Source organism: Pseudomonas sp. GM25 (assembly GCF_000282255.1).
GTDB classification, from domain to species: Bacteria; Pseudomonadota; Gammaproteobacteria; order Pseudomonadales; family Pseudomonadaceae; genus Aquipseudomonas; species Aquipseudomonas aphyarum.
This window is the reverse complement of the sequence record NZ_AKJQ01000034.1, coordinates 1-114,751: the sequence shown is the minus strand read 5'-3', so window position 1 is coordinate 114,751 and position 114,751 is coordinate 1. Positions and strand designations below refer to the sequence as shown.

Annotated in this window: 101 protein-coding genes and 1 tRNA gene; 57 read left to right on the top strand and 45 right to left on the bottom strand. The window is 60.6% G+C overall.

From position 1 onward, the window contains the following. Window positions 1-103: 103 nt before the first annotated feature. The 3 genes from rpsO (at window position 104) to PMI24_RS10810 (ending at window position 2,878) form a co-directional block, all read left to right on the top strand. Complete coding sequence (rpsO, locus tag PMI24_RS10820) at window positions 104-373, top strand: 30S ribosomal protein S15 (protein ID WP_011332409.1); 270 nt, start codon at window positions 104-106, stop codon at window positions 371-373. 194 nt (window positions 374-567) lie between these two features. After that, complete coding sequence (gene pnp, locus PMI24_RS10815; RefSeq protein WP_007953735.1) at window positions 568-2,673, top strand: polyribonucleotide nucleotidyltransferase; 2,106 nt, start codon at window positions 568-570, stop codon at window positions 2,671-2,673. Between the two features lie 129 nt (window positions 2,674-2,802). After that, window positions 2,803-2,878 (top strand) — tRNA-Thr (locus PMI24_RS10810). Between the two features lie 7 nt (window positions 2,879-2,885). Here the strand turns inward: PMI24_RS10810 and PMI24_RS10805 are convergent. After that, window positions 2,886-3,389, bottom strand: a complete 504-nt coding sequence (locus tag PMI24_RS10805) for a hypothetical protein (RefSeq protein WP_007953733.1) — start codon at window positions 3,387-3,389, stop codon at window positions 2,886-2,888. Window positions 3,390-3,665: 276 nt separating this feature from the next. Here PMI24_RS10805 and PMI24_RS10800 point away from each other — a divergent pair, with 276 nt between their 5' ends. Next, window positions 3,666-3,965, top strand: coding sequence for a DUF6388 family protein (locus PMI24_RS10800; protein WP_007953731.1), 300 nt, complete (start codon window positions 3,666-3,668; stop codon window positions 3,963-3,965). Between the two features lie 51 nt (window positions 3,966-4,016). Here the strand turns inward: PMI24_RS10800 and nadC are convergent, their stop codons facing one another. After that, window positions 4,017-4,865, bottom strand: a complete 849-nt coding sequence (gene nadC, locus PMI24_RS10795) for a carboxylating nicotinate-nucleotide diphosphorylase (protein ID WP_007953729.1) — start codon at window positions 4,863-4,865, stop codon at window positions 4,017-4,019. Between the two features lie 255 nt (window positions 4,866-5,120). On the opposite strand from nadC, the gene PMI24_RS10790 reads away from it, so the two are divergent. The 5 genes from PMI24_RS10790 to PMI24_RS10770 all read left to right on the top strand — a co-directional run bounded on the left by PMI24_RS10790 (window position 5,121) and on the right by PMI24_RS10770 (window position 11,497). Then, window positions 5,121-7,310, top strand: coding sequence for a DUF1631 domain-containing protein (locus PMI24_RS10790; RefSeq protein WP_007953726.1), 2,190 nt, complete (start codon window positions 5,121-5,123; stop codon window positions 7,308-7,310). Between the two features lie 64 nt (window positions 7,311-7,374). Further along, window positions 7,375-7,935 (top strand): 1,6-anhydro-N-acetylmuramyl-L-alanine amidase AmpD, encoded by a 561-nt coding sequence (gene ampD / locus PMI24_RS10785; RefSeq protein WP_007953724.1) that lies wholly within the window; start codon window positions 7,375-7,377, stop codon window positions 7,933-7,935. Then, window positions 7,932-8,765, top strand: a complete 834-nt coding sequence (gene ampE / locus PMI24_RS10780) for a regulatory signaling modulator protein AmpE (protein ID WP_007953723.1) — start codon at window positions 7,932-7,934, stop codon at window positions 8,763-8,765. The genes ampD and ampE overlap by 4 nt, the downstream gene beginning before the upstream one ends. Before the next feature lie 157 nt (window positions 8,766-8,922). Continuing rightward, entirely contained in the window at window positions 8,923-10,953 is a 2,031-nt protein-coding gene (locus tag PMI24_RS10775; RefSeq protein ID WP_007953721.1) for a methyl-accepting chemotaxis protein, read from the top strand. Window positions 10,954-11,107: 154 nt separating this feature from the next. Further along, on the top strand, window positions 11,108-11,497 hold the full coding sequence (locus PMI24_RS10770; RefSeq protein ID WP_007953715.1) for a hypothetical protein: 390 nt from the start codon (window positions 11,108-11,110) through the stop codon (window positions 11,495-11,497). Here PMI24_RS10770 and PMI24_RS10765 read toward each other — a convergent pair whose 3' ends face one another. Both PMI24_RS10765 and cra read right to left on the bottom strand, forming a co-directional pair. Then, complete coding sequence (locus tag PMI24_RS10765; RefSeq protein ID WP_007953712.1) at window positions 11,498-12,274, bottom strand: TatD family hydrolase; 777 nt, start codon at window positions 12,272-12,274, stop codon at window positions 11,498-11,500. Window positions 12,275-12,277: 3 nt separating this feature from the next. Further along, the gene (gene cra, locus PMI24_RS10760; RefSeq protein WP_007953710.1) at window positions 12,278-13,273 is read right to left on the bottom strand and encodes a catabolite repressor/activator; all 996 of its coding nucleotides are present in this window, start codon (window positions 13,271-13,273) and stop codon (window positions 12,278-12,280) included. A gap of 306 nt (window positions 13,274-13,579) precedes the next feature. Here cra and ptsP point away from each other — a divergent pair, with 306 nt between their 5' ends. From ptsP to PMI24_RS10740, 4 genes are read left to right on the top strand one after another with little or no spacing between them, the layout of a single operon-like run. Beyond that, entirely contained in the window at window positions 13,580-16,441 is a 2,862-nt protein-coding gene (gene ptsP / locus PMI24_RS10755; RefSeq protein WP_007953708.1) for a phosphoenolpyruvate--protein phosphotransferase, read from the top strand. Then, a complete protein-coding gene (pfkB, locus tag PMI24_RS10750) occupies window positions 16,441-17,382 on the top strand; it encodes a 1-phosphofructokinase (RefSeq protein ID WP_007953706.1) in 942 nt (313 codons plus the stop codon). Before ptsP ends, pfkB begins: the two co-directional genes overlap by 1 nt. An 11-nt stretch (window positions 17,383-17,393) precedes the next feature. Continuing rightward, window positions 17,394-19,127 carry a PTS fructose-like transporter subunit IIB gene (locus PMI24_RS10745; RefSeq protein WP_007953705.1) on the top strand — a complete coding sequence of 578 codons (1,734 nt, stop codon included), beginning with the start codon at window positions 17,394-17,396 and terminating at the stop codon, window positions 19,125-19,127. Between the two features lie 59 nt (window positions 19,128-19,186). Beyond that, window positions 19,187-20,728, top strand: a complete 1,542-nt coding sequence (locus PMI24_RS10740; RefSeq protein WP_007953702.1) for an alkaline phosphatase D family protein — start codon at window positions 19,187-19,189, stop codon at window positions 20,726-20,728. Window positions 20,729-20,782: 54 nt separating this feature from the next. Here the strand turns inward: PMI24_RS10740 and PMI24_RS10735 are convergent, their stop codons facing one another. Both PMI24_RS10735 and PMI24_RS10730 read right to left on the bottom strand, forming a co-directional pair. Then, complete coding sequence (locus PMI24_RS10735) at window positions 20,783-23,311, bottom strand: PepSY domain-containing protein (protein ID WP_007953700.1); 2,529 nt, start codon at window positions 23,309-23,311, stop codon at window positions 20,783-20,785. Between the two features lie 132 nt (window positions 23,312-23,443). After that, complete coding sequence (locus PMI24_RS10730; RefSeq protein WP_007953698.1) at window positions 23,444-25,765, bottom strand: TonB-dependent receptor; 2,322 nt, start codon at window positions 25,763-25,765, stop codon at window positions 23,444-23,446. A 207-nt stretch (window positions 25,766-25,972) separates the two neighbouring features. Between PMI24_RS10730 and PMI24_RS10725 the strand changes: the two genes are divergently transcribed. The 4 genes from PMI24_RS10725 to PMI24_RS10710 all read left to right on the top strand — a co-directional run bounded on the left by PMI24_RS10725 (window position 25,973) and on the right by PMI24_RS10710 (window position 30,789). Then, a complete protein-coding gene (locus tag PMI24_RS10725; RefSeq protein WP_007953697.1) occupies window positions 25,973-26,653 on the top strand; it encodes a Fe2+-dependent dioxygenase in 681 nt (226 codons plus the stop codon). Then, the gene (locus PMI24_RS10720) at window positions 26,654-27,412 is read left to right on the top strand and encodes a tetratricopeptide repeat protein (RefSeq protein ID WP_007953696.1); all 759 of its coding nucleotides are present in this window, start codon (window positions 26,654-26,656) and stop codon (window positions 27,410-27,412) included. Window positions 27,413-27,645: 233 nt separating this feature from the next. Further along, a complete protein-coding gene (locus PMI24_RS10715; protein WP_007953695.1) occupies window positions 27,646-29,865 on the top strand; it encodes an alpha-xenorhabdolysin family binary toxin subunit A in 2,220 nt (739 codons plus the stop codon). 21 nt (window positions 29,866-29,886) lie between these two features. Continuing rightward, window positions 29,887-30,789, top strand: a complete 903-nt coding sequence (locus PMI24_RS10710) for a hypothetical protein (RefSeq protein WP_238553818.1) — start codon at window positions 29,887-29,889, stop codon at window positions 30,787-30,789. A 43-nt stretch (window positions 30,790-30,832) separates the two neighbouring features. Here the strand turns inward: PMI24_RS10710 and PMI24_RS10705 are convergent, their stop codons facing one another. The 5 genes from PMI24_RS10705 to PMI24_RS10685 all read right to left on the bottom strand — a co-directional run bounded on the left by PMI24_RS10705 (window position 30,833) and on the right by PMI24_RS10685 (window position 36,010). Continuing rightward, entirely contained in the window at window positions 30,833-31,996 is a 1,164-nt protein-coding gene (locus PMI24_RS10705) for a type III PLP-dependent enzyme (protein ID WP_007953693.1), read from the bottom strand. Between the two features lie 591 nt (window positions 31,997-32,587). After that, the gene (locus PMI24_RS10700) at window positions 32,588-33,742 is read right to left on the bottom strand and encodes an osmoprotectant ABC transporter ATP-binding protein OsmV (protein ID WP_007953692.1); all 1,155 of its coding nucleotides are present in this window, start codon (window positions 33,740-33,742) and stop codon (window positions 32,588-32,590) included. Further along, entirely contained in the window at window positions 33,739-34,392 is a 654-nt protein-coding gene (locus PMI24_RS10695) for an ABC transporter permease (RefSeq protein ID WP_007953690.1), read from the bottom strand. Before PMI24_RS10695 ends, PMI24_RS10700 begins: the two co-directional genes overlap by 4 nt. 13 nt (window positions 34,393-34,405) lie before the next feature. Then, the gene (locus tag PMI24_RS10690; protein WP_007953689.1) at window positions 34,406-35,299 is read right to left on the bottom strand and encodes a glycine betaine ABC transporter substrate-binding protein; all 894 of its coding nucleotides are present in this window, start codon (window positions 35,297-35,299) and stop codon (window positions 34,406-34,408) included. Between the two features lie 21 nt (window positions 35,300-35,320). Then, the gene (locus PMI24_RS10685) at window positions 35,321-36,010 is read right to left on the bottom strand and encodes an ABC transporter permease (RefSeq protein WP_172667905.1); all 690 of its coding nucleotides are present in this window, start codon (window positions 36,008-36,010) and stop codon (window positions 35,321-35,323) included. Between the two features lie 356 nt (window positions 36,011-36,366). Between PMI24_RS10685 and PMI24_RS10680 the strand changes: the two genes are divergently transcribed. The 3 genes from PMI24_RS10680 to PMI24_RS10670 all read left to right on the top strand — a co-directional run bounded on the left by PMI24_RS10680 (window position 36,367) and on the right by PMI24_RS10670 (window position 39,708). Beyond that, window positions 36,367-37,950 carry a peptide chain release factor 3 gene (locus PMI24_RS10680; RefSeq protein WP_007953687.1) on the top strand — a complete coding sequence of 528 codons (1,584 nt, stop codon included), beginning with the start codon at window positions 36,367-36,369 and terminating at the stop codon, window positions 37,948-37,950. Window positions 37,951-38,078: 128 nt separating this feature from the next. Next, window positions 38,079-39,287, top strand: a complete 1,209-nt coding sequence (locus tag PMI24_RS10675; RefSeq protein ID WP_007953686.1) for an MFS transporter — start codon at window positions 38,079-38,081, stop codon at window positions 39,285-39,287. A gap of 160 nt (window positions 39,288-39,447) precedes the next feature. Further along, window positions 39,448-39,708, top strand: coding sequence for a hypothetical protein (locus PMI24_RS10670; RefSeq protein WP_007953684.1), 261 nt, complete (start codon window positions 39,448-39,450; stop codon window positions 39,706-39,708). A gap of 107 nt (window positions 39,709-39,815) precedes the next feature. Here the strand turns inward: PMI24_RS10670 and PMI24_RS10665 are convergent, their stop codons facing one another. The 9 genes from PMI24_RS10665 to PMI24_RS10625 form a co-directional block, all read right to left on the bottom strand. Continuing rightward, complete coding sequence (locus tag PMI24_RS10665; RefSeq protein WP_007953682.1) at window positions 39,816-40,796, bottom strand: peptide ABC transporter ATP-binding protein; 981 nt, start codon at window positions 40,794-40,796, stop codon at window positions 39,816-39,818. After that, window positions 40,796-41,764 (bottom strand): ABC transporter ATP-binding protein, encoded by a 969-nt coding sequence (locus tag PMI24_RS10660; RefSeq protein ID WP_007953667.1) that lies wholly within the window; start codon window positions 41,762-41,764, stop codon window positions 40,796-40,798. The genes PMI24_RS10665 and PMI24_RS10660 overlap by 1 nt, the downstream gene beginning before the upstream one ends. Window positions 41,765-41,774: 10 nt before the next feature. Next, window positions 41,775-42,701 (bottom strand): ABC transporter permease subunit, encoded by a 927-nt coding sequence (locus tag PMI24_RS10655; RefSeq protein WP_007953666.1) that lies wholly within the window; start codon window positions 42,699-42,701, stop codon window positions 41,775-41,777. An 11-nt stretch (window positions 42,702-42,712) separates the two neighbouring features. Beyond that, a complete protein-coding gene (locus PMI24_RS10650) occupies window positions 42,713-43,723 on the bottom strand; it encodes an ABC transporter permease subunit (protein ID WP_007953665.1) in 1,011 nt (336 codons plus the stop codon). Window positions 43,724-43,796: 73 nt separating this feature from the next. Beyond that, window positions 43,797-45,392, bottom strand: coding sequence for an ABC transporter substrate-binding protein (locus PMI24_RS10645; protein ID WP_007953664.1), 1,596 nt, complete (start codon window positions 45,390-45,392; stop codon window positions 43,797-43,799). A gap of 78 nt (window positions 45,393-45,470) precedes the next feature. After that, window positions 45,471-46,886: an OprD family porin gene (locus PMI24_RS10640; RefSeq protein WP_007953663.1), complete on the bottom strand. Its 1,416-nt coding sequence runs from the start codon at window positions 46,884-46,886 to the stop codon at window positions 45,471-45,473. Between the two features lie 177 nt (window positions 46,887-47,063). Next, the gene (locus tag PMI24_RS10635) at window positions 47,064-48,662 is read right to left on the bottom strand and encodes an ABC transporter substrate-binding protein (RefSeq protein WP_007953662.1); all 1,599 of its coding nucleotides are present in this window, start codon (window positions 48,660-48,662) and stop codon (window positions 47,064-47,066) included. A gap of 300 nt (window positions 48,663-48,962) precedes the next feature. Further along, window positions 48,963-50,588 (bottom strand): ABC transporter substrate-binding protein, encoded by a 1,626-nt coding sequence (locus tag PMI24_RS10630; protein ID WP_007953661.1) that lies wholly within the window; start codon window positions 50,586-50,588, stop codon window positions 48,963-48,965. Between the two features lie 260 nt (window positions 50,589-50,848). Continuing rightward, window positions 50,849-52,450, bottom strand: coding sequence for an ABC transporter substrate-binding protein (locus PMI24_RS10625; protein ID WP_007953657.1), 1,602 nt, complete (start codon window positions 52,448-52,450; stop codon window positions 50,849-50,851). 962 nt (window positions 52,451-53,412) lie between these two features. On the opposite strand from PMI24_RS10625, the gene PMI24_RS10620 reads away from it, so the two are divergent. Beyond that, window positions 53,413-53,772: a DUF6124 family protein gene (locus PMI24_RS10620; protein ID WP_007953655.1), complete on the top strand. Its 360-nt coding sequence runs from the start codon at window positions 53,413-53,415 to the stop codon at window positions 53,770-53,772. 168 nt (window positions 53,773-53,940) lie between these two features. On the opposite strand, the gene PMI24_RS10615 is transcribed toward PMI24_RS10620, so the two are convergent. Further along, window positions 53,941-54,657 carry an SIMPL domain-containing protein gene (locus PMI24_RS10615; RefSeq protein ID WP_007953653.1) on the bottom strand — a complete coding sequence of 239 codons (717 nt, stop codon included), beginning with the start codon at window positions 54,655-54,657 and terminating at the stop codon, window positions 53,941-53,943. Window positions 54,658-54,883: 226 nt separating this feature from the next. On the opposite strand from PMI24_RS10615, the gene PMI24_RS10610 reads away from it, so the two are divergent. From PMI24_RS10610 to PMI24_RS10595, 4 genes are all read left to right on the top strand, one after another. Further along, window positions 54,884-56,146: an ATP-binding protein gene (locus PMI24_RS10610; RefSeq protein WP_007953651.1), complete on the top strand. Its 1,263-nt coding sequence runs from the start codon at window positions 54,884-54,886 to the stop codon at window positions 56,144-56,146. Next, window positions 56,139-56,699, top strand: coding sequence for a response regulator transcription factor (locus PMI24_RS10605; protein WP_003221630.1), 561 nt, complete (start codon window positions 56,139-56,141; stop codon window positions 56,697-56,699). The genes PMI24_RS10610 and PMI24_RS10605 overlap by 8 nt, the downstream gene beginning before the upstream one ends. Before the next feature lie 96 nt (window positions 56,700-56,795). Continuing rightward, complete coding sequence (locus PMI24_RS10600; protein ID WP_007953641.1) at window positions 56,796-58,523, top strand: ABC transporter ATP-binding protein/permease; 1,728 nt, start codon at window positions 56,796-56,798, stop codon at window positions 58,521-58,523. Between the two features lie 181 nt (window positions 58,524-58,704). Further along, window positions 58,705-59,451, top strand: a complete 747-nt coding sequence (locus PMI24_RS10595) for a FadR/GntR family transcriptional regulator (protein ID WP_007953639.1) — start codon at window positions 58,705-58,707, stop codon at window positions 59,449-59,451. A 54-nt stretch (window positions 59,452-59,505) separates the two neighbouring features. Here PMI24_RS10595 and PMI24_RS10590 read toward each other — a convergent pair whose 3' ends face one another. From PMI24_RS10590 to PMI24_RS10575, 4 genes are all read right to left on the bottom strand, one after another. Continuing rightward, complete coding sequence (locus tag PMI24_RS10590; RefSeq protein ID WP_007953637.1) at window positions 59,506-59,844, bottom strand: hypothetical protein; 339 nt, start codon at window positions 59,842-59,844, stop codon at window positions 59,506-59,508. Between the two features lie 199 nt (window positions 59,845-60,043). Next, window positions 60,044-60,418: a hypothetical protein gene (locus PMI24_RS10585; protein WP_007953630.1), complete on the bottom strand. Its 375-nt coding sequence runs from the start codon at window positions 60,416-60,418 to the stop codon at window positions 60,044-60,046. A 102-nt stretch (window positions 60,419-60,520) separates the two neighbouring features. Further along, entirely contained in the window at window positions 60,521-60,712 is a 192-nt protein-coding gene (locus PMI24_RS10580) for a hypothetical protein (protein ID WP_007953628.1), read from the bottom strand. An 11-nt stretch (window positions 60,713-60,723) separates the two neighbouring features. Continuing rightward, on the bottom strand, window positions 60,724-62,022 hold the full coding sequence (locus PMI24_RS10575; RefSeq protein ID WP_007953626.1) for a hypothetical protein: 1,299 nt from the start codon (window positions 62,020-62,022) through the stop codon (window positions 60,724-60,726). 236 nt (window positions 62,023-62,258) lie between these two features. Between PMI24_RS10575 and kdgD the strand changes: the two genes are divergently transcribed. From kdgD to PMI24_RS10550, 5 genes are all read left to right on the top strand, one after another. Continuing rightward, window positions 62,259-63,170, top strand: a complete 912-nt coding sequence (gene kdgD / locus PMI24_RS10570; RefSeq protein ID WP_007953624.1) for a 5-dehydro-4-deoxyglucarate dehydratase — start codon at window positions 62,259-62,261, stop codon at window positions 63,168-63,170. Between the two features lie 61 nt (window positions 63,171-63,231). Then, on the top strand, window positions 63,232-64,671 hold the full coding sequence (locus PMI24_RS10565; protein ID WP_007953623.1) for an aldehyde dehydrogenase family protein: 1,440 nt from the start codon (window positions 63,232-63,234) through the stop codon (window positions 64,669-64,671). A 99-nt stretch (window positions 64,672-64,770) separates the two neighbouring features. Continuing rightward, window positions 64,771-66,135 (top strand): MFS transporter, encoded by a 1,365-nt coding sequence (locus PMI24_RS10560; protein ID WP_007953622.1) that lies wholly within the window; start codon window positions 64,771-64,773, stop codon window positions 66,133-66,135. Between the two features lie 11 nt (window positions 66,136-66,146). Further along, window positions 66,147-67,700 carry a galactarate dehydratase gene (gene garD, locus PMI24_RS10555; protein ID WP_007953621.1) on the top strand — a complete coding sequence of 518 codons (1,554 nt, stop codon included), beginning with the start codon at window positions 66,147-66,149 and terminating at the stop codon, window positions 67,698-67,700. A 97-nt stretch (window positions 67,701-67,797) separates the two neighbouring features. Beyond that, the gene (locus tag PMI24_RS10550) at window positions 67,798-68,739 is read left to right on the top strand and encodes an AEC family transporter (RefSeq protein WP_007953620.1); all 942 of its coding nucleotides are present in this window, start codon (window positions 67,798-67,800) and stop codon (window positions 68,737-68,739) included. Between the two features lie 9 nt (window positions 68,740-68,748). Here the strand turns inward: PMI24_RS10550 and PMI24_RS10545 are convergent, their stop codons facing one another. The 6 genes from PMI24_RS10545 to gatC form a co-directional block, all read right to left on the bottom strand. Next, window positions 68,749-69,129: a carboxymuconolactone decarboxylase family protein gene (locus tag PMI24_RS10545; protein WP_007953619.1), complete on the bottom strand. Its 381-nt coding sequence runs from the start codon at window positions 69,127-69,129 to the stop codon at window positions 68,749-68,751. After that, on the bottom strand, window positions 69,126-70,187 hold the full coding sequence (locus tag PMI24_RS10540; RefSeq protein WP_007953618.1) for a calcium/sodium antiporter: 1,062 nt from the start codon (window positions 70,185-70,187) through the stop codon (window positions 69,126-69,128). The genes PMI24_RS10545 and PMI24_RS10540 overlap by 4 nt, the downstream gene beginning before the upstream one ends. Window positions 70,188-70,233: 46 nt before the next feature. Next, the gene (locus PMI24_RS10535) at window positions 70,234-70,608 is read right to left on the bottom strand and encodes a septal ring lytic transglycosylase RlpA family protein (RefSeq protein ID WP_007953617.1); all 375 of its coding nucleotides are present in this window, start codon (window positions 70,606-70,608) and stop codon (window positions 70,234-70,236) included. 148 nt (window positions 70,609-70,756) lie between these two features. After that, window positions 70,757-72,202: an Asp-tRNA(Asn)/Glu-tRNA(Gln) amidotransferase subunit GatB gene (gene gatB, locus PMI24_RS10530; RefSeq protein ID WP_007953616.1), complete on the bottom strand. Its 1,446-nt coding sequence runs from the start codon at window positions 72,200-72,202 to the stop codon at window positions 70,757-70,759. Window positions 72,203-72,212: 10 nt separating this feature from the next. Further along, window positions 72,213-73,664 (bottom strand): Asp-tRNA(Asn)/Glu-tRNA(Gln) amidotransferase subunit GatA, encoded by a 1,452-nt coding sequence (gatA, locus tag PMI24_RS10525; RefSeq protein ID WP_007953614.1) that lies wholly within the window; start codon window positions 73,662-73,664, stop codon window positions 72,213-72,215. Window positions 73,665-73,680: 16 nt separating this feature from the next. Next, on the bottom strand, window positions 73,681-73,968 hold the full coding sequence (gene gatC / locus PMI24_RS10520) for an Asp-tRNA(Asn)/Glu-tRNA(Gln) amidotransferase subunit GatC (RefSeq protein ID WP_007953612.1): 288 nt from the start codon (window positions 73,966-73,968) through the stop codon (window positions 73,681-73,683). 211 nt (window positions 73,969-74,179) lie between these two features. Between gatC and mreB the strand changes: the two genes are divergently transcribed. The 8 genes from mreB to tldD all read left to right on the top strand — a co-directional run bounded on the left by mreB (window position 74,180) and on the right by tldD (window position 85,371). Beyond that, window positions 74,180-75,217 carry a rod shape-determining protein MreB gene (gene mreB, locus PMI24_RS10515; protein WP_002555108.1) on the top strand — a complete coding sequence of 346 codons (1,038 nt, stop codon included), beginning with the start codon at window positions 74,180-74,182 and terminating at the stop codon, window positions 75,215-75,217. Between the two features lie 140 nt (window positions 75,218-75,357). After that, the gene (gene mreC, locus PMI24_RS10510) at window positions 75,358-76,479 is read left to right on the top strand and encodes a rod shape-determining protein MreC (RefSeq protein ID WP_081493563.1); all 1,122 of its coding nucleotides are present in this window, start codon (window positions 75,358-75,360) and stop codon (window positions 76,477-76,479) included. After that, window positions 76,479-76,970 carry a rod shape-determining protein MreD gene (gene mreD / locus PMI24_RS10505; protein WP_007953608.1) on the top strand — a complete coding sequence of 164 codons (492 nt, stop codon included), beginning with the start codon at window positions 76,479-76,481 and terminating at the stop codon, window positions 76,968-76,970. The genes mreC and mreD overlap by 1 nt, the downstream gene beginning before the upstream one ends. Window positions 76,971-77,013: 43 nt before the next feature. After that, the gene (locus tag PMI24_RS10500; protein ID WP_007953606.1) at window positions 77,014-77,610 is read left to right on the top strand and encodes a Maf family protein; all 597 of its coding nucleotides are present in this window, start codon (window positions 77,014-77,016) and stop codon (window positions 77,608-77,610) included. A gap of 57 nt (window positions 77,611-77,667) precedes the next feature. Continuing rightward, the gene (gene rng / locus PMI24_RS10495) at window positions 77,668-79,125 is read left to right on the top strand and encodes a ribonuclease G (protein WP_007953605.1); all 1,458 of its coding nucleotides are present in this window, start codon (window positions 77,668-77,670) and stop codon (window positions 79,123-79,125) included. Between the two features lie 75 nt (window positions 79,126-79,200). Continuing rightward, complete coding sequence (locus PMI24_RS10490) at window positions 79,201-83,004, top strand: YhdP family protein (RefSeq protein ID WP_007953604.1); 3,804 nt, start codon at window positions 79,201-79,203, stop codon at window positions 83,002-83,004. Window positions 83,005-83,062: 58 nt separating this feature from the next. Continuing rightward, a complete protein-coding gene (locus tag PMI24_RS10485) occupies window positions 83,063-83,923 on the top strand; it encodes a carbon-nitrogen hydrolase family protein (RefSeq protein ID WP_007953603.1) in 861 nt (286 codons plus the stop codon). A gap of 5 nt (window positions 83,924-83,928) precedes the next feature. Further along, window positions 83,929-85,371, top strand: a complete 1,443-nt coding sequence (gene tldD, locus PMI24_RS10480) for a metalloprotease TldD (protein WP_007953601.1) — start codon at window positions 83,929-83,931, stop codon at window positions 85,369-85,371. A 51-nt stretch (window positions 85,372-85,422) separates the two neighbouring features. On the opposite strand, the gene yjgA is transcribed toward tldD, so the two are convergent. Beyond that, complete coding sequence (gene yjgA / locus PMI24_RS10475; protein ID WP_007953598.1) at window positions 85,423-85,947, bottom strand: ribosome biogenesis factor YjgA; 525 nt, start codon at window positions 85,945-85,947, stop codon at window positions 85,423-85,425. Window positions 85,948-86,055: 108 nt separating this feature from the next. Between yjgA and pmbA the strand changes: the two genes are divergently transcribed. From pmbA to PMI24_RS10445, 6 genes are all read left to right on the top strand, one after another. Further along, window positions 86,056-87,402, top strand: coding sequence for a metalloprotease PmbA (pmbA, locus tag PMI24_RS10470; protein ID WP_007953596.1), 1,347 nt, complete (start codon window positions 86,056-86,058; stop codon window positions 87,400-87,402). 162 nt (window positions 87,403-87,564) lie between these two features. Further along, on the top strand, window positions 87,565-87,972 hold the full coding sequence (locus tag PMI24_RS10465; protein ID WP_007953594.1) for a hypothetical protein: 408 nt from the start codon (window positions 87,565-87,567) through the stop codon (window positions 87,970-87,972). Further along, on the top strand, window positions 87,953-89,329 hold the full coding sequence (locus tag PMI24_RS10460) for a class II fumarate hydratase (protein ID WP_007953592.1): 1,377 nt from the start codon (window positions 87,953-87,955) through the stop codon (window positions 89,327-89,329). Before PMI24_RS10465 ends, PMI24_RS10460 begins: the two co-directional genes overlap by 20 nt. Before the next feature lie 27 nt (window positions 89,330-89,356). After that, complete coding sequence (locus PMI24_RS10455; RefSeq protein ID WP_007953590.1) at window positions 89,357-89,797, top strand: hypothetical protein; 441 nt, start codon at window positions 89,357-89,359, stop codon at window positions 89,795-89,797. Window position 89,798: 1 nt separating this feature from the next. Then, window positions 89,799-90,410, top strand: coding sequence for a superoxide dismutase (locus PMI24_RS10450; protein ID WP_045121714.1), 612 nt, complete (start codon window positions 89,799-89,801; stop codon window positions 90,408-90,410). 30 nt (window positions 90,411-90,440) lie between these two features. Continuing rightward, complete coding sequence (locus PMI24_RS10445; RefSeq protein ID WP_007953586.1) at window positions 90,441-91,334, top strand: ZIP family metal transporter; 894 nt, start codon at window positions 90,441-90,443, stop codon at window positions 91,332-91,334. Window positions 91,335-91,372: 38 nt separating this feature from the next. Here the strand turns inward: PMI24_RS10445 and PMI24_RS10440 are convergent, their stop codons facing one another. The 10 genes from PMI24_RS10440 to PMI24_RS10395 all read right to left on the bottom strand — a co-directional run bounded on the left by PMI24_RS10440 (window position 91,373) and on the right by PMI24_RS10395 (window position 98,399). Next, on the bottom strand, window positions 91,373-91,648 hold the full coding sequence (locus tag PMI24_RS10440; protein ID WP_007953585.1) for an HPr family phosphocarrier protein: 276 nt from the start codon (window positions 91,646-91,648) through the stop codon (window positions 91,373-91,375). Between the two features lie 15 nt (window positions 91,649-91,663). After that, entirely contained in the window at window positions 91,664-92,521 is an 858-nt protein-coding gene (gene rapZ / locus PMI24_RS10435; RefSeq protein ID WP_007953582.1) for an RNase adapter RapZ, read from the bottom strand. Between the two features lie 2 nt (window positions 92,522-92,523). After that, the gene (ptsN, locus tag PMI24_RS10430; RefSeq protein ID WP_007953580.1) at window positions 92,524-92,988 is read right to left on the bottom strand and encodes a PTS IIA-like nitrogen regulatory protein PtsN; all 465 of its coding nucleotides are present in this window, start codon (window positions 92,986-92,988) and stop codon (window positions 92,524-92,526) included. Window positions 92,989-92,999: 11 nt separating this feature from the next. Then, on the bottom strand, window positions 93,000-93,308 hold the full coding sequence (gene hpf / locus PMI24_RS10425; RefSeq protein WP_007953578.1) for a ribosome hibernation-promoting factor, HPF/YfiA family: 309 nt from the start codon (window positions 93,306-93,308) through the stop codon (window positions 93,000-93,002). 73 nt (window positions 93,309-93,381) lie between these two features. Continuing rightward, the gene (locus PMI24_RS10420; protein ID WP_011332472.1) at window positions 93,382-94,875 is read right to left on the bottom strand and encodes an RNA polymerase factor sigma-54; all 1,494 of its coding nucleotides are present in this window, start codon (window positions 94,873-94,875) and stop codon (window positions 93,382-93,384) included. A 186-nt stretch (window positions 94,876-95,061) separates the two neighbouring features. Further along, a complete protein-coding gene (lptB, locus tag PMI24_RS10415) occupies window positions 95,062-95,787 on the bottom strand; it encodes an LPS export ABC transporter ATP-binding protein (RefSeq protein WP_007953572.1) in 726 nt (241 codons plus the stop codon). Continuing rightward, window positions 95,787-96,332 carry a lipopolysaccharide transport periplasmic protein LptA gene (gene lptA / locus PMI24_RS10410; protein WP_007953570.1) on the bottom strand — a complete coding sequence of 182 codons (546 nt, stop codon included), beginning with the start codon at window positions 96,330-96,332 and terminating at the stop codon, window positions 95,787-95,789. The genes lptB and lptA overlap by 1 nt, the downstream gene beginning before the upstream one ends. After that, the gene (lptC, locus tag PMI24_RS10405; RefSeq protein ID WP_007953568.1) at window positions 96,319-96,891 is read right to left on the bottom strand and encodes an LPS export ABC transporter periplasmic protein LptC; all 573 of its coding nucleotides are present in this window, start codon (window positions 96,889-96,891) and stop codon (window positions 96,319-96,321) included. The genes lptA and lptC overlap by 14 nt, the downstream gene beginning before the upstream one ends. An 8-nt stretch (window positions 96,892-96,899) precedes the next feature. Further along, window positions 96,900-97,424: a KdsC family phosphatase gene (locus tag PMI24_RS10400; RefSeq protein WP_007953567.1), complete on the bottom strand. Its 525-nt coding sequence runs from the start codon at window positions 97,422-97,424 to the stop codon at window positions 96,900-96,902. After that, window positions 97,425-98,399, bottom strand: a complete 975-nt coding sequence (locus tag PMI24_RS10395; protein WP_007953565.1) for a KpsF/GutQ family sugar-phosphate isomerase — start codon at window positions 98,397-98,399, stop codon at window positions 97,425-97,427. It abuts the gene before it with no gap. Window positions 98,400-98,675: 276 nt separating this feature from the next. On the opposite strand from PMI24_RS10395, the gene PMI24_RS10390 reads away from it, so the two are divergent. From PMI24_RS10390 to hisC, 10 genes are all read left to right on the top strand, one after another. After that, entirely contained in the window at window positions 98,676-99,488 is an 813-nt protein-coding gene (locus PMI24_RS10390; RefSeq protein ID WP_007953564.1) for an ATP-binding cassette domain-containing protein, read from the top strand. Continuing rightward, window positions 99,488-100,285, top strand: coding sequence for a lipid asymmetry maintenance ABC transporter permease subunit MlaE (mlaE, locus tag PMI24_RS10385; protein ID WP_007953561.1), 798 nt, complete (start codon window positions 99,488-99,490; stop codon window positions 100,283-100,285). Before PMI24_RS10390 ends, mlaE begins: the two co-directional genes overlap by 1 nt. Then, the gene (gene mlaD, locus PMI24_RS10380; protein ID WP_007953559.1) at window positions 100,285-100,752 is read left to right on the top strand and encodes an outer membrane lipid asymmetry maintenance protein MlaD; all 468 of its coding nucleotides are present in this window, start codon (window positions 100,285-100,287) and stop codon (window positions 100,750-100,752) included. Before mlaE ends, mlaD begins: the two co-directional genes overlap by 1 nt. 11 nt (window positions 100,753-100,763) lie before the next feature. After that, on the top strand, window positions 100,764-101,414 hold the full coding sequence (locus PMI24_RS10375) for an MlaC/ttg2D family ABC transporter substrate-binding protein (protein ID WP_007953558.1): 651 nt from the start codon (window positions 100,764-100,766) through the stop codon (window positions 101,412-101,414). Then, window positions 101,411-101,716, top strand: a complete 306-nt coding sequence (locus PMI24_RS10370; protein ID WP_007953557.1) for an STAS domain-containing protein — start codon at window positions 101,411-101,413, stop codon at window positions 101,714-101,716. The genes PMI24_RS10375 and PMI24_RS10370 overlap by 4 nt, the downstream gene beginning before the upstream one ends. Before the next feature lie 115 nt (window positions 101,717-101,831). Further along, entirely contained in the window at window positions 101,832-102,071 is a 240-nt protein-coding gene (locus PMI24_RS10365; RefSeq protein ID WP_007953556.1) for a BolA family protein, read from the top strand. A 22-nt stretch (window positions 102,072-102,093) separates the two neighbouring features. Beyond that, window positions 102,094-103,359 carry a UDP-N-acetylglucosamine 1-carboxyvinyltransferase gene (gene murA / locus PMI24_RS10360; protein WP_007953555.1) on the top strand — a complete coding sequence of 422 codons (1,266 nt, stop codon included), beginning with the start codon at window positions 102,094-102,096 and terminating at the stop codon, window positions 103,357-103,359. 127 nt (window positions 103,360-103,486) lie between these two features. Continuing rightward, on the top strand, window positions 103,487-104,122 hold the full coding sequence (gene hisG / locus PMI24_RS10355) for an ATP phosphoribosyltransferase (protein ID WP_007953554.1): 636 nt from the start codon (window positions 103,487-103,489) through the stop codon (window positions 104,120-104,122). A gap of 125 nt (window positions 104,123-104,247) precedes the next feature. After that, on the top strand, window positions 104,248-105,573 hold the full coding sequence (gene hisD, locus PMI24_RS10350; RefSeq protein ID WP_007953552.1) for a histidinol dehydrogenase: 1,326 nt from the start codon (window positions 104,248-104,250) through the stop codon (window positions 105,571-105,573). Between the two features lie 2 nt (window positions 105,574-105,575). Next, the gene (hisC, locus tag PMI24_RS10345; RefSeq protein ID WP_007953551.1) at window positions 105,576-106,628 is read left to right on the top strand and encodes a histidinol-phosphate transaminase; all 1,053 of its coding nucleotides are present in this window, start codon (window positions 105,576-105,578) and stop codon (window positions 106,626-106,628) included. Between the two features lie 48 nt (window positions 106,629-106,676). On the opposite strand, the gene PMI24_RS10340 is transcribed toward hisC, so the two are convergent. The 3 genes from PMI24_RS10340 to algW all read right to left on the bottom strand — a co-directional run bounded on the left by PMI24_RS10340 (window position 106,677) and on the right by algW (window position 110,759). Continuing rightward, window positions 106,677-107,396, bottom strand: coding sequence for a DUF4198 domain-containing protein (locus tag PMI24_RS10340; RefSeq protein WP_007953550.1), 720 nt, complete (start codon window positions 107,394-107,396; stop codon window positions 106,677-106,679). 12 nt (window positions 107,397-107,408) lie between these two features. Further along, entirely contained in the window at window positions 107,409-109,514 is a 2,106-nt protein-coding gene (locus PMI24_RS10335) for a TonB-dependent siderophore receptor (RefSeq protein WP_007953549.1), read from the bottom strand. A gap of 87 nt (window positions 109,515-109,601) precedes the next feature. Further along, window positions 109,602-110,759 (bottom strand): Do family serine endopeptidase AlgW, encoded by a 1,158-nt coding sequence (gene algW, locus PMI24_RS10330; protein WP_007953548.1) that lies wholly within the window; start codon window positions 110,757-110,759, stop codon window positions 109,602-109,604. A gap of 103 nt (window positions 110,760-110,862) precedes the next feature. On the opposite strand from algW, the gene PMI24_RS10325 reads away from it, so the two are divergent. The 3 genes from PMI24_RS10325 to cysN all read left to right on the top strand — a co-directional run bounded on the left by PMI24_RS10325 (window position 110,863) and on the right by cysN (window position 114,595). Continuing rightward, on the top strand, window positions 110,863-111,621 hold the full coding sequence (locus tag PMI24_RS10325; protein ID WP_007953547.1) for a Nif3-like dinuclear metal center hexameric protein: 759 nt from the start codon (window positions 110,863-110,865) through the stop codon (window positions 111,619-111,621). 148 nt (window positions 111,622-111,769) lie between these two features. After that, complete coding sequence (cysD, locus tag PMI24_RS10320; protein ID WP_007953546.1) at window positions 111,770-112,687, top strand: sulfate adenylyltransferase subunit CysD; 918 nt, start codon at window positions 111,770-111,772, stop codon at window positions 112,685-112,687. 9 nt (window positions 112,688-112,696) lie between these two features. Next, window positions 112,697-114,595 (top strand): sulfate adenylyltransferase subunit CysN, encoded by a 1,899-nt coding sequence (cysN, locus tag PMI24_RS10315; protein WP_007953545.1) that lies wholly within the window; start codon window positions 112,697-112,699, stop codon window positions 114,593-114,595. The last annotated feature ends 156 nt before the right edge of the window (window positions 114,596-114,751 follow it).

The window sequence follows — 114,751 nt, the reverse complement described above, 5'->3', positions numbered from 1 at the left end:
GGCTGTCAACAGGCACGGTCACTACTCATTTATAGATACAGGGATTTGTCCCTGGCCTGTTGAAACTGTTTTTGAAACAGTTTCCTGATAAAAGGATTGCCTCATGGCTCTCGACGTTCAAGAAAAAGCTCAAATCGTTGCCGACTACCAGCAAGCTGTTGGTGACACTGGTTCGCCAGAAGTGCAAGTTGCACTGCTGACCGCCAACATCAACAAACTGCAAGGTCACTTCAAGGCCAACGGTAAAGACCACCACTCCCGTCGTGGTCTGATCCGCATGGTTAACCAGCGTCGCAAGCTGCTGGACTACCTGAAAGGCAAGGACGTGAGCCGTTACAGCGCTCTGATCGCTCGCCTGGGTCTGCGTCGCTAATCAGCGATTGCGCTATGAGGTTGGTTGTCTGTCAGACGTCAGCGGGTTTCCGCCGGCGTCCGGCAGGCTCCCAGCCTCAAGTTTTATCTGGATACACGTTTTACCCTGGACAGGCGTTGGGCCGATTCCCGACATTGCCCAAGAATTTCGCAAGAAACCAGTTCCCCCAAGAGCCACAAAGAAGGTAGGACACCGTGAACCCGGTAATCAAAAAATTCCAGTTCGGTCAGTCGACCGTTACCCTCGAGACTGGCCGTATCGCCCGTCAGGCCTCCGGCGCAGTATTGGTCACCGTTGACGACGACGTCAGCGTATTGGTGACCGTAGTCGGTGCCAAGCAAGCCGATCCGGGCAAGGGCTTCTTCCCTCTGTCCGTTCACTACCAGGAAAAGACTTACGCTGCCGGTAAGATCCCTGGCGGTTTCTTCAAGCGTGAAGGCCGTCCTTCCGAGAAAGAAACCCTGACTTCCCGACTGATCGACCGTCCGATCCGTCCGCTGTTCCCGGAAGGTTTCATGAACGAAGTGCAGGTTGTCTGCACCGTCGTTTCCACCAGCAAGAAGACCGATCCGGACATCGCTGCGATGATCGGTACCTCGGCTGCCCTGGCGATCTCCGGCATTCCTTTCGACGGCCCGATCGGCGCCGCTCGCGTTGCCTTCCACGAAAGCACCGGCTACCTGCTGAACCCGACCTACGAGCAGCAAGCTGCTTCGAGCCTGGACATGGTTGTTGCCGGTACTTCGGACGCCGTGCTGATGGTTGAATCGGAAGCCAAAGAGCTGACCGAAGACCAGATGCTGGGCGCGGTACTGTTTGCTCACGACGAGTTCCAGGTCGTAATCAACGCCGTTAAAGAACTGGCTGCCGAAGCGGCCAAGCCAACCTGGACCTGGGCACCTGCTCCAGAAGCCACCGAGCTGCTGGCTGCTATCCGTTCCGAGTTCGGCGAAGCGATCTCCCAGGCTTACACCATCACCATCAAGGCCGACCGTTATGCGCGTCTGGGCGAGCTGCGTGACCAGGTTGTTGCCAAGCTGTCCGGTGAAGAAGGCCAACCTTCGGCTTCCGACGTCAAAGCTGCTTTCGGCGAAATCGAATACCGCACCGTTCGCGAAAACATCGTTAACGGTAAGCCACGTATCGACGGTCGCGACACCCGCACCGTACGTCCGCTGAACATCGAAGTCGGCGTTCTGCCGAAGACCCACGGTTCGGCACTGTTCACCCGTGGCGAAACCCAGGCTCTGGTAGTCGCGACTCTGGGCACCGCCCGTGACGCACAACTGCTGGACACTCTGGAAGGCGAGAAAAAAGACCCGTTCATGCTGCACTACAACTTCCCTCCGTTCTCGGTGGGCGAGTGTGGTCGCATGGGTGGCGCCGGTCGTCGCGAAATCGGTCACGGCCGCCTGGCCCGTCGTTCGGTTTCGGCCATGCTGCCAGCCGCTGACGTGTTCCCGTACACCATCCGTGTAGTTTCGGAAATCACCGAATCCAACGGTTCGAGCTCGATGGCTTCCGTTTGCGGCGCTTCCCTGGCCCTGATGGACGCTGGTGTTCCAATGAAGGCACCGGTTGCCGGTATCGCCATGGGTCTGGTTAAAGAAGGCGAGAAGTTCGCCGTCCTGACCGACATCCTGGGTGACGAAGACCACCTGGGCGACATGGACTTCAAAGTAGCCGGTACCGCCAAAGGCGTGACCGCGCTGCAGATGGACATCAAGATCAAGGGCATCACCGAAGAGATCATGGAAATCGCTCTGGGCCAAGCCCTGGAAGCGCGCCTGAACATCCTCGGCCAGATGAACCAGATCATCGGCCAGTCGCGTACCGAACTGTCGGCCAACGCTCCGACCATGATCGCGATGAAGATCGACACCGACAAGATCCGTGACGTTATCGGTAAAGGTGGCGCGACCATCCGTGCGATCTGCGAAGAAACCAAGGCTTCGATCGACATCGAAGACGACGGTTCGATCAAGATCTTCGGCGAAACCAAGGAAGCGGCTGAAGCAGCACGTCAGCGCGTTCTGGGCATCACCGCAGAGGCCGAGATCGGCAAGATCTACGTCGGCAAGGTTGAGCGCATCGTCGACTTCGGCGCATTCGTCAACATCCTGCCGGGCAAGGACGGTCTGGTTCACATCTCGATGCTGAGCGACGCTCGCGTAGAGAAAGTGACCGACATCCTGAAAGAAGGCCAGGAAGTGGAAGTGCTGGTACTGGACGTGGACAACCGCGGCCGTATCAAGCTGTCCATCAAAGACGTGGCAGCGGCCAAGGCCTCGGGCGTTTAATCACCCCGCAGCGTTAGCCCAATAAAAATGCCCCGCCGTGAAAACGGCGGGGCATTTTTTTGTCCGTGAAATATCGAGTCATTCGACGAAGTTGCCGACCTGCAAGACCAGTGCTAGGTTTAGCCCACCGCCCGTGTAGCTCAGCCGGTAGAGCAGCGCACTCGTAACGCGAAGGTCGCAGGTTCGATTCCTGTCTCGGGCACCACTTCCCCTTATTTCACCTTGCGGCTCAACTCCTCGACGGTGCGCTTGAGTTGATCCATCGCGCGATCCTGATCGTTGAGTTTCTGCTTCAGGCTGGAAATTTCGCTGTTGTTCGAGCTGGAGCTGGAACCGCTATTGCGTTTGAGGTCTTCAACCTGACGGCCGAGCGTATCGAGCTGACGATCCTGTTCCTTGACCTTGTTCTTCAGATCTTCAATCTCCCTGCCACTCGAGCTCGAACTGGAACCGCTGCTGCGCTTGAATTCTTCAATCTGACGCGACTGCTCGTTGATGGTGTCGCGCATCTTTTTCAGCTCCTCGACTCCGATGCCGCTCTTGATCACGACGTCTTTGCCGAAATCGTTGTGAATGGCGGAGATCTGGTCGCCATAGGAAGGGCTGCTGCTACTCAATTCAACTGCCATTGCGCTGGCCGGCAGGGCCAGGGTGCCCAGCAGGGCGGTCAAAGTGGTGGCGGACACAACAGAAGAAATCTTCGAAAAGCTGCGCATCACTGGGTTTCCTTGTGAACAGCGAAGGTGAGTGCCGATATGGCACATCGCTATGACTTGAAAATCCGGTTTATGTTCCGCAGGTCAACTTTTTGTGGGAGAGATGTAAAGTCCCGTGTAATTCGCTCGCCAAACGTCCTATATTCGTTGTCTGCATGAGCATCGCCCAGCAGTTTTCAGATGATCCCGAATGGTTCCGAAGGCCGGACAGTCCGCGTCAGAGAGATCCTTGATGATCCACATCCATCTTCCATTCTTATGATCAGCGAGAACGCCATGACCGAGTTAACTCAAGAGCAACGCCACGAACAAGCGCTGGAAAAGTACAAACTTGATGCGCCTGAGCTGATGGACGAGATCAAGGATCTCACTCCCGATGATCAGAAAGACCAGATCCAGTGGGCGTTCGAAGACGAAGCCGAAGCCCAGGGCCTGCAACCTTGGGAGTTGACCCTCAAGTACACCAGCACGCCTGAGGAGTTCGAGGCCAAGCGCCTGGAACTGCACAAGGAAGCGGCCGAAGTGTTGGGTGTCGAGTGGGATGAATACTGCGAGATGAATAATCTGGTGGTCTGAAACAAAAACGCCAGCCTCGAAAGGGCTGGCGTTTTTTATTGCGTGATCGACTCAGATGCTCAGGCGCATCGACAGGTCCACGGCCTTCACATCCTTGGTCATCGCGCCGATCGAGATGTAATCCACCCCGGTCTGTGCGATGGGCAGCAGCGTGCTTTCGTTGATGCCGCCACTGGCTTCCAGTTTTGCCTTGCCGCCGTTCAGGCGCACGGCTTCGCGCATGTCATCGAGGCTCAGTTCGTCGAGCATGATGATGTCGGCACCAGCGGCCAGCGCCTCCTTCAGCTCCTCCAGACTTTCCACTTCGATTTCCACCGGTTTGCCCGGGGCGATCTTGTGTGCAGCGGCAATCGCCTGCGGGATGCCACCGCTGGCGGCGATGTGGTTTTCCTTGATCAGGAACGCGTCGTACAGGCCGATGCGATGGTTATGGCAACCGCCGCAGGTGACCGCGTATTTCTGCGCCAGACGCAGGCCCGGCAGGGTCTTGCGGGTGTCGAGCAATTTCACCGAAGTCTCGGCAACGAAGTCCGCCAGGTACTGCGCGCGGGTCGCCACGCCCGACAGCAATTGCAGGAAGTTCAGTGCGCTGCGTTCACCGGTCAGCAGTGAACGGGCAGGTCCCTCCAGATGAAACAGCGGCTGATTCGGCGAAACCCGTTCGCCATCGCGCACCTGCCAATGCACCGCCACCCGTGGATCGAGCTGACGAAACACCGCATCGACCCAAGCCGTGCCACTGATGACGGCGGCGTCGCGGGTGATGATGGTGGCTTTGGCCAGGCGTTCGGCCGGGATCAGTTGCGCGGTGATGTCGCCGCTGCCGATGTCTTCGAGCAACGCACGGCGCACGTTGGCTTCGATTTCGGCGGTCAAATCGGCGAGACGTAGATTCGGCATAACGGGCTCCACAAACTAAGTGGCCCGATTATAGGGGCATGGCGTCGGCCAACCCAAGGCGAGAACAGCCACGCAGCGCTGCATCCGGTCGATTTTCTTTGAGCAAACCCGTTTCTGTCGTGGTCACTGCAAGTTGTCGGCGCATAGGGGAAACCCTGACGGCTCTGGCGCCGGGGACATCTTTTGCAAGATAATCCGCCTTGCATTTGACGCCATGAGTTTGACGTCGGCAAATCACCGTTTCAGGAGGCTTGGATGCACAACGACGGGAATGTAGTGCCTCTGCACAAGGCCACTACCGATCAGGCGACTCATTCGCCGCTCGCCCGCCTGCCTGTGATTCTGCTTCAGGTTCGCGACAAGGCTGCCCAGCGCCTGCGCAACGGTTTGCAGGAGCTGTTCGATAACGCCGACGACACCCTGTTCGAAATGGCCGACCGGGCGCGTAACGACGTCGAGCAGAACATCTTTTTCGAAGCCATGCGCGACCTGCGCCTCAAGCGCAAGAACATCGAGCGCGGGTTTCTCGAGCAGTTCTTCGAAGCCTTTGTCGGCCTCACTCAATTCGATCCCGTCCCCACCGTCCTCTCTCATGCTTTGCAGAATGAGGACAGCACCGCGCGCACTGACGACATGGAGCGCAACGTCGCGGTCGAGACCATGGTCGGCCGCGTGCTGAATCGCGACGGGTTCGCCCTCGATCAACTGACCGCGCGATTCAATGCGCTGTTGGGCAAGACCCTGGACGATCAATACAACCCGCTGGGCCCGGCGATGCTTTGCGAATACTTCCTGCAGGCGGGGCGCAATCTGGGGGTGGAGATCAAGGTCAAACTGATCCTGCTCAAACTGTTCGAGCGCTATGTGCTGGCCGATACCGATCAACTCTACGCCGAAGCCAATCAACTGCTGATCGCCACGGGCGTGTTGCCCGAGCTCAAACCGGCACCGGCCCGTCGCGCCATCGATCAGGCCGTGGCCAGCGTGCAGAGCGAATTCGAGGGCGTCGACAAAACCCAGACCGATGCCGGCGTGCAGGAGGTCTTCGCCGCGTTGCAGGAGTTGCTGCTGCACGTGCGCGGCACGGTTGCGCCGACCCTTGAACCCAGCGCCCCGGCGCAGCCGATTTCCACCCGCGACTTGCTGCGCCTGCTCTCGCACTTGCAGCAATATGTACCGGCGCTGGCGGTGCAGGACGACTTCGATCTGCGTCATCAGCTTGAACAGTTGCTGACCCGAGTGAGCGTGCGCAGCGGCAAATCACGAATCGTCGGCGGGGCGGACGAGGACGTGATCAATCTGGTGGCCATGGTCTTCGACTGCATCCTCGATGATCGCAACCTGCCGGATTCGCTCAAGGCGCTGATCGCCCGGTTGCAGATCCCGATGTTGAAGGTCGCGGTGATCGACAAAAGCTTCTTCAGCCGCAGCAGCCACCCGGCGCGTCGCCTGCTCAATGAAATCGCCGAAGCGGCGATGGGTTGGGGCGAGTGCGACGGCAATGCACGCGACAGCCTGTACCTGCGCATCGAGCAAGTGGTGCAGCGCCTGCTGACGGATTTCGTCGATGACCCGGCGATTTTTTCCGAGTTGCTGGCGGACTTCCTCGCCTTCACCAGTGACGAACGCCGTCGTAGCGAATTGCTTGAACAGCGTTTGCGCGATGCCGAAGAGGGCCGGGCGAAAACCGAACTGGCCCGCCAGCGGGTCGAGCAGGCGCTGAATCAGGCGTTGCTGGGCAAAGTTCTGCCACCGTCGGTAGTGACGTTCGTACAGGAAGCCTGGAGCAAGGTGTTGCTGCTGACCTGCCTCAAGCATGGCGATCAGTCTGCCGAATGGCAGGCCGACGTGCAGACCATGGAGCAATTGATCTGGAGCGTGCAGCGCCACGACGACGCCGAAGCCGGTCTGCGTCTATTGGCGCTGGTGCCGGGGTTGCTCAAGTCATTGCGCGACGGCCTGAGCAGCTCGGCCTTCGATCCGTTTGCCACCAGCGGCTTTTTCAGTGAGCTGGAAGCGCTGCATGTGCGCCTGCTCGAACCGTCCAGCGAGCCGGATCTGACCGCGTTGCCGGAAATGATCGAAGTGTCGCAGGCGATTGTCTTGCAGATGGCCGACGACGGCCTCCAGCCACGCACGCCGGCGCGTTTGCCGGCCGACGACGTAGGTTTGCGTCAAGTCGACCAGTTGCGCCTGGGCAGTTGGGTGGCGTTCGAGGAAGACGAAGAACACACCCTGCGCTGCAAACTGGCGGCGATCATCGAGGCCACCAACAAGTACGTGTTCGTCGACCGCACCGGGATGAAAGTGCTTGAGCGCGATCGCACGGAACTGGCCCTGGCGTTCCGTCGCGGTGCGGTGCGGGCGCTGGACGACACCTTGCTGTTCGACCGGGCGCTGGAGTCGGTGCTCGGCAATCTGCGGCGGCTCAATCGCGGCAAGTGATCGCGCGCCGGGGGCCGATCACGGCATACTGGTCGCCAACACAGTCGGCGTTGAAGGAATCGGTATGCAGTTGGATCCCGCAAGCGGGTGGTGTCACGGGGTACAGGTCTGCCCTTCGCCCAACTTCAATGAACGCCCGGCGGGCGAAGTCTCCCTGTTGGTCATCCACAACATCAGCCTGCCACCGGCGCAGTTCGCCACCGGCAAGGTGCAGGAATTTTTCCAGAATCGTCTGGATGTCACGGAACATCCCTACTTTGCCGGGATCGCCGACCTGCGCGTGTCTGCGCATTTTCTGATCGAACGTGACGGCAAGGTCACCCAGTTTGTCTCCTGTCTTGAGCGTGCCTGGCATGCCGGTGTTTCGGTGTTCGAGGGACGGGAAACCTGTAACGATTTTTCGCTGGGCATCGAGTTGGAAGGCACCGATGATCTGCCGTTCACCGATGCGCAGTATCAGGCGTTGATCCTGCTGACCCGCCATTTGCAAAAAGCGTTTCCGGCGATCACTGTCGAGCGCATCTGCGGGCACAGCGACATCGCCCCCGGACGCAAGACCGACCCCGGACCCGCATTCGACTGGGCACGCTACCGCGCCGCCCTGGCACAAGAGGAAGGACAATGAGTTTTCTGGTGTTACTGCTGGCGGTATGGATCGAGAAGTTCTCGGCCCTGCGCCAACGGGTTCAACGCGATGGCGGATGGATCCGCGAACTGCACAAGCTTGAAACCGGCGGGCTGGCCAAACAGCCGTGGCTGGTGCTGACCGTCCTGGTACTGTTGCCGGTGGCGCTGCTGGGATTGCTGCTGGTGGTGCTGGACCCGGTGGCCTACGGTCTGCTGGCGTTGCCGGTGCATTTGCTGGTGGTGATTTACAGTCTGGGGCGTGGCGATCTGCTCGGCGAACTCGGGCCGTTTCGCGACGCCTGGCGCCGTGAGGATCTACAGGCCGCCGCCCATGTGGCCAAGCGTGATCTGAACATCTGCGCTGAAAGCGGCGAACAATTGCTGGAGCAAGTGCAACGGCATCTGTTGTGGCAGGCCTACCAGAGTTTCTTTGCGGTGATTTTCTGGTATTTCCTGCTCGGCCCGGTCGCGGCACTCAGCTATCGCCTGCTGGCGCTGGCGGAAGAACACGCCCAGAACCCGGCGGTGGCCGAGCGGGCAGGGCAACTGCGTCACGCCTTCGACTGGGTGCCGGTGCGCCTGCTGGCGGCGAGCCTTGCCCTGGTCGGCAATTTCGTCGCGGTCAGCCGGGTGATGCTGCATGAGCTGCTGAACTGGAACATCAGCGCTGCGCAACTGATCAACAAGGTCGGGCTGGCTGCCGGGGAAATCCCGCCGGCCGCTGTCGGCCCCGAAGGCATCAACACCCTCGACTGCCTGTGGGAACTGCTGCTGCGAGCGGCGGTGCTGTGGTATGCCGGCTTCGCCCTGTGGACAGTGCTGGCGTAGGCCGTTCGCGTGACGAGGGGGGCAATCCCCCTCGTTAACCTTAAGTTACAAAACCTCCCTTCGATTTGAGCTATACAGAGATAGCGCCCGATAGTGGCTATCTGCTGTCGCCCCGCGCCTGCCAATAAAAACAAGAAAAAACCAAGGGAGACTTCCAGTGAAGAGCTTGCTCTATCCCGCCGTCTCGCTGATGAACCGCTTGAGCTTCGGCATGAAGTTCAGCCTGATCAGCGTGCTGTTCCTGGTGCCGATGCTGGTGACCAATTTCTATCTGGTGCGCGATTCCTACCGTGAATTCCAGGGCACCCGGGTGGAGCTGCAGAGCCTCGACCTGCTGGGTAGCAGCCTGACCCTGCGCCGGGATCTGGAAACCCTCAACAATCTGGTGCAGATCAACGTCACCCTCGGTCAGTCCGGCAAGGCCGGCAATGTCGAGGCGCAGATCACCAGCCTTGAGCAAAACGTCCTGGCGCGTCTGCAAGGGTTGACGCCCATGACGGAGGATCCTGAGCAGATCAAGTTCTTCGAGACCAAGCGCGATGAAATGATCGCCGCCTTCAAGGCCCAGCAAGCGGAAAATTCCCTGCAAAGCAAAAGTGCGCTGATCGGCAAACTGCTGGGCAATGCGCAGATTTTCAGCCAGATCGTGGCCAGCCAGGCCGGGTTGAGTCGCGACAATCAGGGCGACATACGCCAGCTCAGCGAGCTGATCACCGCGACCACGCCGGCCGTCACCCAGGCCTTGGGCGAAGGTCGGGCGATGGGCTCGTATTCATTGGGTCAGGGTTTTCTCAACAGTTCGTCGAGCACCCGTTTTGACGAGTTGCTGGTGCAGATCGAAAAACTTCAGGCCGAATATGGCCTGAAATTGCAGGACGCGCTGGGCTCCAGCAAAGCCGCCCGAGATTCTCTGAGCGCACCGGCCGATGCCAGCAAGGCGACGCTGAAACAGGCCAGCACACTGATCGAAGAGCAAGTGGTGATGGCCGAAACGCTCGACGCGCCATGGCAGGCATTTTATGACCAGGTCACCGGGTTGATGGCTCAGACCTACCAGCTCAACGACGCCACCCTGAAATTCCTCGACACCCAGTTGCAGCAGCGTCTGGGGCAAAACCGCACGCACATGGTGCTGCAAGCTGTGGCGCTGTCGGTGGTGTTCGTGCTGATTTTCTATCTCTACGGCGGGTTCTACGCCTCGACCCGCGCCACCCTGAAAAACCTCGGCGTCATGATGGATAAAGTCGCGGCAGGCGACATGACAGTGAATTTCCGCGCCAACAGCCGCGATGAGCTCGGCGAGTTGGGCGAAGTGTTCAACGGTACGGTGAGGAAAATCCACGACCTGATCGAACGGGTCGGCCACACCGTTGGCGAGGTCGAGCGACAGGCGGGGCAAGTGGAAAACGTCTCGGCGCAAAGCAATCAGGCGGTCGCCGGGCAACGCACGCAGATCGAGCAAGTGGCCACCGCGATGAACCAGATGTCGGCGACCTCACTGGAGGTGGCACGCAGTGCGGCGGCCGCGGTCAGCAGCGCCCACAGCGTGAACGACGAAACCATCAGCGGTCGCGGGTTGGTGGAATCGCAGCAGGGCAGCATCGCGGCACTGGCGAGCGAAATCGATCAATCGGTGCTGGTGATCAACCAGTTGGCCAGCGACAGTCAGTCGATCAGTCGCGTTCTGGAAGTGATCAAGAGCATCGCCGAACAGACCAATCTGCTGGCGCTCAACGCCGCGATCGAGGCCGCGCGGGCCGGTGAGCAGGGTCGCGGTTTTGCCGTGGTCGCCGACGAAGTCCGGACGCTGGCCAAACGCACTCAGCAATCGACCGAAGAAATCGAGCAGATGATCGCCAAGCTCCACGGTGGCGTGGGTGCGGCAGTAAAGGCCATGGGCGTCAGCCATCAGATGGCCAACGGCACGGTGGGGCAGTCGGAAAAAGTCCAGCAGGCGCTGGAAAACATCCTCGGCGCTGTCGGCATGATCGTCGACCAGAACCAGCAGATCGCCGCCGCCGTCGAGCAGCAGACTGCCGTCGCCCACGATATCGATCAGAACATCGTCGAGATCAACCGTGCCGGCGAGCGCACCGCAGAAGGCGCGCATCAGACCGAAGATGCCAGTCGCGCGTTGTCGGCGCAGGTGGTCGAGTTGAAGCAGTTGATCAGCGCGTTCCGGGTTTGAATCGACCTGCCTCCTGTGAGGCAGGTTTTTTCGGAATGGTTTGTAGTACTTTTTTGCTTACATCTGTAAGCAAAATCCTGTTTTCCTCCGGGGGCTGGTTTTTCGTCTTCAATGAACCAAGCTCAGTTCTTTGACCACTTGGAGGAGATCGCACATGTCTGTCGCAACCCTGGGCGTCCAGGGCCGCTGCGCCCACTGCCAGACCACGCTGGTACTCAAGCCTTGGCAACTCAACGCCATCTCGATCCACGAAGCGTTCACCTGTGCGCACTGCCAGAAAAGCCTCGAGCTGCGCTGCCCAAAGCAGATCAAACGCTTTCGTTCGCTCGACTCACTCGGCCTGATGCGCGCCAGTGCGCTGGTGACGGTGTGCACCGCGTTGCTGGTGGCCTTGGTGATGGAGTGGGTGGGGCTGCTCAGCGTTACCGAGCAGTTGAACGCGTCGCTGATCGCGATTTTCGTGTACTTCGCGGTGATTCGTTATGCCCGGCAGCGCCAGCACCTGACTCTGATTCTCGACGCGGCCAAGGCCCACGCCGACTGACTACCAGCCGAACACGTCGCAGCTGTTGGCGGTACTGGCGGCGGCGAGTTGTTGCGCACTGATGTTCATCAACGCGGCCAGTGAGTCGCAGATCGCCGGCAGATGCGCCGGGGTATTGCGAATGCCGGGGTACATGGCAGGCGCCATGTCCGGTGAGTCGGTTTCCAATACCACCGCGTCCAGCGGTAAGTCGGTCAGCACCCGGTGCATGCGCAACGCCTGCGGCCAGGTCGGTGCACCACCGAGGCCGAGTTTGAAACCGAGCTTGATGTATTCCCGCGCTTCTTCACGGCTGCCGGCGAAGGCGTGAATGATCCCGGCGCGCTTGAGCTTGAAGCGCTTGAGCGTGGCAATTACCGCCGCATGGCTGCGCCGTACATGGATCAGCGCCGGCAGTTCGAAATCCGCCGCCAGTTGCAGCTGTGCCTCGAACAGCGCTTGCTGACGATCACGGTCGAGGGTTTCGATGAAGTAATCCAGGCCGATTTCGCCGACCGCGCACAGTTGCCGATGACCCTTTAGCCGTGTCAGCCAATCGCCCAGTGCAAGCAGGTCTTCAGGCCGATGCTGATCGAGATAGACCGGGTGCAATCCGAACGCCCCGTACAGATCGGCATCGCTTTGCACCAGATCCCACACCCGCTGCCAGTTCCCCTCGTAGACCCCGAGCACCACCATTCGCTGCACCCCGAGGGCGCGGCTTTCGTTCAGCAGCGCCGCGCGGTCGGCGTCGAAGTCGGGGAAGTCCAGATGGGTGTGGCTGTCGATCAGCTCCACGGCTCAGTCCCGGTGAATACGCTGCTTGAAGGTACGGGCAATGGCCTGCACGCCAGGCTGGTAGTCCGATTGCTCGACGGCTGCGAGTGCCAGTTCCAGCGCCTTGTCGGCGATCAACTGGTGCTGCTGGGCCATGGCGTTGACCGGCAGCGGCAGGAAGTCGAGCAACTGGGTGTCACCGAATGTGCCGAGGCGCAGCGGGCGGAATTTGAGCGGGAAGTCATGCAGCGCGTCAAACACGCCCTGCAACAGCACGTAGGACGTGGTCACCAGCGCGTCCGGTAAATGTCCGAGGCGTTGCAGGAGTTCTTCCATCAACTGCTTGCCGCACTCGCGGCTGAAGGATTCGGCGTGCTCGATCAGCACTTCGCCCTTGAACCCGGCCAAGGCTTGCTTGAAACCGGCCGCACGTTCCTGGCTGATGCTCAGTTCCGGGCGGGCGCCCAGCAGCACGATCTGTTTCGGCTGCGGGTCGAGCAGGCTTTCGGTCAGGTGCAGGCTGGCTTCGCGGTCATCGCTGACCACCGAGCAGAAGTGTTCGGCATCCATCACCCGGTCGATGGCAATGATCGGCAAACCCTTGGCCTGCAACTGGCGATAGCTGTCGTCACCGGACGGAAGACAACTGGCGACGATCAACGCATCGCAGCGTCGGGCGCGGAACAGTTGCAGCAGTTGCCGCTCGCTGTCCGGTGCATCGTCGGAGCTGGCGATCAGCAATTGATAGCCGCGTGCCCGGGCGCCTTGCTCCAGCAGTTTGGCGATCCGCGCGTAACTGGGGTTTTCCAGATCCGGCAGGATAAAACCCAGGGTCCGGGTGTGCCGACTGCGCAGTCCCGCCGCCTGTGGATTGGGGGTAAAGCCGTGCAGATCGACCACCGCCCGCACCCGCTCGACGGTGGCGGTGCTGATGCGTTGCTGTTCGGCCTTGCCGTTGATGACGTAGCTGGCGGTGGTCACGGACACTCCGGCCAACCGCGCGATATCACTGAGTTTCAACCCGGGATTTCCTTGTTTTTTCGAGCTTGCCGCGACATTTTCGCCAATCCTACCCGATTCAGGCAGGCGACCATTGTCTCAGCGCATCCGACAAGTTGGACTTCAAGGATGGGACATTATCGAGTAACGTGCCGATCAATCTAGATTAAACGTTTCAGCAAGCGTATTTTCTACGTTTTAGACGCCTTTGGCCGGTTCTGCCGTGAAACCGCCAAAACTGCCTCCTGAAAAGGATGGCCCATAGCGCCTAAGCTGCAACCATTCAAAACAATACCTGGCATTGAACAATGCCAAAAAGGAGATCGCATGCTCGAGCTCACTGTAGAGCAGATATCCATGGGCCAGTCGGCTGTGGATAAACCCGCCGCTTTGCAATTGCTGGCCAGTCATCTGGTCGCCGATGGTCTGGTCGCCGACGGATACCTCGCCGGCCTGCAGGCCCGGGAGGCTCAGGGCTCGACCTTCCTCGGCCAAGGCATTGCGATCCCCCACGGCACGCCCGAAACCCGCGATCAGGTGTTCGCCACCGGCGTGCGGCTGATGCAGTTTCCCGACGGCGTGGACTGGGGCGACGGGCAGATCGTTTATCTGGCCATCGGCATCGCCGCCAAATCCGACGAACACCTGCGCCTGCTGCAATTGTTGACCCGCGCCCTCGGCGAGACCGATCTGGGCCAGGCCTTGCGCCGCGCCAGTTCGCCCGAAGCGCTGCTGAAACTGCTGCAAGGCGCGCCGCAAGAGCTGGCCCTAGATGCGCAAATGATCGGCCTCGGGGTTTCCGCCGACGATTTCGAAGAACTGGTATGGCGCGGTGCGCGTCTGCTGCGCCAGGCCGATTGCGTGAGCAACGGTTTCGCCGGGGTGTTGCAGCAGGTCGAAGCGTTGCCGCTGGGCGATGGCCTGTGGTGGCTGCACAGCGAGCAGACCGTGAAGCGTCCGGGCCTGGCGTTCGTCACCCCGGACAAACCGATGCGTTATCTCGGCCAGCCGCTCAGCGGTCTGTTCTGTCTGGCCAGCCTCGGTGAAGCGCATCAGGCGTTGCTCGAGCGTTTGTGCGCGTTGCTGATCGAAGGTCGCGGCCATGAACTGGGCCGCGCCACCAGCAGCCGCAAAGTCCTCGAAGTGCTCGGCGGTGAGTTGCCGGCCGACTGGCCGAGCGCACGTATCGCATTGGCCAACGCCCATGGTCTGCACGCGCGGCCGGCGAAGATCCTCGCGCAACTGGCGAAGAGTTTTGACGGCGAAATCCGTGTGCGCATCGTCGACGGTCAGGACAGCGCCGTATCGGTGAAGAGCCTGAGCAAACTGCTGAGCCTCGGCGCCCGTCGCGGACAGGTGCTGGAAATCATCGCCGAACCGAGCATCGCTGCCGATGCGTTGCCGGCCTTGCTGGCGGCCATTGAGGAAGGCCTTGGCGAAGAAGTCGAGCCGTTGCCGGCCGTGAGTCAGCAGCGTGAAGTGATCGCCGACATTGCCGAAGTCCTGAGCGCCCCGGCTTCCGGCAGCCTGTTGCAAGCGATTCCCGCCGCCCCTGGCATCGCCATCGGCCCGGCTCACATTCAAGTCCAGCAAACCATCGATTACCCGTTGCGCGGCGAGTCCGCCGCCATCGAGCGCGAACGTCTCAAGCAAGCGCTGGCCGACGTACGTCAGGACATTCAAGGCCTGATCGAACGCAGCAAGGCCAAGGCGATCCGCGAGATTTTCATCACCCATCAGGAAATGCTCGACGACCCGGAACTCACCGATGAAGTCGCCACCCGCCTCAAGCAGGGCGAAAGCGCCGAAGCAGCCTGGATGGCCGTGATCGAGGCCGCTGCAAAACAACAGGAAGCGTTGCAGGACGCGTTGCTCGCCGAACGTGCCGCCGACCTGCGCGACATTGGCCGCCGGGTGCTGGCGCAACTGTGTGGCGTGCAGACGCCCGCCGAGCCTGAGCAACCGTACATTCTGGTGATGGACGAAGTCGGCCCGTCCGACGTCGCGCGTCTGGATCCGGCGCGGGTCGCGGGGATTCTCACCGCCCGTGGTGGCGCCACCGCACACAGTGCAATCGTGGCTCGCGCGCTGGGCATTCCGGCGCTGGTCGGCGCGGGCGCTGCGGTGTTGCTGCTGAAACCGGGCACGCCGTTGCTGCTCGACGGCCAGCGCGGTCGCCTGCATGTGGACGCGGATGCCGCGACCCTGCAACGCGCCAGCGAAGAACGTGATACCCGCGAACAACGCCTGAAAGCCGCTGCCGAACAACGCCATCAACCGGCGCACACCACCGACGGCCACGCCGTGGAAGTGTTCGCCAACATCGGCGAAAGCGCCGGTGTAATCAGCGCGGTGGAGCAGGGCGCCGAAGGCATCGGCCTGCTGCGCACCGAACTGATTTTCATGGCTCATCCACAGGCACCGGACGAGGCGACTCAGGAAGCCGAATACCGCCGCGTCCTCGACGGCCTCGCCGGTCGGCCGCTGGTGGTGCGCACCCTCGATGTCGGCGGCGACAAACCGCTGCCGTATTGGCCGATCGCCAAGGAAGAAAACCCGTTCCTCGGCGTACGCGGCATTCGCCTGACCTTGCAGCGTCCGCAGATCATGGAAGCGCAGTTGCGCGCCTTGCTGCGTTCGGCGGACAACCGTCCGTTGCGGATCATGTTCCCGATGGTCGGCAGCGTCGAAGAGTGGCGTCAGGCCCGCGACATGACCGAACGCCTGCGTCTGGAAATACCGGTTGCCGATCTGCAACTGGGGATCATGATCGAAGTGCCGTCCGCCGCATTGCTGGCGCCGGTGCTGGCCAAAGAGGTGGACTTCTTCAGCGTCGGCACCAACGACCTGACCCAATACACCCTGGCCATCGACCGTGGTCATCCGACCCTGTCCGCTCAGGCGGACGGCCTGCACCCGGCGGTGCTGCAACTGATCGACATCACCGTGCGCGCGGCCCATGCCCATGGCAAATGGGTCGGCGTGTGCGGCGAGCTGGCGGCGGATCCGCTGGCGGTGCCGGTGCTGGTCGGCCTCGGTGTGGATGAACTGAGCGTCTCCGGGCGCAGCATCGCCGAGGTCAAGGCACGCATCCGCGAACTCAGCCTGACCCAGACGCAAACCCTTGCTCAACAAGCCCTGGCCGTGGGCAGCGCCAACGAAGTGCGCGCTTTAGTGGAGGCCCTGTAATGGCCAAGATTCTCACCCTGACCCTCAACCCGGCGCTGGACCTCACGGTGCAGTTGCCACGCCTTGAGGCCGGTCAGGTCAACCGCAGCGACGAAATGCACACCCACGCCGCCGGCAAGGGCGTCAACGTCGCGCAAGTGCTGGCCGACCTCGGTCATCAACTGACGGTCAGCGGATTTCTCGGCGAAGACAATCTGCAGGCGTTCGAAAACCTGTTCGCCAAACGTGGCTTCACCGATGCGTTTATCCGGGTGCCCGGCGAGACCCGCAGCAACATCAAGGTCGCGGAACAGGACGGACGCATCACCGACATCAACGGCCCGGGCCCGGTGGTCGGCGTAGTGGCGCAACAGGCGTTGCTGGAGCGTCTGGTGCAGATCGCGCCGGGGCATGACGCGGTGGTGGTCGCCGGCAGTTTGCCGCGCGGAGTCACTGCACAGTGGTTGCGCGAACTGGTCGAGCGCTTGAAGGCGTTGGGCCTGAAAGTTGCCCTGGACACCAGCGGCGACGCCTTGCGCGCGGCGCTCAAGGCCGGCCCGTGGCTGATCAAGCCGAATACCGAAGAGCTGGCCGATGCGCTGGGCTGTGATGTGTTGTCCCACGCAGCTCAGGCTGAGGCGGCCAATCGGCTGCACGCTCAAGGCATCGAGCACGTGGTGATCTCCCACGGCGCCGACGGTGTGAACTGGTTCAGCGTCGGCTCGGCGCTGCATGCGACGCCGCCGAAGGTCAGCGTCGCCAGCACGGTCGGTGCCGGCGATTCGTTGCTGGCCGGCATGCTGCACGGTCTGCTCAGCGCCGACACGCCGGAACAAACCCTGCGCACGGCCACCGCGATTGCGGCGCAGGCGGTGACCCAGATCGGTTTCGGTATTCACGATGCTGCGCAACTGACGCAGCTCGAACAGGGCGTGCGCGTGCGCCCCCTGACAGAACAATAAGAGGGTTTGTCATGAAGTTAGCCATTGTCACGGCCTGCCCGAACGGCATGGTCACCAGTGTGCTGTGCGCCCGGCTGCTGGATGCCGCGGCCCAGCGTCAGGGCTGGAGCACCAGCGTCGAAGTGGTGGATGCGGCGCATCCGGAACGCGAGTTGTCGGCGGCCACGATCGAGGCCGCCGAGTGGGTATTGCTGGTGGCCACGGGACCTGTGGACATGACCCGGTTCATCGGCAAGAAAGTCTTTCGGATCGCGCCGGCGCAAGCCCTTCAGGATGTCGAAGAAGTACTGCGGCGTGGCGCCGTCGAGGCGGAAGTTTACGTCGCTGACGAAACGCCGCCCGTGGTTGCCAGCGCACAAGCGCCGCGTCTGGTTGCCGTCACCGCATGTCCGACCGGCGTCGCCCACACCTTCATGGCCGCCGAAGCCTTGCAGCAAGCCGCCAAGCGTCTGGGCTATGACCTGCAAGTCGAAACCCAGGGCTCGGTCGGCGCGCGAAATCCGCTGAGTGCGGCAGCCATCGCCGAAGCTGACGTGGTGCTGCTGGCGGCCGACATTGAAGTCGCCACCGAGCGTTTCGCCGGCAAGAAAATCTATCGCTGCGGCACCGGCATTGCCTTGAAGCAGTCCGAAGCCACGCTGAAAAAAGCCCTGGCCGAAGGCAAGCAGGAAAGAGCTGCGAGCGACGGCAAAGCGCCGGCCAAGCAGGAGAAAAGCGGCGTCTACAAACACCTGCTGACCGGTGTGTCGTTCATGCTGCCGATGGTGGTGGCGGGCGGTCTGATGATCGCCTTGTCGTTCGTGTTCGGCATCACCGCGTTCAAGGAAGAGGGCACGCTGGCGGCGGCGCTGATGCAGATCGGTGGCGAGACCGCGTTCAAATTGATGGTGCCGCTGCTGGCCGGTTACATCGCCTGGTCGATTGCCGACCGTCCCGGACTCGCGCCGGGCATGATCGGTGGTTTGCTGGCGAGTACCCTGGGCGCCGGCTTCATCGGCGGGATCGTTGCCGGTTTTATCGCAGGCTACGCGGCCAAGGCGATCAGTCGGTATGTGGCGCTGCCGCAAAGTCTGGAAGCGCTGAAACCGATTCTGATCATTCCGTTGTTCGCCAGTCTGTTCACCGGGCTGGTGATGATTTACGTGGTCGGCAAACCGGTGGCCGGGATGCTCGCGGCGCTGACGCATTTCCTCGACAGCATGGGCACCACCAACGCGATCCTGCTCGGTGTGCTGCTGGGCGGCATGATGTGCGTCGACCTCGGCGGGCCGATCAACAAGGCCGCTTATGCGTTCTCGGTGGGGCTGCTGGCCTCGCAGAGTTATGCACCGATGGCCGCGACCATGGCCGCCGGCATGGTGCCGCCGATCGGTCTGGGCATCGCCACTTTCATCGCCCGACGCAAGTTCGCCCAGACCGAGCGCGAAGCCGGTAAAGCGGCGCTGGTGCTGGGACTGTGCTTCATCTCTGAAGGGGCGATTCCGTTTGCTGCGAAAGACCCGTTGCGGGTGATCCCGGCAAGCATTGCCGGCGGTGCGCTGACCGGTGCGTTGTCGATGTACTTCGGCTGCAAGCTGATGGCGCCGCACGGTGGGCTGTTCGTGCTGGCGATTCCGAACGCGATCAACCATGCGCTGTTGTACCTGCTGGCGATTGTCGCGGGCAGTCTGCTGACCGCGGTGGTGTATGCGCTGGTCAAGCGGCCGGAAGCCGTGGAACTGGCGCTGGAGCCCGCGAAGGCCTGAGGTGTCACACCCCTTTCATCTAGCGGTGCTTAAGTTTTCCTTTTTTCAGGGAGAACACCATGAGCGATTTCAATCCCGGTCGCCGGCGCGTGATGCAAGCCGTCGGCGCCGGACTGCTGATGCCGGGGCTGGCGCCGGCCGTGATCGCGTCGGTCAAGGATCGACCGCAACTCACTGACGGCGTGCAATCCGGCGACTTGCAGGGTGACCGCGCGATGATCTGGAGCCGCGCCGACCGCCCGGCGCAGATGGTGGTGGAGTGGGACACTCGCAGCCAGTTCCGCCATCCGCGCCGGGTCGTCTCGGCGCTGGCCGATGCCCGCAGCGATTTCACCGCCCGTGTCGAGCTCACCGGGCTGCCCGCCGATCAGGCGATTTTCTACCGCGTGTATTTCAAGGACGCCCGCACCGGCGTCGCCAGTGAACCGTGGCTCGGTCACTTGCGCAGCGCACCGACGGCGCGGCGCAATATCCGCTTCGTGTGGAGCGGCGACACCGTCGGCCAGGGCTTCGGCATCAACCCCGATATCGGCGGCATGCGCATCTATGAAGCCATGCGCATGCGCCTGCCGGACTTCTTTATCCACAGCGGCGACACCATCTACGCCGACGGCCCGGTGCCGGCCCAACTGACCACCGAGGGTGGCCGGATCTGGCGCAACCTCACCACCGAAGCCAAGAGCAAGGTCGCCCAGACCCTCGACGATTATCGCGGCAATTATCGCTACAACCTGATGGACGAAAACGTCCGCCGCTTCAACGCCGAAGTGCCGCAGATCTGGCAGTGGGACGACCATGAAGTGGTCAACAACTGGTCGCCGGGCAAGCAGCTCGACGAGCGTTATCAGGAAAAAAATATCCACACCCTGGTCGGGCGTGCGCGTCAGGCCTGGCTCGAATATTCGCCGATGCGTTTGCAGGCCGCCGATGGAGGCGGGCGGATCTATCGCAAGCTGAGTTACGGGCCGATGCTCGATGTGTTCGTACTCGACATGCGCAGTTATCGCGGCGCCAACGATGACAATCTCGGGGCAGAAAAACCATTCCTTGGGCGCGAGCAACTGAACTGGCTCAAACGCGGATTGAAGGCCTCGAAAGCCCAGTGGAAAGTCATCGCCGCCGACATGCCGATCGGTCTTGGCGTGCCGGATGGCGAGGTCAGCCCCGGTGTTGCGCGCTGGGAAGCGGTGGCCAACGGCGACCCCGGTCCGGCGCAGGGACGCGAACTGGAAATCGCCGAACTGCTGGGCTTTTTGCGCGCGCAGCAGGTGCGTAATTTCGTGTTCCTGACGGCGGACGTGCATTACTGCGCGGCGCATCACTACCACCCGGATCGCGCGGCGTTCCAGGATTTCGAACCGTTCTGGGAGTTTGTCGCAGGGCCGTTGAACGCCGGTAGTTTCGGGCCCAATCCGCTGGACAAGACCTTTGGCCCGCAAGTGGTGTTCGAGAAGGCGCCGGCGGTACAGAACGCCTCGCCGTTTGCCGGCTTTCAGTTTTTCGGTGAGGTGAACATCGAGGGGCAGAGCGGGGAGATGAGCGTGGTGTTACGGGATCTGGAGGGTATTGCGGTGTTCGAGCAGAAGCTGCAGCCAGTCTGAATGCAGCGCTGAACCTGTGGGAGCAAGGTTGCTCCCACAGTGACCCAAGGTGAATCAGTAAACGTCGCGGCGATAGCGACCCTGTTCGATCAGGCGTTCGACTTCAGCGGCGCCCAGCACTTCATTGAGCACCTGATCCACGCCGGATGCCATGCCTTGAAGGCTGCCGCAGATGTAGATCACTGCACCGTCCGCCAGCCATTTTTTCAACTCGCCGGCGGATTCGCGCAGGCGATCCTGCACGTAAATCTTCTCGGCCTGATCCCGTGAGAACGCCAGATCGAGGCGTTCCAGATCGCCATTGATCAACCACTCTTCCAGCTCTGCACGACAGAGGAAATCGTGCTCGCGATTGCGTTCGCCGAACAGCAGCCAGTGACGCTGTTGATTGTCGGCGATCCGCGCCTTGAGCAAGCTGCGCAGCCCGGCAAGGCCGGTGCCGTTGCCCAGCAGGATCATCGGCACCGGTGCGTTCGGCAGATGGAAACCGCTGTTGCGGCGGACCCGCAGGCTGATGCTTCCGCCGACCGGAGCATGCTCGGTCAGCCAGCCGGAACCGATGCCGAGGCTGCCGTCGGTATGCTGTTCCTGACGCACGATCAGCTCCAGCACGCCGTCGGCGGCAATCGAGGCAATCGAGTATTCGCGCATCGCCAGCGGCACCATCGCATCGACCAGCGCCTGGGCGTGCAGGCCCACCAGATGCGCGCGATGCTCGGGTAGCTGGCGGGTGGCGAGGGCGACTTCCAGCGACTCTTCCAGGCCGTTCACCTTCACGCTGGTTTCACCACGGATGCCGAGGCCGTCGAGGAAATGCTCGATCGCCCACGGGCAGTTGCGTGGCAGCACTTCCACCAGATCGCCGGCCAGCCAGCTGCGGGAGGTCGGCGCGGTCAGGCCGAGCAGGAAGACGGGGGAGCCGCTGCTGTCCGGGTTCATCAGCTCGCGGCGCACCAGCGTCCAGTTCTCGTAGCTCGGCGCTTGCCAGGTGTCGACCGGCGCTTGCCCGGTGATCAGGCCGAGTTGTGTCTGCCAGTGGCGCAGGGCGTAAGGATCGCCGCTGTCGACTTCCACCGGGGCGAACAGGGTTTTGCCGCCGTGCTCGCCCAGCCATTGATGCAGGCGTCGGGCGAAGCCGCAGAAGTGTTGATACTGACGGTCGCCGAGGCCGAGCACCGCGTAGTTGAGGCTGTCGAGGGTCGAGGCGTTCTTCAATACCTTGCGCTCGAAACCGCGAGCGCTGTCCGGCGCTTCGCCGTCGCCGAAGGTGCTGACCACGAACAACGCGTTGTTCGATTCGCGCAGATCCTGCTCGCTGACATTCGCCAGCGGCTGCACCTTCACCGGCAATCCGGCGGCCTGCAACTGGCCGGCGGTCTGCCACGCCAGTTGCTCGGCAAAACCGCTCTGACTGGCGAAACCAATCAGCCACGCCGGTGTATCGCCGGCCGGTTGGTCGAGGCCTTTGCGGGCATCCTTGATCTGCTTTTTCTTGCGTCGGCGATCCAGGTACAGCAACCAGCCGGTGATGAAGAACAGCGGCATCAACACCGCCGCGACGGTGACGATGATCCGCCCGACCAATCCGAAATAGCTGCCGACGTGCAACGCATAAATGCTGGTCAGCAACTGCGCCTTGAAGCTTTTGTCGGCGTAGCGGTCGACACGTTTGACGACGCCGGTGACTGGGTCGAGGGTGATCTGGTTCAGCGCGCGGTCATGGGGCGAGCTGTCGAGCAGATAGAACACGGTCGCCGGTTGGCCGGCCACTGGCGGCATGCGGATGTTGTAGGAAGCGAGACCCGGGCCTGCGGCGCTGTAGATGCTGACCCACATCGCGGCGTAATCGGCAGTCGGCGCCGGACCTTCAGGGGCCGGGCCACGGCCGCCGCGCACGCGCTCGTTTTGCGGCGCATCGGAAAGCAATTTGGTCAGGCCCTTGTTGTACCACTCGTAGGACCAGGACAGTCCGGTCAGTGCCAGCAGCAGGTAAACCAGCATGCACCAGGTGCCGAACACCGAGTGCAGGTCCCAGTTGAAGCTGCGGCCCTTTTTCTTCCAGTCGAGGGTCAGCCACACGCGCCAGCTGTTCCACTGGCGCGGCCAGCGCAGGTACAGGCCGGACAGGCAGAAGAACAGCAGCATGAGGGTGCAGGCGCCGGTGATGTTGCGGCCGGTATCGCCCATGGCGAGGAACCGGTGCAGTTGCAGCATCAGGCCGAAGAAGTCCTGGCCGGTGGCGTCGCCCTTGAACTCGGCGGTGTAGGGATCGAAGTAACGCATCTCGCCCCGGCGCTCGCCTTTGGGCGGGGTGAACCAGACGCGCCCGGCGCTGCCGCTTTCGGTCTCGACCGAGAGCATCGAGACTTTCTTGCCCGAGGCTGCTTCGATCTGCGCCACCAGGTCGGCGGGCGGCAGGACGCCGGCGACCTGTTTCTCGACCTGCAACACGGAGGGGTTGAGGGCTTTGAGAATTTCGTCCTGAAACGAATAGGCAGCGCCGGTGATGCCCATCAGGGCCAGCACCAGCCCGGCAGTGATGCCAAAAAACCAGTGCAACTGGAACAGGGTTTTCTTCAACACGTCGCTTGCCTTGTCCGTTCGGAAATTGTGTTCACGGCGTGCATTATGCCGTGGCTTATCGAGAAACGTTCTTTATTACGCACAAAAGCCCCGCTCAAATGAATGAACGGGGCTCGGTACTTTCCTCTTCGATCAGAAGTGGAAGTTGGTGCTCAGCAATGCCGTACGGCCCGCCGCCTGGTTGGCGAAGTGAGTCGAGAAGGCCTTGTCGTAGTAGGTTTCGTTGGTCAGGTTCTGCACGTTCAGTTGCAGGTCGACGTTCTTGCTCAGCTTGTACGCCGCCATCGCGTCGTAGCGAACGTAGGAATCGACCATGGTGGTGTTGGCCACGCTACCGAACACGTCATCCACGTAGAACGCACCGCCACCGATGGTCAGCTTCGGCGTGACCTGGTAAGTGGTCCACAGGCTGGCGCTGTTTTTCGGCGTGTTAGGCAGCTCGTTACCGTTGTTGGCCTTGTTGGCCGGCAGGTCACCACCGTCAACCTGTTCGCTGTCCATGTAGGCGTAACCGGCGAACACTTGCCACTTGTCGGTGATCTTGCCGCTGGCGGACAACTCGATACCTTGTACACGAGTCTTGCCGGCGTTTTCGTACGAGGTGGTATCAACCTGGACACGCGCGTTTTCTTTCTCGGTGCGGAAGATATCGGCGGTCAGCGACAGGCGATCGTTCAGCAGATCCCACTTGGTACCGATTTCGTAGTTCTTGGTGGTTTCCGGCTCCATGTCGCTCTTGAGCAGGTTGCCGTTGCGATCCGGCGTGCCGCCCAGCGGGTTGCCTTCCTGACCTTCACCCAGGGTGTTGCCCGGCGGTGTGGCGGAGGTGGCGTAGGACGCATAGATGCTGCCGTTCTCTGCCGGTTTGTAGACGACGCCGAACTGGCCGGTGACGAACTCGCTGGTATCCGAACCCTTGGAGGTGGTGCGGCCGGCGTTGGTGTACGTCTTGTAGCCGGTTTCGAAGTGGTCGTAACGCAGGCCCATGTTCACCAGCCATTGCTCGGACAACTCCAGGGTGTCGAACGCATACAGCGCGTAGGTATCGGACTGGGTGTCGGTGCCGGCGTAGTTGCGCGAAATCGCACCGTTCCACGGATCGTTCGGGGTCGGGTTCGACAGCGAGGTGCAGTTGTAGCCGCTGGCGGCGCCGATCAGGCCCGGGTTGCAGTTGGTGGTCACGGCCGAGGTACGCGGCGTGGTGTCGGTGTTGACGTTGTACGAGGATTTGCTGCTTTCCTCACGGGTGTATTCGACACCGGTGGAGAAGCTGTTCTTGAAGCCGGCGACGTAGAAGTTGCCGAACAGATCGGTCTGGTTGGTGGTGGTCTCGGTGTTGCTCACGCGAGTGTTCGCACGACGCCAGACGCTGCCGTTGTTCACGTTACCCTTGCTGTCGTCCGGCTGGGTCAGGATGTAATCCTGCATGCTGGTGCCGTGACGCAGGGTGTTCTTGAGGGTCAGCGAGTCGCTCAGGTCATGCTCGATGGCGAAGGTCGCGGTGTCGGTGCGGCCCTTGCGGAAGTCGCGGTCCAGACCGTAGAAGTTGCTGTGATCGCCGCCGGCGTACGGCTTGTCCGGGTTGGACTTGGTACGCGCAGCCGAGCCACCGGCAGGAATCGTGTAAGGGATGCCCGAATCCGGCGTGTCGTTGCTTTCGAGATGGTAGTAGTCGAGGTTGACGCGGGTGTCGGTGCCCAGGCCGAAGGCCAGGGACGGCGCGATGCCCCAACGGTCGTAGTCGACTTTGTCGCGACCGGCGACGTTGCTCTCGTGGCTCATCAGGTTCAGACGGCCGGCAGCGGTGTCGCTGAACTGGTAGTTGCCATCCATGGTGTAGCGCTGGGTCTGGTCGGAGCCCCAGGTGAAGCCACCGTCGAAGGAGTTGCCCAGGTGGGCTTTCTTGCTCACCAGGTTGATGCTGCCGCCAGCCGCGCCGCGACCGCCGATGGCGGAGTTCGGGCCCTTGCTGACTTCGATGTTTTCCACGGCGAAGATTTCGCGGCTCTGCGAACCGGTGTCGCGCACGCCGTCGAGGTAGGTGTCGCCCTGGGCGTCGAAACCGCGGATGAACGGACGGTCGCCCTGCGGGTTGCCGCCTTCACCGGCACCGAAGGTGATGCCCGGAACGGTGCGCAACGCGTCCTGCATGTTCAGGGCGCCGGTGTCTTTCAGAACCTGTTGCGGGATAACGGTGACCGAGCGCGGGGTATCGACCAGCGGCGCGGTGTACTTGGGCGAGGAGGCTTTCTCGACCTGGTAGGACGTCGAGTCCTGGGCTTCGCCGGTGATGGCGGTGGCGTCCAGGGCGATGGCATTGCCGGTGGCTTTGCTGTCGGTTTTTTCGGCGGCGAACACCATGTGGCCTGCGGAGCCGGCGGTGATTGCCACGCCGATGGCGGAAGCGAGCAGACGTGGTGAACTGACCGGTAATTGTGCTTGTTGACGTGCCATTTTTATTCCCCTCCCCAAGGATTTGAGGCGGCGGAATATAGGGTAAACAGGTATTCGTATCAATTGCGAAATATTGTTATTCGCACTGAATTTACATTCTTTACAATTTAACCTTACGGTTTTTGCCAGTTCATTCGTCTAGCGGGTTTTACACAGCCAATAAGAATCAATACCATTGCCGCCTCTTTGCCATCAGGTGACATTGCCATGCTGCTGCACATCCCCGGGCTGTTCGCGAAAGAAGAAGTGCAGCGCATCCGCGAGGCTCTGGAACAGGCTGACTGGGCCGATGGCAAGATCACCGCCGGCTATCAATCGGCCAAGGCCAAGCACAATCTGCAGCTTCCGGAAGGCCATCCGCTGGCCAAGGAAATCGGCGCCGCGATGCTTGAACGCCTGTGGAAAAATCCGCTGTTCATGTCGGCTGCACTGCCGCACAAAGTATTTCCGCCGTTACTCAACTGCTACACGGCGGGCGGCAGTTTCGATTTCCACATCGACAACGCGGTGCGCCAGCCAAAGGGCAGCATCGAGCGGGTGCGCACGGATTTGTCCGCCACGCTGTTCTTCAGCGAGCCCGAGGATTACGACGGCGGCGAGCTGGAAATCCAGGACACCTTCGGCACCCAACGGGTGAAACTGCCCGCCGGCGACATGGTGCTGTACCCCGGCACCAGCCTGCACAAGGTCAATGCGGTCACTCGCGGGGCGCGTTATGCCTCGTTCTTCTGGACGCAAAGTCTGGTGCGCGAAGACAGCCAGCGCGCGTTGCTGTTCGAGATGGATGGCGCGATTCAGCAACTCACCCACGACATGCCCGATCACCCTTCGCTGATCCGCCTCACCGGCACCTATCACAACCTGCTGCGTCGCTGGGTCGAGGTGTAAGTGGCGGACTTTCGGTTACGTCGCGAAGAAGTCCTCGACGGCGAACGCCTCACCGCCATGCTCGAAGAAAGCCCGGCTCGTGCGGCTCAGGCGATTCTGCTGGCAGCGGGTGAGGGCGTGCTGGAAGCGCAGGCGCTGCTCGGGCAGATCCTGCTCGATGGTCACGGGATCGCTCAGGATCAGCCGCTGGCATTGCGCTGGTTTGAAATCGCCGCAGGGCAAGGTCATCTGATGGCGCGCAACATGCTCGGTCGCTGTCATGAACACGGATGGGGTTGTGTGGCCAGCGCCGAACTCGCCGCGCGTCATTACCAGGCGGCCGCCGACGCGGGGCTGGATTGGGCGATGTACAACCTGGCAAACCTGCACGCTACCGGGCGTGGAACATCCAAGAACCAGGTGCAGGCCCTCGCCCTGTACCGCCGCGCTGCCGAGTCGGGACATGCCAAGTCGATGAACCTGTTGGGCCGGTATCTGGAAGAGGGACGTCACTGCCCACAAGATCTGCCAACAGCACGTGACTGGTATCGTCGAGCGGCCGAGGGCGGCGATTTTCGGGGGCAGTTCAGCCACGCCGCGGTGCTTGCCGACGAGGGGCGCATCGATGACGCACTTGGCTGGCTACGCAAGGCACTGGACGCGGGCAATGTGAATTTCCTGCGAGTCGCCAGTGTGTCCTTGTTGAATGCACAACATCCGCAAATCCGCGCCATGGCCGACGCTTATAAGTTGCGGCTGGCAGAGTTAGTTGCTTTGTAAATATTTATTCTGCGGTTATTTGGTTTTATCAAGTTTATATGGCTGTTCTCGGATAAGTATTCGGGTGAGTGGCTTGTTTGTCTTGATTGCTAATATTTGAATGCTTGTTGATTGTTGTCTTGCTGTCCTAAGGTTGTTTTGCGATGTCGGCGCTCAAGTTGAAACGAGTCGAACGATGATGTCGTATCTAAAATGACTTTTATTAAATATCCGAAGAAGACAAGGAGTCTCTTATGGAATTCAAGATGGACAACAAGATTGTCGAGGCCGCCGCAAAAGCGCCTCGGATGTTTGTAAGTGCTTCGCTCGGCCAGGGTGAAGAATACAATCGGGAAACCGGTATTCAATTAACCAAAGAGCAGATTATCAGCCTGCGCAAGTATGAAGTCCTGGGGCTGTCGCTTCCCGTTCGGCTGACGGACGTCGTTGCTTATCTGAACTATGGCGCCGGGGATGCAGGGGGCGTTGGTCTCAAGGCAACAGACTTCCTGCGGACATTCACCTACACCTACGACCACGCGAAGCGCTGGTCCCCGCTGCGTGAAAAAATCATGCTCACGGGTACCGATCTGAGGGTTTTTGCCGGCAACATCATTCGTACGGGTAAGGGCATCGTAGCAATCTACGATGACCTGAAAGCCTCCAGATACCTGGAAGAATTCGATATCAATACGCCGGAAGAGTATCTGCAGCTGAAGCGCACGATTCCGGGGCTTCCCGACCTGGGCTTGCCGTCCGGCGATGTTCCGGAAATCAAGGCCTACCTCAATAACATGCTGGACAAAGTCATGGAGTGCCACGCGAAGGCCGAGGATGTCAGGTCAGAAATCGACAGTTTCGGCGCTGATATGCGCGAGATCGTGTTGCCGGAAATCAAGCTGCGACTGGAGTTCGTGTCGCGCAATACCTATCAGGCAGACATCCAGGCCCTGCAGGGCGAAATCGATCAGCGCTCGAAAGAAATCGATGAACTGAACAAACAATATGATCAGTTGGTTCAAGAAGCGATCAGGTCGGCAGCGACCCTGAATATCGGTGGTTTGATTCTCGGTATCTATCAGGGCGTCAAGGCTGAAAAGATCCGTAAGGAGCGAAACCGGTTGAAGGCGGAACAACAGACCTCCAACCAGGTAATGGCCAGCAAAAACCAGACGCTGAGTTCCCTGAACAAAGTGCGCGATGATTTGCAGAACCTCAGCTATGTAGCGATCGAGGCTGAAGTCGCTACGCAAAACCTGATGCTGGTATGGAATGCGCTGAGCACCTATATATATGCCTCTGTCAAAGAAGTTGATCTGCTTCAGGAGGCAACGTCCCTGAGGAGGTTCAAGAACCAGATTCTCGGCATTATTGATCCGTGGGAGCAGATCCAGGCGAGTTCCGATCAACTGCTGGGCGTGTTCGCGGCGGCAGATAAAGAGTATGGAAGCAGTTTCACGATGTTCAGGAGTAAAGCAGTGATGTTCTCGCTAAATAATAATCCAGCCGTTTCGGATTTTGATGGCGCTGCGTTACGCGCTCACGCTGCGGCTGTTCAAACAAGTAATGTCACTGCGCAGATGCTGGGCGAACAGTTCAATTATCTGCCGGGTACCGTCCGCACAATGAATGGGCTGACGGTCGCTATCCGGGAAGCCACATTTGAACTTCGTGATCAGGCCCAGACGACAGGGATCAATCTGGAGCGTGCGCAGAACAAGCTGAAGACAGCTCAGATCGAACTTCTCGAATATCCGGAAGACGCGGATGAAATCCACGAGGAAATGGAAAGCGAGCTCAAGAATGTTTCGATGAAAGTCGCCGAATACGCGGCCGATTTGAAGGTGACCCACAACGACTTGAGTACCGCCTATGACCGGTCGGCTTCGGCGCAATGGATCGTAACCCTGCAACAGGATCGGGCCTTCACGGAGGCACTGAAGGTCAAGTCTGAAGATAAGTTCGCCGATTTCGAGAAGCAGATGAAATCGGTGTCTGAAGCGCTCGAGCTGATCGCGAAAGCCGGGGTGGAGAAAATCGGTCAGGAAGCCCGATTGACCCTGGATAACCTGAAAGCACTGGGGCTGGCGCCACCGCAGGTTCAGGTTGCACTGTTCGCGATTGATACCTTGAAAAAAATGATCTCGGGCATCGGTGAGGCCATTTCCTATCTGAACATGCTGGCGGCTTACAACAAGCTCAAGGAAAAAGCGGCTGACCTAAGGGCGCAGTTGAAGAAGCTCATCAACGAGATTGAACAGATCGATGGAAAGATTCAGCTGGTGCGAGTCCTCGACCAACTGGACGACGAGCGCTGGGGATACGTGAATGAGTTCTCGAATCTGGTAACCCGGATTGAGTCTCTCGCCCGGGACTTCAAGCAAGACAAGTCGCAGCCGGTCGAGCGGCGAACGGCTGAAGCAATCACCCGAATTGCCGACTTCAGGCAGTACCTGAAAACTGTTCAGCAGTAAGGAGTCGAGGCGGTGGGCGACATGTCCACCGCTTCCCTGCCACTCATGAAAACACTTGCCTATGAATTCTCCACAGCGCAACGACGCGTGCTGGATCGATACACAAGTTTCCTCGGTTCTCTTCACCCCACCTTCAACAATATTCCTTTGGTGTTTGAGCGTCGCAGAGTCAGCGGTCATCAACTGGCGGTACTGGCCAGCGATTCGCGTTTGAACAACGCCAGTTTCAATGCAGGCTACTTGCAGGCGTTCTGGCAGCGTACCGACGAGGCTCGGCGCCTGTGCAGTACTTACGTCGCGGATCTCGCTACGTTCACCGCCGAAACGCTGGAAATCACCCGCAATACGTCAAGGAACGAGCCTCTCAGTCAGGTGGATTTCAAGTTGTACAGCTTATCCAGGTCGCCGACCTGGAAGTTGTTTCCCCCAACCGATGTCCCGGACCTCGTTCACGAACTGGCGCTTCGTTTTTCCTCGCTGAGGGCGGCGATTCGCCAACTGAAATACACCATCGCCGAGGTGCATGACGAGTCGTTCGGTCTCAAGTCGGTATTTGGCAGAGCAATGGATCATCGCTCGTGCCAGTGTCATACCCAGCCGACGGTGGTCGAGGAGTTGTTTCGTGAAGTGCGCACGACGCCGGTTTGGGACGTGGCTTATTCGTCAGCGGATCCGCTCGTCAGAGCCGCAGAATACAAAGTTGATATTGCCGGGTTGTTTAGCGGATTGGCTTCCGTGAGTTCGCACATCAGCGTGTTTCTCGAAGAAACCGGCTTGCGCATAGACATGCTGTTCAATGACTTATTGAGGGCAGAGCGCGCGTCGAAACTCGGCGAGTTGAATTTTCACCTGGTCGCCGCGCAAGAGGGCGCCGATGAGTTCATGACAATGCTCAATCATCTTGAGATCTGGCTGCGCAAATAAAAAAGGCCCATGCATGCATGGGCCTTTTCAGTTGAAGCGTCGCTTACACGTAGAACGATTTCAGCGGCGGGAAGCCGTTGAACTCTACGGCGCTGTAACTGGTGGTGTACGCACCGGTCGACAGCCAGTACAGACGATCACCGATCGCCAGGTTCAGCGGCAGGCCGTACTTGTAGTTTTCGTACATGATGTCGGCGCTGTCGCAGGTCGGGCCGGCGATCACGACTTCTTCCATCTCGCCTTTCTTCTCGGTCCAGATCGGGAACTTGATCGCTTCGTCCATGGTTTCGATCAGGCCCGAGAATTTGCCCACATCGGTATAAACCCAACGCTCGACGGCGGTGCGGGATTTACGCGCGACCAGCACCACTTCGCTGACCAGGATGCCGGCGTTGGCGATCAGCGAACGGCCCGGCTCCAGAATGATTTCCGGCAGGTCATCACCGAAGTCTTCCTTCAGGAAGCGGATGATTTCTTCGGCGTAGGTTTCCAGGCTGTTGGTACGGGTGATGTAGTTGGCCGGGAAGCCACCGCCCATGTTGATCAGCTTGAGGTGGATGCCGTCTTCTTCCTTCAGGCGTTCGAAGATCACTTTGACCTTGGCGATCGCCGCGTCCCAGACGCTGATGTCGCGCTGTTGCGAACCGACGTGGAACGAGATGCCGTAAGGCACCAGGCCCAGGTCGCGGGCGAGGATCAGCAGGTCCATGGCCATGTCGGTCTGGCAGCCGAATTTGCGCGACAGTGGCCAGTCGGCCGTGGTCGAGCCTTCGGTCAGGATGCGCACATAGACTTTGGCGCCCGGTGCGGCCTTGGCGATGTTGCGCAGGTCGGCTTCCGAGTCGGTGGCGAACAGACGCACGCCCTTCTCGTAGAAGTAGCGAATGTCCTTGGATTTCTTGATGGTGTTGCCGTAGCTGATCTGGTCCGCGCTGACGCCACGGCTCAGCACTTTGTCCAGCTCATAGATCGAGGCGATGTCGAAGCTCGAACCTTTCTCTTTGAGCAGGTCGATGATCTCGACGGCCGGGTTGGCCTTGACCGCGTAGTAGACCTTGGCGAATTCGAAACCGGCGCGCAGGTCGTCATAGGCCTGGGCGATCATCGCGGTGTCGATCACCACGAACGGGGTTTCCTGTTTGTCGGCGAACGCCTTCATTTTCTGAAAGGTTTCGCGCGCGAAATAGTCTTCGACCTGGATCGACATGCTGGGAGCTCCTATTGGCAAACTCGTAAAAACAATGGGTGCAAATGAACGCCCTCCGTATCCCCACTTTGGTTCGCCTACTTCCCAAGGCATGTCGCCGAAAGCAAAAAGGCCATGGGAAATGTAGTCTTTCTTTCCCTTGGCCTTGCTGTCTCGTCGTCAGTACTTGAGCCGGATGGATCGTTTCCAGCATGGACGTTCGGCGCGAACTTTAGGGCGTGAGGGGCCTGAGATCAACTAAAAATGTCGCGTTTTTGCACGCTTCTGACGTGCGTCGCGGATATCACTCTTTGTAGCCGACCGAGATGACGGTCAGATGTTCCGCAATAATTTTCAGGTGTTAAAAATACCTGCACGTTCGAAGCTGATGCGCGCCAAGTCATGGATAAGTACGATCACTTCAACATCGGCGACGTTGGCGGCGAGAAGGGGAGGTGAGGGGGAAGTTGCCGGTTAACGCTGACATCCTTGGCCGGGTTCAGCCTTATGATGTGTTGATATTTCTTGCCGGCTCATCGTCGGCGAAAAAATCACGGCTCTCAGGTTCCGGCGGTCGAAAAAAGGGCTGTCGAACAGCCCTTTTGCTTTTGATCAGGCCACCGCCTCGGCTGGCGACACAATATTGGTCTTCATTCCGCGTGAACGACCCGAACTCAGGTATGCCGCAATCGACTCTTGCGTGACCTCGCCGAGGAACACTCGCTCGGCATCCATCACCGGCAACCATGCCCGATTGAACTCGTACATGCGCGACAACAGGATGCGCAAATGCTCGTCGTACGCCGCCGTGGCGTTGAACTCGCGCAGGAATTGCGCACAGGTGCCGGTCTGACGATGCAGATCACGACGGCGCACATAACCCAGCGCCTTGTTCTCCGCGTCAGTGACGACGACATAACGACGGTCATGCTCGTCCATCAACTCCAGCGCATCGGCCACCGGGGTTTCCGGGCTCACCGACGGCGCGTTGTCCGCGGCGTCTTCGGCTTTCACCAGCAGCAGGCGTTTGAGGGTGCTGTCCTGGCCGACGAAGTTGCTGACAAAATCGTCCGCCGGATGGGCGAGCAGGGTGTCCGGGTGGTCAATCTGCAACAGCTTGCCGGCGCGGAAGATTGCGATCTTGTCGCCCAGCTTGATCGCTTCGTCGATGTCGTGGCTGACCATGATCACGGTCTTGTTCAGCGCACGCTGCATCTCAAAGAATTCGTTCTGAATCATCTCGCGGTTGATCGGGTCGACCGCGCCGAACGGTTCGTCCATCAGCAGCAGCGGTGCATCTGCCGCCAGCGCGCGGATCACGCCGATCCGTTGCTGCTGGCCACCGGACAGTTCACGCGGATAACGATGCAGATACTGCTTGGGTTCAAGCTTGATCATGCTCATCAGCTCGCGGGCACGGTCGTGGCATTTCTGTTTGTCCCAGCCGAGCAGTTTCGGCACCACCACGATGTTTTCTTCGATAGTCATGTTCGGGAACAGACCGATCTGCTGAATCACGTAACCGATGTTGCGGCGCAGGGTCACTTCGTCGAGGTCGGTGGTGTCTTCGCCGTTGATCAGGATCTTGCCCGAGGTCGGCTTGATCAGGCGGTTGATCATTTTCAGTGTGGTGCTTTTGCCGCAACCCGATGGCCCGAGGAACACACAGATTTCGCCTTCATTGACGGTCAGGCTTACCGAGTCCACGGCTTTCACATCTTTGCCGTTGCTTTGGAAGGTCTTGCTGAGGTTTTGAAGTTCGATCATTTGAGGAGTCCTTTTGGAGTCAGCGAACGTTGCAGCCACTGCAAAATGAGGTCGGCGAAGATCGCCAGAAGACTGACCAGCAGCGCGCCGACGATGAGCATCGACATGTCGCTGCGGCTGATGGAGGCGAGGATCAGCACACCGAGACCGCCGGCGCCGATGGTCGCGGCGATGGTCATCACGCCGATGTTCATCACCACGGCGGTGCGCACGCCGGCGAGGATCACCGGCACCGCAATCGGTAACTCGACCATGCGCAGGCGCTGGCCGAAGGTCATGCCGATGCCGCGTGCGGCTTCACGGATGCCCGGTTCGACGCCGGTCAGGGCGAGGTAGGTGTTGCGCATGATCGGCAGCAGTGAATAAAGGAACACGGCGGTGATCGCCGGCATCGGGCCAAGGCCCTGGCCGAATTTCGAGTAGAACGGCAGCAGCAGGCCGAACAGGGCAATCGACGGCACGGTCAGCAACACCGTGGCGCTGGCCTGCAAGGGACCGGCGAGGCTCGGGAAGCGCGTCATCAGGATGCCCAGCGGCACGCCGATGAGGATCGCCAGGCTGACGGCGATGCCGACCAGCGTGATGTGCTGCCAGGTCAGGTGCATCACCTGCTGCCAGTCGAGGTGGGAAAAGGCGTTCAAAAATTCCATGACTTTTCCTCCTTTAGTTCAGTGGATGCTGGCGCAGGAAATCGGCAGCGACTTTCGACGGGCTTTCGTGATCGACATCGACCCGCGCGTTGAGCTGGCGCATGGTTTCGTCGTCGAACAGTTCGGCCAGTGGCTTGAGTTGCTCCGCCAGTTTCGGGTGCGCGTCGAGATAGGCCTGACGCACCACCGGCGCAGCGGTGTAGTCCGGGAAGTAATGCTTGTCGTCTTCCAGCAGCTTCAGCCCGAACGCGTTGAGGCGACCGTCGGTGGTGTAGACCAGACCGGCAAACACCTGACCGTTGCGCAGGGCGGTGTAGACCAAACCTGCGTCCATCTGCCGGATGTTCTTGCGGGTCAGGTTCATGTCGTAGAGCTTGACCATGCCGTCCAGACCGTCGGAGCGGTTGGCGAACTCGGTGTCCAGCGCCACCAGGTGATTGGTCTTGGCCTCGCTGCGCAGCACATCGTTCAACTGACTGATGTTGTTGATCTGCGGATATTCCTCGGCGACCTTTTTTGGCAGGGCGAGGGCGTAGGTGTTGCTGAATTTCGACGGTGTCAGCCAGACCAGACCCTTTTTCGCGTCGAGCTCTTTGACCCGGGCGTAGGACTGTTCGCTGTCGAGTTTTTCGGTGACATGGTTGTAGGCCACCAGCGACACGCCGGTGTATTCCCAGAGCATGTCCAGCTGCCCGCTTTCGTGGGCGCTGCGGGCGAGGTTGCTGCCCAGGCCGCCGGTGATCTGCGCGTCGTAGCCTTTGCTGCGCAGGTATTGCGCGGTGATTTCCGCGAGCAGGGTCTGCTCGGTGAACACCCGGGCGCCGAGACGAATGAGCGGCTTTTCCGCCGCCTGGGCCAATCCTGCGAAAAGCAGGGCGCAGCCTAAGATCAAGCTAAGTCGTTTCATGTTCATTCCTTCGCAAAAGCCTTAAGACGGGCGCAAACCGCGTTCCAGCCAGAGGCGGCTGGCGAGGGTGACCACGCCATCGAGCAGCAGGGCCAGCAGCGCGGTGCACGCGGCGCCGAGCAGCAGTTGCGGCTGATTGTTCAGGGCGATGCCGGGGAAGATCAGGCTGCCAAGGCTGTTGGCGCCGATCAGGAAGGCCAGCGGCGCCGTACCGACGTTGATCGCCAGCGCCACCCGCACACCACCGACGATGATCGGCACGGCGTTGGGCAACTCGACTTTCCACAGCACCTGGCGCGGAGTCATGCCGATGCCGACGGCGGCTTCTTTCAGTGAGCCCTGGACGTTTTTCAGGCCTTCATAGGTGTTGCGCACAATCGGCAAAAGCGAGGCGAGGAACAAAGCGAAGATCGCCGGGCCGCTGCCGATGCCGAGAATCCCCAGGGCAATGGCGAGCACGGCCAGCGGAGGCACGGTGTTGCCGATGTTGAAGATCTGCATGAAGCGTTCGGCGCGGCCGACCATGGTCGGGCGGCTCAGGAAGATACCGGCGGGAATGCCCACGACCAGGGCGGCCAGCATTGAAGCGAGGACGAGAATCAGATGAGCTTGCAGGTAAAACAACAAATCGTCGCGGTAGTGTTCGATCGTGTTGATGCCGATCCAGTGGACCAGCAGGGCCAGGAGCGCGATCACCACCGCACCTCCCATCAGCCCTTTGCCATAGCGGATAGCCACAGGCGGACTCCTTTTTTTAGTCGGCGAGCGCTGCTCCGTGTGGCAAGGCCATTCCTGGCTGCCGAAGTCAGCGTTCGCGAGAAGCAGCTTTTTTTCAGCCCGGCAAAAGCGGTCTGAAAGCGAGCCATGAGCGCAGCCTCGTCAGGCTAACTTGCTGATTTTTCAGCCCCTGACGAATTGTCGTAACAGGGGATGGACGTCTCCGTGCTTTAAAAGGTTCCCATCTGAGGCAGCATTTGGCCACCCTTAATGTGCTCAACGGTTCGGTTATTGAATCGAGTTGGGCTATAATCGCCGCCCTTTTTTGAATCACCGCCAGGCGATTTCCCATGACCAGACAGGCCGCCGAAGTCGCGAAACGCCGCACTTTCGCCATTATTTCTCACCCCGATGCCGGTAAAACCACCATCACCGAAAAGCTCTTGCTGATGGGCAAGGCGATTGCGGTGGCCGGTACGGTGAAATCCCGTAAATCCGACCGCCACGCGACATCCGACTGGATGGAGATGGAAAAGCAGCGGGGCATCTCGATCACCACGTCGGTCATGCAGTTCCCGTATCGCGAACACATGATCAACCTGCTCGACACCCCGGGCCACGAAGACTTCTCCGAAGACACCTACCGCACCCTGACTGCGGTTGACTCGGCCCTGATGGTTCTCGACGGCGGTAAAGGTGTAGAGCCACGTACCATCGCGCTGATGGACGTCTGCCGTCTGCGTGACACGCCGATCGTCAGCTTCATCAACAAACTCGACCGTGACATCCGCGACCCGATCGAACTGCTCGACGAAATCGAAGCCGTCCTGAAGATCAAGGCCGCGCCGATCACCTGGCCGATCGGTTGCTACCGCGACTTCAAGGGCGTGTACCACCTGGCCGACGACTACATCATTGTCTACACCGCCGGTCACGGTCACGAACGCACCGAAACCAAGATCATCGAGAAGCTCGACTCCGACGAAGCCCGCGCGCACCTGGGCGACGAGTACGATCGTTTCCTCGAGCAGCTGGAACTGGTGCAGGGCGCCTGCCACGAGTTCAACCAGCAGGAGTTCATCGACGGTCAACTGACGCCGGTGTTCTTCGGTACCGCACTCGGCAACTTCGGTGTCGACCACGTACTCGACGCCGTGGTCGACTGGGCCCCGCGCCCGCTGCCACGCGTAGCCAACGAGCGCACCGTGGAGCCGGTGGAAGAGAAGTTCTCGGGCTTCATCTTCAAGATCCAGGCGAACATGGACCCGAAACACCGCGACCGCATCGCCTTCATGCGTATCTGCTCCGGCAAGTACGAAAAAGGCATGAAGATGCGCCACGTGCGTACCGGCAAGGACGTGCGCATCGGCGACGCCCTGACGTTCTTCTCCTCCGAGCGTGAACAGCTGGAAGAAGCGTACGCCGGCGACATCATCGGTCTGCACAACCACGGCACGATCCAGATCGGCGACACCTTCAGCGAAGGCGAAAGCCTGGGCTTCACCGGTATCCCGCACTTCGCCCCGGAACTGTTCCGCCGCGTACGCCTGCGCGATCCGCTGAAATCCAAGCAACTGCGCCAGGGCCTGCAACAGCTGGCCGAAGAAGGCGCGACTCAGGTGTTCTTCCCGGAACGCAGCAACGACATCATCCTCGGCGCCGTCGGTGTGCTGCAGTTCGATGTGGTCGCCAGCCGCCTGAAAGAGGAATACAAGGTCGAGTGCTCCTACGAGCCGATCACCGTGTACTCCGCGCGCTGGATCGAATGCAGCGACAAGAAGAAGCTTGAGGAATTCTCCAACAAGGCCGTGGAAAACCTGGCACTGGACGGCGGCGGTCACCTGACCTACCTCGCACCGACCCGCGTCAACCTGGCCCTGATGGAAGAGCGCTGGCCGGACGTGAAATTCCGTGCGACCCGTGAGCACCACTAAGCGCTGACTGGCGAGACCCGAAAGCCCACTGATAAAACAGTGGGCTTTTTTTTGCGTGTTGATCAAGTATGCGAACTCATTCAAGTCGGGCGCAGTGCGTCTGGTCCGATCAACAAGGGAGCAATCGAATGACAGGGAGGCTCGCTCATCTGCTTCGGCCCAACGGTTATTTCAGCCTGATGGCCTGGGTGCTGGCGGCGCTGCTGTTCATCAATCGCCTGAGCAGCATGGTCAAGCTGTTCATGGCGTTGTACTTGCGGCAGGAGCTGGGGCTGGCGATCGAAACCGTCGGCTGGCTGCTGTCGGCATATGGCGGTGGTCTGCTGATCGGTTCGATGCTCGGCGGGTGGCTCAGTGATCACGTGCGCACGGCGCGACTGACGGCGGCGCTGTTCTTTGTCTCTGCGTGGGTTCTGGTGTTGCTGGGGCTGGTCACGCAAGTGCCATTACTGGCCGGTTTGCTGTTGCTCAGCGGTACTCTCGACGGGGCGATCCGTACTTTGCATCAGCGACTGATCATGGAGTATTGCGAGGTCGCGCAGCGCCCACGGGCGCAGGCCTTGAGTCGCATCGCCCGGAACCTCGGGATGGCCGCTGCGGGTGTGGCGGGCGGTGTTCTGGCGCAGATGGATTTTCGCTGGGTGTTTTTCATCAGCGCCGGGCTCACGCTGCTGGCATTGCTCTGGTTTGTCCGCACAACCTGGAGCCGGTCGGTATTGATCGCTGACGAGGCGCCGCAGGTGCTGTCGGGTTCGGGTCTGCCCTATCGCGACAAGCCTTTTCTCTGGCTGCTGGCGGCGACCGTCCTTCTCGGCATGGCTTTCGACACGGTCTACAGCACCTTGGGCAACTACCTTCGCGACTACTACCGCTTGAGCACCGAGGCCATCGGCTGGCAGTTCGCGATCAACGCGATTCTGGTGGTGGCGCTGCAGATTCCCATGTCGCACTGGGGGGAACGCTGGGGCGCGCGCCGGCCGTTGATCGCCGGTTGTGTGCTGCTGGCGCTCGGGCTCGGCATGTTGCCGCTGGGTTCCGGGTTGTTTTATGCCTGCCTCTCGACGGTGATCTGGACGTTGGGGGAGGCGTTGTTCATGCCACCGTTGAACGTGCTGGTGATGCAGCATGCGCAAACCGGAAAAAGCGGCCGTTACTTTGGCTTGTTTTTCATGGCCTGGAGTGCGAGTTCGCTGCTGTCGCCGGTGCTGGGTGGGCAGCTCTATGGTCAGTTCGGCGGCCACAGTGTCTGGCTGGCGAGTGCCGTGCTTGCGTTGCTGTCAGTGCCGCTGATTTATCAGGCCACCCGCATTCGAGCCACACAAGGCGCAGACGCTTAGCCGATCCGGTTATGAGCGTTATTCAAAAGCGGTCTGTCCACGCATGGCATTTCCGGGCATTGGTTAGCGTCCTATCTGGTGAACCCGGCGGATCGGAACTAGATTTCAATCAGCGTCAGGTCGGCATGAATTTCTCACCTGGAACAGGATGGACTCGGCTATGAAAAACAGGTTGCTACGCGTTTTGCTGCTGTTGAAAGTGATGGTGATGCTGTCCCTCGGCACCGCGACGGCCTGGGCCGAGTGCGAGGATCACGATACCCAGGCCTCCAGCGGACAGATTGGGCACAGTGGGCTGATGCTGGCCAAGTCGGAGTCCGAGCCGGGCGATGAGGGCCAGGGTGGCAGCGCCAACGATGACGACTCGACCACCGATGAGCCGGACACCGACGATCCGGACGAAGGCGACAGCCAGACGTAGATTCCGGGCAAAAGAAAACCCCTTCTTTCCCGATCGATGCGCAATCGGGGCAGAAGGGGTTTGGTCAACTCATCAACAACCCGCCCCGGGAAACGGGGCGGGTTTTTTCATGCCGCGCCGTCGAGGAATTGCTCGGCGTAGTGGCACGCGACCTGACGCGTGTCGAGCTGGCGCAGGGCCGGCTCTTCGCTGCTGCAACGCGCGGTGGCGTACGGGCAGCGCTTGTGGAACGCGCAGCCAGGCGGTGGGTTCAGCGGGTTGGGCAGCTCGCCGACAATCTTGATTTTCGGCTTGTCCGGATCCGGATGGATGGTCGGAGTCGCCGACAGCAGCGCCTGGGTGTACGGGTGCAGAGGACGGGCATAAATGTCGTGCTTCGGACCGATTTCCACCGGGCGACCGAGGTACATCACCATCACGTCATCCGCCACGTGCTGCACCACCGCCAGGTTGTGCGAGATGAACACGTAACCGGTGTTGAACTCCTGCTGCATGTCCATGAACAGGTTCAGCACCTGCGCCTGGATCGACACGTCCAGTGCGGAAGTCGGTTCGTCCGCCACCAGCACTTTCGGTTGCAACATCATGGCGCGGGCCAGCGCGATACGCTGACGCTGACCGCCGGAGAACATGTGCGGATAACGCTGGTAGTGCTCGGGACGCAAGCCGACCTGCTTCATCATCGCCTGGACTTTCTCGCGACGCTCGGCGGCCGACAGGTTGGTGTTGATCAACAGCGGCTCGGCCAGTTGATCGCCGATTTTCTGCCGTGGGTTCAACGAAGCGTACGGGCTCTGGAACACCATCTGCACGTCTTTGCGTAGTTGTTTGCGCTGAGCCTTGTCGGCGCCGGCCACTTCTTGCCCGGCGATTTTCAGCGAGCCGGACGACGGCTCCTCGATCAGGGTCAGGGCGCGGGCGAGGGTGGATTTGCCGCAGCCCGATTCACCGACGACGGCGAGGGTCTTGCCGGCTTCCAGCTCGAACGACACGCCGTTGAGGGCGCGCACGGTGGCGTGGCCCTTGAACAGGCCACGGGAGACTTCGTAGTGACGGGTCAGGTCGCGGGCGGTAAGTACGACGGCCATTACGCCACCTCCTGGTTCAACGGATAGAAGCAGCGGGCGAGGCTGTTGCTTTTCGGGTCAAGGGTCGGACGCTGCGCGCGGCAGCTGTCCTGCACGTACGGGCAGCGCGGCGACAGCAGGCAGCCTTGCGGGCGGTCGTAACGGCCGGGAACGATGCCTGGCAGAGTGGCCAGACGCTCGGCACCCTGGCTGTGTTCCGGAATCGCCTTGAGCAGCGCTTCGCTGTACGGGTGGGCCGGGATGTCGAACAGTTGCGGCACCTGTCCGACTTCAACGGCTTGACCGGCGTACATCACGCACACGCGCTGGGCGGTTTCGGCCACCACGGCGAGGTCGTGGGTGATCAGCACCAGGCCCATGTTCTGCTCTTTCTGCAACGCCAGCAGCAGATCCATGATCTGTGCCTGGATCGTTACGTCGAGTGCGGTGGTCGGTTCGTCCGCGATCAGCAGTTTCGGCTCGCCGGCAATCGCCATGGCAATCGCCACACGCTGGCTCATACCGCCGGACAGTTGGTGCGGGTAGGCGTCCATGCGGCTGGCGGCGCCCGGGATTTCGACTTTTTCCAGCAGTTCGATCGCACGCTTGCGCGCTTGCTTGCCGGACATTTTCAGGTGCAGGCGCAGCACTTCTTCGATCTGGAAACCGACGGTGTAGCTCGGGTTCAGCGCGGTCATCGGGTCCTGGAACACCATCGCCAGGTCTTTGCCGACGATCTGCCGACGCTGGCGGTTGTTCAGCTTGAGCATGTTCTTGCCGTCGAAGCTCAGTGAGTCGGCGGTGACGATCCCCGGGTGCTCGATCAGGCCCATCAGCGCCATCATGGTCACGGACTTGCCGGAACCCGACTCGCCCACGATCGCCAGGACTTCGCCCTTGTCGACTTTCAGGTCGAGGCCGTCGACGACCGGGGTGGCGTTCTTGTCGCCGAAGCGAACGTTGAGATTCTTGATTTCTAACAGTGACATGGGAATCTCCTCAGGCGGCGTTCTTGAGTTTCGGGTCCAGCGCATCGCGCAGGCCGTCGCCCATCAAGTTGATTGCCAGCACGCTGAGCAAAATGGTCAAACCAGGCAGACTCACCACCCACCAGGCGCGTTCGATGTAGTCGCGGGCCGAAGCCAGCATGGTGCCCCACTCAGGGGTTGGCGGCTGGACGCCGAGGCCGAGGAAGCCCAGGGCGGCGGCATCGAGGATCGCCGAGGAGAAGCTCAGGGTCGCCTGAACGATCAGCGGCGCCATGCAGTTCGGCAGCACGGTGATGAACATCAGGCGTGGCAGACCGGCACCGGCCAGGCGCGCGGCGGTCACGTAGTCGCGGTTCAGCTCACCCATCACGGCGGCACGGGTCAGACGCACGTAGGACGGCAGCGACACCACGGCAATCGCGATCACGGTGTTGATCAGGCCTGGGCCGAGGATGGCGACGATCGCCACGGCCAGCAGCAGCGACGGCAGGGCAAGCATGATGTCCATCAGACGCATGATGGTCGGGCCGATCATTTTCGGGAAGAAACCGGCGAACAGACCCAGCAGGATCCCCGGGATCAGCGACATCACCACCGACGACAGACCGATCAGCAGCGACAGGCGCGAACCCTGGATCAGCCGCGACAGCAGGTCGCGACCCAGTTCATCGGTGCCGAGCAGGAATTGCATCTGCCCGCCTTCGAGCCACGCCGGCGGCGTCAGCAGGAAGTCACGGTATTGCTCGCTCGGGTTATGCGGGGCGACCCACGGCGCGAAGATCGCGCAGAAGATCACCAGCAGCATGAACAGCAGGCCGGCGACGGCGCCCTTGTTCTTGGCGAAGGCCTGCCAGAACTCTTTGTACGGTGACGGGTACAGCAGACTTTGATCCACGGCGGTGGCGGCGGTGGCTACTGAGGAAGTTGGAGTGCTCATGGGTATTGACCTCAGCGCTGATGACGGATGCGTGGGTTGGCAAAGCCGTAGAGGATGTCCACCACGAAGTTGACCAGAATCACCAGGCAGGCGATTAACAGGATGCCGTTTTGCACAACCGGGTAGTCCCGGGCGCCGATGGCTTCGATCAGCCATTTACCGATGCCGGGCCAGGAGAAGATGGTTTCGGTCAGGACCGCACCGGCCAGCAGGGTGCCGACTTGCAGGCCGACCACGGTCAGTACCGGAATCAGCGCATTGCGCAGGCCGTGCACGAACACCACGCGCGACGGCGACAGGCCTTTGGCCTTGGCGGTACGGATGTAGTCTTCACGCAATACTTCGAGCATCGACGAACGGGTCATCCGCGCGATCACCGCCAGCGGAATGGTGCCCAGCACGATGGCCGGCAGGATCAGGTGGTGCAGGGCATCGAGGAACGCGCCCATGTCATCGGCCAGCAGGGTGTCGATCAGCATGAAACCGGTGCGCGGCTCGATGTCGTAGAGCAGGTCGATCCGCCCGGACACCGGGGTCCAGCCCAAGCTCACCGAGAAGAACATGATGAGGATCAGGCCCCACCAGAAAATCGGCATCGAATAACCCGCGAGGGAGATGCCCATCACCCCGTGGTCGAACAGGGATCCTCGCTTGAGGGCCGCAATCACCCCGGCCAGGAGGCCCAGGATACCGGCGAACAGCAGGGCGGCCATGGACAGTTCCAGGGTCGCCGGGAAGAGGGAGGTGAACTCGGTCCATACGCTCTCACGGGTGCGCAGGGATTCGCCGAGGTCGCCATGGGCCAGTTTGCCGATGTAGTCCAGGTACTGGGCGTACAACGGTTTGTTCAGACCGAGGCGTTCCATTGCCTGAGCGTGCATTTCGGGGTCGACCCGACGTTCGCCCATCATCACTTCCACGGGGTCGCCGGGAATCATGCGAATCAACGCGAAAGTCAGCAAGGTGATGCCGAAAAACGTGGGGATCAATAACCCCAGTCGGCGGGCAATAAAACTAAACATCGTGTGTGGTACCTCATCAGCCGGTTAGGCGTGCCCGGCGATCCTGGGGTCAGGGTCGCCGGGAGTTTCTTATCTACTTCACCTGGGTGGTGGCGAAGTTATTGGTTGTCAGAGGGCTGATGTGATAACCCTCTACGTTGTTGCGCATTGCGGTGAACATGCGGGTGTGGGCCATGCTGATCCACGGTTGGTCCTGATTGAAGATGACTTGCGCTTCTTCATACAGTTTGGCGCGTTCGGCCGGATCTACTTTAGCCCGTGCTTCGTCGAGCAGGGCCTGGAATTTCTCGTTACACCAGCGAGCGTAGTTTTCGCCGTTCTTGGCGGCTTCGCAACTGAGCATAGGCGTCAGGAAGTTATCCGGGTCGCCGTTGTCGCCCGCCCATCCGGCCGAAACCATGTCGTGCTCGCCGGCCTTGGCGCGTTTGAGCATCTCGCCCCATTCCATCACGCGGATGTCGATCTTGATCCCGACTTTCGCCAGGTCAGCCTGCATCATCTGCGCGCCGAGCATCGGGTTCGGGTTGGTCGGGCCGCCGCCGTTGCGGGTAAACAGGGTAAACACGGTGCCTTCCGGTACGCCGGCTTCCTTGAGCAGCTTGCGGGCGGCGTCGAGGTCGCGCGGCGGGTTCTTCAGGTCGTGGTTGTAGCCCAGCAGGGTCGGCGGGTACGGGTTGACCGCGACCGAGGCGTTGCCTTTGCCGAACAGGGCGTTGACGTAGGCTTCCTTGTCGAAGGCGATGTCGATCGCTTTGCGCACCCGCACGTCGCTGATGTACTTGTGCGTGGTGTTCATGGCGATGTACGAGACGGTCATCGCGTCCATTTCATCGACTTTCAGATTGCTGTCTTTCTTGATGCTCGGGATGTCATCCGGTTTCGGATACAGCGCAATCTGGCACTCATTGGCCTTGAGCTTCTGCAAACGCACGTTGTTGTCGGTGGCAATCGCCAGGATCAACGCGTCAGCCGGGGCCTTGCCGCGGAAGTAGTCCGGGTTGGCCTTGAAGCGAACCTGGGCGTCCTTGGCGTAACGCTGGAAGATGAACGGGCCAGTGCCGACTGGTTTGTTGTTCAGGTCGCCAGTCTTGTTGGCCTTGAGCAACTGGTCGGCGTATTCGGCCGGGTAGATCGAGGAGAACGCCATGGCGATGTCGGCCAGGAACGGCGCTTCGCGACGGGTCAGGGTGAACTTGACGGTGTTGTCGTCGACTTTCTCGACGCTTTTCAGCAGTTCCTTGAAGCCCATGCTTTCAAAGTACGGGAAGCCCACGCTCGACAGCTTGTGCCACGGGTGATTCGGGTCCAGCTGACGCTGGAAACTCCAGACCACGTCGTCGGCATTCATGTCGCGGGTCGGCTTGAAATATTCGGTGGTGTGAAACTTGACGCCTTTGCGCAGGTGGAACGTGTAGGTCAGGCCGTCTTCGCTGATGTCCCAGGACTCGGCCAGTGCCGGAATCACTTCGGTGGTGCCGGGCTTGAAGTCCGCCAGACGGTTGAAGATGGTTTCGGCCACCGCGTCGGCAGTGACTGCAGTCGTGTACTGGACCATATCGAAGCCTTCCGGGCTGGCTTCGGTGCAGACCACCAAGGGTTTGGCCGAGACGCCGACAGCGACACTCAGCAACGCAGCCGCGATGGCCGCACGTAGGGGAAGCATTTTCATCAAGAACCCTCTGCAATCGGTTGAAGACAAAAAGCCGAACGGCCGACTCGTCACTGAGTCAGCCGTCGGCTGGCGTTTTTACAGGATGTTGAATGGAACGGTGGTCACCAGACGGAACTCGTTGATGCTGCCGTCAGCCTGGTTCTCGCTCGCGCGGTGCGCGGTGTAGGTCGCGCGAACGGTGGTGGCTTTCAGAGGACCGCTCTGTACGGCATAAGCGGCACCGATGCCGTATTCATAGTGGTGCTCGCCGTCCATCGACTGCACGCCGTCGTAGCCGCCACCCTTGTAGTGAGTGCCGTCGATGCCCCAGCCGCGGGCCTGGTAGATGTTGAACTTCAGGCCTGGCACGCCGTATTCGGCCATGTTCAGACCGTAGGCCACCTGGAAGGATTTCTCGTTCGGGCCGTTGAAGTCCGACAGCAGGGAGTTGGCCAGGTAGATACCGTTGGTTTCGTGCAGGTAGTCGAAGTACTCGTTACCGTTCACTTCCTGGTAGGAGAAGGTCAGGGTATGCGCCTGGTGAGTCAGACCGAACGACAGGGAGTAGGTGTCGTTGTCGATTTCACCCAGTTTTTTCTTACCTTCGTCCACGGTCTTGTAGTAGTTCAGACCGGTGGTCAGAGCCAGAACGGAGCTGTCACCCAGCACGTGGGTGGCGCCGAAGTAGTACTGGTTCCACAGGTCTTCGGCCTGGGTGCCCCACAGACTGGTGGTCAGGCTGGCGAACGGCTGGTACGAGATGCCGCCGGTGTGGACGTGGTCGGCTTCGGCATCGATCGCGCCGTATTCGGAGCGGAACTTGCTCAGGCTTTCTTCGGTACGCGGCGAAACGCGGTCGAACGAGGCCAGGTCGAAGGACAGGTTGTTCAGCTCTTCGCTGTGGATCGCAACACCTTCGAAGCTCGATGGCAGCGGACGGTTGCCGATCACGTCGACCTGCGGGCTGCTGAAGTTCATGCGGCCGGCGGTCAGGGTGGTGTTGGAGATGCGCGCCTTGACGTTGGCCAGGCCGACTTTGCTCCACTGGCCCTGGGCTTCGCCGCCTTCACGGGTCAGGGTACGGTTGTTGCCCGCGCCTGGACGGGTGCCCGGTGCGCCACCATTGTTGGACGCCAGGTTCTCGCGGTCACGCTCCAGCGCGATGGCGTTGTACGCCGCTACTTCGGTGCTGAAACCGACGGTGCCTTCGGTGAAGCCCGAGTTGTACTTGACGATGGTGCCTTGCACCCAGTTGATACGGCGGTCGGTCGGGGTGGCCACGCCATCCTTGCGATAGGTGAACTTGCCGCCGCGTTTCAGTTGTTCGTTGGCGTACCAGTTACGGGTCGAGCCGCTGATCGACTGACCTTCGAGGAAGCCGGTGGCTTCAGCCTGGGCGCTCTTCTCGTTGACGGTCACCGGGGTGAACGCCTGGCTTTGGGTTTCCGCGTAAGCCGTGGCGGTGATGCTGCTGATGGCCAAGGCCAATATCGCGGTATTGCTCAGTTTCATGGGTGAAGCTCCTTTACTTTCTTTTTATGCCGGCTTTTTTGGGTTGGCCGGTTATTGGTTTAGAACTCATTCACGCATCGCAAACGTTTGCAAAAGGCCTGATTGGCGAATTTCGGCAAAGCGCTTGCGTGAGGGGGTAGACGGCCCCCTCAGCATTGCGGCTAATCGGTTTTGTGTTTAATCGATGCTGACACCCGAAAACACGTTGCGACCAAACGGGCTCACCTTGAACCCTTCGACTTTGGTGCTCAGTGGCTGGTTGACCGTCGAGTGAGCGACAGGCGTGATCGGCACTTGCTGCTTGAGCAGTTGCTGGGCCTGTTTGTAGAGCACGGTGCGCTGATCGCGGTCGGTGACGACCTTGGCCTGCTTGATCAGCTTGTCGTAAGCCGGATCGCACCACATGGAGTAGTTGTTGCCGCCGATGGCGTCGCAGCTGTACAGCGTGCCGAGCCAGTTGTCCGGATCCCCGTTGTCACCGGTCCAGCCGATCAGGCTGATGTCGTGTTCGCCATTCTTGGTGCGCTTGATGTACTCGCCCCATTCGTAGCTGACGATCTTCACTTTCAGACCGATTTTGGCCCAGTCCGCCTGGAGCATTTCGGCCATCAGTTTGGCGTTCGGGTTGTACGGACGTTGGACCGGCATCGCCCACAGGGTGATCTCGGTGCCTTCCTTGACGCCGGCAGCCTTGAGCAGCTCTTTGGCTTTTTCCGGGTTGTAGGCGGCGTCCTTGATCGTGTCGTCGTAGGACCATTGGGTTGGCGGCATGGCGTTGACGGCCAGTTGGCCGGCGCCTTGATAAACAGCGTTGAGAATCCCCTGTTTATTCACTGCCATGTCCAGCGCCTGACGCACTTCGAGCTGGTCGAACGGCTTGTGACGGACGTTGTAGGCGATGTAGCCGAGGTTGAAGCCCGGCTTCTCGATCAATTGCAGTTTCGGATCGTTCTTCAGTGCCGGCACATCGGCAGGGCGCGGGTGCAGGGTGATCTGACATTCGCCGGCCTTGAGCTTTTGCACGCGCACCGAGGCGTCGGTATTGATCGCGAAAATCAGGTTCTTCAGCTTCACCCGGCTCTGATCCCAGTAATGCGGGTTGCCGGTGTAACGGATGTTCGAGTCTTTCTGGTAGCTCTTGAACACGAATGGGCCAGTGCCGATCGGCTTCTGGTTGATGTCGCTCGGTTTGCCTTCGGCCAGCAGCTTGTCGGCGTATTCGGCAGACAGGATGGCGGCGAAGCTCATGGCGATGTTCTGGATGAACGCGGCGTCGACGCTGTTGAGCGTGAACTGCACGGTCAGCGGCCCGGTCTTCTCGACCTTGGCGATGTTCTTGTTGAGACTCATCCCGTTGAAATACGGAAACTCGGTCGGATAAGCCTTACGGAAAGGCTGTTGCGGATCGAGCATGCGGTTAAACGTGAACAGCACGTCGTCGGCGTTGAGATCGCGCGTAGGTTTGAAGTACGGCGTTGTATGAAACTTCACACCTTCACGCAGGTGAAAGGTGTACTTGAGACCATCCTCGGAAATATCCCAGCTGGTTGCCAGGCCCGGTACGACATTGGTCGCGCCTTTTTCGAACTCGGCCAGTCGGTTGTACAGCGGTTCGGCGGCGTCGTTATCGGTCGCCGTCGTGTACTGCGCGGTATCGAAACCGGCCGGACTGCCTTCGGAGCAGAACACCAGGCTGTTGCTGGCGGCGAAACTGGCGGACGTGGCGGCCAACAGGCCGGCGCCCAGCAATGCGGAAAAAACCAAGGTATGGCGCATGACGCTCCCTCTTTTCTTAGTGTTTTTCAATGCGCCGCGATCCCGTCCAGGGAAGTTGTGGCGACATTGAGCTCAAACCAATACGGCAGCAAAACCGATAGCCCACGCAGTCACTGGTCAGAACCCGACGGTAGGGGCCGTGGGTCTGGCAGTAAATGCGCTGAGTCCTAAAGACTCGTAGGAAAAGGCAACACGTCCTGAACCGTCCCGGTAAGGCGGGGCGGAAAAGGTTGTAGGCAAATTCCTGACTTCTCGGCAAAAAAAACAGCGGCGACGCTGAAAACGTCGCCGCTGCTTCTTTTATTTGCTGACGCTGACGCCGTAGAAGGAGTTCAAGCCGAATGGGCTGATCTTGAAGTCCTGCACGTTGGCGCGCATGGGTTGATACACCGTCGAGTGAGCGATAGGTGTCATAGGGACTGCATCTTTGAGGACGTGTTGCGCCTCTTTGTAGAGTTCGGTGCGCTTGGCCTGGTCAGTGGTGCGCTTGGCTTCTTTCACGAGGCCGTCGAATTTCTTGTCGCACCATTTGGAGAAGTTGTTGCCACTCAGGGAGTCGCAACCAAACAACACGTTGAGCCAGTTGTCCGGATCACCATTGTCACCGCTCCAGCCAATCAGCATGCCCTGGTTCTCGCCACCTTTGGAGCGCTTGATGTACTCGCCCCACTCGTAGCTCTGAATCTTCACGTTCAGACCGATTTTCTTCCAGTCGGACTGGAGCATTTCGGCCATCAGCTTGGCGTTCGGGTTGTATGGACGCTGAACCGGCATCGCCCACAGGACGATCTCGGTACCTTCCTTGACGCCGGCTTCCTTGAGCAGCTGCTTGGCTTTCTCAGGATCGTACTTGGCGTCCTTGATGGTGGTGTCGTAGGACCACTGGGTCGGCGGCATGGCGTTGACGGCCAGTTGGCCTGCACCCTGATAAACCGAGTCGATGATCTGTGGCTTGTTGACGGACATGTCCAGGGCCTGGCGAACGCGCAGGTCGGCCAGCGGGTTCGGCTCGTTGCTGCCCTTGACCTTGTCCATCACGTTGTAGGCGATGTAGCCCAGGTTGAAGCCAGCCTGGTCAGGCATCTTCAGCGCAGGATCGGCTTTCAGTGCCGCGAGGTCGGCCGGACGAGGGAACAGGGTGACCTGGCACTCGTTCTTTTTCAGCTTCTGGATACGTACCGACGGGTCGGTGGTGATGGCGAAGATCAGGTTGTCGATCTTCACGTCTTCAGGCTTCCAGTAGTCCTTGTTCCCGGTGTAGCGGATGTTGGAGTCTTTCTGGTAGCTCTTGAACACGAACGGGCCAGTGCCGATCGGCTTCTGGTTGATGTCGGCAGCCTTGCCTTCCTTCAGCAGCTGGGCTGCGTACTCGGCTGACTGAACCGATGCGAAGCTCATGGCCATGTTCTGGATGAACGCGGCGTCGACTTCTTTCAGGGTGAACTTGACGGTGTGGTCGTCGACTTTATCGATCTTGGTGATGTTGGTGTCCATCCCCATGTCGGTGAAGTACGGGAATTCGGTCGGGTACGCCTTACGGAACGGGTCATCCTTGTTAATCATGCGATTAAAGGTGAACAGCACGTCGTCGGCGTTGAACTCACGAGTCGGCTTGAAATACGGGGTGGTGTGGAACTTGACGCCTTCACGCAGGTGGAAGGTGTAAGTCAGGCCGTCATCCGAGATGTCCCACTTGGTCGCCAGACCAGGAATCACGGCGGTACCGCCACGCTCGAACTGGGTCAGACGGTTGAACATGGTTTCGGCTGAGGCGTCGAAGTCGGTTCCGGTGGTGTATTGGCCTGGATCGAAACCGGCCGGGCTGCCTTCGGAGCAGAACACCAGGTTAGTCGCAGCGGTGGCGAAAGGTGCGGAGGCTAACAAGCCTGCGCCGACTAAAAACGGAATGACCGCGTGTTTAAGCATGTTGGCCTCATGATTTGTTGTCATTTTTTAGTTGTGAGGTACGACCTCGTGAGTCGTGCCTGCGGATACTTATGCAGGGCCCATACCCAATGCAAGATCCAGAGCGCTCGGCGGCGTCAAAGCGTGGCACGAACGTACCTTAATGTCGCATCCGTATAACTTCTGACGCATTTGACCGTTTGCGGCCGGTTTTTACGGTGCAAACGAAGCCCCAAAACGGTGCATTGGTCACGTTGTGCGCGCCGGATTGGGGCCGGGTGTTACTTATTTATACCCACGCCATAGAAGGGGGTTAGACCGAACGGGCTGATCTTGAAGTCAGTGACTTCCTTGCGCAGCGGCTGGAATACCGTGGAGTTGGCGATCGGCGTGATCGGCACCTGCTGTTTAAGGATCAGTTGCGCCTGTTGATACAGTTTTACCCGTTGCGATTTATCGGTGGACACCTTGGCCTGCTGCACCAGCTTGTCGTAGGCCGGATCGCACCATTTGGCGTAGTTGCTGCCCTTTACCGCCGCGCAGCTGTATAGCACGCCCAGCCAGTTGTCGGGGTCGCCGTTGTCACCGGTCCAGCCGTAGATCATCGCGTCGTGCTCGCCGTTCTTGGCGCGCTTGATGTACTCGCCCCATTCATAGCTGACGATGTTGGCCTTGATGCCGATCTTCTCCCAATCCTGCTGGATCATCTGTGCCGACATTCGCGCATTCGGGTTCGAAGCGCGCTGCACGGTCATGGCCCAGAGGTTGATGGTTGTACCGGGTGCAACCCCGGCTTCCTTGAGTAGCGCCCTGGCTTTAACAGGGTCGTGCGGCGCGTCTTTAATGTTCGGATCGAATGACCATTGCGCTGGCGGCAAGGCGTTTTGCGCCAGCTGCCCGGCACTCTGGTAAACCGCCTTGATGATCGCCGGTTTGTCGATGGCCATGTCGAGTGCCTGGCGCACTTTGAGCTGATCCAGCGGAGGATGGGTGGTGTTGTAGGCGAGGAAGCCGAGGTTGAATCCGGCCTGCTTCAAAACCCGCAGATTCGGGTCTTTTTCCATCACTTCGATGTCGGCCGGGCGCGGGTAGCCGCTGACCTGGCATTCGCCGGTCTTGAGCTTTTGCAGGCGTACGGCGGCGTCCGGGGTGATCGAGAACACCAGGTTGTCGAGCTTCACGTCTTCGGGTTTCCAGTAGTCCCTGTTCGCCGAGTAGCGGATCTGCGCGTCCTTCTGGTAGCGCTTGAAAACGAACGGGCCGGTGCCGACCGGTTTTTGGTTGAGGTCGGCGGCGTGGCCTTCCTTCAACAGTTGGGCGGCGTATTCGGCCGATTGCACCGAGGCGAAGCTCATGGCGAGGTTTTGCACGAAGGCGGCGTCGACGTTGTTCAGGTTGAAGCGCACGGTGTTTTCGTCGAGCTTTTCCACGGATTTGATTGTGGTGTTCAGGCCCATGTCGGTGAAGTAGGGGGATTCGGCGGGGTAGGCCTTGCGGAAGGCGTTTTCCGGGTCGAGCAGGCGCTGGAAGGTGAAGAGGACGTCGTCGGCGTTGAAGGTTCGGGTCGGGGTGAAGTAGTCGGTGGTGTGGAATTTTACGTTTTGGCGCAGGTGGAAGGTGTATTGGAGACCGTCGGGGCTTACGTCCCAATTGGTCGCCAGGCCGGGTTCGATTTCGGTGCCGCCGCGTTTGAATTGGGTGAGGCGGTTGAAGACGGTTTCGGCGGAGGCGTCGAAGTCGGTGCCGCTGGTGTACTGGCTGGGGTCGAAGCCTGCGGGGCTGGCTTCGGAGCAGTAGACCAGGGTTGTTGCTGCGTTTGCGAAGGGTGCGGTAGTTGCCAGGGCGAGGGTGATCAGGAGTGGTTTCAGGGTGAGTCTTTGCATGTCTGGCCCGTGGGTTTTTAGGTGGTTGTTGTTTGAGGTTAGCGGGGATTTGGGGGGGATCTGAAATATCGTTTTTTGAGGGGATGCGTCTATCTCGGTATATCTGGCTGATTGTGTACATATCCGTTGCTGCGGTAACGGCTTCTTAGGGTTCCGCCCTTACGGCGGGTCACTTTTTACAAACGCCTAAAAAGTAACCAAAAACGCTTGCTCCTACGTTCGGCCCGCTCGCTAAGGCTCGGGGTTCCTTCGCTCCGGGATTCATCCGGGGGGCATCGCCTACGGTTTGCTTCGCTGCACCTCCTCTCGATGTGTTTGGCTTCGCCAAACGGTCGCTGCGCTCCCACCCCCGGATAAATCCCTCCACTCAGCCTTCCGACGTCGCCAGTGGATCAAGATCAAAAGCTGCAGCCGAGCTAACGCTCATCCTGTTGAGTGGTGGTGGGGTAACAGCTAGAGCGGTTTGTGTGCTTTTCAGATTTTGAATTCATCTTCGATATCTCACGTCGGCGTATTTCATTTAAACGACGCGGTCAGTCCCCTCTCCCTCCGGGAGAGGGCTAGGGTGAGGGCCGCTTTTGATCGTTCCCACGCTCCGCGTGGGAATGCAGCCCGGGACGCTCCGCGTTCCATTTTCGAATGTTTAAAGATGTGTTGGATTCAACCGAACCTTCCCACAAGGTTTTCAGGTTGTCCGTCGGAAGCACGCTCTCTAGTCTTTGGTTGTCGCTGCCAATTCAGCGACCGGGAGTGAGATCCCGGCTATTCATTTGGATACTTGTGCGAGCCCCTTCATAATCGCCGCCAGCTTAGACTGTCAGCGATTCTTTATGGCGGCTGTGTGCGGGTGGACGAATGTCCTGCCGGGTGTCCATACCGGTGATCTCACCCCGTACATAGCTGCCACCTCTTCTTCGAGTGAGATCGGGAAGAGTGGCTCCATAACTTGGAGAAATTGCTACATGGATAAGCTGATACCCGACCCACCCCTCGAATCACCCACGCCCCTCGACGAAGCCATGCGCGCCGAAGACCTCGCCCGCAACCGCGAAGCCATCAAACGCGCCCTCGACTATTACCTGTGCCCCAATCCTTCCAAACCGCGGCCGAGCACGATGTACATGGTCACTCCCAACGTCGACACCGAAAGCCTGCTGGCCAACGCCTGCGAGTCCCTGGCGTCAGCCAGTACCATCGCGAGCAATTTCGCCAACGAACTCACCGGCCCGCAGCGAAGTACTGCGCTGGGTATCCAGCAGATCATCATGCTGGCCGAGCTCGCAGTGAACCGAGCGCTGGATCGGGTTGATCCGCAAACCTGAGACCGTGTCATCGTTCATCGCCAGCAGGCTGGCTCCCACAGGAGTCCGCATTCCAAATGTGGGAGCTAGCCTGCTAGCGATGACGGCGGAGCTGGTAACCCAAATCCCAGGCATAAAAAAACCGGCGATCATTACTGATCGCCGGTTTTTCATTCAGTCGTCATTCAATCACTGCATCAACACTTCAATCGAGCCATCAGCCGTCAGGCTGACCTGGCTGGTGCCGGCTTCGACTTCAGGCGTGACCGGTGCTGCGTCCATGCCGGCGGCTTTCATCATCATCGGGGCGCGCATGTACGGTTGTGGGAAGCCGTTGCTGTTGAGGTTCAGGCTGACGATTTTGTAACCCTTGCCGCCCAGGGCGTCGGTGGCCAGTTGGGCGCGGGCCTTGAAGGCGGTGACGGCTTCTTTCAGCAGTTTGTCTTCGCTGGCCTTGCGGGTCGGGTCGGCGATGGCGAAGTCCATGCCGCCCATTTTCAGGTCGGTCAGCAACTCGCCAGTGAGTTTGGACAGGGCGGCGAAGTCGGCGCTTTCCAGGCGCAGTTCGGCGCGTTCGCGCCAGCCGGTGATTTTCTGGCCCTTGGTGTCGTAGATCGGGTAGCTGTTGCGGCTGCCCTGGCGCAGGGTGATGTCTTTGACTTGCTTGGCCTGGGCCAGGGCCTTGTTCATGGTGGTGCTGACGTCGGCGGCGAGTTTGGCAGGGTCAGTGTTTTGTTCTTCGGTGTAGAGGGTCACGATCATCAGGTCGCGGGCCACTTCCTGGCTGACTTCGGCGCGCAGGGAAATCTGGTTGTAGTGCAGCTCGTCGGCGGCCAGGGCCGGAAGGCTGGCGACGCTGCCGACGGTCAGGGCGAGAAGGGCGGCGCTGCGGCGAAATGTGTGCATGAAAGCTCCTTGATGAGGGCGCAGGTGATGGTTCGGGGGCCTGCGTGAAACCATCAGACTCTAGCTTTTATGATCCGGTTCGCCCAGTTACAACTTCTATACAGATGGGCCTTGTAGCCGCCGCGAAGCTTTTTGCCATGTGGTCGTTTGCCGCACTTTCGCCTCTCAGGCGCGCGGCTTGGTTATACTCCGTGCGATCCGCCTGGAGCGCTCATCAGGAGAGCTCATGCTCGCCCCCGTACAACTGACTTCCGCCACTCGCCAGAACCTCTGGCGGCTGACTTTCATCCGCACCCTGGTGCTCGCCGCGCAGGCCGGTTCCGTGGGCCTGGCCTACTGGCTGGAGCTGTTGCCGTTGCCGTGGGTGCAACTGGTGATGACCCTCGGCTGTTCGATTCTGCTGTGTGTGTTCACTGCTGTGCGCCTGCGTACTTCGTGGCCGGTTACCGAGCTTGAATACGCGCTGCAACTGGCCTGCGATCTGGTTATCCACAGTGCCTTGCTGTATTTCTCCGGTGGTTCGACCAACCCGTTCGTTTCGTACTATCTGGTGCCGCTGACTATCGCTGCGGTGACGCTGCCATGGCGTTATTCGGTGGTGCTGTCGGGCATTGCGCTGGCCTTGTACACCCTGATGCTGACGCATTTCTATCCGCTGGAAACCCTGCCGGTCGCCCGGGAGAACCTGCAGATCTACGGCATGTGGCTGAGCTTCGCTCTTGCAGCAGCAGTGATTACCTTCTTCGCCGCGCGCATGGCTGAAGAGCTGCGCCGGCAGGAAGAGTTGCGCGCGATCCGTCGTGAAGAGGGCCTGCGCGATCAGCAATTGCTGGCCGTCGCGACTCAGGCCGCGGGCGCCGCTCATGAACTGGGTACGCCGCTGGCGACCATGAGCGTGTTGCTCAATGAAATGCAGCAGGATCACCACGATCCGATGCTTCAGGAAGACCTGAAGGTGCTGAAGGACCAGGTGAAGCTCTGCAAGGAGACCCTGCAACAACTGGTGCGCGCCGCTGAAGCCAATCGCCGGATGGCGGTGGAGATGCAGGACGTCACAGAGTGGCTCGACGAAGCGCTCAATCGCTGGCACCTGATGCGTCCCGAGGCCAGTTATCGCTTCCAGCGTCTGGGCCAGGGCCCGTTGCCGCGTGTGGCGCCGCCGCCGGATCTGACCCAGGCCTTGTTGAATCTGTTGAACAACGCCGCCGACGCCTGCCCGGAAAACCTTCAGGTGACGCTGGACTGGACCGCCGAAGACCTGACCATCAGCATCCGCGATCATGGCGCCGGTGTGCCGCTGGCCATCGCCGAGCAGATCGGCAAACCGTTTTTTACCACCAAGGGCAAAGGTTTCGGCCTGGGCCTGTTTTTGAGCAAGGCCAGCGTGACACGCGCCGGCGGCTCAGTGAAACTCTATAGTCATGAGGAAGGCGGCACGCTCACCGAGCTGCGCCTGCCCCACGGCGCCCGAGGAGAGCAACATGAGTGACGAAATCCAAGTCGAAGGCGAAGAACTGCCGCATTTGCTGCTGGTCGATGACGACGCGACCTTCACCCGGGTGATGGCCCGCGCCATGGCTCGCCGTGGTTTCCGCGTCAGCACCGCCGGTTCCGCCGAGGAAGGCCTGACCATCGCCCAGGCCGATCTGCCGGACTACGCCGCGCTGGACCTGAAAATGGACGGCGACTCCGGTCTGGTCCTGCTGCCGAAACTGCTGGAGCTGGACCCGGAAATGCGCGTGGTGATCCTCACCGGTTACTCGAGCATTGCCACCGCGGTCGAAGCGATCAAGCGCGGCGCCTGCAACTATCTGTGCAAACCGGCCGACGCCGACGATGTGCTGGCAGCGCTGCTGTCCGAGCACGCCGACCTCGACAGCCTGGTGCCGGAAAACCCGATGTCGGTGGATCGCCTGCAATGGGAGCACATCCAGCGTGTGCTGACCGAGCACGAAGGCAACATCTCCGCCACTGCCCGCGCCCTGGGCATGCACCGCCGCACCCTGCAGCGCAAACTGCAGAAGCGCCCGGTTCGTCGCTGAACCTGCGCTGAACGACCATCGCCAGCCCTCGCGATAAAGCGCACCGATCATCTATGATCGGTGCGTGTCTGTTCTTTTCTTTATCGAGCCTTTTCCATGAATCAGAACGCTGAATATTCCGCGGTCAACGATACTGTGCGCGGGCAGTTTTTTCGCAAGGTGTGGGCCATGACCACGCCTTACTGGCGCAGCGAAGAGAAGGGCAAGGCCTGGACGTTGCTGATCGCCGTGATCGCGCTGACGTTGTTCAGCGTGGCGATCTCGGTGTGGATCAACAGTTGGTACAAGGATTTCTATAACGCCCTGCAAAAGAAGGACGAGGCGGCGTTCTGGCAGTTGATCCTGTATTTCTGCGGCATTGCGGCGGTGGCGATCCTCGGCGCGGTGTATCGCCTGTACCTGACGCAGATGCTGACCATCCGTTGGCGGGCATGGCTCACCGAGAACCATTTCAAGCGCTGGCTCGGGCACAAAAATTACTACCAGCTGGAGCAGGGCGGCTACACCGACAACCCTGACCAGCGGATTTCCGAAGACCTCAATACCTTCACCAGCAACACCTTGAGTCTCGCGTTGGGCTTGATCCGCACGGTGGTCAGCCTGGTGTCGTTCTCGATCATTCTGTGGGGCGTGTCCGGCAGCATCGAAGTGTTCGGCATCGAGATTCCCGGCTACATGTTCTGGTGTGCGCTGCTGTATGCGGCGGTCGGCAGTTGGCTGACGCACCTGATCGGTCGACGCCTGATCGGCCTGAACAACCAACAACAACGCTTCGAAGCCGACCTGCGTTTCTCCATGGTGCGGGTACGTGAGAACGCCGAGAGCATTGCGCTGTACAACGGCGAACCGAACGAAAATCGTCGCCTGAGCAACCGCTTCGGTCTGGTCTGGCACAACTTCTGGGACATCATGCGGGTGTCCAAGCGCCTGACGTTCTTCACCTCGGGTTACGGCCAGATCGCAATCATCTTCCCGTTCATCGTCGCGGCCCCGCGTTATCTGACCGGCAAGATCGAACTGGGTGAGCTGATGCAGATCAACTCGGCATTCGGCAACGTGCAAGAGAACTTCAGCTGGTTCATCAACGCCTATTCGGATCTCGCCGCGTGGCGCGCCACGTGTGATCGTCTGCTGAGCTTCCGTCAGGCCATGACCGACAACGAAGAACGTGCGCCGGCCATCGACGTGCAGAATCAGGGCGATGAGTTGAAGGTTCATAACCTGGGCCTCGATCTGGCAGATGGTCGTCACCTGCTGACCAGTGCCGACATGACCGTGGAGCAGGGCGATCGGGTGATGCTCAGTGGTCGTTCCGGCAGCGGTAAATCCACGCTGCTGCGGGCGATGGGCCATTTGTGGCCGGCCGGGCACGGCAGCATTCGCTTGCCGGCTTCGCGTTATCTGTTCCTGCCACAGAAACCGTATTTGCCGATCGGCACCCTGCGCGACGCCTTGAGTTATCCACAACCGGGCGACACCTACGCGCCTGAGCGTTATGCACAAGTGCTGGAAACCTGCCGTCTGCCGCATCTGGTGGCTCGACTGGATGAGGCCAATCACTGGCAGCGCATGCTCTCGCCGGGAGAACAGCAACGTCTGGCCTTCGCCCGCGCGCTGCTCTATGCACCGCAATGGCTGTACATGGACGAAGCGACGTCGGCGATGGATGAAGAAGACGAAGCCACGCTGTATCAGGCACTGATCGACCAGTTGCCGGGCCTGAGCATCGTCAGCGTCGGCCATCGCAGCAGCCTCAAGCGCTTCCATCCACGGCATGTGCGGATCGATGGCGGGCATCTGGTCGAGCAGACCGTCACGGCCTGATCACACACCCTTTGTGGGAGCGAGCTTGCTCGCGAAGACGTCATCTCAGACGACAAATCTGTTGCCTGAAAAACCGCTTCGCGAGCAAGCTCGCTCCCACAGGGATGGTGTGACAAGTGATCGTACAACCCGCTTGCGCTATGATGCCCCTCAAGCCGATTTTTCGAGACAAACGCAGACCATGGAAAACCCGATCGACACCCCGCGCCTCCCTCGCAAGCGCCGCAGCCTGGCTCAGGAACTGGTGACGGTGCTGACCGAGCAGATCCGCGACGGTCTGCTCAAGCGTGGCGACAAGTTGCCCACCGAGTCGGCGATCATGGAAGCCCATGGCGTCAGCCGCACCGTGGTGCGCGAGGCGATTTCCCGGCTGCAGGCCGCAGGCCAGGTGGAAACCCGCCACGGCATCGGCACTTTCGTGCTCGATACGCCGAGCCCGAGCGGTTTCCGGATCGACCCGGCCACCGTGGTCACCCTGCGTGATGTGCTGGCGATTCTCGAATTCCGTATCAGCCTCGAGGTCGAATCCGCCGGTCTCGCCGCACAACGTCGCAGCGCCGAGCAACTGGCCGCCATGCGCGCTGCCCTCGATGCGCTGAACGAAAGCGTGGCCCACGCCAGTGATGCGGTGGCGTCGGACTTCCAGTTCCACCTGCAAATCGCGCTGTCCACCGGCAACCGCTACTTCACCGACATCATGACCCACCTGGGCACCAGCATCATTCCGCGCACGCGGCTGAACTCGGCGCGCCTGGCCCATGACGATCAGCAGCACTACATGAATCGCCTGAGCCGCGAGCACGAGGAAATCTACGAGGCCATCGCCCGCCAGGATTCCGATGCCGCCCGCGCGGCCATGCGCCTGCACCTGACCAACAGCCGCGAACGGCTGCGTCAGGCGCACGAAGAGGCGCAGGCGCAGGGCTGATACGAACCTGAAACGGGAGTTCAGCCAAAATGCCTGCCAGTCCTTTAACAGAACTTATGACACTAACTGGATAACCAGAGGTGGGGAAGTTTCTGAGTTGCCGGAATTGCGGCTGACGTTGTATTCCACAGAGGCGTCAGGCCCTGCGGCCAATCCCTTTACAAACTCACTTTTTGGGATAGCGAACGAGGTTGCTGAGTTTGGTGATGCAAGTTTCTCTTCAGTCCAGATGCCAGCCTTGGTTTTTAGAGTCAGTTTGATGCGATCTGTAGGGGTAGCGCCGAGGTAGGGGTCAACTGATGCCTGTCCCGGATCTTTCATCTGGCTCACATAGAGCTTCAGCTTCCCGTTTTCATCTACAAGTCCTTCGAGCATTGGTGGATACAAAGCCATGATCAAAATCCTTTTAACAATGAATCGAGCCATTGAGTTGTACCAACGGAGCCGGTTCGTTAACTCCTTCGCCATTTAGGCTGAGGCAGCAATGAGCGAGCTACTGTTAGAAATAACAGTTTCGACGAACGGTATTTAACGCTTCGACCTTCAGCACAAAAGCGCGCCTGACCGGTACACGATCAGACGCAAAGAAGACTCAGGCTTCGACAAACAGTTTCAAAGGTTCGGAAGACGGCTCCAGGCTCGACTCGTCGGCGAACTTGTAGCGCAGTTCGACGGTACTGTTCAGGTACTTTTCCAGCTCGAATCTGGGGATACTCAGTTCAATTCCCGTCATGCCGACCATGTCATCCAGTGCGTCATCCCAGACGCCGGTCGGTTCCGACAAACCCTGCCATTCAGGCTCTTCCGGGTCATCGCCGAGGATCGGGTACACATCCCAGTTCGGCGGTGTGTTCTGGCCATCGGGTACCTGAACGATCAGGTCGTCATCCAGATTCGATAACCGCAGGATGATCGAGTCGCTGGCGTGGTCGGGGAATTGCGGAAGGTGTGCAGCGGCAAACGTCATGCTTCGTTCTCCTTGAAAGATCTGCCGCGATCCTTCGCGGCAGTCGTCGCACTTTACCCGGCGAATCGGTGAGGTGCGCCGGGGCAATCTTGTCCGGGCATTTCAGCTCTTGGGCAGAATCGAACGATCGACCCTGACTGCGAGTTTGCCCGGACCGGGTTTGACGTCGAATGTCGCCTGGCCCTGAGCATCAACCGATGCCCGGGCGATGGCCACGCCGTCGCGCAGCAATTGCAGCGGCGCACCTTTCATCGATTGGCCCGAGGCCAGTTCCAGTTTCAATTTGATGGTCATTGAATCGCTCCTTAATTCGTGTTGCCGGTTGGGTGATAGTCCTTGAGCAGCAGGTAAGTGCTCCAGCCCCACCAGTCGTCGACGGTGGCGGTGTCGTTGAGGTTGTTCACGTCCTTGCGCCGCAGGACTTTGTTGCCCTGAAGGCGGAACAGTGGCGAGAAGTTGTTGGCCAGATTCATCACGAAAGTCAGGTCCGGCAGCCGTTGCAGTGCGTTGAAGGTGGCCGGCACGTTGCCGCTGGAATAGGCGGCATACACCTCGTCTGCTGAATCCTGCACCGCGAGATTCACCTGATTTCGGTTGTCGGCATCCGTGGCGTCGAAGTAGCGCTTGTCGCCGAACGCACGCCATTGCTCGCCATGTCCGTTGCGCACCTTGAGGCCGAACCTGCTGTCTTCGTCATGCATGAAGCGAGTGATGAGCGAGCCCAGGTCGCTTGGTGTCACGGCGGCTGCCATGGCCTTGCGCGGCACTCGCAAATGCCCGGAAGAGAACAGGTCGGTGAGGTAGTGGTCGGCGAACGCGTTCATCGCGTAGGCCCGTTCCAGTTGCAGTTCGTCCTGACTGGCGTGGGCGGCAGCGGCGGTTTGCAGGGCGGCGGTGTGCCCGTCGATGTAGGCCTGCCGGGCCCATTCGCCGAAGTGGTCGGCGTTGTTCGCTGCCAGTTTCAGGTAGCGACCGAGCGGGAACAGCGCCGAAACAAAACTGCCGCCGCCAGTGATCTTGTTCCACTCTTCCGACAACGTATCTCCCAAAGCGTCATAAGCCTCATGGGGTTGTTTGCCGTCCTTGATCGCCTGTTTAACCGCGTCGATCTCCTTTTGCATGATTGCGAGGATTTGCGTCGCCTCAACTTTTGAAGTGGGCAGCGCGGCGAGGGTGTCGAAGGCCGCGATGAAGCGCTGAAGGCGATCAGCCGGGGTCGCACCTTCGTTGATCGGCCGGTCGACAACTCCATAGAAATCACCACCCAGCGCCAGCACTTGGCCGTACGTCAGCGCCAACCCGTTCGGCAGATGCAGGGGCACATTTTGCGCGATCACCGGCTCGGCATTTTCAATAAAGCGCAGCCGGGTGTTATCGCCGATAGCCGTGTGTTCTGCGCCCTCGAAGCGCAACTGCGGTTTGCCTTTCAAGGCTTGAGCGGGCGGGGTGGTCACGGGTTCGACATCGCTGTGCGAGTCGGCGATGTGCAGCAACAGATGTGGATTTTCGGCACTGAAGGTGATGCCGCCGGGAGTAAAAAGATCATCGAATCGGGCGATGACCGGTGAGGGTTTTTCAAGGCATTTTGTTTGTAGACCGGACATTTCTTTCTCCTTGATATGTCGTCGGTGGATTCTTATTTAACTGTATGCATATACAGTTAAATCGAGCCTAGTCGAGAAATCTCCTACGTCAAAAAGAAATCTTGTCCGACAAAAAATGCCCCCCAGCGATGAAATGCAGTTGACGGTTATCTTTTAAGTTGTACGATGACCTACAACTTCGGCGAAGGCTGAACGGTCCACTCACAAAAAAACGTTGCTACCAGGGTGTTCGAATAATGAATCCACAAGAACTGAAGTCCATCCTCTCCGCCGGCCTGCTGTCGTTCCCGGTGACCGATTTCAATGCCCAGGGCGATTTCAACCGCGCTGGCTACATCAAACGCCTGGAATGGCTGGCCCCGTACGGTGCTTCAGCCCTGTTCGCCGCCGGTGGCACCGGTGAATTCTTCTCCCTGGCTGCCAGCGAATATTCGGAAATCATCAAGACTGCTGTCGACACCTGCGCCAGCAGCGTACCGATCCTCGCCGGTGTCGGTGGTTCGACCCGCCAGGCCATCGAATACGCTCAGGAAGCCGAGCGTCTGGGCGCCAAAGGCCTGTTGCTGCTGCCGCACTACCTGACCGAAGCCAGCCAGGACGGCGTTGCCGCCCACGTTGAAGCCGTGTGCAAATCGGTCAACATCGGTGTGGTTGTGTACAACCGCAACGTCTGCCGCCTGACCGCGCCGCTGCTGGAACGTCTGGCCGAGCGCTGCCCGAACCTGATCGGTTACAAGGACGGTCTGGGCGATATCGAGCTGATGGTGTCGATCCGTCGTCGCCTCGGTGATCGCTTCAGCTACCTCGGTGGTCTGCCGACCGCCGAAGTCTATGCCGCGGCCTACAAGGCACTGGGCGTGCCGGTCTACTCGTCGGCGGTGTTCAACTTCATCCCGAAAACCGCGATGGACTTCTACCACGCGATTGCCCGCGAAGATCACGCCACCGTCGGCAAGATCATCGACGACTTCTTCCTGCCGTACCTGGACATCCGCAACCGCAAGGCCGGTTACGCCGTGAGCATCGTCAAGGCAGGCGCCAAGATCGCCGGCTATGACGCAGGCCCGGTGCGGGCGCCGCTGACCGACCTGACCCGCGAAGAGTACGAAATGCTCGCCGCGCTGATCGACAAGCAAGGTGCGCAGTAACACAACTCTATAAACAAGGCCGCTGAGCAATCAGCGGCCTTTTGCGTCAGGAGAATGATTCGTGACCAAGCGCTATGACAACTACATCAACGGTGAATGGGTCGCCGGCAACGATTACTCGGTCAACATCAACCCGTCCGAGCTGAGCGACACCATCGGCGATTACGCCAAGGCTGACCTGGCTCAGGTCAACGCCGCCATCGACGCCGCGCGCGCTGCGTTCCCGGCGTGGTCGACCTCGGGCATTCAGGCCCGTCATGACTCGCTGGACAAAGTCGGTACTGAAATCCTCGCCCGCCGCGAAGAACTCGGCACCCTGCTGGCCCGGGAAGAGGGCAAGACCCTGCCGGAAGCCATCGGCGAAGTGACCCGCGCCGGCAATATCTTCAAGTTCTTCGCTGGCGAGTGCCTGCGTCTGTCCGGCGACTACGTGCCGTCGGTGCGCCCAGGCGTCAACGTTGAAGTCACCCGCGAAGCCCTCGGCGTGGTCGGTCTGATCACCCCGTGGAATTTCCCGATTGCGATTCCGTCGTGGAAAATCGCCCCGGCCCTGGCCTACGGCAACTGCGTGGTGTTGAAGCCGGCGGATCTGGTGCCGGGTTGCGCTTGGGCGCTGGCCGAAATCATCTCCCGCGCAGGCTTCCCGGCCGGCGTGTTCAACCTGGTGATGGGTAGCGGTCGCGTGGTCGGTGAAGCGCTGGTCAACAGCCCGAAAGTCGATGGCATCAGCTTCACCGGCTCCGTCGGTGTGGGCCGTCAGATCGCCGTCAACTGCGTGTCACGCCAGGCCAAGGTTCAGCTGGAAATGGGCGGCAAGAACCCGCAGATCATTCTCGACGACGCCGACCTCAAGCAGGCGGTGGAGCTGTCGGTGCAGAGCGCGTTCTACTCCACCGGCCAGCGTTGCACCGCATCGAGCCGCTTGATCGTTACCGCCGGGATTCACGACAAGTTCGTCGAAGCCATGGCCGAGCGCATGAAGTCGATCAAGGTCGGCCACGCGCTGAAGGCCGGCACCGACATCGGTCCGGTGGTCTCCCAGGCGCAGCTTGAGCAGGACCTGAAGTACATCGACATCGGCCAGTCCGAAGGTGCGCGCGTAGTCAGCGGCGGCGGTCTGGTGACCTGCGACACCGAAGGTTACTTCCTCGCGCCGACCCTGTTTGCCGACAGCGAAGCCTCGATGCGCATCAGCCGCGAAGAGATCTTCGGCCCAGTGGCCAACATCGTCCGCGTGGCCGATTACGAGGCTGCACTGGCCATGGCCAACGACACCGAATTTGGTCTGTCGGCGGGCATCGCCACCACGTCGCTGAAGTACGCCAACCACTTCAAGCGTCATTCCCAGGCCGGGATGGTGATGGTCAACCTGCCGACCGCCGGTGTCGATTACCACGTTCCGTTCGGTGGCCGTAAGGGTTCATCCTATGGCTCACGTGAGCAAGGCCGCTATGCGCAAGAGTTCTACACGGTCGTGAAGACCAGCTACATCGGTTCGTAAATCGCTGCACCCGCGCCGGGCCTTCGCCTGAGGCCCTGCGCGGCACAAGACCAAAGAATGTTTTACCCGCATAAAAATAATCAGTGGGAGTACATCTACATGCAATCGTCCAAGCCGACTCACGTCCGCTATTTGATCCTGCTCATGCTGTTCCTGGTGACCACGATCAACTACGCCGACCGCGCCACCATCGCGATCGCCGGTTCCAGTTTGCAAAAAGACCTCGGCATCGACGCGGTCACCCTCGGCTACATCTTCTCTGCATTCGGTTGGGCCTACGTGGCCGGGCAAATTCCCGGTGGCTGGTTGCTCGATCGCTTCGGCTCGAAAAAAGTCTATGCCCTGAGCATCTTTACCTGGTCGCTGTTCACCGTGCTGCAAGGCTTCGTCGGTGAGTTCGGCATGTCCACGGCCATCGTCGCGCTGTTCATGCTGCGCTTCCTGGTCGGTCTGGCCGAGGCGCCATCGTTCCCCGGCAACGCCCGCATTGTTGCGGCCTGGTTCCCGACCGCTGAACGCGGCACCGCTTCGGCGATCTTCAACTCGGCGCAATACTTTGCGACCGTGTTGTTCGCGCCATTGATGGGCTGGATCGTCTACACCTTTGGCTGGGAACACGTGTTCATCGTCATGGGCCTGCTCGGCATCGTGTTCTCGCTGGTCTGGCTGAAGGTTATCCACAGCCCGCGTCAACACCCGATGGCCAACGAAGCGGAAGTGAAGTTCATCGCCGACAACGGCGGCATGGTCGACATGGACCAGAAGCAAGGCAAAAAGGCTGACGGCCCGAAATGGGATTACATCCGTCAATTGCTGACCAATCGCATGATGCTCGGCGTGTACCTGGGCCCGTACTGCATCAACGGCATCACCTATTTCTTCCTGACCTGGTTCCCGGTGTACCTGGTGCAGGAGCGCGGCATGACCATCCTCAAGGCCGGTTTCATCGCCTCGTTGCCGGCGATCTGCGGGTTTATCGGCGGCGTCCTCGGCGGGGTGATTTCCGATTACCTGCTGCGCAAGGGCCATTCGCTGACCTTCGCTCGTAAGGCACCGATCATTGCCGGTCTGCTGGTTTCGAGCAGCATCGTGGCCTGCAACTATGTCGACGTTGAATGGATGGTGGTCGGCTTCATGGCCCTGGCATTCTTCGGCAAAGGCGTGGGCGCGCTGGGCTGGGCGGTGGTGTCCGACACCTCGCCGAAACAGATCGCCGGTCTGAGTGGCGGCCTGTTCAATACCTTCGGCAACATCGCCTCGATCACTACGCCGATCGTCATCGGCTACATCATCAGCTCCACCGGTTCGTTCAAGTGGGCACTGGTGTTCGTCGGCGCCAACGCGCTGGTGGCGGTGTTCAGCTATCTGGTGATCGTCGGCCCGATCAAGCGTGTGGTACTTAAAGAGCCGCCAACCAACGGTGGTTCCGAAGCCACCGGTAAATTGTCTCAAGCGCATTCCTGAGGAGCGGCGTCATGCAGTTGATTGAACATTCCGACTCGCCGCGCTACATCCGCCTGCACGAGCGGGACAACGTAGTGGTAGTGGTCAACGACCAGGGCGTGCCGGCCGGTACCGCATTTGCCGATGGCCTGGTGACGGTGGATTTTGTACCGCAGAGTCACAAGGTCAGCCTCGTGGACATCCCCGAGGGCGGCACGGTGATTCGCTACGGCCAGATCATTGGCTACGCGTTGCAGCCGATTCCCCGTGGCAGTTGGGTCAAGGAAGATCAACTGCGCATGCCGACCGCGCCACCGCTGGACAGCCTGCCGCTGTCCACCGATGTGCCGGCCGCCCAGGCGCCGCTGGAAGGCTTCACGTTCGAGGGTTATCGCAATGCCGACGGCACCGTCGGCACGCGCAACATCCTCGGGATCACCACCACCGTGCAATGCGTCACCGGGGTGTTGGATCACGCGGTAAAACGCATCAAAGATGAACTGTTGCCCAAGTATCCGCACGTCGATGACGTGGTGGCGCTGACTCACAGTTACGGTTGCGGCGTGGCCATCACGGCCACCGACGCCTACATCCCGATCCGCACCGTGCGCAATCTGGCGCGCAACCCGAACCTCGGCGGCGAGGCGTTGGTGATCAGCCTGGGCTGCGAGAAATTGCAGGCCGGGCAGGTGATGCACGAGGACGACGCTTCTGTAGATCTGAGCGAGCCGTGGCTGTATCGCTTGCAGGATTCCAGTCACGGTTTCACCGAGATGATCGAGCAGATCATGGAACTGGCCGAAGTCCGCCTGAAGAAACTCGACCAGCGCCGCCGGGAAACCGTGCCGGCGTCCGAGCTGATCCTCGGCATGCAGTGCGGCGGCAGCGATGCGTTTTCCGGGATCACCGCCAACCCGGCGCTGGGTTATGCCTCGGACTTGCTGCTGCGGGCGGGGGCGACGGTGATGTTTTCCGAAGTCACCGAAGTGCGCGACGCGATCTACCTGCTGACCTCACGGGCCCAGACCAAAACCGTCGCCGAGGAACTGGTGCGCGAGATGGACTGGTACGACCGTTACCTGGCCAAGGGTGAAGCGGATCGCAGCGCCAACACCACGCCGGGCAACAAGAAGGGCGGGTTGTCGAACATCGTCGAGAAGTCGTTGGGCTCGATCGTGAAGTCAGGCAGCAGCGCGATCAGCGGTGTGCTTGGTCCGGGGGAGCGGTTCAAACAGAAGGGTTTGATTTTCTGTGCGACGCCGGCGAGTGATTTTGTCTGCGGTACGTTGCAACTGGCGGCGGGGATGAACCTGCATGTGTTCACTACCGGGCGTGGCACGCCTTATGGTCTGGCCATGGCGCCGGTGGTGAAGGTTTCGACTCGTACCGAACTGGCGCAGCGTTGGCCGGATCTGATCGATATCGATGCCGGGCGGATTGCTACCGGGCGCGCGTCCATCGAGGAGTTGGGGTGGGAGTTGTTCCACTACTACCTGGATGTGGCGAGCGGCAAGCAGCAGACGTGGGCGGAGAAGCACAAGCTGCACAACGACATTACGTTGTTCAATCCGGCGCCTATCACCTGAGCATGTTGATCGTTCCCACGCATAGCGTGGGAACGAACGGGGTGAAAGTGGCTTATCATTAGCCCCCTAACGACGCTCACCTCCAAGGCTCCCCGGCATGCTGGCAATTTTCCTCGAAACCCTGAACATCACCGCGCCGGTGTTTGCCATGCTGTTTCTCGGTGTGCTGCTCAAGCGCATCGACTGGATCAACGACAACTTCATCCACACGGCCTCGTCGCTGGTGTTCAACGTCACCATGCCGGCGCTGCTGTTTCTCGGCATTCTGCATGCCGACCTGCACGCCGCGCTGCAACCGGCGCTGCTGATCTATTTCGCACTGGCCACGCTGGTCAGTTTTGCCGTCGCCTGGGGCTGGGCGATTTTCCGTTGCCCGCGTGAAGATCGCGGCATCTACACGCAAGGTGCGTTTCGCGGCAACAACGGGGTGATCGGCCTGGCGCTGGCGGCGAGCATGTATGGCGACTACGGGATTTCCCTCGGGGCGATTCTCGCGGCGCTGGTGATCCTCTTTTACAACACCCTGTCGACCATCGTGCTGGCGGTGTACAGCCCGGTGATCAAGTCGGACCCGTGGAGCATCTGCAAAAGCGTGGTCAGCAATCCATTGATCATCAGCGTGATCGCGGCAGCGCCGTTCGCTTATTTCAAGATCGGTCTGCCGGGCTGGCTGGAAACCTCCGGTCAGTACCTGGCGCAGACCACGTTGCCGCTGGCCCTGATTTGCATTGGCGGCACGCTGTCGCTGGCGGCACTGCGCAAGAGCGGCAACATGGCGCTCAGTTCGAGTCTGGTGAAGATGGTCGGCCTGCCGGTGATCGCCACGCTGGGCGCATGGCTGTGGGGCTTTCGCGGGGCGGAGCTGGGGATTCTGTTTCTGTACTTCGGCAGCCCGACCGCCGCCGCCAGTTTTGTCATGGCCCGTGCGGCCCAGGGCAATCATGAACTGGCAGCGGCGATCATCGTGCTGACCACGTTGATGGCGGCGATCACCACCAACATCGGGATCTTCTTCTTGCAGTGGGGCGGGTGGATCTAAGGCCGGCGGTTACTCGGGCTTCTGGTAACTGTCGATCACTTCCTGCGCCGCGCGGAACGCATCGATCGCCGCCGGCACGCCGGCATACACCGCGCAATGCAGCAGCGCTTCGCGGATCTCATCGATCGTGCAGCCATTGTTCAACGCACCGCGCACGTGGCCCTTCAATTCCTGCGGGCACTTCAGTGCTGTCAATGCGGCGAGGGTGATCAGGCTGCGGGTCTTCAGCGGCAAACCTTCGCGATTCCACACGCCGCCCCAGGCGTGTTCGTTGACGAAATCCTGCAACGGTTGGGTGAACTCGGTGGCGTTGCCCAGCGCGCGGTCGACAAACGCGTCGCCCATTACCTGACGGCGGACTTCAACCCCGGATTTCTTCGATTCGGTCATGGCACATCCTTCTTGTGGTGTTGGCGGCGCCAGGCGCGCACGGACGTAAAAAACAGAAACGTCAGCAGCGCCGGCAGTACATAAAACAGCATCAATCGCTCGAGTTTGCCGGCCAGTGGCATGCCGGTGGTGAACGACACCACGTGCAGCCCGTACGCCAGATACAAACCCAACAGCAGCAAACCTTCGGCCCGTGTCACGCGATAACCGGAATAGAACACCGGCAGGCACAGCGCAGCGACGCCGAGCATCACCGGCAGGTCGAAATCCAGCGCGTTCGGCGAGACCGACAACGGTGTCGGCGCGATCAGCGCGGTGAGGCCCAGCACCCCGAGCAGGTTGAACAGGTTGGCGCCTATCACGTTGCCCACGGCGATGTCGCGCTGGCCGCGCAGCGCAGCGATCAGCGAGGTGGCGAGTTCCGGCAGCGAGGTGCCGACCGCGACCACGGTCAGGCCGATCACCCGTTCGGAGAACCCCAGATCGGTGGCCACGACTACGGCCGCCCCCAGCAATAGGTGTCCGGCGAACACCAGCATGCCCAGACCGCCGACAATCATCAGCAGGCTGGTGAACCACGGCGCCTGCGGATCGTGGGGCTGATCGGAATGCGGGCGGGTCGAGTGCCGCGACTGGCGCAGCAACAACCCGAGGTAAAGCGCCAGGGCACCGAGCAGCAGAATACCGTCGAGGCGACCGAGTTCTTCATTCCACGCCAGCACGAACACCAGCAGGCTGGCGCCGATCATCAACGGGATGTCCAGGCGAACCAGTTGCCGCGACACCCGCAGCGGGATGATCAGCGCCGACAGGCCGAGGGTGACGAGAATGTTGAAAATGCTGCTGCCGATCACGCTGCTGACGGCGATGTCCGGCGTGTGTGCCTGCACGGCTTGCAGGCTGACGGCCATTTGCGGGGCGCTGCTGCCGAGTGCGACGATGGTCAGGCCGATGATCAGCGGTCGTACATGCAGGCGCGCGGCCAGGCGCACCGCGGCGCGCACCATCAGCTCGGCGCCGGCGATCAGCAGGAACAGCCCGCTGAGCAATTCGATCACGCTGATCAGGGGTAAGTCGGTCAGTCCGAAAATGGTGGACGCTCCATCAGTCGTCGAGGGCCTGGACCCGAACCCGGGCGGTTCCACTGCGCAGCATACCGAGCTGTTCGGCCGCCGCACGTGAAACATCGATCAGACGGCCACGGGTGTGCGGGCCGCGGTCGTTGATGCGGACCACGACGGATTCATCGTTTTTCAGGTTGGTGACCTTCACCCGCGTGCCGAACGGCAACTGGCGGTGGGCGGCGGTCAGGGAATTCTGGTTGAACGCTTCGCCGCTGGCGGTGCGTTTACCGTGGTGCTTGGCACCGTAATAGGAGGCGACGCCGGTCTGGTCGTAACCGTGCGGGTCGATGACATCGGTGCTGGCGCAACCGGCCAGCAAAGAGAGCAGGGCGCAGCTGATGAGTAGACGCTTCATTCAAAGGTTTCCCGAAACCATTGTGGGAGCGAGCCCGCTCGCGATGGCGGTTTTGCAGTCACCTTTGCGGTGTCTGAAATTGCGCTATCGCGAGCAGGCTCGCTCCCACAGGGATCAGAGCCAGGTTTGAAATCTGGCTCCATTGTGGTCAGCCTTCGAGCTTGCTTTTCAGCAGTTCGTTCACTTGCTGCGGGTTGGCCTTGCCTTTGGAGGCTTTCATGGCCTGACCGACGAAGAAGCCGAACATCTTGCCGCGCTTGGCTTCGTCTGCCGCACGGTATTGCTCGACCTGCTCGGCGTTGGCCGCGAGCATTTCGTCCAGTACCGCCGAGATTGCGCCGGTGTCGGTAACCTGCTTCAGGCCGCGCTTTTCGATGATCTCGTCTGCGCTGCCTTCGCCGTTGGCCATCGCTTCGAACACCACCTTGGCAATCTTGCCGGAGATGGTGTTGTCCTTGATACGCTGCAGCATGCCGCCCAGTTGCTCGGCCGAAACCGGCGAATCCTCGATGTCCAGGTTCTGCTTGTTGAGCAGGCTGCCCAACTCGACCATCACCCAGTTCGCCGCCAGTTTGGCGTCGCCGCCGATGGCTGCGACTTTCTCGAAGTAGTCCGCCTGCTCACGGCTGGTGGCCAGCACGTTGGCGTCATAGGCCGACAGACCGAAAGCACTCTGGAAGCGCTCGCGTTTCTGCGGTGGCAGTTCCGGCAGGGTGGCGCGCACGTCACTGAGGAACGAATCCTCGATGACCACCGGCAGCAGGTCCGGATCGGGGAAGTAACGGTAGTCGTTGGCTTCCTCCTTGCTGCGCATCGGACGGGTTTCGTCCTTGTTCGGATCGTACAGACGGGTCTGCTGGATCACTTTGCCGCCGTCTTCGATCAGGTCGATCTGACGCTGGATCTCGGAGTTGATCGCCTTCTCGATGAAGCGGAATGAGTTGACGTTCTTGATCTCGCAGCGGGTGCCGAATTCAACCTGGCCTTTCGGACGTATCGACACGTTGCAGTCGCAACGCAGCGAGCCTTCGGCCATGTTGCCGTCGCAGATGCCCAGGTAACGTACCAGCGCGTGGATCGCCTTGACGTAGGCCACGGCTTCCTTGGCGCTGCGCATGTCAGGCTCGGAAACGATTTCCAGCAGCGGCGTGCCGGCACGGTTCAGGTCGATGCCGGTGGCACCGCTGAACTCTTCGTGCAGGCTCTTGCCGGCGTCTTCTTCCAGGTGCGCGCGGGTGATGCCGACGCGTTTGACCGTGCCGTCTTCCAGGGCGATGTCCAGGTGGCCCTTGCCGACGATCGGCAATTCCATCTGGCTGATCTGGTAGCCCTTCGGCAGGTCCGGGTAGAAATAGTTTTTACGCGCGAACACGTTGTGCTGACCGATCTCGGCGTCAATCGCCAGACCGAACATCACCGCCATGCGCACCGCTTCCTGGTTCAGCACCGGCAACACGCCGGGCATGCCCAAGTCGATCAGGCTGGCCTGGGTGTTCGGCTCGGAGCCGAACGTGGTGGAACTACCGGAAAAGATTTTCGACCGGGTGGTGAGCTGGGTGTGAATCTCCAGCCCGATCACGACTTCCCATTGCATGTGTGTCTCCTCAGAAGCCGGTTGGGGTGCGGGTGTGCCAGTCAGTGTGTAACTGATACTGGTGCGCAACGTTGAGCAAACGGCCTTCCTGGAAATACGGAGCGAGCAGTTGCACGCCGACCGGCAGACCGTCGACGAAACCGGCCGGCATCGACAGGCCCGGCAGGCCCGCGAGGTTGGCGGTGATGGTGTAGACGTCTTCCAAGTAGGCAGCGACCGGGTCGCTGTTCTTGGCGCCGAGTTTCCAGGCCGGGTTTGGCGTGGTCGGGCCGAGGATGATGTCGACTTCATTAAATGCGGTCATGAAGTCGTTCTTCACCAAGCGACGAATCTTCTGCGCTTTCAGGTAGTAGGCGTCGTAGTAACCGGCGGACAGTGCGTAGGCACCGACCATGATCCGGCGCTGCACTTCGGCACCAAAGCCTTCGCCACGGGAGCGCTTGTACAGGTCTTCCAGGTTCTTCGGATCTTCGCAGCGGTGGCCGAAGCGCACGCCGTCGAAACGCGACAGGTTGGAGGAGGCTTCTGCCGGGGCGATCACGTAGTACGCAGGAATCGCGTGCTGCATGTTCGGCAGGCTGATTTCCTTGATCACGGCACCGAGCTTCTGCAGTTCTTTGATGCTGTTCTGGATCAGGTCGGCGATGCGCGGGTCAAGACCGGCGCCGAAGTATTCCTTCGGCACGCCGATGCGCAGGCCTTGCAGCGAGCCATTCAGACCGGCGGCGTAGTCCGGCACCGGTTCATCGATGCTGGTGGAGTCGTTCGGGTCGAAGCCGGCCATACCTTGCAACAAAATCGCGCAGTCTTCGGCGGTGCGAGCCAGAGGGCCGCCCTGATCGAGGCTGGAGGCGTAAGCGATCATGCCCCAGCGCGACACGCGACCGTAGGTCGGTTTCAGGCCGGTGAGGTTGGTGAATGCAGCCGGTTGGCGGATCGAGCCGCCAGTGTCGGTGGCCGTTGCGGCAGGCAACAGACGAGCGGCAACTGCCGCCGCCGAACCACCGGACGAACCGCCCGGTACGTGTTCCAGGTTCCACGGGTTTTTCACCGCGCCGTACCAGCTCGACTCGTTGGCCGAACCCATGGCGAATTCGTCCATGTTGGTCTTGCCCAGGGTCACGGTGCCGGCGGCGGCCAGCTTCGATACCACGGTGGCGTCGTACGGAGCCTTGAAGTTGTCGAGCATCTTCGAGCCGCAGCTGGTGCGGATGCCCTGGGTGCAGAACAGGTCTTTGTGGGCGATCGGCGCACCGAGCAGCGCGCCGCTCTCACCGTTGGCCCGGCGCACGTCGGCGGCTTTCGCCTGCTCAAGGGCCAGCTCTTCGGTGAGGCTGATGAAACTGTTGAGCTGCGGATCGAGCTGGGTAATGCGCGCCAGCAGGACTTTGGTCAGCTCTTCGGAAGAAAACTTTTTATCGGCGAGACCGCGGGCGATCTCGGCCAGAGTCAATTGATGCATTGCAGGCTCTTTCCCTTTAGTCGATGACTTTCGGAACCAGGTACAGGCCGTTTTCGACCGCTGGTGCGATGGACTGATAAGCCTCGCGGTTATTGCTTTCGGTCACGACGTCGGCGCGCAGGCGCTGACTGGCTTCCAGCGGGTGGGCCAGCGGCTCGATACCGTCGGTATTGACCGCCTGCATTTCGTCGACCAGCCCGAGAATGCTGTTGAGGGCCGAAGTGATGTGTGGAAGATCGGCGTCATTCAGGCCAAGGCTGGCCAGATGAGCGATTTTTTCCACGTCGGAGCGTTCTAGCGCCATCGGGTTTCTCCAGTGGAAAACAGGACGGACGGCGTCCGTGTGTTAGATTGTCGGAACACTACCGCACTTCTACGGTCATAAGGCCGCGATTGTGGGGCTTGGTGCACAGAAAAGCGGCCAATTTAACATATTGGCGCCTTGCCCAAAATCCCTGTCGTTGTTAGAGTTTGCCGCACTTTTTTACCCACGCGTTGCCTAGGGTCCCTTTCCCATGTTCAAGAAACTGCGTGGCATGTTTTCCAGCGATCTTTCCATTGACCTGGGCACTGCCAACACCCTTATTTACGTGCGCGAGCGCGGTATCGTCCTGAATGAGCCATCGGTTGTGGCCATTCGGACACACGGTAACCAGAAAAGTGTCGTCGCTGTCGGCACCGAAGCGAAGCGCATGCTTGGCCGTACGCCGGGCAACATTGCTGCCATTCGTCCGATGAAGGACGGCGTGATCGCCGACTTCAGCGTCTGCGAAAAGATGCTGCAATACTTTATTAACAAGGTTCACGAAAACAGCTTTCTGCAGCCCAGCCCTCGTGTGCTGATCTGCGTTCCATGCAAATCCACCCAGGTTGAGCGTCGTGCCATCCGTGAATCGGCCCTTGGTGCCGGTGCCCGTGAAGTGTTCCTGATCGAAGAGCCGATGGCCGCTGCGATCGGTGCCGGCCTGCCGGTTGAAGAAGCACGCGGCTCGATGGTCGTGGATATCGGTGGTGGTACCACCGAAATCGCGCTGATCTCCCTGAACGGTGTGGTCTATGCCGAATCCGTACGCGTTGGCGGCGACCGCTTCGACGAAGCGATCATCACCTACGTGCGCCGCAACTACGGCAGCCTGATCGGCGAATCCACCGCCGAGCGCATCAAACAGGAAATCGGTACGGCCTACCCGGGCGGCGAAGTTCGCGAAGTCGACGTTCGCGGTCGCAACCTGGCCGAAGGCGTTCCGCGCGCATTCACCCTGAACTCCAACGAAGTGCTGGAAGCTCTGCAAGAGTCCCTGGCAACCATCGTTCAGGCCGTGAAAAGCGCCCTGGAGCAATCGCCGCCGGAACTGGCTTCCGACATCGCCGAGCGTGGCCTGGTGCTGACCGGTGGTGGCGCGCTGCTGCGTGACCTCGACAAGCTGCTGGCCCAGGAAACCGGTCTGCCGGTGATCGTTGCCGAAGATCCGCTGACCTGCGTCGCTCGCGGCGGTGGCCGTGCATTGGAAATGATGGACAAGCACACCATGGACCTGCTCTCCAGCGAATAATCGCCGGGTGCAATACGTGGGTGAGCGCACAGGCAGCACTTTGCAGTGCTGCCTGTTGGCGTTTATCTTCTGTCAGTCTTCATCCAGGCCGGTTTGATGCCGTATGAATAAACAGAACATTTGCCTGGGAGGAGCGGCTTATTAAACCGCTTTTCGCCAAGGGCCCCTCACTGGGCGTGCGCTTGTTGGTGCTGGCCGTACTGTCGGTCGCGCTGATGGTCGTTGACGCGCGCTTCAGCCTGCTTAAACCCGTACGCAGCCAGGCCTCGCTGGTGCTGATGGACGCCTACTGGATCACTGACCTGCCCGGACGGTTGTGGGAAGGTATCGCCAGCCAGTTCGGCAGTCGCACCGAGCTCGTCGCCGAAAATGAAAAACTCAAGTCGGAGAACCTGCTGTTGCAGGGTCGCATGCAGAAGCTTGCCGCCCTCACCGAGCAGAACGTCCGTCTGCGCGAGTTGCTCAATTCCTCCGCGCTGGTCAACGAGAAGGTCGAAGTGGCCGAGCTGATCGGCATGGACCCCAACCCCTTCACCCATCGCATTATCATCAATAAAGGTGAGCGTGATGGCGTGGTGCTCGGTCAGCCGGTGCTCGATGCTCGCGGCCTGATGGGGCAGGTGGTCGAACTGATGCCGTACACCTCGCGTGTGCTGCTGCTGACCGACTCGACCCACAGCATTCCTGTGCAGGTGAACCGTAACGGTCTGCGGGCGATTGCCAGCGGCACCGGTAACCCCGAGCGTCTGGAACTGCGCCACGTGGCGGACACTGCCGACGTCAAGGAAGGCGATCTGCTGGTCAGCTCCGGACTCGGTCAGCGTTTCCCGGCCGGTTATCCGGTGGCGACGGTCAAGGAAGTCATCCACGATTCCGGCCAGCCATTCGCCATTGTTCGCGCCGTGCCGACCGCCGCACTGAACCGCAGCCGTTACCTGCTGCTGGTGTTCAGCGATAACCGCACCGCCGAAGAACGTGCCAACGATGCCGCGCAGGCTCAGGAAAACCTTGATGCCTTTGGTGGTGGTCCGGTGATTCCGTCCACGGTACCGAAAATCGTTACCCCGCCTGCCGCAGCAGCAACTCCAGCCACGGCGCCGCCGGCTGCGCCTTCCGCCAGCACCACGCCGGCCAAACCCGCTGCAAGCAAACCGCCTGCAGCCACACCAGCGGCCAGCAAACCACCGGCGAATCAGCCGGCGGCTCGACCAGCGGCCAAACCGCCAGTCACTGCGCCGGCGACCACCGGGAGGCAAGAATAATGGTCGGGGCTACCGCATCGCGTAATGGCTGGATTGTATGGCTGACGTTTATCGTCGGCATTCTGCTCAGTGTGTCGCCATTGCCCATTTTCATGGAAATCCTGCGTCCGCTGTGGCTGGCCTTGCTCCTGACTTTCTGGGCGTTGTATCTGCCGCATACGGTCGGCATGGTCACGGCCTTCTGCCTGGGGCTGGCCGAAGACGTGCTGCAGGGCGATCTGCTCGGTCAGAATGCCTTGATCCTGACACTGATCACGTTCCTGGTGCTGTCATTGCAGCAACGCCTGCGAATGTTCCCGATGTGGCAGCAGAGCCTGGTCGTCCTGGTGATCTTCGGCCTCGCCCAGCTCGTACAGCTTTGGCTCAGTGCCTTGACCGGCAACCGTCAGCCGACCCTTGCGCTGGTCCTGCCGGCGCTGGTCAGTGCCTTGCTCTGGCCATGGGTCAGCTTCGCTCTGCGTGGATTGCGCCGACGCTACAAAATCAACTGATTCGGTCAGGCATTTGCCCGCACCTCGACAGGGAGATGTCTTGATGAAAAAGCTTTACCTCGCCTCAGGATCGCCGCGTCGGCGTGAATTGCTCACGCAGATCGGCATCCCGTTTACCGCGATCAGCGCGGATATCGATGAAACCCCTCTCGCCAATGAGTCCCCATCGGCCTACGTCGAGCGCCTGGCGCGCGGCAAGGCCGAGGCCGGACGGCGCACCGTCGTTTGCGACGTAGCGTTTTGCGTACTGGGCGCCGACACCGCTGTGGTGCTGGACGGCAAAATTCTTGGCAAACCGGTGGACGAAGCCGACGCATGCGCCATGCTGATGATGTTGTCCGGCAAGGAGCATGAAGTGCTGACGGCGATTGCCGTGCTCGACGGCAAGCGCTGCGAGTCGCGGGTGGTGCGCAGTCTGGTGCGGTTCCGGTCGATCAGCCGTGAAGAAGCCGCCGCCTACTGGGCCAGCGGCGAGCCCCGGGACAAGGCGGGTGGCTACGGCATTCAGGGGCTCGGCGCGGTATTCGTCGCCGGCCTCAATGGCAGTTACTCGGCGGTCGTCGGCTTGCCGGTGTGCGAAAGCGCAGAACTGCTCGGCCATTTCGGCATACCCTGTTGGCAAACCCTGAACGCGCAATAAGCGTCGAACGGACAAGATGCGGCCATTATCGTGAACATGCCTGAACGAGACCCTGCCATGAGTGAAGAGATTCTGATCAACATCACGCCGATGGAATCGCGCGTGGCGGTGGTCGAAAACGGTGTGCTGCAAGAAGTGCACGTCGAGCGTACGCAAAAACGCGGGATCGTCGGCAACATCTATAAAGGCAAGGTGGTGCGGGTTCTGCCGGGCATGCAGGCGGCGTTCGTCGATATCGGCCTGGATCGCGCAGCCTTCATTCATGCCTCGGAAATTTCCCTGCGCGAAGGCCCGGCGGTAGAAAGCATCAGCGCTCTGGTGCACGAAGGCCAGAGCCTGGTGGTGCAGGTCACCAAGGATCCGATCGGTTCCAAAGGTGCGCGGCTGACCACGCAACTGTCGATCCCGTCGCGCTATCTGGTGTACATGCCACGCACCGCCCACGTCGGCATTTCCCTGAAGATCGAAGACGAAGCCGAGCGCGAACGCCTCAAGCAGGTGGTCAGCGATTGCGTGGCCAAAGAAGGCATCAAGGAGGCCGGCGGCTTCATTTTGCGTACTGCCGCCGAAGGTGCCGGTGCCGATGAGATCCTGATGGACATCCGCTACCTGCGCCGCCTGTGGGATCAGATCAACGAACAGATCAAGACCATCGGCGCACCGAGCGTGATTTACGAGGACTTAGGCCTGGCGCTGCGCACCCTGCGCGATCTGGTCAGCCCGAAGATCGAGAAGATCCGCATCGACTCCCGGGAAACCTTCCAGAAGACCACGCAGTTCGTCGCCGAACTGATGCCGGAAATCGCCGATCGTCTGGAACACTACCCGGGTGAACGACCGATCTTCGACCTGTACGGCGTCGAAGACGAAATACAGAAAGCCCTGGAACGCAAGGTGCCGCTGAAGTCCGGCGGCTATCTGGTGATCGATCCGGCAGAAGCCATGACCACCATCGATGTGAACACCGGGGCGTTCGTCGGTCATCGCAACCTCGAAGAAACCATCTTCAAGACCAACCTCGAAGCCGCGACCGCGATTGCCCGGCAGATGCGCCTGCGCAATCTGGGCGGGATCATCATCATCGACTTCATCGACATGGAAGACGAAGAGCACCAGCGTCAGGTGCTGCGTACCCTGGAGAAACAACTGGAGCGCGATCACGCCAAGACCAACATCATCGGTATTACCGAGTTGGGCCTGGTGCAGATGACGCGCAAGCGCACCCGCGAAAGCCTCGAGCAGGTGCTGTGCGAACCGTGCAGCAGTTGTCAGGGCCGGGGCAAGCTGAAAACCCCGGAAACCATTTGCTACGAGATTTTCCGCGAGATCCTGCGTGAAGCCCGGGCCTATCAGGCCGAGGGTTATCGGGTGCTGGCGAACCAGAAAGTGGTGGATCGCCTGCTCGATGAAGAGTCCGGTAACGTGGCCGAACTTGAAGGTTTCATCGGGCGCACCATACGCTTCCAGGTGGAAACCATGTATTCCCAGGAACAATATGACGTGGTGCTGCTCTGAACCCCTGCGTCACCCTTTTCCTGAAACGGCTGGCCTCAGCTTTTTGCAGTATTTTTGCCATGGGAGCCAACTGACATGGAACGTCTGACACGCATTTTGGCCGCACTGACCCGCTGGGGTCTGGGCCTGTGCGCGTTGGTTCTGGTATTGATGGCGTTGTACGTCAGTCTCGGCCGGGAACTCACGCCACTGGTGGCCGAATACCGCACCGATATCGAAGACAAGGCCAGTGCCGCCCTGGGCATGCCGCTGCAGATCGGCGAGCTGGAAGGCAACTGGAGCGGGTTTGCACCGATCCTGCTGGCCCACGACGTGATGGTCGGCAGCGGCGCCAATGCCTTGCGCCTGGATCGGGTGCGCGCAGTGCCGGATCTGTGGGCCAGTTTGCTGGCCCGCGAAGTGCGCATCGCCCACCTTGAACTCAACGGTTTGAAAATCAGCCTCAAGGAAGGCGAAGACGGACAGTGGGCGCTGGAAGGCTTGCCGGTGCAGCAGGATCAGCCCATGGATCCCGAGCAACTGTTCAACCGCATGCAAATGATTCAGCAACTGTCGGTGCTCGACAGCCAGGTGACCTTGCAACCGCGAGAGCAGGCACCGCTAACGCTCACGTATGTCGGCCTCAATCTCAAGACCGGCACCAGCCGTCAGCGCCTCGATGCACGACTGACACTGCCTGACGGCCAGCCCGTGGCGCTGAGCCTGCGCACGCGGATTCGTCCGAGTCAGTGGCAGAGCAGCGAAGTGGAAGGTTATGTCAGCCTGCCGCAGAGCGACTGGTCGAAATGGCTGCCCGAGCGCCTGACCCAGCAATGGAATTTCTCCGAGATCAAGGCCGGTGGCGAGCTGTGGGTCAACTGGCGCGAAGGGGCGTTGCAGAGTGCTGCGATCCGTCTCAACGCGCCGCAACTGACCGGTGCTTACGCCGAGCGCAAGCCTATCCAGATCAACAATCTGGCGCTCAACGGCTACTTCCAGCGCGGTCCCGAGGGGGCCACTGTCACGCTTGATTCGCTGGCAATGAATTTCGGCGAAACCCGCTGGGAATCGCATGTGCAGATCAAACAGACTGCCGCCACCGACAAGAACGAAGAACTCTGGCATCTGCAGGCCGATCGGCTCGACCTGACGCCGATCACTCCTTTGCTCAATGCCCTCGGCCCGTTACCTCAAGGCTTCGCCACCGTGGTCGAGCGCCTGAAAGTGACCGGCGGGCTGCGTAACGTGCTGCTGGATTTCCGGCCGAACGCCACCGACGACAGCAAATTCGGCTTTGCCGCCAACCTTGATCAAGTCGGCTTCGACGCCTATCACGGCGCGCCGGCCGCGCGGAATGTCAGCGGCAGTCTCAGCGGTAACCTCGGTGGCGGCGAGCTGCGCATGGACAGCAAGGATTTCGTCCTGCACCTCGATCCGATTTTCGCCAAGCCGTGGCAATACATTCAGGCCAACGCGCGGTTGACCTGGAAGCTCGATAAAGAAGGTTTCACCCTGATCGCACCGTACCTGAAGGTGCTCGGCGAGGAAGGCAAGATTGCCGGCGACTTTCTGATCCGCCTGCATTTCGATCACAGCCAGGAAGACTACATGGACCTGCGGGTCGGCCTGGTGGACGGCGACGGTCGTTACACCGCCAAGTACCTGCCGGAAGTCCTGAGCCCGGCCCTCGATGAGTGGCTGCGCACGGCGATTCTCAAGGGCGCGGTGGATCAAGGCTTCTTCCAGTATCAGGGCTCGCTGAACAAGAACGCCGGGGAAGCAGATCGCAGCATCAGTCTGTTCTTCAAGGTGCACGACGCCGAGCTGGCGTTCCAGCCGGGCTGGCCGCACGTGAGCAAGGTCAGCGGTGACGTGTTCATCGAAGACAGCGGCGTGCGGATTCTCGCCAGCAAGGGCCAGTTGCTCGACACGCAGGTCAGCGATGTCTTCGTCAATATTCCCCATGTGCCGAGCGGCGAGCACAGCCATATGTTCCTCGACGGCAGTTTTGCCGGCGGGCTGGGCGATGGCCTGAAGATTCTTCAGGAGGCGCCGATCGGCACCGCCGACACTTTTGCCGGCTGGGAGGGCGAGGGTGATCTGCAAGGCAAGCTCAAACTCGATGTGCCGTTGGCCAAGGGCGATCAGCCAAAAATCCTCGTCGACTTCAAAACCGCCAATGCGCGATTGAAGCTGGCGGAGCCGAAGCTCGAACTGAGCCAGCTCAAGGGCGATTTCCGCTTCGACAGCGCCAAGGGCCTGAGCGGGCAGAACATCAGTGCCCGGGCCTTCGACAAACCGGTCACTGCGCAGATCTTCGCCGACGGCGGCCCCGGCAAGCTCAAGACAAGAGTGGCAGCGTCGGGGCAGGTCGAAGTCAAGAAGCTCACCGATTGGCTGGGCGTGACCCAGCCGTTGCCGGTGTCCGGAACCATCCCTTATCAGCTGCAAGTGAATCTGGACGGCGCCGACAGCCAATTGATGGTCAGCTCCAGCCTGAAGGGCGTGGCGGTGGATCTGCCGGCGCCGTTCGGCATGGCGGCCGATGTCGGGCGTGACACGGTGTTCCGCATGACCTTGCAGGGACAGGAGCGGCGTTACTGGGTCAATTACGATCAACTGGCCAATTTCACCTTCGCCGCGCCACCCGGCAATTTCGCCGATGGCCGGGGCGAGTTGTTCCTCGGCGCCGGTGAAGCGGTGTTGCCGGGTAACAAAGGCTTGCGGGTACGCGGCGTGTTGTCCGAGCTGGACGTCAAACCCTGGCAGGATCTGCTGGACAAGTACGCCGGCCAGGACCCGGGTGGCAACGCCAAGCAGTTGCTCAGCAGCGCGGATTTCAAGATCGGCAAACTCACGGCCTTCGGCACCACGCTGGATCAAGCGGCAGTGCAGGTCAATCGCAAACCCGGCGCCTGGGCTCTGGCCCTCGACAGTCAGCAGGCCAAAGGCACGGCCGGCATTCCCGACGCCAAGGGCGCGCCCATTGCGGTGAACCTGCAATACGTGCGGTTGCCGGCGCCTGACCCAACGGTGCAGGCCGACGAGAACGCGCCGGACCCGCTGGCTTCGGTGGATCCGAGCAAGATTCCGGCGCTGGATATCACCATCAATCAATTGTTCCAGGGCCAGGATCTGGTCGGCGGCTGGTCGCTCAAGGTTCGGCCGACTGCCAAGGGCATCGCCTTGAACAACCTCGATCTGGGCCTCAAGGGCATTCTTTTGCAGGGCAGTGGTGGCTGGGAAGGAACGCCCGGTGCCACGAGTAGTTGGTACAAGGGGCGGATCGGCGGCAAGAACCTCGCCGATGTGCTCAAGGGCTGGGGTTTTGCACCGAGCGTGACCAGCGAAGAGTTCCACATGGATGTCGACGGCCGCTGGCCGGGCTCGCCGGCGTGGCTGGCGACCAAGCGCTTCTCCGGCACCCTCGATGCGTCGCTGAACAAAGGCCAGTTTGTTGAAGTGGAGGGCGGCGCACAGGCATTGCGCGTGTTCGGTCTGCTCAACTTCAACTCGATTGGCCGGCGATTGCGCCTCGACTTCTCCGACCTGTTCGGCAAAGGCTTGAGCTATGACCGGGTCAAGGGATTGCTGGAGGCGACCAACGGCGTTTATGTGACGAAAGAACCGATCAAGTTGACCGGTCCTTCGAGCAACCTGGAACTGGACGGCACGCTGGATCTGGTGGGCGACAAGGTGGATGCCAAATTGCTGGTGACTTTGCCGGTGACCAACAACCTGCCGATTGCCGCGCTGATTGTCGGCGCGCCAGCGGTCGGCGGCGCATTGTTTCTGATCGACAAGCTGATCGGCGATCGCGTGGCGCGGTTCGCCAGCGTCAAATACACCGTCAAAGGCCCATGGAAAGAGCCGAAAATCACCTTCGACAAGCCTTTTTGAACAGCCAGCCCCTGAACCGATGGAGTAGCATGGCCGCATACCTCTTGCGGAGTGCGCCATGTCTTTAGCGGTGATTCAAATGGTCAGCCAGAGCGATGTGCTGGCCAATCTGCGCGATGCCCGACGTTTGCTCGAACAAGCAGCCAGCGCTGGTGCGAAGCTGGCCGTGCTGCCGGAAAACTTCGCCGCCATGGGCCGTCGCGACATCGCCGACATCGGCCGCGCCGAAGCGCTCGGCGAAGGCCCGATCCTGCCGTGGTTGAAACAGACCGCCCGCGACCTCAGGTTATGGATTGTGGCCGGCACCTTGCCGTTACCGCCGGTGGGGCAGCCCGAGGCCAAGTCCCATGCCTGCTCGCTGTTGGTGAACGATCAGGGCGAAATCGTTGCACGCTATGACAAGTTGCATCTGTTTGATGTCGACGTAGCGGACAATCGCGGCCGTTACCGCGAATCCGATGACTATGCTTATGGCAGTGGCGTGGTGGTCGCGGACACGCCGGTCGGGCGATTGGGCCTGACGGTGTGTTACGACCTGCGCTTCCCGGAGCTGTACAGCGAATTGCGCGCAGCCGGGGCTGAACTGATTACCGCACCGTCGGCCTTCACTGCGGTGACGGGGGCGGCGCATTGGGATGTATTGATCCGCGCGCGGGCCATTGAAACCCAGTGCTATGTGTTGGCGGCCGCTCAGGGCGGAACGCATCCGGGGCCGCGGGAAACCTTTGGCCACGGGGCGATTGTCGACCCGTGGGGCCGCGTGCTGGCGCAGCAGGAACAAGGCGAAGCCGTGTTGCTGGCCGAACGCGACAGCAATGAACAAGCGTCCATCCGGGCGCGAATGCCGGTGACGGGTCATCGGCGGTTTTTTTCGCAGGGCGCACAGCGACCTGCTTCAGAACACGAATTTAAGGCGTAAAACCTATGAGCGAGTTGTTGTCCTCAGTCAGTGATCACCTGTTGGCGCCCGGCGGCGTGACGATCGAGAGCCTGCAAGGCGTGCTCGGTGATCTGGCGGGTCCAGGTATCGATGCGGCCGACCTGTATTTCCAGGGGCAGATTTCCGAGTCCTGGTCGCTGGAAGACGGCATCGTCAAGGAAGGCAGTTTCAACCTCGACCAGGGTGTCGGCGTGCGTGCGCAGTCCGGTGAGAAAACCGGTTTCGCCTACAGCAACGCGATCACCCTCGAAGCCCTCGGCGCAGCGGCCCGTGCGGCCCGTTCGATTTCCCGCGCCGGGCAGAACGGCACGGTGCAGGCGTTCAGCACCCAGGACGTCGCCCAGTTGTACGCGCCGGATAACCCGCTGGAAGTGCTGAGCCGCGCTGAAAAAGTCGAACTGCTCAAGCGCATCGACGTTGCGACCCGCGCTCTCGATCCGCGTATCCAGCAGGTCAGCGTAAGCATGGCCGGGGTCTGGGAACGGATTCTGGTGGCTTCGACCGACGGTGGCCTGGCTGCCGATGTGCGTCCGCTGGTGCGCTTCAACGTCAGCGTAATCGTCGAGCAGAACGGCCGTCGCGAGCGTGGCGGCCATGGCGGCGGCGGGCGTACCGACTACCGTTATTTCCTCGCTGAAGACCGCGCCATGGGTTATGCCCGTGAAGCGCTGCGTCAGGCGCTGGTGAATCTGGAAGCGATTCCGGCACCGGCCGGCACCTTGCCGGTTGTTCTGGGTTCGGGTTGGTCCGGCGTGCTGCTGCACGAAGCGGTCGGCCACGGTCTGGAAGGCGATTTCAACCGCAAGGGCAGTTCCGCCTACAGCGGTCGCATGGGCGAAATGGTTGCTTCGAAACTCTGCACCATCGTCGATGACGGCACCCTGAGCGGTCGTCGCGGTTCCCTGAGCGTCGACGACGAAGGCACCCCGACCGAGTGCACTACGCTGATCGAAAACGGCGTGCTCAAGGGTTACATGCAGGACAAGCTCAATGCGCGGCTGATGGGCGTGGCCCGCACAGGCAACGGTCGTCGCGAATCCTACGCACACTTGCCGATGCCACGGATGACCAACACCTACATGCTCGGCGGCCAGAGTGATCCGGCGGAAATCATCGCCTCGGTGAAGAAGGGCATCTACTGCGCCAACCTCGGCGGCGGTCAGGTCGACATCACCAGCGGCAAGTTCGTGTTCTCCACCAGCGAGGCTTACCTGATCGAGGACGGCAAGATCACCGCGCCAGTCAAAGGCGCAACGTTGATCGGCAACGGTCCGGAGGCGATGAGCCGGGTGTCGATGGTCGGTAACGATCTGGCGCTGGACAGCGGTGTGGGGACTTGCGGCAAGGATGGGCAGTCGGTGCCGGTGGGTGTCGGTCAGCCGACCCTGAAAATCGATGCGATCACCGTGGGTGGCACGGGCGCGTAAGAAGGGATGGAGCTTCGGGTGGCGCGCGGTGCGGCCACCCGGTGGCGAATATCAACGCAGACCGCGTTGAGTCTCGTCCAGCTCACGGATGTACTTGAAGATCTTGCGGCTCGAGGCAGGAGGTTTGTTTTGCGCAACCTCGTGCTGGGCCTGACGGATCAGGGAACGCAGTTGCTGGCGGTCGGCGTCCGGGTAATCGACGACGAATTTCTCCAGCACGGCATCGTCACCGGCGATCAGGCGGTCACGCCAGCGTTCGAGGTTGTGGAAACGCTCGTTGTACTGACGGGTAGAGGCATCGAGTTGATCGAGCAAGGTGAGAATCGCGTCAGTGTCCTGATCGCGCATCAGTTTGCCGATGAACTGCAAGTGCCGTTTACGCGCGATGTTCGCGGTGTGCTTGGGCGCATCGGCCAGGGCCCGGCGCAGGGCGTCGGTCAATGGCAGTTTTGCCTGCAAGTCGGGCTTGAGCGTTGTAAGGCGCTCGCCAAGGTCAACCAGAGCATGCAGCTCGCGTTTGACCTGGGATTTGCTTTTTTCTCCCGTATCGAGGGAGTCGTCGTAAGAATCAACCATGGTGGCAGTCCGCAAAGAAACGCCGCCATGATAACCAGTCGGGGGCCGCTTGTCCGGCCCGGTCGCTCGAAGGCCCCAGCCGAAAGCAGAATTTGAGTGGAGATGAGCATGAGTGCAGTTGAAAGCGTCGGCCCACAGGCATTGCCGGCACTGCAGGAACAGGTCGAGCAGATCATCGCCGAAGCCAAGCGTCAGGGCGCCAGTGCCTGCGAAGTAGCGGTGTCGCTGGAGCAGGGCCTGTCGACGTCGGTGCGTCAACGTGAAGTCGAAACGGTCGAGTTCAACCGCGATCAGGGTTTTGGCATCACGCTGTACGTCGGCCAGCGCAAGGGTTCGGCCAGCACGTCTGCCACCGGGCCGGATGCTATTCGCGAGACTGTCGCTGCGGCGCTGGCGATTGCCAAGCACACCTCCGAAGACGAAGCTTCGGGGCTGGCCGATGCCGCTCTGATGGCCCGGGATATTCAGGATTTTGATCTGTTCCACCAATGGGACATCACCCCGGAGCAGGCCATTGAGAAGGCGTTGCTCTGCGAAGCCGCCGCGTTCGACGCCGATGCACGCATCAAGAATGCCGATGGCACCACGTTGAGCACCCATCAGGGCTGCCGCGTGTACGGCAACAGTCACGGTTTTATCGGCGGTTATGCGTCGACCCGACACAGCCTGAGCTGCGTGATGATTGCAGAAGCCGATGGCCAGATGCAGCGCGATTACTGGTATGACGTGAACCGTCAGGGCAGCTTGCTGGCGGATCCGGTGAGCATTGGTCAGCGTGCGGCACAGCGCGCGGCGAGCCGACTGGGTGCGCGTCCGGTGCCGACCTGCGAGGTGCCGGTATTGTTTTCCGCGGAGTTGGCGGGTGGGTTGTTCGGCAGCTTCCTGTCGGCGATTTCCGGCGGCAGTCTGTACCGCAAATCGTCTTTCCTCGAAGGCACCCTGGGGCAGAAGCTGTTCCCGGAATGGCTGACCATCGACGAGCGCCCGCACCTGATGCGCGCCATGGGCAGTGCTTCCTACGATGGTGACGGCCTGGCGACCTATGCCAAACCGTTCGTCGAGAAAGGCGAGCTGGTTTCGTACATCCTTGGCACTTATTCCGGTCGCAAACTCGGCATGCCGAGCACCGCCAACGCGGGCGGCGTGCATAACCTGTTCGTCACCCATGGCGATGAAGACCAGGCTGCCTTGCTGCGGCGCATGGGGCGTGGACTGCTGGTCACCGAGTTGATGGGCCATGGCCTGAACATGGTGACCGGTGATTACTCGCGCGGTGCGGCGGGTTTCTGGGTCGAGGACGGTGAAATCCAGTTCGCGGTTCAGGAAGTGACCATCGCCGGCAACATGCGCGACATGTTCAAGCAGATCGTCGCGGTGGGTAACGATCTGGAGCTGCGCAGCAACATTCGCACCGGTTCGGTGTTGATCGAGAAGATGACGGTCGCGGGCAGCTAAGCCGCAGGCAGGTACAACAAAGGCGTGTCATCCGATTGGGTGGCGCGCCTTTTTTTGTGTCCGCAAATTTTTCGAGCTGGTGAGGGCAGCAAAAAAGCCACTCTTGTTTTGGTTCTCATTATCATCTAATAATAAATCTCATTATCGGATGAGCCCAGGATCATGAGTTCTGCCTTGCACGAGCAGCCGTACCTCGAAAGCTGGCGCTGGATGAGTCGCCAGATCCGTTGCGCGATGGATCCCGACGAACCGCGCCTGATCGAGCACTACCTGGCCGAAGGCCGATATCTGGCCTGCTGCACGTCTACTTCGCCCTGGACGGTCGCCGAAACCTCTTTCCGTCTGCTGCTCGACACGGCCACCGACATCGCGTTGCCGTGGCACTGGCGCAGCCTCTGCCTCGATCAAGCCTGGCGCCCGCTGCGCGAAATGGAGCGCCTGTCGTTGTGCAAATGTCGGCTCAAACGCTGGCAAAGCTACACCTGGCAGCTCGCCACCTGCGAGTTGCAACCCTCGATTCCTCTTATTGAACTGGTGCAAGGATTTTCAGATGACCAAGACACGTATTGAGCGCGACAGCATGGGCGAACTGCAGGTGCCGGTGGACGCTCTCTACGGCGCGCAGACCCAGCGCGCAGTGGATAACTTCCCGATCAGCGGCAAACCGATGCCGACCCAGTTCATCCGCGCCCTGATTCTGGCGAAAGCGGCCGCCGCCCGCGCCAACGTCGAACTCAACCAGCTCAGCGCCGCGCAAGGCAAAGCCATCAGCGATGCCGCCCAAGGTCTGCTGGAAGGCGACTTCATGCAGCATTTTCCGGTGGATATATTCCAGACCGGCTCCGGCACCAGCTCCAACATGAACGCCAACGAAGTGATCGCCACCCTGGCCAGCCGTCTGCTCGAAGAGCCGGTGAACGCCAACGATCACGTCAACTGCGGGCAGAGCAGCAACGACATCATTCCGACCACCATCCACGTCAGTGCGGCGCTGGCCTTGCATGAACAACTGCTGCCGGCGCTGCTGCATCTGGTGCAAGTGATCGAACGCAAGTCCGAGCAAGTCCATCACCACGTCAAGACCGGCCGCACCCACTTGATGGATGCCATGCCGGTGCGCATGAGTCAGGTGCTCAACGGTTGGGCACAGCAGCTCAAGGCCAATATCGGTCACCTGCAGGATTTGCTGCCAAGCCTGCAATCCCTGGCCCAGGGCGGTACGGCGGTCGGCACCGGGATCAATGCTCATCCGGAATTCGCTGCGCGTTTCAGCCGCCAGCTCAGCCAGTTGACCAACGTCCAGTTCACGCCGGGCAAGGATCTGTTCGCCCTGATCGGCTCGCAAGACACTGCTGTAGCCGTGTCGGGGCAGCTCAAGGCCACTGCCGTTTCGCTGATGAAAATCGCCAACGACCTGCGCTGGATGAACTCCGGCCCGCTTGCCGGTCTCGGTGAAATCGAACTGGAAGGCCTGCAGCCGGGCTCGTCGATCATGCCGGGCAAGGTCAACCCGGTAATTCCGGAAGCCACCGCCATGGTGGCCGCGCAAGTGATCGGCAACGATTCGGTGATCACCATCGCCGGGCAGTCGGGCAATTTCGAACTGAACGTGATGCTGCCGATCATCGCCCAGAATTTGCTGAGCAGTATCGAGTTGCTGGCCAACTCCAGCCGTCTGCTGGGCGACAAGGCGATTGCCAGCTTCAAAGTCAACGAGTCGCGCCTCAAGGAAGCGTTGTCGCGCAACCCGATTCTGGTCACCGCGCTCAACCCGATCATCGGTTACCAGAAAGCCGCCGAAATCGCCAAGCAGGCCTACAAACAGGGCCGTCCGGTGATCGACGTCGCGCTGGAACACACCGACCTGTCGCGCAGCCAGCTGGAAGAGTTGCTCAATCCCGAGAAACTCACCGCCGGCGGCGTGTAAGCACCGCAACCGCTTTGGAGGTTCACCATGGAGCACTGGAAACGCACGATCGAACGGGCCAATCGCTGCTTCATGCTGGGCGAGCTGATCGATGCCCGCGAGGCCTACCTGCAAGCATTGGCCCTGGCGCAGGTGTTGTTCGAGCGCTGGGCCGATGCCGACGAAGCGGTGGCGGCCTGCGTCATCTCCCACCACAACCTGGCGGATCTGCATTTGCGCCTGAATCAGCCGGAGGAGAGCGCCGAATACTTGTGTGCGATCCATCAACGGCTGTTGCAGACCATGCAGGACGAGCGCCTGCGCCCGGCGCTGCGTGAAGCAGCCCTTCGCCAGAGCAGCAAGACCTACGTCGAGCTGCTCAATTTCATCAGCGAACACGGCGAATACCCGCGCACCCAGCGTTTGCTGCACCCGGATACCGGCAATGCGCGCCGCGCGCCTGCCCCACATCACCATGGAGTCCATTGAAATGGCTTTTACCCTGCCAGCCTTGCCTTACGCCTATGACGCACTGGAGCCGCACATTGATGCGCAAACCATGGAGATCCACTACACCAAGCATCATCAGACCTACATCAATAACCTGAACGCTGCGGTCGAGGGCACCGAGTTCGCGGAGTGGCCGGTGGAGAAACTGGTTGCCAGTGTCCAGCAACTGCCGGAAAAACTCCGCGCGGCGGTGATCAATCAGGGCGGCGGTCACGCCAACCATTCGCTGTTCTGGGAAGTGATGGTGCCCGGCGGTGGCGGTAAGCCGGACGGCGCGCTGGCCAAGGCGATCGATGAGCAACTGGGCGGCCTCGACAGCTTCAAGGAGGCCTTCACCAAAGCCGCACTGACCCGCTTCGGCAGTGGCTGGGCCTGGCTCAGCGTCACCCCGGAAAAGAAACTGGTGGTGGAAAGCAGCGGTAACCAGGACAGCCCACTGATGAACGGCAACACGCCGATTCTCGGCCTCGACGTGTGGGAGCACGCCTACTATCTGCGCTATCAGAACCGTCGGCCGGAATACATCAGCGCGTTCTACAACGTGATCAACTGGCCGGAAGTCGCTGCGCGCTATCAGGCCGCGCTGGTTTAAGTCTCCTATAAAAACAATCCAAGGCTGACTATGGGCACTGAAACACTGGCGATCGGAAGTGGGCGTATGTTTCGTTACGCAATTGGATCGCTGCTGCTGTTGGCGGGCATGACCTTGCTGGTGGCGCATGGACTGGAATGGCTGAATCTGGAGCCGAGATTGTCGCGGGCATTGCAGGGCGGCGCGATCTGCGCCCTCGGCACCGCGCTCGGAGCGGTGCCGGTGCTGGTGATCCGCAACATGCCCCAGGCACTGGGCGATACGCTGCTGGGTTTTGGTGCCGGCGTGATGCTGGCGGCAACCGCGTTTTCGCTGATCGTGCCGGGAATCGCCGCCGCCGAAAGTCTGGGTCTGAGCCCATGGGGCGCCAGTGGCCTGATCTGCTTCGGCATCATGCTCGGCGCGTTCGGCCTGTATCTGGTTGATCGCCGGGTGTCGGGCGCCTCGCCGGAAATGCTCATCGGGACCCTCGAGCATCCGGTGATTCCGCCGCGGATCTGGTTGTTCGTGTTCGCCATCATTGCCCATAACATTCCGGAAGGTATGGCGGTCGGTGTCTCGGCGGGTGGTGGGATGCCGGATGCAGACAGTCTGGCGATGGGCATTGCCTTGCAGGATGTGCCGGAAGGGCTGGTGATTGCACTGGTGCTGGCCGGCGCCGGGATGTCGCGGGCCAGGGCGTTTTTGATTGGTGCAGCGTCAGGTCTGGTCGAACCGGTATTCGCGCTGCTCTGTGCGTGGCTGGTCAGTCTTGCCGAGTTGTTGCTGCCTTTGGGATTGGCGTTGGCGGCGGGCGCGATGCTGCTGGTGGTGACCCACGAGGTCATTCCGGAGTCGCGACGCAATGGTCACGAGAAGCTGGCAAGCCTGGGATTGCTGATCGGCTTCTGTCTGATGATGGTTATGGATACGGCGTTGGGATGAGCCGGAGGAGGGAGCTGACTCCCTCGCCTCAAACGTTTTCAACCACCTTCGTCGAAGTAGTTGTTGATCAGGGTCACCAGCGCGTCCATGGCTTCCTGTTCCTGGTGGCCATCGGTACTCAGGTGGATTTTGGTGCCCTTGCCCGCAGCGAGCATCATCATCGCCATGATGCTTTTACCGTCGACCGTGGTTTCCGGGGTGCGGCCCACTCTGATCGTGCAATCGGGAAACTGGCCCGCCACTCCGACGAATTTTGCCGATGCGCGGGCGTGCAGGCCCAGCTTGTTGATGATTTCGATTTCACGAGCAGGCATCGCGGTGTGAATCCTTTAGCTGAGGTCGCGGTGGCGAACCTGGACGTTCTTCAGGGTCTTCTGCAGCGCCTGGCCAAGACGTTCGGTCAGGTAAACGGAGCGGTGATGCCCGCCGGTGCAGCCGATGGCAATGGTGACGTAAGCGCGGTTGCTCGCCGCAAAGCGTGGCAACCATTTGTACAGATACGCGTAAATGTCCTGGTACATCTCCTCGACCTCCGGCTGCGCCGCCAGATATTCGGCGACCGGCTGATCGAGACCGGATTGCGCGCGCAGCTCCGGTTTCCAGTACGGGTTCGGCAGGCAGCGTACATCGAACACCAGATCCGCATCCACCGGCATGCCGCGTTTGAAACCGAACGACTCCACCAGAAACGCCGTGCCCGGCTCCGGCTGGTTCAATAGACGCAGTTTGATGGTGTCGCGCAGCTGATAGAGATTGAGGTTGGTGGTGTTGACCTTCAGATCGGCCAGATCGGCGATCGGGCCCAGCAGCGCGGTTTCGTCGTTGATGGCTTCGGCCAGAGAACGGTTGGCATTGCTGAGCGGGTGACGACGACGGGTTTCCGAAAAACGTTTGAGCAATGTTTCGTCATCGGCATCCAGGTACAGGACATCGCACTGGATATGCCGGCTGCGGACTTCCTCAAGCAGCTCGGGAAACCGCGACAGGTGGCTCGGCAGGTTGCGCGCATCGATCGAGACGGCAACCAGCGGCTGGAGCATTTCGGTGTGGACCAGCGCGCGCTCGGCGAGATCTGGCAGCAAGCCGGCCGGCAGGTTGTCAATGCAGTAGTAGCCGTTGTCCTCAAGGACATCCAGGGCGGTACTTTTACCCGAGCCGGAACGGCCACTGACAATGATCAAGCGCATGGTTACGGCCTGTTCTGTTCTTCCAGTACAACCTGGTACAACGCTTCGTTGCTTGGCGCGCTGCGCAGTCTGTCGCGCACGTCCTTGCGGTCGAGCATGCTGGCGATCTGGCGTAACAGTTCCAGGTGCGCATCGGTGGCGGCTTCCGGCACCAGCAGGACGAACAGCAGGTCCACAGGCGCGCCGTCGATAGCGTCGAAATCGATAGGGGCATCAAGGTGCATCAGCGCACTGATCGGCGCTTCGCAGCCCTTGAGGCGGCAGTGAGGAATGGCGATGCCGTTGCCAAAACCGGTGGAACCCAGTTTTTCACGGGCAATCAATGCCTCGAAGACATCTTGCATCTCCAGATCCGGGACTTCCCGGGCGATCAGGTTGGCAATTTGTTCGAGGGCTTTCTTTTTACTGCCGCCCGGCACGTTCACCAGGGAACGGCCGGGGGTCAGGATACTTTCAAGTCGGATCATGGGGGTGGGGGTTATCGACCGGTAGCGCCCTGAAGCAGGCTCTGGGTCTTTTCCTTATGCTTTTTGAGTTGTTTATCAAGCTTGTCGGTCAGCGCGTCGATCGCAGCGTACATATCGGTATGTTCCGCGTTTGCGACGACCTCGTTGCCGGGAATATGCAGCGTGGCTTCGATTTTCTGCTTCAGCTTCTCGACGCACATCGTGACTTGCACGTTGGTGATCTTGTCGAAATGCCCCTCAAGCCTCTTGAGCTTTTGCTCAACGTACTCACGGAGAGGTTGGGTAACTTCCAGTTGGTGTCCACTGATGTTGACTTGCATACAGCTTCTCCTTCGTTGCCAGTGCATAAAGCGGCAGGCCGAAGAGCCTGCCACTGGAACGCTGTAACGTGGCTTACATCAACCGCTTGCGTTCGCTCGAAGGCGCGATCCCGAGGGATTCGCGGTACTTGGCGACGGTGCGGCGAGCCACCTGAATGCCTTGTGCCTCCAGTAAACCAGCGATCTTGCTGTCACTCAACGGCTTTTTCTGATTTTCCGCGGCAACCAGTTTCTTGATGATCGCGCGGATCGCCGTGGACGAGCATTCACCGCCTTCGGAGGTGCTCACATGGCTGGAGAAAAAGTATTTCAGTTCATATATGCCCCGTGGGGTATGCATGAATTTTTGCGTGGTCACGCGGGAAATCGTCGACTCGTGCATGCCCACGGCTTCAGCGATGTCATGCAGCACCAGCGGCTTCATGGCTTCGTCGCCGTACTCCAGAAAGCCGCGCTGGTGCTCGACGATCTGGGTGGCCACTTTCATCAGGGTTTCGTTGCGGCTCTGCAGGCTCTTGATGAACCAGCGGGCTTCCTGCAACTGATTGCGCATGAAGGTGTTGTCGGCACTGGTGTCGGCACGGCGCACGAAACCGGCGTACTGGGCGTTGACTCGCAGACGCGGCACCGACTCCTGATTCAGCTCGACCAGCCAGCGCTCGTTGTCCTTGCGCACGATGACGTCAGGCACCACGTACTCGGCTTCGGTGGATTCGATCTGCGAACCGGGGCGCGGGTTGAGGCTCTGCACCAGCTCGATGACCTGGCGCAGCTCGTCTTCCTTTAGCTTCATGCGGCGCATCAGCTGGCTGTAGTCGCGGCTGCCGAGCAGGTCAATGTAATCGGTGACCAGACGCTTGGCTTCGGCCAGCCAAGGGGTCTTGGCCGACAGCTGGCGCAATTGCAGCAGCAGGCATTCGCCCAGGTTGCGTGCGCCGATGCCGGCCGGTTCGAATTGCTGAATGCGGTGAAGGACGGCTTCGATCTCGTCCAGCTCGATGTCGAGCTCCGGATCAAAGGCGTCGAGGATTTCTTCGAGGGTTTCGTCGAGGTAGCCCTGATTGTTGATGCAATCGATCAGGGTGACGGCGATCAGGCGATCGGTGTCGGACATCGGTGCCAGGTTCAACTGCCACAGCAGGTGGCTTTGCAGGCTCTCGCCGGCGGAGGTGCGGGTGGTGAAGTCCCACTCGTCATCGTCGCTGCTCGGCAGGCTGCTGGCGCTGGTCTGGTAGACGTCTTCCCAGGCGGTGTCGACGGGCAGTTCGTTGGGGATTCGCTCGTTCCATTCGCCGTCTTCGAGGTTATCGACTGTCGGCGCGGTCTCCTGATAGGAGGGTTCCTGGATCTCGGTGTTGGGCTTCTGTTCGGCGTTGTCGGCCATGGGATCGGAGTTGTCGAAGTCGTCGCCGTCTTCCTGGCGTTCGAGCATCGGATTGGATTCCAGAGCCTCCTGGATTTCCTGTTGCAGATCCAGGGTCGACAATTGGAGCAGGCGGATGGCCTGTTGCAGCTGCGGTGTCATCGTCAGCTGCTGGCCCATTCTCAAGACTAGCGATGGTTTCATGGCAGGGGCTTAACACCTTATTCGCCGGCGCTATGCGCCATCCACTACAGGGCGCCGGAGCGCCAAACTTAAGCAAATTATATGCCTGAAACTGTCGTGTTTGCCTAGAGCGCTGTAACAATAAAAGCGTATAAAAAGGCGCTTCAACGTTACAGCACCCGGACGGCTGGTCGAATGCCGTCGTGCTTACAGGCGGAACTCGTGACCCAGATAGACTTCCTTCACCAGATCGTTGGCGAGGATGGTCGCGGAGTCGCCTTCGGCGATCAACTGGCCGTCGTTGACGATGTAGGCGGTTTCGCAGATATCCAGCGTCTCACGGACGTTGTGGTCGGTGATCAGTACGCCGATGCCCTTGGCCTTGAGGTGATGGATGATCTGCTTGATGTCGCCCACGGAGATCGGGTCGACACCGGCGAACGGTTCGTCGAGCAGGATGAACTTCGGTGCCGTGGCCAGTGCGCGGGCGATTTCCACGCGGCGGCGCTCACCACCGGACAGGCTCATGCCGAGGTTGTCGCGGATGTGGCTGATGTGGAATTCCTGCAGCAGGCTTTCCAGCTCCTTGCGTCGGCCGGCCTTGTCGAGCTCCTGACGGGTCTCGAGGATGGCCATGATGTTGTCGGCAACCGAAAGTTTGCGGAAGATCGACGCTTCTTGCGGCAGATAGCCGATACCGGCCTTGGCGCGACCGTGCATCGGCTGGTGGCTGACGTCCAGGTCGTCGATCAGTACGCGACCCTGATCGGCCTGGACCAGGCCTACGATCATGTAGAAGCAGGTGGTCTTGCCGGCGCCGTTCGGGCCGAGCAGGCCAACGATCTGACCGCTGTCGATCGACAGGCTGACGTCGCGCACGACCTGGCGGCTTTTATAGGCCTTGGCCAGGTGCTGAGCTTTCAGAGTTGCCATTACTGGGTTTTCTCGTCGGTTTTCTTCTTCGGCTGGATCACCATGTCGATGCGCGGACGCGCTTCGGTGACCTTGCTGCCAGTGGCTCGACCGGCGCTGGCCAGTTTCTTCACCGTGTCATAGACGATTTTCTCGCCCTGAGTGGTGTTGTTGTCCTTGTCGACGACTTTTGCCTTGTCGATCAATACAACGCGGTTTTGCGCCGCGTGATACTGAATGGTCACACCCCAGCCCTGAACGGGTTTGGTGTCGCCAGCAGTCTGCAACTGTTCGAAGTAGGCGAGGTTGCCCACCGAAGTCACGACGTCGATGTCGCCGTTAGGCGCACGGGTCATGGTCACGGTGTTGCCTTTGACGATCATCGAACCCTGGGTGATGATCACGTCGCCTTTGTAGGTGGCAACGCCGTTCTTGTCGTCCAGCTGGGCATCGTCGGCCTGAATGCGGATTGGCTGCTCTTGATCGTTCGGCAGAGCCCAGGCGCTCACGCTTCCCAGTGCTGCGCCCAGACTGAGCAAAATAGGGAGGGTTTTAACGAGCCTCATACTGTCCTCTTACGTTCGATAGCAGGTGTATCCTGCTTTCCTTCAAATACGCTTTCATTCCTACGCCAGTCGATACACCGCCAGCGCCGTCGATTCTAACGGGTTGCTGGGTCTGCGCATATTGCTGCTGCGGGAACACCGTCATGCGAGTGGAGGTGATCAGGGTGTCGCGGTTCTTTTCGTCGGTGCGCTTGACGCGTACCGAGTCGATCAGCTCGACCTCGGTGCCGCCGGAGTTCACTTCACCGCGCTCGCTGGTCACGTGCCATGGGAAATCGGTGCCACGGAACATGTTCAGATCGGGTTTGGTGACCAGTGTAATGTCGGTCGCCTTGACGTGCTCAGCCTTGTCGGACGTCATTTCGTATTGCACTTTGCCGTCTTCGAGGTACTGGATCGTGTGGGTATTGGTCGCATACCAGTCGATCGGGCTTTCCTCTGCCGAAACCGGAGGCTTGTCGAGGAAGCGTTCCGGGCTGATGTTCCAGTAGCCGACCGCACCGAAAATCGCTGCGATGCAACCGAACAGCAGGATGTTGCGAAACTTTTTGCTAAACATGGTTGGACTCACAGGTACGCGTTGTTGGCGGCGTCGAGGCTGCCTTGGGCGCGCAGGATCAGTTCGCAGAATTCTCGGGCGGCACCTTCGCCGCCACGGGCCTGGGTCACGCCATGAGCGTGCTCGCGCACAAAGGCGGCGGCGTTGGCTACGGCCATGCCCAGCCCCACACGGCGGATCACCGGCAGATCCGGCAGGTCGTCACCGAGGTAAGCCACTTGTTCATAGCTTAGGCCCAGTTGCTCCAGAAGGCCGTCGAGAACGACGAGTTTGTCTTCGCGGCCCTGAAACAGGTGCGGGATCCCCAGGTTTTTTGCCCGACGCTCGACCACCGGGGTCTTGCGACCGCTGATGATGGCGGTCTGGACGCCGGCGTTCATCAGCATCTTGATGCCCTGGCCATCGAGTGTATTGAAAGTCTTGAACTCGCTGCCGTCTTCAAGGAAGTACAGGCGCCCGTCGGTGAGGACGCCGTCGACGTCGAAAACCGCCAGTTTGATGGCTTTGCCGCGTTGCAGCAGATCGTTGCTCATTTACATCACTCCTGCGCGCAGCAGGTCGGAGAGGTTGAAGGCGCCGACCGGGCGATCTTCTTCATCCACGACAACCAGTGCGTTGATTCGGTGGTCTTCCATGATTTTCAGGGCTTCGGCAGCGAGCATTTCGGCGCGGGCGGTCTTGCCGTGCACGGTCATCACCTGGTCGATGGTGGCGCTGTGGATATCGATGCTGCGATCCAGGGTGCGGCGCAGGTCGCCGTCAGTGAAGATTCCGGCCAGTTTGCCGTCCGCTTCAAGAATGACGGTCATGCCCAGACCCTTGCGGGTCATCTCCATCAACGCGTCCTTGAGCAGGGTGCCGCGCTGTACCTGCGGCAGTTCCTGGCCGGCGTGCATGACATTTTCCACTTTCAGCAGCAGGCGTCGGCCCAATGCGCCGCCCGGGTGGGAAAAGGCGAAGTCTTCGGCGGTGAAACCGCGCGCTTCCAGCAGCGCCACGGCCAGAGCGTCGCCCATGACCAGCGCGGCGGTGGTCGAAGAGGTCGGTGCCAGGTTCAGCGGGCAGGCTTCGTGCTCGACGTGAACGTTGAGATTGACCTCGGCGGCCTTGGCCAACGGCGATTGCGGGTTGCCGGTGACGCTGATCAGCTGGATGCCCAGGCGCTTGATCAGTGGCAGCAGGGTGACGATTTCGTTGGTGGAACCGGAGTTCGACAGGGCCAGAATCACGTCGTCACGGGTGATCATACCCATGTCGCCGTGGCTGGCCTCGGCCGGATGCACGAAAAACGCCGGGGTGCCGGTGCTGGCCAGGGTCGCGGCAATCTTGTTGCCGATGTGCCCGGACTTGCCCATGCCGACTACGACAACACGGCCCTTGCTGGCCAGAATCATCTCGCAAGCGCGTACGAAATCGGCGTCGATATGGGGCAACAAGCCTTGTACGGCTTCCACTTCGAGGCGGATGGTGCGTTGTGCCGATTGAATCAGGTCGCTGGTTTGGCTCATGTCAGAAATCGTATAGCCCGATGAAAAGGCGGCGATTATAGCGGTTATGTTGAAAAGCCTCACGCAAGTTCGTCGTGCTTTGTCATTCCTCGTTACCAAAACTCTGTAAATAAGGCTTCAAGCCCTTCAGCTCGCCGAATGCGGACCGGTGCAGGCCTTGGGCGCTTGCCCTTTGCAGTGATATAGTTCGCCGCCAGTTCGGCCTGCCCGGGATGTAGGGGCTTTCTTCCAGGAAGCCAGGCGTCCGAGTGAGAGGCTGCATCGCAAGGAGTTTAGATGAGTGCCGATAACGCCTACGCGGTCGAGCTGAAGGGAGTCTCCTTCAAGCGCGGTGCGCGGAGCATTTTCAATAACGTCGATATCCGCATCCCGCGCGGCAAGGTCACCGGCATCATGGGGCCTTCCGGGTGTGGCAAGACCACGCTGTTGCGCCTGATGGGCGCCCAGTTGCGGCCATCCAAGGGCGAGGTCTGGGTCAACGGCCAGAACCTGCCGAAGCTGTCGCGCAGCGATCTGTTCGATGCGCGCAAGCACATGGGCGTACTGTTTCAGAGCGGTGCGCTGTTCACCGATCTCGATGTGTTCGAGAACGTCGCCTTTCCGCTGCGCGTTCATACCGACCTGCCGGACGAGATGATCCGCGACATCGTGCTGCTCAAATTGCAGGCGGTGGGGCTGCGCGGTGCGATCGAACTGATGCCCGACGAGCTCTCCGGCGGCATGAAACGCCGTGTCGCACTGGCCCGGGCCATTGCCCTCGATCCGCAGATCCTCATGTACGACGAACCGTTCGTCGGCCAGGATCCGATCGCCATGGGCGTTCTGGTTCGCCTGATCCGTCTGCTCAACGATGCCCTGGGGATTACCAGCATCGTGGTCTCCCACGACCTAGCCGAAACCGCGAGCATCGCCGACTACATCTATGTGGTCGGTGATGGCCAGGTATTGGGGCAGGGCACGCCGGACGAACTGATGAGCTCGGACGATCCGCGTATCCGCCAGTTCATGACCGGTGAACCCGACGGCCCGGTGCCGTATCACTTTCCAGCGCCGGATTACCGCGCCGATCTTCTGGGGAAGCGCCGCTGATGCGCAGAATTACATTAATGGAGCGTGTGCGTCGTTTCGGTCTCGCCGGAATCGACAGCGTCGCAGTGTTCGGGCGCTCGACCCTGTTCCTGTTTCATGCCTTGCTCGGGCGTGGTGGCATCGGCGGCGGTTTTGGCCTGCTGGTCAAGCAGCTGCATTCCGTCGGCGTGATGTCGCTGGTGATCATCGTGGTGTCCGGGATCTTCATCGGCATGGTGCTGGCGCTCCAGGGCTTCAACATCCTTTCGAGCTATGGCTCGGAGCAGGCTGTCGGCCAGATGGTGGCACTGACCCTGTTGCGTGAGCTGGGGCCGGTGGTGACTGCGCTGCTGTTCGCCGGGCGTGCAGGTTCGGCGCTGACGGCGGAAATCGGCAACATGAAATCCACCGAACAGTTGTCCAGCCTGGAAATGATCGGGGTCGACCCGCTCAAGTACATCATTGCCCCGCGTCTGTGGGCCGGCTTCATTTCCCTGCCGGTGCTGGCGATGATCTTCAGCGTGGTCGGCATCTGGGGTGGTTCGTGGGTCGCCGTCGACTGGCTGGGCGTCTACGAAGGTTCCTACTGGTCGAACATGCAGAACAGCGTGAGCTTCGGTGACGATGTGCTCAACGGCATCATCAAAAGTGCAGTATTCGCTTTTGTCGTCACCTGGATCGCCGTATTTCAAGGCTATGACTGCGAACCCACTTCCGAGGGGATCAGCCGTGCCACCACCAAGACCGTGGTTTACGCCTCGCTGGCAGTACTCGGCCTGGACTTTATTCTGACCGCTTTGATGTTTGGAGATTTCTGATGCAAAACCGCACCCTGGAAATCGGTGTCGGCCTGTTCCTGCTGGCAGGGATCCTGGCCTTGTTGCTGCTCGCCCTGCGGGTCAGTGGCCTGTCTCCGACTTCGACCACCGATACCTACAAGCTTTACGCCTATTTCGACAATATCGCCGGTTTGACGGTCAGAGCCAAAGTGACCATGGCGGGTGTGACCATCGGCAAGGTCACCGCGATCGATCTGGACCGCGACAGCTTCACCGGTCGGGTGACCCTGCAAGTGGATAAAAGCGTCGACAACCTGCCGACCGACTCCACAGCATCTATCCTGACAGCGGGTCTGCTGGGCGAGAAATACATCGGTATCAGCGTGGGCGGGGAAGACACCCGCCTGAAGGATGGTGGAACCATCCACGACACACAGTCGTCTCTGGTACTGGAAGACCTGATCGGTAAATTCCTGCTCAATACCGTTAGCAAAGACGCCAAATGAGGAGCTTTTGAATGATCTCTACCTTGCGACGTGGCCTGTTGGTGTTGCTTGCGGCACTGCCGCTGGTGGCCAATGCCGTGGCGGCGCCTTCGGCGCATGACCTGGTTCAGGACACCACCAACCGGATGCTGGCTGATCTGGCTGCCAACAAAGAGAAGTACAAGCAGGATCCGGCTGACTTCTACACCGCGTTGAACACCATCGTCGGGCCGGTCGTGGATGCCGAGGGTATTTCCAAGAGCATCATGACGGTCAAGTATTCGCGCAAGGCAACCCCGGCGCAGATGAAGACCTTCGAGGAAAACTTCAAGCGCGGCCTGTTCCAGTTCTACGGCAATGCGCTGCTCGAGTACAACAACCAGGGCATCACCGTTGATGCGCCCAAGGATGAGTCGGGCGACCGCACCAGCGTCGGCATGACCGTCAAGGGCAACAACGGCGCGATCTATCCGGTGTCGTACACCCTGGAGAAGATCAACGGTGAGTGGAAACTGCGTAACGTGATCATCAACGGCATCAACATCGGCAAACTGTTCCGTGACCAGTTCGCCGACGCCATGCAGCGCAATGGCAACGACCTGGACAAGACCATCAACGGCTGGGCCGGTGAAGTCGCCAAGGCCAAGCAGTCGGCCGAGCAGAACGAGAAGCCTGCCCAATGACCGAGTCGGCCATTCGTCTGGACGAAGCCAGCGAGCTGCAGCTCAGTGGCGTGCTGGATTACCGTACCGGCCCTGATCTGCGCGAGCAGGGCCGGGCGCTGATCAAGTCGTGCAATGCCCCGGCATTGGTGATCGATTGCTCGGCGGTGGAGAAGTCCAGCAGCGTCGGTCTGTCGTTGCTGCTGTGCTTCATTCGCGATGCAAAGGCCGCCGGCAAGGCGGTCAGCATCCGCGGGATGCCCGAAGACATGCGCGAAATTGCTCAGGTCAGCGAACTGACCGAGCTGTTGGCGCAACCCTGAACCCGCATCTATAGAGAAGCCCCCCGTCAGAGTCCTGCGCAGCGGGGTTCGCAGGCGCGGGGCTTTTTTGTATGATGTCCGACCCGTGCGCACAGGGCGCCGATTGAGGTTGAGCATGCAGGCCGTAGAAGTGAAGAGCTTCCTTGAAGGAAAGCTGCCAGGAACGCAGGTGGAAGTTGAAGGCGAAGGCTGCAACTTTCAGCTGAACGTGATTAGTGATGAACTGGCGGCGTTGAGCCCGGTCAAGCGTCAGCAAAGCATCTATGCCCATTTGAACCCTTGGATCGCCGATGGCAGCATCCACGCGGTCACTATGAAATTTTTCAGCAGCGCGGCCTGGGCCGAGCGAACCTGAGCCCTAGGGCGTCGAGATTTTTATGGATAAATTGATTATTACCGGTGGCGCTCGTCTTGATGGCGAGATCCGCATCTCCGGGGCGAAGAACTCCGCCCTGCCGATCCTGGCCGCCACCCTGCTGTGCGATGGCCCGGTTACCGTTGGCAACCTGCCCCACCTGCACGACATCACCACCATGATCGAGCTGTTCGGTCGCATGGGCATCGAGCCTGTGATCGACGAGAAGCTCAGCGTCGAAATCGACCCGCGCACCATCAAGACCCTGATCGCTCCGTACGAACTGGTGAAAACCATGCGTGCGTCGATCCTGGTGCTGGGCCCGATGGTCGCGCGTTTCGGTGAAGCCGAAGTCGCACTGCCTGGCGGTTGCGCCATCGGTTCGCGTCCGGTCGACCTGCACATCCGTGGCCTGGAAGCCATGGGCGCGGTCATCGACGTCGAAGGCGGCTACATCAAGGCCAAGGCCCCTGAAGGCGGCCTGCGCGGCGCGCACTTCTTCTTCGATACCGTCAGCGTGACCGGTACCGAAAACATCATGATGGCTGCCGCTCTGGCCAAGGGCCGCAGCGTGTTGCAGAACGCCGCTCGCGAACCTGAAGTGGTCGACCTGGCGAACTTCCTCAACGCCATGGGCGCCAAGGTGTCCGGTGCCGGCACCGACACCATCACCATCGACGGTGTCGAGCGTCTGGGTTCGGCTTTCTACAAAGTCATGCCTGACCGCATCGAAACCGGCACCTACCTGGTGGCCGCTGCGGTTACCGGTGGCCGTGTGAAGGTCAAGGACACCGATCCGACCATTCTCGAAGCCGTTCTGGAAAAACTCCGTGAAGCCGGCGCAGAAATCACCTGTGGTGAGGACTGGATCGAGCTGAACATGCACGGCAAACGCCCGAAAGCGGTCAACGTGCGCACTGCGCCGTACCCGGCGTTCCCGACCGACATGCAGGCGCAGTTCATCTCGCTCAACGCCATTGCCGAAGGCACTGGCGCGGTCATCGAGACGATCTTCGAAAACCGCTTCATGCACGTGTACGAACTGCACCGCATGGGCGCACACATCCAGGTCGAAGGCAACACCGCCATCGTGACCGGCATCGAAACACTCAAGGGCGCGCCAGTGATGGCAACCGACCTGCGTGCTTCGGCGAGCCTGGTGATTTCGGCGCTGGTGGCACAGGGCGATACCCTGATCGACCGCATCTACCACATCGACCGTGGTTACGAGTGCATCGAGGAAAAACTGCAGATGCTGGGCGCCAAGATCCGTCGCGTTCCGGGCTGATCGCTGCATCTGGACACAGGGAAGTGTCCGTTGAATTCGTTTTGATCGGGGGTGGCAACGCCCTCGAAGTATGTCCGGCGCCGATTGCGACCGGACATGAGTACCTTGATAAGGACTGACGTTTCCCATGTTGACCATCGCACTGTCCAAGGGCCGCATCCTTGACGACACCCTGCCGCTTCTCGCCGAAGCGGGCATCGTGCCGACCGAGAATCCGGACAAGAGCCGCAAGCTGATCATCCCCACGACCCAGGAAGACGTTCGCCTGTTGATCGTGCGGGCCACCGACGTGCCGACCTATGTCGAGCATGGCGCGGCTGACCTCGGCGTTGCCGGTAAAGACGTGCTGATGGAATACACAGGCCAGGGCCTGTACGAGCCGCTGGATCTGCAGATTGCCCAGTGCAAGCTGATGACCGCCGGCAAGGTCGGCGCGGTCGAGCCCAAGGGCCGCCTGCGCGTCGCCACCAAATTCGTCAACGTCGCCAAGCGTTACTACGCCGAGCAGGGCCGTCAGGTCGACATCATCAAGCTGTATGGCTCGATGGAGCTGGCACCGCTGATCGGTCTGGCCGACAAGATCATCGACGTGGTCGACACCGGTAACACCCTGCGTGCCAACGGTCTGGAACCCCAGGAACTGATCGCCACGATCAGCTCGCGTCTGGTGGTCAACAAGGCTTCGATGAAAATGCAACACGCCCGAATCCAGGCGTTGATCGACACCCTGCGCAAGGCAGTGGAGTCTCGACACCGCGGCTGATGTACCTGCGCGACGTTAAGTCGCGCCCGTCTATCCGCCTCATAGCCAGAATCTCAGGTGCCCAAGCGGAAACGACTGCTAAGTTAGGGCGCCTGAGTTTTTGCCATTCCTATGAGGCTCTCGCTATGACCGCACCGACTGCAATTCGCCGACTCAACGCTGCTGACCCGGATTTCGCGCATCATCTGGATCATCTGCTGAGCTGGGAAAGTGTGTCTGACGACTCGGTCAATCAGCGGGTGCTGGACATCATCAAGGCTGTGCGCGAGCGCGGTGACGCGGCACTGGTCGAGTTCACCCAGAAATTCGACGGCCTCGAAGTCGCTTCGATGGCGGACCTGATCCTGCCGCGCGAGCGTCTGGAGCTGGCCCTGACCCGCATCACTGTCCCACAACGCGAAGCGCTGGAAAAAGCCGCCGCCCGCGTGCGCAGCTATCACGAGAAACAGAAGCAGGACTCCTGGAGTTACACCGAAGCCGATGGCACGGTGCTGGGCCAGAAAGTCACGCCACTGGATCGCGCCGGTCTGTACGTGCCGGGCGGCAAGGCGTCGTACCCGTCGTCGGTGTTGATGAACGCGATTCCGGCCAAGGTCGCCGGCGTGACCGAAGTGGTCATGGTGGTGCCGACCCCGCGCGGTGAAGTCAACGAGCTGGTGCTGGCGGCGGCGTGCATCGCCGGCGTCGACCGCGTTTTCACCATCGGTGGTGCACAAGCCGTTGCCGCATTGGCCTATGGCACCGAAAGCGTGCCGCAGGTGGACAAGGTCGTCGGCCCGGGCAACATCTATGTCGCCACTGCCAAACGTCACGTATTCGGTCAGGTCGGCATCGACATGATCGCCGGCCCGTCGGAAATCCTCGTGGTGTGCGACGGCCAGACCGATCCGGACTGGATCGCCATGGACCTGTTCTCCCAGGCCGAACACGACGAAGACGCCCAGGCGATTCTGGTCAGCCCGGACGCCGAATTCCTCGACAAGGTCGCCGCGAGCATCGACAAACTGCTGCCGACCATGGATCGCGCGACCATCATCGAAACCTCGATCAACGGCCGTGGTGCCCTGATCCACGTGCGCGACATGGCCCAGGCCATCGAAGTCGCCAACCGCATCGCGCCGGAACACCTTGAGCTGTCGGTCGCCGACCCGCAGGCCTGGCTGCCGCAGATCCGCCACGCCGGCGCGATCTTCATGGGCCGCCACACCTCCGAAGCGCTGGGCGACTACTGCGCAGGTCCGAACCACGTGTTGCCGACGTCCGGCACCGCGCGTTTCTCTTCGCCGCTGGGCGTGTATGACTTCCAGAAACGTTCGTCGATCATCTTCTGCTCCGAGGCCGGTGCTTCCGAGCTGGGTAAGACCGCATCGATCCTGGCCCGTGGCGAATCGCTGAGCGCCCACGCGCGCAGCGCCGAATACCGCATCAAAGACGAAGTGAAGGGGAACTGAACATGAGTAAATTCTGGAGCCCGTTCGTCAAGGATCTGGTGCCGTACGTGCCGGGCGAGCAGCCGAAGCTGACCCGTCTGGTCAAACTCAACACCAACGAAAACCCGTACGGTCCGTCGCCAAAAGCCCTGGCGGCGATGCAGACCGAACTCAACGACAACCTGCGCCTGTACCCGGATCCGAACAGTGACCTGTTGAAGAACGCCGTCGCCAAGTATTACGGCGTACAAAACAATCAAGTGTTCCTCGGCAACGGTTCGGACGAAGTGCTGGCGCACATCTTCCACGGTCTGCTGCAACACGATCAGCCGATCCTGTTCCCGGACATCAGCTACAGCTTCTATCCGGTCTACTGCGGCCTCTACGGCATCGATTTCGATGCGGTGCCGCTGGATGCGCAGTTCCAGATCAACCCGGCGGACTACGCCAAGCCGAACGGCGGGATCATCTTCCCTAACCCGAACGCACCGACCGGTTGCCTGCTGGCACTGGAAGCGGTCGAGCAGATCCTCAAGGCCAGCCCGGATTCGGTGGTGGTGGTCGACGAGGCCTACATCGACTTCGGCGGCGAAACGGCGATCAGCCTGGTGGACCGTTATCCGAACCTGCTGGTGACCCAGACCCTGTCCAAGTCCCGTTCGCTGGCGGGCCTGCGGGTCGGTCTGGCGGTCGGCCATCCGGACCTGATCGAGGCGCTGGAGCGGATCAAGAACAGCTTCAACTCCTACCCGATCGATCGCATGGCGAATGTCGGCGCGGCGGCGGCGTTCGAAGATCGCGAGTACTTCGACAAGACCTGCGCACTGGTGATCGAGAGTCGCGAGTGGGTGGTTGCACAGTTGCAGGCCAAGGGCTTCGAAGTGCTGCCGTCGGCCGCGAACTTCATCTTCGCCCGGCATCCGCAACACGATGCGGCAGGGCTGGCAGCCAAACTGCGTGAGCAGGGTGTGATCGTGCGCCACTTCAAGCAGGAGCGGATTGCCCAGTTCCTGCGGATATCGATCGGTACGCCGGAGCAGAATCAGGCGTTGATCGACGGTCTGGGCGAACTCTGAAACGACACTGATCCCTGTGGGTTTCGTCCCGCAGGGATCAGCGTTGGTTTATTCGTGATGCGGTTCGCCCAGGAACGTCAACGAACTGAACAACCCTCTGCTGCTCACTTCTGAACTGTCCTTCACCGGCACTTCCACCTGCGCCGCAATCACATTCAATCCCTCATTACGCACCAGCACCTGCGCGCGGCCTTCCTTGTCGGTTTCAGTGCTCAAGGTATTCGGCGCGCTGCGGTAGTCACCGATCAACTTCACGCCCGCGGCCGGTTTGCCATCCAGCAACACACGCACCGGCAATGATTTCCCCGGCCCGACGGTCAGCGGATCGACCTCCGGCAAAATCAGCAATTTGATCTGATCCAGTTTGGGCAGCTTCGCTCCCGGCTGATAAATCGCCAGGCTGTACTTGAGTGTCTCGGTCGACTCGATGGCGCCCGGGACTTTGCTGCGCCCCTCGTTGATCCATTTCTTGTCGGCGGTTTGCGACCACATGCCGTTGTTCAGGGCCACGGCCAACACCGCCGGCGGTTTCAACGGTTGCAGGCGGGCGTGATCCGCCAGGCGCTGCACACTGACGGGAATCATCTTGCCGCTCGCGTCAAAGGCCCACGCCCCGCTGATTTTCTGCGGTTTGAACGCATTGTCCTCGGCACCGTGCCCGTAGACGACTTCGATATTGCCGCGTCGTTGTTCGGTCCACAAACCATGGGCCGAGGCGTGTGTGGCGAACAGCGCGGCGATGAGCAGCAGGGATTTGCCGTATTGCATGGTGGCGTCCTTTTACAGGTTGAGTGTCAGGCTGACCGTGAAATTGCGCGGCTCGCCGGGGTTGACCCAGTAGTTGCTGTACGAGCGCTCGTAATACTTTTCGTCGAACAGGTTGTTCAGATTCAGGCCGAGAGTGACGGTGTCGCTGGCTTTGTAATGGGCCAGCAGGTCGACGGTGTGATAGGCCGGCAGCTCGAAATCGCTGCCGGACTCACCTGAGCGGTCACCGACGTAGGTGAACGCCGCGCCGATATCCGAGCCGCGCAAGCGGCCGTCCTGAAACTCGTAGACACCCAGCAGGCTGCCGCTGCGTTTGGCCACCCCGAGGATGCGGCTACCGGCAGGAATCGCGGCATCACCCTTGGTGACTTCGGCGTCGATCCAGGCGAATGCGCCGATCACCCTGACGGCGTCGGTGACTTGCCCGGTGACTTGCAGATCGAAACCCCGGCTGCGGGCCTTGCCCATGGCGCGGCTGGTGTCGGTGCCCGGGTCTAGGGCGAGGACGTTTTCCTTGTCGATATGGAAGAAGGCGAGGGTGCTGCTTAAACGGTCGTCGAACAGCTCGTTCTTGATGCCGATTTCGTAACCCACACCTTCCTCCGGATCGAAGGATTTGCCAGCCGCATCGAGGCCGTTGTTCGGTTTGAATGAGGTCGAGGCGTTGGCGAACAGGCCGGTGTCCGGTGTCAGTTGATAGAGCAGGCCGGCACGTTGAGTGAGCGCATCGTGGGTCTGGCGGCTGGTGGTGTTGCGGCTGTGGTCATCGATGTTTTGCTCAAAGTGCTCGAAGCGTGCTCCGATCATCCCGCGCAGTTTTTCGCTGAAGACAACTTGATCCTGCAGGTTCAGCGCATGGCTTTCGACGTGTTCGAAGAAGTCTGTGCCGGAGCGTGCGCCGTTGGGTTTGGACTGGCCGTACACCGGGTTATAGATATCGATGGCGTAAGGTCCGCCGGCGATGGTGGTGACGCGCTCGTTCTTGCGGAAGTTCTCGTACTCGCTGCCGATCAGCAGTTCGTGCTGCCAGGTGCCGACGTCGAACAGACCGCGCAGTTCCAGCTGGGTGATGCTGTCGTGCCAGTTGGTATCGCGCTCGCGATAGCGGCGGTTGATTGTGTGGCCATCGGCATTCAAAGGACGGTTTTCGGAGGCGAATCCCCACAGTTTGCCTTCCTTGTAATGGCTGGCCAGGCGCAGTTTCCAGGCATCGTTGAGGTGGTGCTCAAGCGTGGCTTGCAGTCTGTTGTTGTGGTTGTCGATGTTGCCGTCGTTCGGCTCACCCAGGAATGTCGAGCGCGAGACACCGCTCCATTTATTGTTTGGCGCAACGATGCCGCGGTCGAAAGTCGAGCTATGACGCACGAATTCGCTCTCCACCAGCAGGCTGGTGTCCGGGTTCAACTGCCAACTGAAAGAGGGGGCGACGAAGACGCGTTTGCTGTCGACGTGATCGCGAAAGCTGTTGTTGTCCTCGACCGCGAGGTTGATTCGCGACAGCACATCACCCTGATCATCCAGCGGCGTGTTGACGTCCAGCGCGGTGCGATAACGATCCCAACTGCCGGCACTGGTTTGCAGGGTAGTGAACGCTTCGGGCTGCGGTTTCTTGGTGACGATGTTGACCGTGCCACCCGGATCGCCTCGGCCGTACAGGCTGGCGGCCGGTCCTTTGAGCACTTCGATGCGCTCGATGTTGGCGGCGTCGGGTGTGCTCGGGTAACCACGGTTGGCGCTGAAGCCGTCCTGGTAAAACTCGGAGGTGGTGAAGCCGCGCACGCTGTATTCGTAAAGCGTCAGGCCGCCGAAGTTGTTTTGCTTCGACACGCCACCGGCGAAATCCAGCGCACGTTCGACGCTGGTGCTGCCCAGATCCTTGAGTACGCTGGCGGGCACCACGCTGATGGCCTGCGGAATATCGCGGATTGCGGTGTCGGTTTTGGTGGCGCTGGACGAGCGCGTGGCGCGGTAGCCATTGACCGGGCCAGTAGGGGATTCGTAATCGGAGGTGACGCTGATGGCGTCGAGTTCGAGCGTTTGCGGTTCATCGGCAAACACGGGATCGCCAAGCAGGCCAAGGGTCAGGCCGAGGAGGGAGGCCTTTTTTCGAGACGACATGTTATGTTGTTCCAATGTGCTAATTGAAACAATATAACATGCCTGTTGAGAATGTCTGTTATTCGCGCCAATGACGCGAACAAAGTCTTACTCTTCTTTTTCCTTCACCGGCGCTGGCGGCGGACGCAAGCCGATTTCAGCGGTCAGCTTCAACTCCTTGCCATTGCGCATCACCTGAATCGTGACTTTGTCGGTCGGCTTGATTCGCGCCACCTGGTTCATCGACTTGCGACCATCACCGGCCGGTTCGCCGTCGATGCTCAGGATCACGTCGCCCAGTTGCAGGCCGGCCTTCTGCGCCGGGCCGTCGCGGAAAATCCCCGCCACCACGATTCCCGGACGCCCGGACAGGCCAAACGACTCGGCCAGTTCCTGGGTCAGCGGTTGCACTTCAATGCCCAGCCAGCCGCGAATGACCTGACCGTGCTCGATGATCGACTTCATTACTTCCATCGCCAGTTTCACCGGGATCGCGAAGCCGATGCCTTGCGAGCCGCCGGATTTGGAGAAGATCGCGGTGTTGATGCCGGTGAGGTTGCCGTTGGCGTCGACCAGCGCACCGCCGGAGTTGCCCGGGTTGATCGCCGCGTCGGTCTGGATGAAGTCTTCGTAGTTGTTCAGGCCCAGCTGGTTGCGGCCGGTGGCGCTGATGATGCCCATGGTAACGGTCTGGCCGACGCCGAACGGGTTGCCGATGGCCAGGGCGACGTCGCCGATGCGGATGTTGTCGGAACGGCCGACGGTGATCGACGGCAGGGTTTTCAGGTCGATCTTCAGGACCGCGAGGTCGGTTTCCGGGTCGCTGCCGATCACCCGGGCCAGGGTTTCGCGACCGTCCTTGAGCGCCACGACGATCTGGTCGGCGCCGCTGGTGACGTGGTTGTTGGTCAGGATGTAGCCTTCCGGGCTCATGATCACGCCGGAGCCGAGGCTCGATTCCATGCGTTTCTGTTTCGGCGAGTTGTCACCGAAGAAGCGACGGAACTGCGGGTCTTCGAACAGCGGATGGCTTGGCTTGTTGATGACTTTGGTGGTGTAGAGGTTCACCACCGACGGCGCGGCGATGGTCACCGCGTCGGCATAGGACACCGGCCCCTGCTGCACGCTGGTGGTCTGCGGGGCCTGTTGCAGGTTGACGTCGAGGCTCGGAAGCCCGACCCACTGCGGGTAACGCTGAATAATCAACAGAGCGATAAGCACGCCGGCCAACAGCGGCCAGCCGAAAAAACGCAGCGCCTTGAGCATTAAGCACGTCCTGGAAAAGTTGCAGGCGGGGTCAGACCGCCCATAATGTCGCGCATTATACGAGGCCGCGCGTGCCTCTGAACGGGATATTTAGGAGTCTTTCATGGCCGTCGCCCTGAGCACCCTGGTCGAAGAAGCCGACCGTTACCTTGGCAGTGCGAAAATTGCCGATTATTGCCCCAACGGCCTGCAGGTCGAAGGCCGTCCGCAGGTGATGCGCATCGTCAGCGGCGTCACCGCCAGCCAGGCGTTGCTCGATGCCGCCGTCGAGGCCGAAGCCGATCTGGTGCTCGTACATCACGGCTACTTCTGGAAGGGCGAGAACCCGTGCATTACCGGCATGAAGCAGCGCCGTCTGAAGACGCTGCTCAAGCACGACATCAGTCTGCTCGGTTATCACCTGCCGCTGGATCTGCACCCGGATGTCGGCAATAACGTGCAACTGGCCCGTCAGCTGGACATCACTGTCGAAGGGCCGCTGGATCCGGACAACCTGAAGATCGTCGGTCTGGTCGGTTCGCTGAGCGAGCCGATGACCCCGCGTGACTTCGCCCGCAAAGTGCAGGAAGTCATGGGCCGCGAGCCGCTGCTGGTCGAAGGCAGCGCGATGATCCGTCGGGTCGGCTGGTGCACCGGTGGCGGGCAGGGTTACATCGACAACGCCATCACGGCCGGTGTCGATCTGTTCCTCAGCGGCGAAGCCTCCGAGCAGACGTTCCACAGCGCCCGTGAAAACGACATCAGCTTCATCGCCGCCGGCCACCACGCCACCGAGCGCTACGGCGTGCAGGCGCTGGGCGACTATCTGGCGAAGCGTTTTGCCCTCGAGCACATCTTCATCGACTGCCCGAATCCGATCTGACTTTTCCCTGAAAGCACCCGAACGGGCGGGCATATTCATATACCCTTTCGATCTAGTTGGCGTCCTGATTAGAAGAGGTCGCTGTGCTAGGATTCCTCGCTCGAACACGGCCCGCTGGCCGTTCATAAGAAAGCTTTCGTGAGTAGCCATGGTCGACAAACTGACGCATCTGAAACAGCTGGAGGCGGAAAGCATCCACATCATCCGCGAGGTGGCCGCCGAGTTCGACAACCCGGTGATGCTGTACTCCATCGGTAAAGACTCCGCCGTGATGCTGCATCTGGCACGCAAGGCGTTCTTCCCGGGCAAACTGCCGTTTCCGGTGATGCACGTCGACACCCGCTGGAAATTCCAGGAGATGTACAAGTTCCGCGACAAGATGGTCGAAGAGCTTGGCCTGGACCTGATCACCCACGTCAACCCGGATGGCGTTGCGCAGGGCATCAACCCGTTCACCCACGGCAGCGCCAAGCACACCGACATCATGAAGACCGAGGGCCTGAAGCAGGCGCTCGACAAGCATGGTTTCGACGCCGCTTTCGGCGGTGCCCGTCGCGATGAAGAGAAGTCCCGCGCCAAGGAGCGCGTCTACTCGTTCCGTGACAGCAAACACCGCTGGGACCCGAAGAACCAGCGTCCGGAGCTGTGGAACGTCTACAACGGCAAGGTCAACAAGGGCGAATCCATTCGTGTGTTCCCGTTGTCGAACTGGACCGAGCTGGACATCTGGCAGTACATCTACCTCGAAGGTATCCCGATCGTACCGCTGTACTTCGCGGCAGAGCGCGAAGTGATCGAGAAGAACGGCACGCTGATCATGATCGACGACGAGCGCATCCTCGAGCACCTGTCCGACGAGGACAAGGCGCGCATCGTCAAAAAGAAAGTGCGTTTCCGTACCCTTGGCTGCTACCCGTTGACGGGCGCGGTGGAGTCCGAGGCCGAAAGCCTGACGGACATCATTCAGGAAATGCTCCTGACGCGAACTTCCGAGCGCCAGGGCCGGGTCATCGACCACGATGGCGCAGGCTCGATGGAAGACAAGAAACGTCAGGGTTATTTCTAAGGGGTTGTCATGTCGCACGCATCTGATTTGATCAGCGAGGACATCCTCGCCTACCTGGGCCAGCACGAACGTAAAGAGCTGCTGCGCTTTTTGACCTGCGGTAACGTCGATGACGGCAAGAGCACCCTGATCGGGCGTCTGCTGCATGACTCGAAGATGATCTACGAAGATCACCTCGAAGCCATCACCCGCGATTCGAAGAAAGTCGGCACCACCGGTGACGACATCGACCTGGCATTGCTGGTCGACGGCCTGCAGGCCGAGCGCGAGCAGGGCATCACCATCGATGTCGCCTACCGCTATTTCTCCACCGCCAAGCGCAAATTCATCATCGCCGACACCCCCGGCCATGAGCAGTACACCCGCAACATGGCCACCGGTGCGTCCACCTGTGACCTGGCGATCATCCTGGTCGACGCCCGTTACGGCGTACAAACCCAGACCCGTCGCCACAGCTTTATCGCATCCCTGCTGGGCATCAAGCACATCGTTGTCGCTATCAACAAGATGGACCTCAAAGGCTTCGATCAGGGCGTGTTCGAGTCGATCAAAGCCGACTACCTGAAGTTCGCCGAAGGCTTGAAGATGAAGCCGACGAGCATGCACTTCGTGCCGATGTCCGCTCTGAAGGGCGACAACGTGGTGAACAAGTCCGAGCGCTCGCCGTGGTACACCGGCCAGTCGCTGATGGAAATTCTCGAGACCGTGGAAGTGGCGGGCGACCGCAACTTCACCGATCTGCGTTTCCCGGTGCAGTACGTCAACCGTCCGAACCTGAACTTCCGCGGTTTCGCCGGCACCCTGGCCAGCGGCATCGTCAAGAAGGGCGACGAAGTCGTGGTCCTGCCGTCAGGCAAGAGCAGCCGCGTGAAATCCATCGTCACCTTCGAAGGTGAGCTGGAACACGCAGGCCCGGGTCAGGCGGTAACGCTGACCATGGAAGACGAAATCGACATCTCCCGTGGCGATCTGCTGGTCCACGCCGACAACGTTCCGCCGGTGACCGACAGCTTCGAAGCGATGCTGGTGTGGATGGCTGAAGAGCCGATGCTGCCGGGCAAGAAATACGACATCAAACGCGCCACCAGTTACGTGCCGGGCTCCATTGCCAGCATCGTCAACAAGGTCGACGTCAACACCCTCGAAGAAGGCCCGGCGAGCGCGTTGCAGCTCAACGAAATCGGCAAGGTGAAGATCGCGCTCGACGCGCCGATCGCCCTCGACGGTTACGAAAGCAACCGCACCACTGGCGCGTTCATCGTCATTGACCGTTTGACCAACGGCACCGTCGGCGCCGGCATGATCGTCGCTCAGCCGGTGACCCATGGTACGGCTACGCACCACGGCAAGCTGGCCCATGTAGCGACCGAAGAACGCGCTCAGCGTTTCGGTCAGCAACCGGCTACCGTGCTGTTCAGCGGCCTGTCCGGCGCGGGCAAGAGCACCTTGGCGTATGCGGTCGAGCGCAAGCTGTTCGATCTGGGGCGTGCGGTGTTCGTGCTTGATGGCCAGAATCTGCGTCATGACCTCAACAAGGGGCTGCCGCAGGATCGCGCGGGTCGCACCGAGAACTGGCGTCGTGCCGCGCATGTGGCGCGTCAGTTCAACGAAGCCGGTCTGCTGACGCTTGCGGCGTTTGTGGCGCCGAGTGCTGAAGGTCGTGAGCAGGCGAAGGATCTGATTGGCAAGGAGCGTTTGCTGACGGTTTATGTTCAGGCTTCGCCGACTGTGTGTGCCGAGCGTGATCCGCAAGGGTTGTATGCTGCGGGTGGCGATAATATTCCGGGTGAGTCGTTCCCGTATGACGTGCCGCTGGATGCTGATCTTGTGATCGACACTCAATCGTTGTCGCTGGATGAAAGTGTGAAGCAGGTGTTGGAGCTGTTGCGTAAGCGTGGCGCGATTTAAGCGTTAGCTGCTGATAAAAGGCCCGCCGGTGAGTGATCATCGGCGGGTTTTTTTGTTGTGTGAATATCCGTTTTTTCGGGTGTTGCGGATTATGGTTCCGCCCTTACGGCGGGTCACTTTGGCAAACGCCCCAAAGTAACCAAAGGTCTGGGCCCC

Bases quoted from the DNA above. Each gene is read 5' to 3' on its own strand.
- hisC (WP_007953551.1), top strand. From the start codon at position 105,576: ATGAGTAAATTCTGGAGCCCGTTCGTCAAGGATCTGGTGCCGTACGTG.
- PMI24_RS10335 (WP_007953549.1), bottom strand. From the start codon at position 109,514: ATGTCGTCTCGAAAAAAGGCCTCCCTCCTCGGCCTGACCCTTGGCCTG.
- PMI24_RS10580 (WP_007953628.1), bottom strand. From the start codon at position 60,712: ATGACCATCAAATTGAAACTGGAACTGGCCTCGGGCCAATCGATGAAA.
- PMI24_RS10590 (WP_007953637.1), bottom strand. From the start codon at position 59,844: ATGGCTTTGTATCCACCAATGCTCGAAGGACTTGTAGATGAAAACGGG.
- pfkB (WP_007953706.1), top strand. From the start codon at position 16,441: ATGGCCAAGATTCTCACCCTGACCCTCAACCCGGCGCTGGACCTCACG.
- PMI24_RS10685 (WP_172667905.1), bottom strand. From the start codon at position 36,010: ATGGGAGGTGCGGTGGTGATCGCGCTCCTGGCCCTGCTGGTCCACTGG.
- cysD (WP_007953546.1), top strand. From the start codon at position 111,770: ATGGTCGACAAACTGACGCATCTGAAACAGCTGGAGGCGGAAAGCATC.
- PMI24_RS10620 (WP_007953655.1), top strand. From the start codon at position 53,413: ATGGATAAGCTGATACCCGACCCACCCCTCGAATCACCCACGCCCCTC.
- PMI24_RS10450 (WP_045121714.1), top strand. From the start codon at position 89,799: ATGGCTTTTACCCTGCCAGCCTTGCCTTACGCCTATGACGCACTGGAG.
- PMI24_RS10605 (WP_003221630.1), top strand. From the start codon at position 56,139: ATGAGTGACGAAATCCAAGTCGAAGGCGAAGAACTGCCGCATTTGCTG.
- PMI24_RS10690 (WP_007953689.1), bottom strand. From the start codon at position 35,299: ATGAAACGACTTAGCTTGATCTTAGGCTGCGCCCTGCTTTTCGCAGGA.
- PMI24_RS10400 (WP_007953567.1), bottom strand. From the start codon at position 97,424: ATGAGCAACGATCTGCTGCAACGCGGCAAAGCCATCAAACTGGCGGTT.
- PMI24_RS10730 (WP_007953698.1), bottom strand. From the start codon at position 25,765: ATGGCACGTCAACAAGCACAATTACCGGTCAGTTCACCACGTCTGCTC.
- PMI24_RS10625 (WP_007953657.1), bottom strand. From the start codon at position 52,450: ATGCAAAGACTCACCCTGAAACCACTCCTGATCACCCTCGCCCTGGCA.
- PMI24_RS10700 (WP_007953692.1), bottom strand. From the start codon at position 33,742: ATGATCGAACTTCAAAACCTCAGCAAGACCTTCCAAAGCAACGGCAAA.
- PMI24_RS10390 (WP_007953564.1), top strand. From the start codon at position 98,676: ATGAGTGCCGATAACGCCTACGCGGTCGAGCTGAAGGGAGTCTCCTTC.
- ampE (WP_007953723.1), top strand. From the start codon at position 7,932: ATGAGTTTTCTGGTGTTACTGCTGGCGGTATGGATCGAGAAGTTCTCG.
- PMI24_RS10770 (WP_007953715.1), top strand. From the start codon at position 11,108: ATGTCTGTCGCAACCCTGGGCGTCCAGGGCCGCTGCGCCCACTGCCAG.
- rpsO (WP_011332409.1), top strand. From the start codon at position 104: ATGGCTCTCGACGTTCAAGAAAAAGCTCAAATCGTTGCCGACTACCAG.
- PMI24_RS10650 (WP_007953665.1), bottom strand. From the start codon at position 43,723: ATGTTTAGTTTTATTGCCCGCCGACTGGGGTTATTGATCCCCACGTTT.
- PMI24_RS10375 (WP_007953558.1), top strand. From the start codon at position 100,764: ATGATCTCTACCTTGCGACGTGGCCTGTTGGTGTTGCTTGCGGCACTG.
- PMI24_RS10610 (WP_007953651.1), top strand. From the start codon at position 54,884: ATGCTCGCCCCCGTACAACTGACTTCCGCCACTCGCCAGAACCTCTGG.
- PMI24_RS10640 (WP_007953663.1), bottom strand. From the start codon at position 46,886: ATGAAACTGAGCAATACCGCGATATTGGCCTTGGCCATCAGCAGCATC.
- PMI24_RS10445 (WP_007953586.1), top strand. From the start codon at position 90,441: ATGGGCACTGAAACACTGGCGATCGGAAGTGGGCGTATGTTTCGTTAC.
- PMI24_RS10710 (WP_238553818.1), top strand. From the start codon at position 29,887: ATGTCCACCGCTTCCCTGCCACTCATGAAAACACTTGCCTATGAATTC.
- murA (WP_007953555.1), top strand. From the start codon at position 102,094: ATGGATAAATTGATTATTACCGGTGGCGCTCGTCTTGATGGCGAGATC.
- PMI24_RS10420 (WP_011332472.1), bottom strand. From the start codon at position 94,875: ATGAAACCATCGCTAGTCTTGAGAATGGGCCAGCAGCTGACGATGACA.
- PMI24_RS10465 (WP_007953594.1), top strand. From the start codon at position 87,565: ATGAGTTCTGCCTTGCACGAGCAGCCGTACCTCGAAAGCTGGCGCTGG.
- ptsP (WP_007953708.1), top strand. From the start codon at position 13,580: ATGCTCGAGCTCACTGTAGAGCAGATATCCATGGGCCAGTCGGCTGTG.
- lptA (WP_007953570.1), bottom strand. From the start codon at position 96,332: ATGAGGCTCGTTAAAACCCTCCCTATTTTGCTCAGTCTGGGCGCAGCA.
- hisD (WP_007953552.1), top strand. From the start codon at position 104,248: ATGACCGCACCGACTGCAATTCGCCGACTCAACGCTGCTGACCCGGAT.
- ptsN (WP_007953580.1), bottom strand. From the start codon at position 92,988: ATGATCCGACTTGAAAGTATCCTGACCCCCGGCCGTTCCCTGGTGAAC.
- yjgA (WP_007953598.1), bottom strand. From the start codon at position 85,947: ATGGTTGATTCTTACGACGACTCCCTCGATACGGGAGAAAAAAGCAAA.
- pmbA (WP_007953596.1), top strand. From the start codon at position 86,056: ATGAGTGCAGTTGAAAGCGTCGGCCCACAGGCATTGCCGGCACTGCAG.
- PMI24_RS10705 (WP_007953693.1), bottom strand. From the start codon at position 31,996: ATGTCGATCCAGGTCGAAGACTATTTCGCGCGCGAAACCTTTCAGAAA.
- rapZ (WP_007953582.1), bottom strand. From the start codon at position 92,521: ATGCGCTTGATCATTGTCAGTGGCCGTTCCGGCTCGGGTAAAAGTACC.
- PMI24_RS10680 (WP_007953687.1), top strand. From the start codon at position 36,367: ATGACCAGACAGGCCGCCGAAGTCGCGAAACGCCGCACTTTCGCCATT.
- PMI24_RS10635 (WP_007953662.1), bottom strand. From the start codon at position 48,662: ATGCGCCATACCTTGGTTTTTTCCGCATTGCTGGGCGCCGGCCTGTTG.
- gatC (WP_007953612.1), bottom strand. From the start codon at position 73,968: ATGGCGCTAGAACGCTCCGACGTGGAAAAAATCGCTCATCTGGCCAGC.
- PMI24_RS10800 (WP_007953731.1), top strand. From the start codon at position 3,666: ATGACCGAGTTAACTCAAGAGCAACGCCACGAACAAGCGCTGGAAAAG.
- mreD (WP_007953608.1), top strand. From the start codon at position 76,479: ATGGTCGGGGCTACCGCATCGCGTAATGGCTGGATTGTATGGCTGACG.
- mlaD (WP_007953559.1), top strand. From the start codon at position 100,285: ATGCAAAACCGCACCCTGGAAATCGGTGTCGGCCTGTTCCTGCTGGCA.
- PMI24_RS10615 (WP_007953653.1), bottom strand. From the start codon at position 54,657: ATGCACACATTTCGCCGCAGCGCCGCCCTTCTCGCCCTGACCGTCGGC.
- gatB (WP_007953616.1), bottom strand. From the start codon at position 72,202: ATGCAATGGGAAGTCGTGATCGGGCTGGAGATTCACACCCAGCTCACC.
- PMI24_RS10595 (WP_007953639.1), top strand. From the start codon at position 58,705: ATGGAAAACCCGATCGACACCCCGCGCCTCCCTCGCAAGCGCCGCAGC.
- PMI24_RS10500 (WP_007953606.1), top strand. From the start codon at position 77,014: ATGAAAAAGCTTTACCTCGCCTCAGGATCGCCGCGTCGGCGTGAATTG.
- PMI24_RS10550 (WP_007953620.1), top strand. From the start codon at position 67,798: ATGCTGGCAATTTTCCTCGAAACCCTGAACATCACCGCGCCGGTGTTT.
- PMI24_RS10485 (WP_007953603.1), top strand. From the start codon at position 83,063: ATGTCTTTAGCGGTGATTCAAATGGTCAGCCAGAGCGATGTGCTGGCC.
- PMI24_RS10460 (WP_007953592.1), top strand. From the start codon at position 87,953: ATGACCAAGACACGTATTGAGCGCGACAGCATGGGCGAACTGCAGGTG.
- PMI24_RS10790 (WP_007953726.1), top strand. From the start codon at position 5,121: ATGCACAACGACGGGAATGTAGTGCCTCTGCACAAGGCCACTACCGAT.
- PMI24_RS10370 (WP_007953557.1), top strand. From the start codon at position 101,411: ATGACCGAGTCGGCCATTCGTCTGGACGAAGCCAGCGAGCTGCAGCTC.
- lptB (WP_007953572.1), bottom strand. From the start codon at position 95,787: ATGGCAACTCTGAAAGCTCAGCACCTGGCCAAGGCCTATAAAAGCCGC.
- PMI24_RS10535 (WP_007953617.1), bottom strand. From the start codon at position 70,608: ATGAAGCGTCTACTCATCAGCTGCGCCCTGCTCTCTTTGCTGGCCGGT.
- ampD (WP_007953724.1), top strand. From the start codon at position 7,375: ATGCAGTTGGATCCCGCAAGCGGGTGGTGTCACGGGGTACAGGTCTGC.
- PMI24_RS10440 (WP_007953585.1), bottom strand. From the start codon at position 91,648: ATGCCTGCTCGTGAAATCGAAATCATCAACAAGCTGGGCCTGCACGCC.
- cysN (WP_007953545.1), top strand. From the start codon at position 112,697: ATGTCGCACGCATCTGATTTGATCAGCGAGGACATCCTCGCCTACCTG.
- PMI24_RS10740 (WP_007953702.1), top strand. From the start codon at position 19,187: ATGAGCGATTTCAATCCCGGTCGCCGGCGCGTGATGCAAGCCGTCGGC.
- PMI24_RS10670 (WP_007953684.1), top strand. From the start codon at position 39,448: ATGAAAAACAGGTTGCTACGCGTTTTGCTGCTGTTGAAAGTGATGGTG.
- PMI24_RS10600 (WP_007953641.1), top strand. From the start codon at position 56,796: ATGAATCAGAACGCTGAATATTCCGCGGTCAACGATACTGTGCGCGGG.
- PMI24_RS10665 (WP_007953682.1), bottom strand. From the start codon at position 40,796: ATGGCCGTCGTACTTACCGCCCGCGACCTGACCCGTCACTACGAAGTC.
- PMI24_RS10660 (WP_007953667.1), bottom strand. From the start codon at position 41,764: ATGTCACTGTTAGAAATCAAGAATCTCAACGTTCGCTTCGGCGACAAG.
- nadC (WP_007953729.1), bottom strand. From the start codon at position 4,865: ATGCCGAATCTACGTCTCGCCGATTTGACCGCCGAAATCGAAGCCAAC.
- PMI24_RS10395 (WP_007953565.1), bottom strand. From the start codon at position 98,399: ATGAGCCAAACCAGCGACCTGATTCAATCGGCACAACGCACCATCCGC.
- hisG (WP_007953554.1), top strand. From the start codon at position 103,487: ATGTTGACCATCGCACTGTCCAAGGGCCGCATCCTTGACGACACCCTG.
- gatA (WP_007953614.1), bottom strand. From the start codon at position 73,664: ATGCATCAATTGACTCTGGCCGAGATCGCCCGCGGTCTCGCCGATAAA.
- mlaE (WP_007953561.1), top strand. From the start codon at position 99,488: ATGCGCAGAATTACATTAATGGAGCGTGTGCGTCGTTTCGGTCTCGCC.
- PMI24_RS10340 (WP_007953550.1), bottom strand. From the start codon at position 107,396: ATGCAATACGGCAAATCCCTGCTGCTCATCGCCGCGCTGTTCGCCACA.
- kdgD (WP_007953624.1), top strand. From the start codon at position 62,259: ATGAATCCACAAGAACTGAAGTCCATCCTCTCCGCCGGCCTGCTGTCG.
- hpf (WP_007953578.1), bottom strand. From the start codon at position 93,308: ATGCAAGTCAACATCAGTGGACACCAACTGGAAGTTACCCAACCTCTC.
- PMI24_RS10365 (WP_007953556.1), top strand. From the start codon at position 101,832: ATGCAGGCCGTAGAAGTGAAGAGCTTCCTTGAAGGAAAGCTGCCAGGA.
- PMI24_RS10490 (WP_007953604.1), top strand. From the start codon at position 79,201: ATGGAACGTCTGACACGCATTTTGGCCGCACTGACCCGCTGGGGTCTG.
- PMI24_RS10745 (WP_007953705.1), top strand. From the start codon at position 17,394: ATGAAGTTAGCCATTGTCACGGCCTGCCCGAACGGCATGGTCACCAGT.
- PMI24_RS10675 (WP_007953686.1), top strand. From the start codon at position 38,079: ATGACAGGGAGGCTCGCTCATCTGCTTCGGCCCAACGGTTATTTCAGC.
- garD (WP_007953621.1), top strand. From the start codon at position 66,147: ATGCAGTTGATTGAACATTCCGACTCGCCGCGCTACATCCGCCTGCAC.
- rng (WP_007953605.1), top strand. From the start codon at position 77,668: ATGAGTGAAGAGATTCTGATCAACATCACGCCGATGGAATCGCGCGTG.
- tldD (WP_007953601.1), top strand. From the start codon at position 83,929: ATGAGCGAGTTGTTGTCCTCAGTCAGTGATCACCTGTTGGCGCCCGGC.
- PMI24_RS10645 (WP_007953664.1), bottom strand. From the start codon at position 45,392: ATGAAAATGCTTCCCCTACGTGCGGCCATCGCGGCTGCGTTGCTGAGT.
- algW (WP_007953548.1), bottom strand. From the start codon at position 110,759: ATGCTCAAGGCGCTGCGTTTTTTCGGCTGGCCGCTGTTGGCCGGCGTG.
- PMI24_RS10695 (WP_007953690.1), bottom strand. From the start codon at position 34,392: ATGGAATTTTTGAACGCCTTTTCCCACCTCGACTGGCAGCAGGTGATG.
- PMI24_RS10715 (WP_007953695.1), top strand. From the start codon at position 27,646: ATGGAATTCAAGATGGACAACAAGATTGTCGAGGCCGCCGCAAAAGCG.
- PMI24_RS10560 (WP_007953622.1), top strand. From the start codon at position 64,771: ATGCAATCGTCCAAGCCGACTCACGTCCGCTATTTGATCCTGCTCATG.
- PMI24_RS10585 (WP_007953630.1), bottom strand. From the start codon at position 60,418: ATGACGTTTGCCGCTGCACACCTTCCGCAATTCCCCGACCACGCCAGC.
- PMI24_RS10455 (WP_007953590.1), top strand. From the start codon at position 89,357: ATGGAGCACTGGAAACGCACGATCGAACGGGCCAATCGCTGCTTCATG.
- PMI24_RS10325 (WP_007953547.1), top strand. From the start codon at position 110,863: ATGGCCGTCGCCCTGAGCACCCTGGTCGAAGAAGCCGACCGTTACCTT.
- PMI24_RS10630 (WP_007953661.1), bottom strand. From the start codon at position 50,588: ATGCTTAAACACGCGGTCATTCCGTTTTTAGTCGGCGCAGGCTTGTTA.
- lptC (WP_007953568.1), bottom strand. From the start codon at position 96,891: ATGTTTAGCAAAAAGTTTCGCAACATCCTGCTGTTCGGTTGCATCGCA.
- PMI24_RS10725 (WP_007953697.1), top strand. From the start codon at position 25,973: ATGCTGCTGCACATCCCCGGGCTGTTCGCGAAAGAAGAAGTGCAGCGC.
- PMI24_RS10805 (WP_007953733.1), bottom strand. From the start codon at position 3,389: ATGCGCAGCTTTTCGAAGATTTCTTCTGTTGTGTCCGCCACCACTTTG.
- PMI24_RS10575 (WP_007953626.1), bottom strand. From the start codon at position 62,022: ATGTCCGGTCTACAAACAAAATGCCTTGAAAAACCCTCACCGGTCATC.
- PMI24_RS10545 (WP_007953619.1), bottom strand. From the start codon at position 69,129: ATGACCGAATCGAAGAAATCCGGGGTTGAAGTCCGCCGTCAGGTAATG.
- mreB (WP_002555108.1), top strand. From the start codon at position 74,180: ATGTTCAAGAAACTGCGTGGCATGTTTTCCAGCGATCTTTCCATTGAC.
- PMI24_RS10655 (WP_007953666.1), bottom strand. From the start codon at position 42,701: ATGAGCACTCCAACTTCCTCAGTAGCCACCGCCGCCACCGCCGTGGAT.